Origin of the sequence: Mesorhizobium sp. M0106 (assembly GCF_040322715.1) — a bacterium.
In the GTDB taxonomy this organism is placed as follows: Bacteria; Pseudomonadota; Alphaproteobacteria; order Rhizobiales; family Rhizobiaceae; genus Mesorhizobium.
Genome location: NZ_JAMYUA010000029.1, coordinates 1 through 82,101, shown reverse-complemented (window position 1 = coordinate 82,101; position 82,101 = coordinate 1). Strand labels below are relative to the sequence as shown.

The 82,101-nt window shown below is 62.7% G+C and carries 71 protein-coding genes and 1 pseudogene; 33 read left to right on the top strand and 39 right to left on the bottom strand.

Annotated elements, in window-relative coordinates; genetic code table 11:
- Positions 1–302: 302 nt before the first annotated feature.
- A complete protein-coding gene (cbiB, locus tag NKJ55_RS24570; RefSeq protein WP_352452136.1) occupies positions 303–1,274 on the bottom strand; it encodes an adenosylcobinamide-phosphate synthase CbiB in 972 nt (323 codons plus the stop codon).
- On the opposite strand from cbiB, the gene cobD reads away from it, so the two are divergent.
- From cobD to NKJ55_RS24555, 3 genes are all read left to right on the top strand, one after another.
- Entirely contained in the window at positions 1,273–2,331 is a 1,059-nt protein-coding gene (gene cobD / locus NKJ55_RS24565) for a threonine-phosphate decarboxylase CobD (RefSeq protein WP_352452135.1), read from the top strand. The two genes, cbiB and cobD, sit on opposite strands and share 2 nt — an antisense overlap.
- Complete coding sequence (locus NKJ55_RS24560) at positions 2,328–2,831, top strand: tyrosine phosphatase family protein (protein WP_352452134.1); 504 nt, start codon at positions 2,328–2,330, stop codon at positions 2,829–2,831. Before cobD ends, NKJ55_RS24560 begins: the two co-directional genes overlap by 4 nt.
- 119 nt (positions 2,832–2,950) lie before the next feature.
- Positions 2,951–4,105 (top strand): serine hydrolase domain-containing protein, encoded by a 1,155-nt coding sequence (locus NKJ55_RS24555; RefSeq protein ID WP_352452133.1) that lies wholly within the window; start codon positions 2,951–2,953, stop codon positions 4,103–4,105.
- A gap of 64 nt (positions 4,106–4,169) precedes the next feature.
- On the opposite strand, the gene NKJ55_RS24550 is transcribed toward NKJ55_RS24555, so the two are convergent.
- Positions 4,170–4,973, bottom strand: coding sequence for a creatininase family protein (locus NKJ55_RS24550; RefSeq protein ID WP_352452132.1), 804 nt, complete (start codon positions 4,971–4,973; stop codon positions 4,170–4,172).
- A 57-nt stretch (positions 4,974–5,030) separates the two neighbouring features.
- A complete protein-coding gene (locus tag NKJ55_RS24545) occupies positions 5,031–5,414 on the bottom strand; it encodes a RidA family protein (protein ID WP_352452131.1) in 384 nt (127 codons plus the stop codon).
- A 379-nt stretch (positions 5,415–5,793) separates the two neighbouring features.
- Here NKJ55_RS24545 and NKJ55_RS24540 point away from each other — a divergent pair, with 379 nt between their 5' ends.
- The 6 genes from NKJ55_RS24540 (at position 5,794) to NKJ55_RS24515 (ending at position 12,211) form a co-directional block, all read left to right on the top strand.
- Positions 5,794–6,798, top strand: a complete 1,005-nt coding sequence (locus NKJ55_RS24540; protein WP_352452130.1) for an ABC transporter substrate-binding protein — start codon at positions 5,794–5,796, stop codon at positions 6,796–6,798.
- A 3-nt stretch (positions 6,799–6,801) separates the two neighbouring features.
- Positions 6,802–7,626, top strand: a complete 825-nt coding sequence (locus NKJ55_RS24535; RefSeq protein WP_352452129.1) for an ABC transporter ATP-binding protein — start codon at positions 6,802–6,804, stop codon at positions 7,624–7,626.
- Entirely contained in the window at positions 7,613–8,464 is an 852-nt protein-coding gene (locus NKJ55_RS24530; RefSeq protein ID WP_352452128.1) for an ABC transporter permease, read from the top strand. The genes NKJ55_RS24535 and NKJ55_RS24530 overlap by 14 nt, the downstream gene beginning before the upstream one ends.
- 241 nt (positions 8,465–8,705) lie before the next feature.
- A complete protein-coding gene (locus tag NKJ55_RS24525; protein WP_352452140.1) occupies positions 8,706–10,007 on the top strand; it encodes a cytosine deaminase in 1,302 nt (433 codons plus the stop codon).
- Positions 10,004–11,404, top strand: coding sequence for an FAD-binding oxidoreductase (locus tag NKJ55_RS24520; protein ID WP_502901479.1), 1,401 nt, complete (start codon positions 10,004–10,006; stop codon positions 11,402–11,404). Before NKJ55_RS24525 ends, NKJ55_RS24520 begins: the two co-directional genes overlap by 4 nt.
- 225 nt (positions 11,405–11,629) lie before the next feature.
- On the top strand, positions 11,630–12,211 hold the full coding sequence (locus NKJ55_RS24515) for an NAD(P)H-dependent oxidoreductase (protein ID WP_352452127.1): 582 nt from the start codon (positions 11,630–11,632) through the stop codon (positions 12,209–12,211).
- A gap of 47 nt (positions 12,212–12,258) precedes the next feature.
- On the opposite strand, the gene NKJ55_RS24510 is transcribed toward NKJ55_RS24515, so the two are convergent.
- The 5 genes from NKJ55_RS24510 to NKJ55_RS24490 all read right to left on the bottom strand — a co-directional run bounded on the left by NKJ55_RS24510 (position 12,259) and on the right by NKJ55_RS24490 (position 19,931).
- Positions 12,259–14,733, bottom strand: a complete 2,475-nt coding sequence (locus NKJ55_RS24510) for a GcvT family protein (protein ID WP_352452126.1) — start codon at positions 14,731–14,733, stop codon at positions 12,259–12,261.
- Entirely contained in the window at positions 14,730–15,911 is a 1,182-nt protein-coding gene (locus tag NKJ55_RS24505) for a pyridoxal phosphate-dependent aminotransferase (protein WP_352452125.1), read from the bottom strand. The genes NKJ55_RS24510 and NKJ55_RS24505 overlap by 4 nt, the downstream gene beginning before the upstream one ends.
- Entirely contained in the window at positions 15,911–16,810 is a 900-nt protein-coding gene (locus NKJ55_RS24500; protein WP_352452124.1) for a homocysteine S-methyltransferase family protein, read from the bottom strand. Before NKJ55_RS24500 ends, NKJ55_RS24505 begins: the two co-directional genes overlap by 1 nt.
- Positions 16,807–19,260, bottom strand: coding sequence for a GcvT family protein (locus NKJ55_RS24495; protein ID WP_352452123.1), 2,454 nt, complete (start codon positions 19,258–19,260; stop codon positions 16,807–16,809). The genes NKJ55_RS24500 and NKJ55_RS24495 overlap by 4 nt, the downstream gene beginning before the upstream one ends.
- A gap of 77 nt (positions 19,261–19,337) precedes the next feature.
- On the bottom strand, positions 19,338–19,931 hold the full coding sequence (locus tag NKJ55_RS24490; RefSeq protein ID WP_352452122.1) for a helix-turn-helix domain-containing protein: 594 nt from the start codon (positions 19,929–19,931) through the stop codon (positions 19,338–19,340).
- Between the two features lie 270 nt (positions 19,932–20,201).
- On the opposite strand from NKJ55_RS24490, the gene NKJ55_RS24485 reads away from it, so the two are divergent.
- A complete protein-coding gene (locus tag NKJ55_RS24485) occupies positions 20,202–20,900 on the top strand; it encodes a nitroreductase (protein ID WP_352452121.1) in 699 nt (232 codons plus the stop codon).
- 19 nt (positions 20,901–20,919) lie between these two features.
- On the opposite strand, the gene NKJ55_RS24480 is transcribed toward NKJ55_RS24485, so the two are convergent.
- From NKJ55_RS24480 to NKJ55_RS24465, 4 genes are all read right to left on the bottom strand, one after another.
- Positions 20,920–21,507, bottom strand: a complete 588-nt coding sequence (locus NKJ55_RS24480; protein WP_352452120.1) for a sarcosine oxidase subunit gamma — start codon at positions 21,505–21,507, stop codon at positions 20,920–20,922.
- Entirely contained in the window at positions 21,500–24,496 is a 2,997-nt protein-coding gene (locus NKJ55_RS24475) for a sarcosine oxidase subunit alpha (protein WP_352452119.1), read from the bottom strand. Before NKJ55_RS24475 ends, NKJ55_RS24480 begins: the two co-directional genes overlap by 8 nt.
- On the bottom strand, positions 24,493–24,789 hold the full coding sequence (locus tag NKJ55_RS24470) for a sarcosine oxidase subunit delta (protein ID WP_023676536.1): 297 nt from the start codon (positions 24,787–24,789) through the stop codon (positions 24,493–24,495). Before NKJ55_RS24470 ends, NKJ55_RS24475 begins: the two co-directional genes overlap by 4 nt.
- Positions 24,790–24,859: 70 nt before the next feature.
- On the bottom strand, positions 24,860–26,119 hold the full coding sequence (locus NKJ55_RS24465) for a sarcosine oxidase subunit beta (RefSeq protein ID WP_352452138.1): 1,260 nt from the start codon (positions 26,117–26,119) through the stop codon (positions 24,860–24,862).
- Positions 26,120–26,388: 269 nt separating this feature from the next.
- On the opposite strand from NKJ55_RS24465, the gene NKJ55_RS24460 reads away from it, so the two are divergent.
- The 7 genes from NKJ55_RS24460 to NKJ55_RS24430 all read left to right on the top strand — a co-directional run bounded on the left by NKJ55_RS24460 (position 26,389) and on the right by NKJ55_RS24430 (position 35,764).
- Positions 26,389–28,878 carry a mechanosensitive ion channel family protein gene (locus NKJ55_RS24460; protein WP_352452118.1) on the top strand — a complete coding sequence of 830 codons (2,490 nt, stop codon included), beginning with the start codon at positions 26,389–26,391 and terminating at the stop codon, positions 28,876–28,878.
- 156 nt (positions 28,879–29,034) lie between these two features.
- Positions 29,035–29,298 (top strand): hypothetical protein, encoded by a 264-nt coding sequence (locus NKJ55_RS24455; RefSeq protein WP_352452117.1) that lies wholly within the window; start codon positions 29,035–29,037, stop codon positions 29,296–29,298.
- Positions 29,299–29,565: 267 nt separating this feature from the next.
- The gene (locus NKJ55_RS24450) at positions 29,566–32,127 is read left to right on the top strand and encodes a GcvT family protein (RefSeq protein ID WP_352452116.1); all 2,562 of its coding nucleotides are present in this window, start codon (positions 29,566–29,568) and stop codon (positions 32,125–32,127) included.
- A gap of 96 nt (positions 32,128–32,223) precedes the next feature.
- The gene (locus NKJ55_RS24445; protein WP_352452115.1) at positions 32,224–33,072 is read left to right on the top strand and encodes a DUF1194 domain-containing protein; all 849 of its coding nucleotides are present in this window, start codon (positions 32,224–32,226) and stop codon (positions 33,070–33,072) included.
- Between the two features lie 114 nt (positions 33,073–33,186).
- Positions 33,187–34,137 (top strand): ABC transporter substrate-binding protein, encoded by a 951-nt coding sequence (locus tag NKJ55_RS24440; protein WP_352452114.1) that lies wholly within the window; start codon positions 33,187–33,189, stop codon positions 34,135–34,137.
- 71 nt (positions 34,138–34,208) lie between these two features.
- Positions 34,209–34,985, top strand: coding sequence for an ABC transporter permease (locus NKJ55_RS24435; RefSeq protein WP_352452113.1), 777 nt, complete (start codon positions 34,209–34,211; stop codon positions 34,983–34,985).
- Complete coding sequence (locus tag NKJ55_RS24430; RefSeq protein ID WP_352452112.1) at positions 34,982–35,764, top strand: ABC transporter ATP-binding protein; 783 nt, start codon at positions 34,982–34,984, stop codon at positions 35,762–35,764. The genes NKJ55_RS24435 and NKJ55_RS24430 overlap by 4 nt, the downstream gene beginning before the upstream one ends.
- A 26-nt stretch (positions 35,765–35,790) precedes the next feature.
- On the opposite strand, the gene NKJ55_RS24425 is transcribed toward NKJ55_RS24430, so the two are convergent.
- The 5 genes from NKJ55_RS24425 to NKJ55_RS24405 all read right to left on the bottom strand — a co-directional run bounded on the left by NKJ55_RS24425 (position 35,791) and on the right by NKJ55_RS24405 (position 38,417).
- Positions 35,791–36,030, bottom strand: coding sequence for a GNAT family N-acetyltransferase (locus NKJ55_RS24425; RefSeq protein WP_352452111.1), 240 nt, complete (start codon positions 36,028–36,030; stop codon positions 35,791–35,793).
- Positions 36,031–36,279: 249 nt separating this feature from the next.
- A complete protein-coding gene (locus tag NKJ55_RS24420) occupies positions 36,280–36,438 on the bottom strand; it encodes a type II toxin -antitoxin system TacA 1-like antitoxin (RefSeq protein ID WP_352452110.1) in 159 nt (52 codons plus the stop codon).
- Positions 36,439–36,472: 34 nt separating this feature from the next.
- The gene (locus NKJ55_RS24415) at positions 36,473–37,411 is read right to left on the bottom strand and encodes a GlxA family transcriptional regulator (protein WP_348625928.1); all 939 of its coding nucleotides are present in this window, start codon (positions 37,409–37,411) and stop codon (positions 36,473–36,475) included.
- A 350-nt stretch (positions 37,412–37,761) separates the two neighbouring features.
- The gene (locus NKJ55_RS24410; protein WP_013894968.1) at positions 37,762–37,896 is read right to left on the bottom strand and encodes a hypothetical protein; all 135 of its coding nucleotides are present in this window, start codon (positions 37,894–37,896) and stop codon (positions 37,762–37,764) included.
- A 335-nt stretch (positions 37,897–38,231) separates the two neighbouring features.
- Positions 38,232–38,417, bottom strand: coding sequence for a hypothetical protein (locus NKJ55_RS24405; protein WP_352452109.1), 186 nt, complete (start codon positions 38,415–38,417; stop codon positions 38,232–38,234).
- Between the two features lie 229 nt (positions 38,418–38,646).
- Between NKJ55_RS24405 and NKJ55_RS24400 the strand changes: the two genes are divergently transcribed.
- Positions 38,647–39,546, top strand: coding sequence for a LysR substrate-binding domain-containing protein (locus tag NKJ55_RS24400; RefSeq protein ID WP_023676521.1), 900 nt, complete (start codon positions 38,647–38,649; stop codon positions 39,544–39,546).
- A gap of 6 nt (positions 39,547–39,552) precedes the next feature.
- Here the strand turns inward: NKJ55_RS24400 and NKJ55_RS24395 are convergent, their stop codons facing one another.
- From NKJ55_RS24395 to NKJ55_RS24350, 10 genes are all read right to left on the bottom strand, one after another.
- Positions 39,553–40,536 (bottom strand): alpha/beta hydrolase, encoded by a 984-nt coding sequence (locus NKJ55_RS24395; RefSeq protein ID WP_352452108.1) that lies wholly within the window; start codon positions 40,534–40,536, stop codon positions 39,553–39,555.
- A 268-nt stretch (positions 40,537–40,804) separates the two neighbouring features.
- Positions 40,805–40,987: a hypothetical protein gene (locus NKJ55_RS24390; RefSeq protein WP_023676518.1), complete on the bottom strand. Its 183-nt coding sequence runs from the start codon at positions 40,985–40,987 to the stop codon at positions 40,805–40,807.
- 186 nt (positions 40,988–41,173) lie between these two features.
- Positions 41,174–43,243, bottom strand: coding sequence for an ASKHA domain-containing protein (locus NKJ55_RS24385; protein ID WP_352452107.1), 2,070 nt, complete (start codon positions 43,241–43,243; stop codon positions 41,174–41,176).
- Between the two features lie 113 nt (positions 43,244–43,356).
- The gene (locus NKJ55_RS24380) at positions 43,357–44,331 is read right to left on the bottom strand and encodes a methyltetrahydrofolate cobalamin methyltransferase (protein WP_023676516.1); all 975 of its coding nucleotides are present in this window, start codon (positions 44,329–44,331) and stop codon (positions 43,357–43,359) included.
- Positions 44,332–44,411: 80 nt separating this feature from the next.
- Complete coding sequence (locus tag NKJ55_RS24375; protein WP_023676515.1) at positions 44,412–45,503, bottom strand: methylenetetrahydrofolate reductase; 1,092 nt, start codon at positions 45,501–45,503, stop codon at positions 44,412–44,414.
- The gene (locus tag NKJ55_RS24370; RefSeq protein WP_352452106.1) at positions 45,500–46,123 is read right to left on the bottom strand and encodes a methylenetetrahydrofolate reductase C-terminal domain-containing protein; all 624 of its coding nucleotides are present in this window, start codon (positions 46,121–46,123) and stop codon (positions 45,500–45,502) included. The genes NKJ55_RS24375 and NKJ55_RS24370 overlap by 4 nt, the downstream gene beginning before the upstream one ends.
- On the bottom strand, positions 46,116–46,418 hold the full coding sequence (locus tag NKJ55_RS24365; protein ID WP_352452105.1) for a virulence factor: 303 nt from the start codon (positions 46,416–46,418) through the stop codon (positions 46,116–46,118). The genes NKJ55_RS24370 and NKJ55_RS24365 overlap by 8 nt, the downstream gene beginning before the upstream one ends.
- Positions 46,419–46,653: 235 nt before the next feature.
- Positions 46,654–47,565: a fatty acid desaturase gene (locus NKJ55_RS24360; RefSeq protein ID WP_352452104.1), complete on the bottom strand. Its 912-nt coding sequence runs from the start codon at positions 47,563–47,565 to the stop codon at positions 46,654–46,656.
- Between the two features lie 43 nt (positions 47,566–47,608).
- The gene (locus NKJ55_RS24355; RefSeq protein WP_352452103.1) at positions 47,609–48,391 is read right to left on the bottom strand and encodes a formyl transferase; all 783 of its coding nucleotides are present in this window, start codon (positions 48,389–48,391) and stop codon (positions 47,609–47,611) included.
- Positions 48,392–48,470: 79 nt separating this feature from the next.
- Entirely contained in the window at positions 48,471–49,046 is a 576-nt protein-coding gene (locus NKJ55_RS24350; RefSeq protein ID WP_352452102.1) for a DUF4893 domain-containing protein, read from the bottom strand.
- A 121-nt stretch (positions 49,047–49,167) separates the two neighbouring features.
- Here NKJ55_RS24350 and NKJ55_RS24345 point away from each other — a divergent pair, with 121 nt between their 5' ends.
- Entirely contained in the window at positions 49,168–50,094 is a 927-nt protein-coding gene (locus NKJ55_RS24345) for an NAD-dependent epimerase/dehydratase family protein (RefSeq protein WP_352452101.1), read from the top strand.
- Positions 50,095–50,102: 8 nt separating this feature from the next.
- On the opposite strand, the gene NKJ55_RS24340 is transcribed toward NKJ55_RS24345, so the two are convergent.
- Positions 50,103–50,732, bottom strand: coding sequence for a DUF1638 domain-containing protein (locus tag NKJ55_RS24340; RefSeq protein ID WP_352452100.1), 630 nt, complete (start codon positions 50,730–50,732; stop codon positions 50,103–50,105).
- Between the two features lie 64 nt (positions 50,733–50,796).
- Here NKJ55_RS24340 and NKJ55_RS24335 point away from each other — a divergent pair, with 64 nt between their 5' ends.
- Positions 50,797–50,937 (top strand): entericidin A/B family lipoprotein, encoded by a 141-nt coding sequence (locus NKJ55_RS24335; protein WP_023676507.1) that lies wholly within the window; start codon positions 50,797–50,799, stop codon positions 50,935–50,937.
- Between the two features lie 81 nt (positions 50,938–51,018).
- Here NKJ55_RS24335 and NKJ55_RS24330 read toward each other — a convergent pair whose 3' ends face one another.
- Positions 51,019–51,717 carry a cobalamin B12-binding domain-containing protein gene (locus NKJ55_RS24330; protein ID WP_023676506.1) on the bottom strand — a complete coding sequence of 233 codons (699 nt, stop codon included), beginning with the start codon at positions 51,715–51,717 and terminating at the stop codon, positions 51,019–51,021.
- A gap of 308 nt (positions 51,718–52,025) precedes the next feature.
- Between NKJ55_RS24330 and NKJ55_RS24325 the strand changes: the two genes are divergently transcribed.
- The 6 genes from NKJ55_RS24325 to NKJ55_RS24300 all read left to right on the top strand — a co-directional run bounded on the left by NKJ55_RS24325 (position 52,026) and on the right by NKJ55_RS24300 (position 58,821).
- Positions 52,026–53,600: a trimethylamine methyltransferase family protein gene (locus NKJ55_RS24325; RefSeq protein WP_352452099.1), complete on the top strand. Its 1,575-nt coding sequence runs from the start codon at positions 52,026–52,028 to the stop codon at positions 53,598–53,600.
- Between the two features lie 137 nt (positions 53,601–53,737).
- On the top strand, positions 53,738–54,520 hold the full coding sequence (locus NKJ55_RS24320) for a hypothetical protein (RefSeq protein ID WP_352452098.1): 783 nt from the start codon (positions 53,738–53,740) through the stop codon (positions 54,518–54,520).
- A gap of 62 nt (positions 54,521–54,582) precedes the next feature.
- A complete protein-coding gene (locus NKJ55_RS24315) occupies positions 54,583–55,212 on the top strand; it encodes a hypothetical protein (protein ID WP_352452097.1) in 630 nt (209 codons plus the stop codon).
- Positions 55,213–55,316: 104 nt separating this feature from the next.
- Positions 55,317–56,072 carry a dienelactone hydrolase family protein gene (locus NKJ55_RS24310; protein WP_352452096.1) on the top strand — a complete coding sequence of 252 codons (756 nt, stop codon included), beginning with the start codon at positions 55,317–55,319 and terminating at the stop codon, positions 56,070–56,072.
- 68 nt (positions 56,073–56,140) lie between these two features.
- The gene (locus tag NKJ55_RS24305) at positions 56,141–56,701 is read left to right on the top strand and encodes an RNA polymerase sigma factor (RefSeq protein WP_352452095.1); all 561 of its coding nucleotides are present in this window, start codon (positions 56,141–56,143) and stop codon (positions 56,699–56,701) included.
- A gap of 2 nt (positions 56,702–56,703) precedes the next feature.
- Entirely contained in the window at positions 56,704–58,821 is a 2,118-nt protein-coding gene (locus NKJ55_RS24300; protein ID WP_352452094.1) for a vWA domain-containing protein, read from the top strand.
- Positions 58,822–59,447: 626 nt separating this feature from the next.
- Here NKJ55_RS24300 and NKJ55_RS24295 read toward each other — a convergent pair.
- The 3 genes from NKJ55_RS24295 to NKJ55_RS24285 all read right to left on the bottom strand — a co-directional run bounded on the left by NKJ55_RS24295 (position 59,448) and on the right by NKJ55_RS24285 (position 62,007).
- Entirely contained in the window at positions 59,448–59,969 is a 522-nt protein-coding gene (locus NKJ55_RS24295) for a hypothetical protein (protein ID WP_352452093.1), read from the bottom strand.
- A gap of 90 nt (positions 59,970–60,059) precedes the next feature.
- Positions 60,060–61,076 carry a betaine--homocysteine S-methyltransferase gene (gene bmt / locus NKJ55_RS24290; RefSeq protein WP_352452092.1) on the bottom strand — a complete coding sequence of 339 codons (1,017 nt, stop codon included), beginning with the start codon at positions 61,074–61,076 and terminating at the stop codon, positions 60,060–60,062.
- An 88-nt stretch (positions 61,077–61,164) separates the two neighbouring features.
- Positions 61,165–62,007 (bottom strand): helix-turn-helix domain-containing protein, encoded by an 843-nt coding sequence (locus NKJ55_RS24285; protein WP_352452091.1) that lies wholly within the window; start codon positions 62,005–62,007, stop codon positions 61,165–61,167.
- A 228-nt stretch (positions 62,008–62,235) separates the two neighbouring features.
- Between NKJ55_RS24285 and NKJ55_RS24280 the strand changes: the two genes are divergently transcribed.
- The gene (locus tag NKJ55_RS24280; RefSeq protein WP_352452090.1) at positions 62,236–63,246 is read left to right on the top strand and encodes a fatty acid desaturase; all 1,011 of its coding nucleotides are present in this window, start codon (positions 62,236–62,238) and stop codon (positions 63,244–63,246) included.
- Between the two features lie 83 nt (positions 63,247–63,329).
- Positions 63,330–64,130: a phosphate/phosphite/phosphonate ABC transporter substrate-binding protein gene (locus NKJ55_RS24275; RefSeq protein WP_352452089.1), complete on the top strand. Its 801-nt coding sequence runs from the start codon at positions 63,330–63,332 to the stop codon at positions 64,128–64,130.
- 109 nt (positions 64,131–64,239) lie between these two features.
- Here NKJ55_RS24275 and NKJ55_RS24270 read toward each other — a convergent pair whose 3' ends face one another.
- The 4 genes from NKJ55_RS24270 to NKJ55_RS24255 form a co-directional block, all read right to left on the bottom strand.
- On the bottom strand, positions 64,240–65,553 hold the full coding sequence (locus NKJ55_RS24270; RefSeq protein WP_352452137.1) for a M24 family metallopeptidase: 1,314 nt from the start codon (positions 65,551–65,553) through the stop codon (positions 64,240–64,242).
- Positions 65,554–65,578: 25 nt separating this feature from the next.
- Entirely contained in the window at positions 65,579–67,156 is a 1,578-nt protein-coding gene (locus tag NKJ55_RS24265) for a glycosyltransferase family 39 protein (RefSeq protein WP_352452088.1), read from the bottom strand.
- Positions 67,157–67,244: 88 nt separating this feature from the next.
- Complete coding sequence (locus NKJ55_RS24260; RefSeq protein ID WP_352452087.1) at positions 67,245–69,830, bottom strand: GcvT family protein; 2,586 nt, start codon at positions 69,828–69,830, stop codon at positions 67,245–67,247.
- 132 nt (positions 69,831–69,962) lie between these two features.
- Positions 69,963–71,540, bottom strand: coding sequence for a trimethylamine methyltransferase family protein (locus NKJ55_RS24255; protein WP_352452086.1), 1,578 nt, complete (start codon positions 71,538–71,540; stop codon positions 69,963–69,965).
- Positions 71,541–71,748: 208 nt separating this feature from the next.
- Between NKJ55_RS24255 and NKJ55_RS24250 the strand changes: the two genes are divergently transcribed.
- From NKJ55_RS24250 to NKJ55_RS24240, 3 genes are all read left to right on the top strand, one after another.
- The gene (locus tag NKJ55_RS24250) at positions 71,749–72,909 is read left to right on the top strand and encodes an MFS transporter (RefSeq protein WP_352452085.1); all 1,161 of its coding nucleotides are present in this window, start codon (positions 71,749–71,751) and stop codon (positions 72,907–72,909) included.
- A gap of 95 nt (positions 72,910–73,004) precedes the next feature.
- On the top strand, positions 73,005–75,074 hold the full coding sequence (locus tag NKJ55_RS24245) for a prolyl oligopeptidase family serine peptidase (protein ID WP_352452084.1): 2,070 nt from the start codon (positions 73,005–73,007) through the stop codon (positions 75,072–75,074).
- A gap of 240 nt (positions 75,075–75,314) precedes the next feature.
- Positions 75,315–76,694 (top strand): aspartate aminotransferase family protein, encoded by a 1,380-nt coding sequence (locus NKJ55_RS24240; protein WP_352452083.1) that lies wholly within the window; start codon positions 75,315–75,317, stop codon positions 76,692–76,694.
- A gap of 326 nt (positions 76,695–77,020) precedes the next feature.
- On the opposite strand, the gene mmsB is transcribed toward NKJ55_RS24240, so the two are convergent.
- The 3 genes and pseudogenes from mmsB to NKJ55_RS24225 all read right to left on the bottom strand — a co-directional run bounded on the left by mmsB (position 77,021) and on the right by NKJ55_RS24225 (position 79,578).
- On the bottom strand, positions 77,021–77,905 hold the full coding sequence (mmsB, locus tag NKJ55_RS24235; RefSeq protein ID WP_352452082.1) for a 3-hydroxyisobutyrate dehydrogenase: 885 nt from the start codon (positions 77,903–77,905) through the stop codon (positions 77,021–77,023).
- 64 nt (positions 77,906–77,969) lie between these two features.
- A pseudogene (locus NKJ55_RS24230) lies at positions 77,970–78,339 on the bottom strand (four helix bundle protein).
- 72 nt (positions 78,340–78,411) lie between these two features.
- Positions 78,412–79,578, bottom strand: coding sequence for an isobutyryl-CoA dehydrogenase (locus tag NKJ55_RS24225; protein ID WP_352452081.1), 1,167 nt, complete (start codon positions 79,576–79,578; stop codon positions 78,412–78,414).
- Positions 79,579–79,730: 152 nt separating this feature from the next.
- Between NKJ55_RS24225 and NKJ55_RS24220 the strand changes: the two genes are divergently transcribed.
- Both NKJ55_RS24220 and NKJ55_RS24215 read left to right on the top strand, forming a co-directional pair.
- On the top strand, positions 79,731–80,345 hold the full coding sequence (locus NKJ55_RS24220) for a dimethylsulfonioproprionate lyase family protein (RefSeq protein ID WP_352452080.1): 615 nt from the start codon (positions 79,731–79,733) through the stop codon (positions 80,343–80,345).
- Position 80,346: 1 nt separating this feature from the next.
- Complete coding sequence (locus NKJ55_RS24215; protein WP_352452079.1) at positions 80,347–81,816, top strand: cobyric acid synthase; 1,470 nt, start codon at positions 80,347–80,349, stop codon at positions 81,814–81,816.
- Positions 81,817–82,101: the final 285 nt, after the last annotated feature.

The window sequence follows — 82,101 nt, the reverse complement described above, 5'->3', positions numbered from 1 at the left end:
ATATTTTGGGGGCCCCCCCCGCCGCCCCGGGGGGGGTGTGGGGGCCGCCCCGGGCCCGGAGAGGGGGCTTTCGTAGAGCGCGGTTCCCCTCTCCGTCTCGGCTTCGCCGAGCCACCTCTCCCCACTTTCGTGGGGCGAGGAACCCAAGCTGGAACTAAGCTGCGAACCTTCAAGGCTGAAGGCGCCCTATTTTGTTCTTGCTTTGTGCCGGCAGCTATGCTACTAATTTCGGTATGGTGCTAATTGGCTCCAACGACCCGCCGCATGGTGGGTTTTTTGTTTCGCCTGAGATCGGGCGAAGTTCACATCAGAATAATGACCGTCGAAACCACGCCGAACAGCGCGATCAGCAGAAAGTCGGCGATCCGGTAGAGTTTCAGCGCCCGTCGGATGTCGGTGCTCTCGACATCATCGTGCCGGCCGCCTTCGCCCATCAACGCGTCTTCGACCATGACGCCGTCGTAGGAGCGGGGGCCGGCGAGCGCCAGGCCGAGCGCGCCGGCCATCGCTGCTTCCGGCCAGCCGGCATTGGGTGAGCGGTGTTTTTTCGCATCGCGCCGCACGGCGTGCCAGGCGCCCTTGGCGTCGGCGCCCTTGACCAGGAAAGCGGCGAGTACGATCAGCAGCGCCGTCAGCCGCGACGCCGGCAGATTGATCCAATCGTCGAAGCGCGCAGCCGCCCAGCCGAAGGCTTCGTGGCGCGGGGTGCGATGGCCGATCATCGAATCGGCGGTGTTGGCGGCCTTGTAGGCGACGCCGCCGGCGAGCCCGCCAATACCGAGCCAGAAGGCCGGCGCGACGACGCCGTCGGAGAAATTCTCGGCCAGGCTTTCGATCGCGGCGCGGCAGACAGCGGCCCTGTCGAGCTTTTCCGGGTCGCGACCGACGATCCGCGAGACGGCAATGCGGCCCATATCCAGTCCGCCGCTGTCGAGTGCGTCGGCGACCGCTTCGACATGCTCGGCCAGGCTCTTCTGCGACAGCAGCGACGTCGCCAGGATTGCGGTGACCAACAAGCCGAGGGGAATGCTCCAAAGCAAGGTTTCGAGCCAGAGGGCGAGGGCGGCCGGCACCAGCACGATCACCAGCAGCGCGACGACGCCCCAGCCGCGACGGTGGGCGTCGGAATCAGTGGCGCGGTTGAGCCTGCGGTCGAGAAAGGATATCAGCCTGCCGAACCAGGTGACGGGATGGCCAATGGCATCGAAGAGCCGGGCCGGGTAGCCGAGTACAAGTTCGATGGCCAGCGACAGGAAAGTGATCAGGATCGGCATGAAGTCTCTTGATGGAGTGACGGCGGCAGTGGACCACGGCGGAAGCCTTGGCCGGGCGAGGGCGCTTTTCCCTCACGCGCCGCTGCCTTTCGTCGACCTCTCGACCGGGATCAATCCGCACTCATACCCGCTTTTCGATTTGCCCGCCACCGCCCTGTCGCGATTGCCGGAAACAGCGCGCAGCCGCGACTTGGCTGAACTCGCGGCAAGCGCCTATGGCGCCCCGTCGGCGGCGAATGTCGCAGCGGCGCCCGGCACGCAGATCCTGTTGCCGCGCGTCGCTTCCCTGGTCAGCCCGGGCACGGCGCTGGTGCTCGGGCCGACTTATGCCGAGCATCGGCGGGCAGCGGCGATCGCCGGCCATGCGGCGGCTGAAGTCGATGATTTCGAAGCCCTGGCGGCGGCCGACCTTGCCGTCGTCGTCAATCCCAACAACCCGGACGGGCGCGTCGTCGAGCGCGAAAGATTGCTTCGACTTGCCGGGACATTACGCGCCAGAGGCGGGCTGCTGGTGGTCGACGAGGCCTTCATGGATGTCGGCCCGCGCAGCGAAAGCCTGGCCGGCGACGTCGACCAGGGCGGCATCGTCGTGCTGCGTTCGTTCGGTAAGTTCTTCGGCCTGGCCGGCCTGCGGCTTGGCTTTGTGCTGGCCGATGCGCTGACGGTCGAGCGGCTGGAGGCGCAGTTCGGGCCATGGGCGGTTGCCGGGCCGGCGCTCGAATATGGCATAAGGGCGCTTGCCGACACCGGCTGGCAGGCCGGGATGCGGCGCCGTCTGGCAGAGGATGCCGCACGGCTCGATACGCTGTTCGGCCGCTTCGGCGTGCCTGTCGCCGGTGGCACCACGCTGTTCCGCTATCTCAGGCTGGCGAACGCCGCCGGCCTGTTTTCGGTGCTCGGCCAGCGCGGCATCCTGCTTCGGCATTTCGCCGATCGTCCGGATGTGCTGCGCGCCGGCCTGCCGGGAGCCGATGAAGAATGGCGGCGGCTCGAATCGGCACTTGCCGGCTGGGCCTCGCGGCGCGACGATAATGCCAAGGGAGAAACGACCCAATGATCCATGTCTGCTCGCTGTCCAAAGTCGAGGAAACGGTAACGAAGACCGGGGCCGGCCGGCTGCTTTCGCTGCTTGCCGCCGGAACGGAGGTGATGCGACCGGCCTCGATCACCAGGGAAAACCATCTGCATCTGGTCATGCATGACATTGCGGTGGGGCAAGAGGGCATGACGATGCCGGGCGAGGAGCATGTTCTGAACCTGCTCGATTTCGCACGGCAATGGAATCGCTCGCGGCCGCTGGTGGTGCATTGCTATGCCGGCATCAGCCGCTCGACCGCCTCGGCCTACATCATCGCGGCAGCGCTGGCGCCGAAGCGCGACGAGGCCGAGTTGGCCGAGACGCTGCGCGCGCTGTCGCCCACGGCGACACCCAATCCTCGGCTGATCGCAATTGCCGACGCACTGCTCGATCGCAGAGGCCGGATGATCGAAGCGATCCAGGCGATCGGGCGCGGCGCGGATGCTTTCGAAGGCACGCCGTTCGAATTGAAAATCTGAGCCTAAAAACAAATTCCAGGAAAAGTGCGCAGGAGTTCTAGCACACGGCCAAGGGGCGAATGATGATCGGGAGAATTTTGGCCATGGTTGTTGGCGTGGTCTGCGCGACAGGCAGCGCCATGGCCGCGTCCATGCCGGCTCTCAAGTCGATCGACCTGGCAGCGCTCCAAGCCACTGTCGAGGGTTTGGCCAAGGAACTTATGCTGCCCGGTGCCATGGTTTTGCTCAAGACTCCGCGGGGCAACCTCGTCTTCGGCTACGGTACGACTGAACTGGGTGCCACGAACCCGCCGCGCGCCGATACCCACTTCCGTGCGGCCTCGAACACCAAGACGATGACCGCCGCTGTCATCGTGCAACTGGTGCAGGAAGGGAAACTGAGCTTCGCCGATCTGATCTCGAAATACGTCCAGCGCGTTCCCAACGGCGACGAGATAACCATTCGGCAGCTCATAACAATGCGGAGCGGCCTCCCTAACTTCACCAATGCGCCGGAACTTGCCGAAAGCCTGGACAAGTATCCTTACAGGGTATGGACCGCTGATGAAGTACTCGGCATGGCGTTCAAACGGCCGCCGGACTTCGCGCCGGGTGCCGAATTCGAGTACAACAACACCAACTACTATCTGCTCGGCCTTGTTGCCGAGAAGATCGACGGCAAGCCGCTCTCGACCATCTTCCGGGACCGCCTGTTCGGGCCGCTCGGCATGAAGAACACCGCTTTGCCGCCGAGCACGTCGAACGCCATCCCCGAGCCATACTCAAACGGCTATCTCTACGGCAGTACTTCGTACGCCCTGGCTGATGCGCCCTATCCGGACGACCTCCAGGCTGCGGCCAGGGCGGGAACGCTCAAGCCCAACGACGACACATGGCAGAACCCGTCCGCCTACTTTGCGGCTGGCGGAGTCATCTCCACCGCGGATGACCTCGCGACCTGGATGCGCGCGCTGGTCGGGGGCAAGCTCTTCAATGCCGATTTCCAGCGGCAGTGGCTTGCAAGCCCTGAGGCGCCGGAGCCGGGCGAACCCGCCATGCAAAAATACGGCTATGGCATCCTAACGCTGACCTTCGGGCCTAACGAAATCTACTATCACGAAGGCGAGATGCCCGGTTACCAGTCCTTCATGGGCTACGATCCGGCCAATGATGTCACCCTGGTCATATGGACCAACCTGACTCTCGCGCTCGACGGCCAGGCGACCGCCAACACCTTGATGGTGAAGATACTGGACGAAATCTACACGGTGTCGCCGCTTCAAGACGTGAAGTGAGGATCCTCGCGCGCGAATGGAATCGCCCCTCGTGAGCGAGGCCTGATCTGGTGGGATCAAACACCTACGCCAACCAATCCGCCAGCTTTGCCTTGCCCACGTCCCTCAGCAGGCCGATGAAACCGTCGGCCTGATGCTCGGCGGTGAGCCGGCCTTTTTCGGCGGTTGCAATGCTGGCGTCGCCGACCACGCCATTCGGGTTGAGGTCGCTGGCGATCCAGGCGAAGGCGTGTGTTCCAGTGTGGCGCAGCAGCGCAAATTCCTTTTCGGCGCGGGCGACCTTGGACACGAAATTGTCGGCCTTCCCCATGTCGACGAGGTCGGGCCGGAAGTGCAGCATCAGCGAGGTCTCGACGTCGCCGCCATGAATGCCGTGGCGGTCCTCGAGCTCGGTGTACATGCCGGCCGGCCGGCCAAAACGCTGCCAGCTGGTCTTTACCGCCAGCATCTTTGCCCGCACGCGCAATTCGCGGGTGACGATGCCCATGATCTCCTCATTGCCGCCATGCGAGTTCACGACAATCAGTTTTCGGACGCCGGAACGCGCGACCGACAGGCCAAGCTCGGTCCACGCCTCGACCAAGGTTGTCGCCGGCAGAGTGAGGGTGCCGGGCGCATGCAAATGCTCGTTCGACTTGCCTACCGCCTGGACCGGCAGGATGCGGATGTCGAGATCGCCGGGCAGGCGCGCGATCACCGTTTCCAGCATGCCGTTCATGATCGAGGTGTCGGTCGAGACCGGCAGATGCGGGCCGTGCTGCTCAATCGCCGCCAGCGGCAGAACGGCAATGGTCGCCTCAGGATCGACGGTCGCGTATTCGGTGGTCCGGTAGTCACCCCACCATACGCGTTTTTTTGCAGCGGTCATGTCATGCCCTCTTGAACCGACAAGCCCAGACCTAACGCGGGAACGATCGGCTGTCGATCATCCCGCCGCAATCACCTCGATCTCGACCTTGAATTCCGGCCGGGCAAAACCGGACACGATCATCAGCGTCGAGGCGGGCGCAGGGCTGGTGAACAGTCGGTCGCGAACCTCCATATAGGGGCGCAGGAAGGCGCGGTCGGTGACGTAGGCATTGATGCGGACGATGTCGGACAGGCCGAGCCCCGCCTCGCCGAGAATCGCCGATATGTTCTGGAAACAGAGTTCGGTTTGGGCGCCGGCCCCTTCCGGGATCTGGTCATCCGCTGTGATCGCGACCTGGCCCGAACACAGAACCAGCCGCTTTCCGGGCGGCAGTTCGACGCCATGGCTGTAGCGGGCGAAGGGCGGCTTGATCGACTTCGGCGTGAGAAATTTGAACATGGCAATCTCCGTTCACGGCAGCCTATCGCATCGGCCCGAAAATCGGGATCGATTTTCGGAAAGCACGATGCGAAGATTCAAAGTTTTAGAGCGTACTTTGTGCGTCCAAGTGGACGCACGTCGCTCTAAGGCCGGATCGATGCGGGCATCAAGATGGCGGTGCATGTCACGAGGGCGATTGTGGACAGGCGATCAAAAAATAGGCACGATGCCTTTCGTACAGCATGACCCGTCCGGCCTTCGCGCCGCCATTGCACAGGCGGGCATTGCACAAGCGGGCGGTCCCGGCGCAACGCGCCGGTGGCATGTGTCTTGCTTCTTGAAACAATGGTGTCGAGCCCGACGCGTGACGCGCCGGAGCGAACAAAGGGTGGTGTGGATGTACGGAAAACTCAAGATTTCGGCGGGCGTGATCGTGCTGCTTGGCGCAGGCACGCTTGCCGCGGCAGCGAACGAAAAAGTCACCTTCGGCACCAACTGGCTGGCTGAGCCGGAGCACGGGGGTTACTACCAGGCCGTGGTGGACGGCACCTATGCCGCCTGCGGCATCGACGTGACGATCATGCAGGGCGGCCCACAGGTCAGCGGCCGGCCGCTGCTGCTGGCCGGCAAGATTGATTTTTACATGGGCGGCAATCTGCTGTCGGCCTTCGATGCCGTGCAGCAAGGCATACCGATGCGCGTCGTGGCGGCCGACTTCCAGAAGGACCCGCAGGTCATCATGTCCCATCCCGGGCAGGGGCTGGACAAATGGGAAGACCTGAAGAACGCCGACCAGTACATCCTCGGCGACGAAGGTGCGCAGACCTTCTTCCAGTGGATGGTCACCGACCTCGGCTTCGACGCCGCCAAGCGCGCGCCCTACACCTTCAACCCGGCGCCGTTCATCGCCAACAAGAAGTCGATCCAGCAGGGTTACGTCACCTCGGAGCCATTCGCCGTCCAGAAGCAAGGCGGTTTCACGCCGAACCAGTTCCTGCTGGCCGACTATGGCTGGGACACATATGCAACGACGGTCGAGACCATGCAGGAGACGGTCGACAAGCGGCCCGAGGTGGTCCAGTGCTTCGTCGATGGCTCGGCCAAAGGCTGGTACAATTATCTCTACGGCGACAACAAGGCCGCCAACGAGATGATCAAGAAGGAAAATCCGGACATGACGGATGAGCAGATCGCTTTCTCGATCGAGCAGCTGAAGAAGTTCGGCGTGGTCGATTCCGGCGACAGCGAAAAGCTCGGCATCGGCGCCATGAGCGACGCGCGCATCCAGAGTTTTTACGACAAGATGGTGAAGGCCAAGGTCGCGCCGGCGGGTATCGACATCAAGAAGGCCTACACGCTGGCCTTCGTCAACAAGAGCGTCGGGCTCGACCTGAAGAAGTAGGCCGTGAAGCTGGAGAAAGTGGCGCAACAGCCAGGAAGTGTATCGGAGCCGACGCTGTTGGCGCTGCGTGGCGTCGGCAAGGTTTTTTCCAACGGCGTCACCGCGCTCAGCAATGTCGAGCTGACGATCCGGGAGGGCGATTTCCTCAGCCTGCTCGGGCCGTCGGGCTGCGGCAAATCGACGGCGCTGCGGCTGATTGCCGGCCTGTCGACGCCGACCTCGGGCGTGCTCGACTGGCGCGGCAGCGGCGCCCTCGAGCGTTCGAATATCGGCTTCGTCTTCCAGGAGCCGACGCTGCTGCCCTGGGCCGACGTCTTCGACAATGTCTGGCTGCCGTTGCGTCTGAAGGGTGTGTCGCGGGCCAAGGCGGCGCCGGCGGTGATGGAGATGCTGGCGCGGGTTCACCTGACCGGCTTCGAGAAGGCCGTGCCGCGCGAACTGTCAGGCGGCATGAAAATGCGCGTCTCGATCGCCCGCGCCATGGTGACCAAGCCGCGCATTCTGTTGATGGACGAGCCGTTCGCCGCACTCGACGAGATCACCCGCTTCAAGCTCAACAACGATCTTCTGGAGCTATGGCAGGATGAGCGTTTTACCGTCGTTTTCGTCACCCACAGCGTCTTCGAAAGCGTATTCCTCTCCAACCGCGTCGTCGTCATGGCGGCGCGGCCGGGCCGGGTGTTTGCCGAGCTTGCCGTCGACGCGCCCTATCCGCGCGACGAGGCGTTTCGCACCTCGCCCGACTATGCCGCGCTCTGCCGCCAGGCATCCGACGTGCTGATCGGCGCCATCAACTCAACTGCCGGACCGCATCATGACGGCCATTGAAGAATCAGTCTTGGCGCTCGACCCGGAGGAGGCGCGCCGCGTCCGCCAGGAGCGCTTCGAGCGCATCGGCAGATGGCTGCTGCCGCTGGCGATCATGATCCTGGCCATCTGGCTGTGGGACCGCATCTGTGTCTGGAACGACATTCCGAAATACATACTGCCGCGCCCCGGCGTGGTGCTGCAAACGCTGCACGACGATGCCGGGCTGCTGTTCTCGTCGCTGCTGGTGACGCTCCGGATCACCTTCTTGAGCCTGCTTCTCGCCGTGGTCGGCGGTGTCGGGCTGGCAGTGCTGTTCGCTCAATCGAAATGGGTGGAGATGTCGTTCTTTCCCTTCGCCATCGTGCTGCAGGTGACGCCGATCGTCGCGATCTTTCCGCTGATCAATATCTATGTCGACAACCAGACGACGAAGCTTTTGCTTTGCGCCTGGATCGTCGCCTTCTTCCCGATCCTCTCCAACACCACGCTCGGCCTCAATTCCGTCGACCGCAATCTGCGCGACATGTTCAAGCTCAACGGTGCGACCCGCTGGCAGCAATTGCGCTATCTGCGGCTGCCGGCGGCGATGCCTTATTTCCTCGGCGGGCTGAAGATCGCCGGCGGCCTGTCGCTGATCGGCGCGGTGGTGGCAGAGTTCGTCGCCGGCGCCACCGGCCAGTCGTCCGGCCTCGCCTCGCGCATCATCGAGGCCGGCTACCGGCTCAACGCACCAAGACTGTTCGCGGCGCTGATCCTGATCTCGCTCACCGGCATCCTGATCTTCCTGGTGCTGTCGCTGATTTCGCATCTCATTTTGCGGCGCTGGCACGAGAGCGCGCTGAGGCAGGAGCGGTGATGGTACCGTGTTTTGTAGGCAAAAGCTGCCTGTCGCCCATCCCGGCGTCAGCGCTGCCCCTCATCGCCCTGCCGGGCACTTCTCCCCGTATAGTGACGGGGAGAAGGACGCCTTCCTCGACGATCTCGCCCATCACCAGCGTTGCTGAAAGTGCGCCGCGGTCGCGGTCAGCCCCTTCTCCCCGTCTCTATACGGGGAGAAGGTGGCGGCAGCCGGATGAGGGGCAGCGATGACCTCTGCGATGATCCCCAAATCCGGCCAATTCGTCCTCTCCAAGGTCCGGCTTCACGCCTCCCTGACGCTCGGCCTTGCCGCTCCTTCCGACGCCGACGGTTTTGCACTCGCAGATGTCGCGGTCGCCGACGGCAGGATTTTCAGCATTGCGGCGCATCGGCGATCGGCAGCACCGGCGGACGCCACCGATCTCGGCGGCCGCATCGTGCTGCCGTGCTTTGTCGACTGCCACACCCATATCGACAAGGGCCACATCTGGCCCCGAAAGCCCAACCCGGACGGCACCTTCATGGCCGCTTTGAACGCCACCGGCGCCGACCGCGCGGCGCGCTGGAGCGCCGACGACGTCGGCCGCCGCATGGATTTTTCGCTGCGCTGCGCCTACGCGCATGGCACCAAAGCGCTGCGCACGCATCTCGACAGCGTTGCGCCGCAGGAAGAGATCTCCTGGCCGGTGTTCGAGACAATGCGGGAGAAATGGCGCGGCCGCATCGAGCTGCAGGCGGCCTGCCTGCTCGGCATCGAGGGCGTGCGCGACAGGAAATGGTTCGAGAGGCTGGCCAAACGGGTGGCTGCCGCCAAGGGTGTCCTCGGCGTCGTCACCTACATGGTGCCGGATCTCGAAGAATTGCTCGACCAGGTGTTCGCGCAGGCGATCAAGCATGGCCTCGACCTCGATTTCCACGCCGACGAGACCGACGATGTCTCGGCGATCTCGCTGAAGAAAATCGCCGAAGCAGCCCTTTGGAACGGTTTTGACGGGAACATCCTGGTCGGCCATTGCTGCTCGCTGGCGCGCCAGCCCGACCTCGACGTGCTCGACACGCTGGATAAGGTCGCCAAGGCCGGCCTGGCGGTGGTGTCGCTGCCGATGTGCAATCTCTATCTGCAGGACCGGCGAGGCGACAGGACAACGCCGCGCTGGCGCGGGGTGACGCTGCTGCACGAGATGAAGGCGCGCGGCATTGCCGTCGCCGTCGCCTCCGACAATACGCGCGACCCGTTCTACGCCTATGGCGATCTCGACATGCTGGAGGTCTATCGCATGGCGACGCGCATCCTGCATCTCGACCATCCCGTCGCCGACTGGCCGCAAGCGGTGACCGCGACGCCGGCCAAGGTGATGCGGCTCGACGGTTTCGGCACGCTTGCCGCCGGAGCGCCGGCCGATTTCGTCGTCTTCAGGGGGCGAAGCTGGACGGAATTGCTGTCGCGGCCCGAATCGAATCGCATCGTCGTGCGCGACGGCCATGCGATCGAGCGCCAGCTGCCCGATTATGCCGAACTCGATGATCTGATGGTGGAATGATGGATATTGCGGCGCTCAAGCGCGACCTGGACGGTTTGAAGATCGACGACCATCCGGCGATCGTCCAGCAGAAGAGCCGCGACTTCTACTGGTACAGCCCGGTGCTGAAGCAGCAGCTCGAGCACGTCACCGGTGACCTGATCGTGACGCCGAAAACCGAAGACGAGGTCGTCCGCATTCTCGCCGCCTGCCACCGGCACGGCGTCCCGGTGACGCCGCGCGGCAGTGGCACCGGCAATTACGGGCAGGCGATGCCGCTGTCCGGCGGCGTGGTGCTCAATCTCGCCGAAATGAACGCGGTCAAGACGATCGCCCCCGGCCGTGTCGTCACCGGCCCCGGCGCCGTGCTCGCCGACATCGACAGAGCGACGCGGGCGCATTCCGGCCAGGAGCTCCGCATGTCGCCATCGACCTACAACACCGCATCGATCGGCGGCTTCGTCGCCGGCGGCTCCGGCGGCATCGGCTCGATCCGCTGGGGCGGACTGCGCGACCTCGGCAACGTCATCCGGCTGAGGACCGTGACGATGGAGGCTGAGCCGCGGGTCATGGAGCTCACCGGCGAGGACGTGCTGAAGGTGATGCACGCCTACGGCACCAACGGCATCATCACCGAAGTCGAGATGCCTCTGACCGCCAGCTATGACTGGATCGACGTCATCGTCGGCTTCGACGATTTCATGGATGCGGCTGGCTTCGGCAACGATCTCGCCATTCAGGACGGCATATTGGCGAAACTGATCACGCCGATCGCAGCACCCATCCCCTACGATTACTTCAAGCGCCACCAGCGGTTTTTCCGGCGCAGCCAAAGCATCGTCGTCTTGATGATCGCGCCGCATGCGATGGATGCCTTCCTCGCCTTCACGGCGCGCAGTAAGGGCGAGATCGTCTTTCGCGCCGACAAGGAGGCCGATCTCAAGGGGCTGCCGCCGGCCTATGAGCTGACCTGGAATCACACGACGCTGCGTGCCATCCGGGTCGACCCGACGATCACCTATCTGCAGACCCGCTATCCGTCGCCGGACCACCTCGGCCACGTCAAGGCGATGGTCGACCGCTTCGGCGACGAGGTGCCGGCGCATCTCGAATTCATCCGCTTCGACGGCGCCATCGGCATCGCAGGGCTGCCGCTGGTCCGCTTCACCACGGCGGAGCGGCTCGACGAGATCATCCGCATCCACGAGGACAATGGCTGCTGGATCTTCAACCCGCACCGCTACACGCTGGAAGAAGGCGGCATGAAGCGCACCGACGAGGTGCAGCTCGCCTTCAAACGCGAGACCGACCCGCAAGGCCTGCTCAATCCCGGCAAGATGATCGCCTGGGAGAACCCGGACTATGACTATCGCTCGGGCAAGTCGTTCCTGTTCAAGGGACTGGAGAAGGCGGTTTGAGACGATGACGGGCGTGTGGCGCTGTACCCCCCTCTGGCCTGCCCTCTTTGCCACCACTTGGCATCTCCCCCTCAAGGGGGGAGATTGGCAGTTCCATCGTCTCGACCATCTTCCAACGTCGTCAACTGGCGAAAGCGATACTGACAGCCGATCTCCCCACTTGAGGGGGAGATGCCCGGCAGGGCAGAGGGGGGTGCTTGGTGCCGACTTGCGAGATGTTCTCCTGTGAACGTCCTCGTCCTCTATGCTCATCCTGTGGAGACCAGCTTCAACGCCGATCTGCACCGGACGATCATCGAGCGGCTGAAGGCCGCCGGCCATGTCGTCGACGACTGCGATCTCTATGCCGAGGGTTTCGATCCCAGGCTGACGCGGGCCGAACGGCTGTCCTATCACGACGAACGCAGCGACGGCGATCCGGCGTCAGCCTATATCGAGCGCCTTCTGCGGGCCGAGGCGCTGGTGCTGTCGTTTCCGGTGTGGAACTTCGGCTATCCGGCCATTCTGAAAGGCTTTTTCGATCGCGTCTTCCTGCCCGGCGTGTCGTTCAAGCTGGTCGACGGCAAGGTGCAGCCGTCACTGCACAATATTCGCAAGGTGGTCGCGGTCACGACCTATGGCGGCAGCCGGTTCCGCGCCATGCTGATGGGTGACCCGCCGCGCAAGCTGGTCAAGCGGGTGCTGCGTGCGACGATCAAGCCCGGCGGGTCGGTTTCCTACCTCGCGCAATACTCGATGAACCTGTCGACCGACGAGAAGCGGACGAGGTTCATCGCGAAGGTCGCGGCCAGGATGGACGCGTTCTGACACGGGAGGGGACTTTTCCTTCTCCCACAAGGGGAGAAGGAAAAGAGTTACATCCGCACCCGTTCCGATTTCGGATCGTACATCGGCTTAAGCGACGCTTCCGCCGCAAAGCGCTCGCCGGCGATCTCGATTTCGTAGGACGACGCCAGCACGTCCGCCTCGCTCTCGCCCTGGCACGGCACGTAGCCAAGCCCGATCGCACCGCCGAGATGATGGCCGTAATTGCCCGAGGTGATCGGGCCGACGATCGTGCCGTCGCGCAGGATCGCCTCATTGTGGAAGAGCAGGGGCTCGGGGTCGTTCAGGCGGAACTGCACCAGCCGCCGGTTCAATCCGCTTTCTTTCTTCCTCAGCACGGCATCGCGGCCAAGAAAATCGCCCTTGGCCGTCTTCACTGCGAAGCCAAGGCCGGCCTCCAGCACATTGTCCTCGTCGTTGATGTCGTGGCCGAAATGCCGGAACGCCTTCTCGATGCGGCAGGAATCCAGCGTGTGCAGGCCGCATAGTTTTAGCCCGACATCGGTGCCTGCCTCCGCGATCGCCTCGAAGACATGGGCAGCCTGGTCGGTCGAGACATAAAGCTCCCAGCCGAGTTCGCCGACATAGGTGACGCGGTGAGCGCGGGCCAGGCCCATGCCGATGTCGATCTCCTGAAACGTGCCGAACGGATTGTTGTTATTAGAGAAATCATTCGGGCTGACCTTTTGGATCAGCTTCCTCGAATCCGGGCCCATCAGGCAAAGCACCGCTTCGGCAGCGGTCACATCGGTGATGACGACGAACTCGTCGGCAAGATGTTTTCTCAGCCAGGCCAGGTCGCGTTGCAGCGTGGCGCCGGGCACGACGAGGAAGAAGGCGGTTTCGGACAGTCGCGAGACGGTGAGGTCGCTCTCGATGCCGCCGCGCTGGTTGAGCATCTGGGTGTAGACGATCTTGCCCGGCGCCACGTCCACGTCGTTGGCGCAGAGCCTTTGCAGGAAGGCGCAGGCATCGCGGCCTTCGACACGGATCTTGCCGAACGAAGTCATGTCGAACAGGCCGACGCCGTTCCTGATCGCAAGATGTTCCTCGCGCTGGTTGTCGAACCAGTTCTGCCGCTTCCAGGAATAGCGGTATTCGCGCTCCTGGCCGGGCCTAGCGAACCAGTTCGCGCGCTCCCAACCGGCGACCTCGCCGAACACCGCGCCGCTTGCCTTCAGATGTTCGTGCAGCGGCGAGCGCCTTATGTTCCGCGAGGTCGCCATCTGCCGGTAGGGGAAATGATCGGCGTAGAGCAGGCCGAGCGTTTCGGAGACGCGTTCCTTGAGATAGCGGCGGTTCTTCTGGAACGGCTGGGCGCGGCGGATGTCGACCTCCCAGAGGTCGAAGGGCGCCTCGCCGTCATTGATCCATTGCGCCAGCGCCATGCCGGCGCCGCCGGAGGAGACGATGCCGATCGAATTGTAGCCGGTCGCCATCCAATAGCCGGAAAGCTCCGGCGCCTCGCCGAGATAATAGCGGTCGTCGGGGGTAAAACTCTCGGGGCCGTTGAAGAAGGTGTGGATGCCGGCGGTGGCCAGCATCGGCATGCGGTTGACGCCCATTTCCAGGATCGGCTCGAAATGGTCCATGTCCTGCGGCAACTGGTCGAAGCAGAAATCCTCGCTTATGCCGTTCATGCCCCAGGGCTTGGCCACCGGCTCGAAAGCGCCGAGCATCATCTTGCCGGCATCTTCCTTGTAGTAGGCGCACTCGTCCGGCACGCGCAGCACCGGCAAGCGGGAAAGCCCGGGGATCGGTTCCGTGACGAGATAGAAATGTTCGCAGGCGTGCAACGGGATGGTGACGCCGTTCCGGGCGCCAAGTTCGCGTGCCCACATGCCGGCGCAGTTGACGACGATATCGGCCTCGATCAGGCCTTGCTCGTCGCCCTGCGCCCAGGAAACGCCGGTGACGCGGCCGGCCCTGGTATGCACCTTGGTCACCTTGACGTTCTCGACGATCGTCGCACCGCGCTGGCGCGCGCCCTTGGCCAACGCCATGGCGATATTGGCCGGGTCGCACTGACCGTCGAGCGGCAGATGCACGGCGCCGACCACATCGGAAACATTGAGATGCGGGTACATCTGCTTGACTTCGTTGGGCGAAATCTCGCGCACGTCGATATCGAAGGCGCGGGCGAGAGATGCCTGCCGATAGATCTCGTGCTTGCGCTCCTCGGTCAGCGCCACCGTGATCGAGCCGACCTGGCGCATGCCGGTGCCGACATCGGTCTCGGCCTCCAGCTTGACGTAGAGGTCGGCCGAGTACTTCGCCAGCCGCGTCATGTTCTGCGAGCCGCGCAGCTGGCCGATCAGGCCGGCGGCGTGCCATGTCGTGCCCGACGTCAGCTGCTTGCGCTCGAGCAGCACGATATCGGTCCAGCCGAGCTTGGCCAGATGATAGGCGACCGAGCAGCCGGAGACGCCGCCACCGATGATGACCGCCCTCGCTTTGGGAGGAATGGCCTTGGTCGGAATGGTTTTGGTGGGCGAGGCGTTCATGCGGCCTCGCGACCATAGCTGGAGGCGAAGCGGCGCAGGCGCGTGGCAGCCTCCATCAGTACCGGCTCAGGCTGGCAGAGGCTGAAGCGGATGTGGCCGGCGGCGGCCTCGCCGAAGCTTGAGCCGGGCATGACGCCGACATTTTCCTGGTCGAGGAAGGCCCAGGCGAATTTTTCGTCGTCCGGCTCGATCGCCGATATGTCGAGCATGACGTACATGCCGCCTTCGGAGCCGCGCACGGTGATGTTGTTCATACCGCGCATGGCATCGAGGACGACGGTGCGCCTCGCGGCGTAGCGCTCGGCGATTTCCTTGACGCCGTAGCCATTTTCGAGCGCCTCGGCGCAGGCGAGGCTGATGAAGGCCGGCAGGCCGTAGGTCATCACCAGATTGAGGTCGGTCAACAGCGAGACCATTGATTCCGGCCCGGTCAGCCAGCCCATGCGCCAGCCGGTCATGCCGTGGCTCTTGGACATCGAATTGATGACCAGCGTGCGTTCCGCCATGCAGGGCAGCGAGCGTGGTGAGACGTGCTCGCCGCCGCCCAGCGTCCAGTAGACCTCGTCCGACAGCAGCCAGAGGTCATGTTCGCGGCAGATCTGCGCCAGCTCTTCCAGGCGCTCGCGCGAATAGACGGCGCCCGTGGGATTGTTGGGCGTGTTGATCAGGATGGCGCGGGTGTTCGGCCGAAGGGCAGCGCGGATATCGGCGGCGCGCGGCTGAAAGCCATCCTCGGCGGGGGTCTCGACGACGCTGAACTCGGCGCCCGCCGCACTGAAGGTGTTGGGATAGGTGGCGTAATAGGGCGCGACGACGATGGCATGGTCGCCCTGGTCGAGAACCGCTTGTATGGCCGCGTAAAGCGCGGCCTGCCCGCCCGGGGTGGCGATGACCTGGTCGGGATTTGTCGCAACCCCGGTGCACCGCGTCGAGGCCGCCGCCATCGCCTTGCGCAGGCGCGAAACGCCGGCAAGCGGGGTGTAGTGGTGATTGCTGGCGCGAACCGCCGTCACGCAGGCTTCGATCGTCTCGCTCGGCGTGTCGAAATCATGGTCGCCGACCGACAGCATGATGATGTCCTCGCCGGCCTGCTTGCGCGCCCAGGCAGCGGAATGAACCTCCCAGCCATCCTTGCCCGAAGGCACGATGCCGGAAATGCGCGAAGATGGTCTGGGCATTATGCTGCTCCCGAAATTTCATAACCGGCCTGTTCGAGCCGGTCGCGCAGCGCGGCGATGTGGGCCGGTCCGACTTCGCAGCAGCCGCCGACGATGCCGGCGCCGGCCTCGACCCAACCGACCGCCTGGCCGGCATAGGCATCCGGATCAAGGTCGTGGCGGGCGTGCAGCACTTCCACGGTACCGCCATGCTTGAGCGCCTCAATCGAGGTGAAGCCGTTGGCATAAGCGCCGACCGGACCGCCGAGAGCGATCAGTTCGGGCAGCGCTGCAGCGATCGCTTCGGGCCGGCAGCAATTGATCAGCCGAGCCGCGACGGGCAGGCCGGCAAGAGCGCCCGACGCCGCCGCAATGGCTTCGCCGCTGCGCAGGCGCGGCGTGCCGTGGTCGGCAAGCGTCCACGACACCCATACGGGCTTGCCGCTTTCCGACGCCGCGGTGACGGCGGCGCGCGCCTCTTCGGCCGACGCCATGGTTTCGCACAGAAACAGATCGACGCCGTCCGCCTGCTCGGCAACGATACGGCGATAGATGTCGAGCGTATCCTGGAAGGATATCGTCAGCGCCGGCGCATAGCTGCCGAACAGCGGCGACAGGCAGCCGGCGATCGCCGCGTCGCCGGCCTGGTCGCGGGCTTGCCTTGCCAGTTCGATGCCGCGCTTCTGCAGCGGCTTGAACAGCTCTTCCGCGCCTTCGCGTGCCAACCGCTCCGGCGTGGCTGAATAGGTGTTGATGGTGATGACGCGGGCGCCGGCGCGGATGAATTCCGCATGCAGGTCGCGCACCAGATCCGGTTCGTCGATCAGCACCCTGGCCGACCACAGCGGCGTCGGCTCGGAACTGCTACGGCGGACCAGCTCCTGGCCCATGCCGCCATCGGTAAGGATGACAGTCTTCATGCTCTGAGCCTCTCGTTCTTTGGATCCCATAACGGCTCATCCTTCTGCACGACCGCCCGAAAACGTTCGCCGAAGATCTCGATCTCGACCGCGGTTCCCGGCTCGGTGAGGTCGGCGCGCAGCATGCCGAGCGCGATCGACCTGTCGATGCGATGACCCCAGCCGCCGGATGTCGTCTCGCCGACAATGCGGCCGTCATGCCACAGCGTCGACATGTAGGGCGCATCGCAGTCGCCGGGGTTTTCGACGACCAGCGTGACGAAGCGTTTCTTTACGCCCTGCTGCCTTTCGTTCTGCAGCGCCGCCTTGCCACGGAAGTCGGGCTTGTCCCATCTGACGAAGCGCTCCAGCCCGCCCTCCAGGATCGAATAGTCGGTCGACAGGTCGCCCTTCCAGGTGCGGTAACCTTTTTCGAGCCGGAGCGAATCCAGCGCGTACATGCCGAACGGTTTTAGTCTATGCCTCTTCCCCGCCGCCCAGACGGCGTCGAAGATGGCTGCGGTATCGTCGACCCTGCTGTGGATTTCCCAGCCGAGCTCGCCCGCGAAGGACACGCGCACCAGCTTTGCCCAACGTCCGGCGATACTGGTTTCCTGATGCGTCAGCCAGGGCAGGGTGAGGTCGGCCGCGCAGAGTTCGGCGAGGATTTTTCGCGAGTTGGGGCCGGCGAGGATCTGGGTGGAGTATTCCTCCGTCCGGTCGACCAGCTTGAATGTGGCGTCCTTCGGGATGCGCGATTTCAGCCATTCGAAATCATGCCACTGAGCCACAGCGGCGGTGATCAGCGTCATCAGGTTCTCGTCGTGGCGGACCACCGACATTTCGGTGACGATGCGGCCCTTGTCGTCGGCAAAATAGACGAGGCCGATGCGGCCGGGTTTCGGAACCAGGCCTGTCACCTGGAGGCTCAGCCATTCGGCGGCACCCGGACCGTCGAGATTGAATCGGGAAAACCCCGGCAGGTCCAGAATGCCGGCGGCATCGCGGACGGCGAGGCATTCCTCGCGCACACGATGCTGCCACGGCCCGTCGCGGCGGAAAGTCAGCGTGGATTCTTCGGAGATGTCGTCGCCTGGCTTCGCATACCAGGTGGCGCGTTCCCAGCCATTATAGACGTCGAACCGGGCGCCGAGTGCCTTGATGCGGTCGTGGAGCGGCGACAGCTTGCGGTCGCGCCCGGCCGGCCAGGCATGGCGCGGGAACTGGATGGCATATTCGTTGCCGTAGATCTCCATGCCCTTGGCGACGCAATAATCCGGGGCCGAGGCAAAGGCGGTGAAACGGCGCGGATCGCACGACCACATGTCCCATTCGGTCTGGCCCTCGGTCACCCATTCGGCCAGCACCTTGCCGGCGCCGCCGCCCTGGGCGATGCCGAAGGTAAAGACGCAGGCCTCGAAGGCGTTGGGCACGCCGGGCATCGGGCCGATCAGCGGGTTGCCGTCCGGCGCATAGGGGATCGGCCCGTTGATGACCTTGGAAAGGCCGGCGGTGCCGAGGATCGGCACGCGGGCGACAGCATCGGCCAGGTAATGTTCCAGCCGGTCGAGATCGTCGGGAAACAGCTGGAACGAAAAGTCGTCGGGCATCGGGTCGTTGTGGCCGACCCAGTGGGCGCGGCAATTGCGCTCATAGGGGCCGAGATTCATGCCGTTCTTTTCCTGGCGCAGATAATAGGACGTATCGACGTCGCGCAGCAGCGGCAGCTTCTTGCCCTGTTCCTTCGACCACGCCGCCAGTTCGGGGATTTCCTCGAACAGGATATATTGATGGCTCATCACCATCATTGGCACCTCGCGGCCGAACATCCTGCCGACTTCGGCGGCGCGGTAGCCGGCGGCGTTGACGACGATCTCGCAGCGGATCTCGCCTTGCGCCGTCTCGACCACCCACTCGTGATTGTCTCGGCTCACGCCGGTTACCGGACAGAAGCGGATGATCTTCGCGCCCATGTCGCGCGCGCCCTTGGCCAGTGCCTGGGTCAGCTGCGCGGGATCGATATCGCCATCATTCGGATCGTAGAGCGCGCCTTTCAGCTCATGCGTCTCGATGAAGGGGTAACGGCGCTTGATCTCGTCGAGCCCGACCACGTCGATATCCATGCCCTGGTAGCGGCCCATGCCCTTGGCGCGCTGAAATTCCTGCATGCGCTCCGCGCTATGGGCCAGCCTGAGCGAGCCGGTGACGTGGTAGTTCATGGGATAGCCGACCTCGTCGGCCAGCCGGCGATAGAGTTCGGTCGAATATCGCTGCATGTTCATCAGCGACCATGACGAGGAGAAAGTCGGCACGTTGCCGGCGGCATGCCAGGTCGAGCCGGAAGTCAGCTCGTTCTTCTCCAGAAGCACGCAGTCGGTCCAGCCCGCGTTGGCGAGATGATAGAGCGAGGAGGCGCCGACGGCACCGCCTCCGATGATCACCACGTGTGCCGTGGTCGGCAAACCGGCCATGTTCTTCTCCGACTATTTGTTTTGATGCATGTCGTTGTCCCAAAACCGCCACGCACTTTTGGGCGACATGCATTCGTTCAATAGACAGGCGGCGAAACCACCCAGATCACCACAGCCGGTTCCGCTCCAGGATTGCGCCAGCGGAACGGCTTGCCGTCGAAGCGGAAGGAATCGCCTTCGCCAAGCCGGTGCCAGACGCCGGCAATTTCGATATCGAAACTGCCGGAAGCGACGTAGCCGGCTTCCTCGGTCGGCCGGCGCGACTCGGTCTGCAGCTCGGCACCCGGGGCGAAGACCGAACGCAGCATCTCGAAGCTACCGCCGAGATCGGGCGACAGAAGCTCCTCCACCAGGCCGGAATCGCTTGTGCCAAGCGTGCGCCGGCTGCCGGCGCGCACGACCACGCCGCGCTCGGTCTCGACAGGTACGTCATGGCTGAAGAACAGGCTGACCGGCACGCCGAACAATTCGGCGAAGGCCCTGAGATCGCCGAGCGACGGGACCGACAGACCGCGCTCGACCTGGCTGACCCAGCCGACGGAACGGCCGAGCTTCAGTGCGATGTCAGCAAGCGTCAGGCCGCGCGCCTTGCGCAACGCGCGGATGTCGCCGGCCAGCAGCCGTTCGCCGCTGTCCTGTTCCGATCTGGCGGCGGTTGAGGGCAAAGCCATCCCTGTCTCGGTGAAAAATTCCCAGCAAATTTCACTTGATGGCGGGTTCATGAAAAAATCAAGAGGATTTTCACGAAACCACAAGATTTACTTGCGCCATTTTGACGGTTCGGGCAAAGGCTCGGCGCACGAGCGGCGAGTGGGGCGTCCGGTCGAGGCGGGTAGGCTATCGGGCGTTCAAAAAGACGCGCAAGGATGCTCCATCACTTCTAGTCGGCGCATGATCCTTCCGGAAAATCGGGTTCGGGATCATACGCAAAAGGACGGCCCATGCTGGAAAACAACTCCCGGATTGCGGCGGCGATCGTCGATGACGCGATCACCTCGCGGCGGTCGGTACGCGCCTTCTTGCCCGATATGGTCGACGACGAGACCATCCGCGATATTCTCGCCGTTGCCGCGCGCGCGCCCTCAGGCACCAACATGCAGCCCTGGAAAGTCTATGTGACCAAGGGCGAGGTCAAACAGCGCATCACCGATGCCATCCTCAGCTCGGGCATCCGCGCCGAAAAGGCCGAGTGGGACGAGTACCGCTACTATCCCGACCAGTTCTTCGAACCCTATCTGACGCGACGGCGGGCCAACGGCTTCGGCCTCTACGGCGTGCTCGGCATCGGCCGGCGCGAGGTCGACAGGATGCGTGCGCAGCACGACCGCAACTTCGTCTTCTTCGACGCGCCGGTCGGCATGATCTTCACCGTCGACCGGCGGCTGAACAAGGGGTCGTGGATCGACTACGGCATGTTCCTGCAAAATATCATGGTCGCCGCGCGGGGCAGGGGCCTGCACACTTGTCCGCAAGCCGCCTTCGCGCCCTATCACCGGCAGATCAGGCCGGTGCTCAACATTCCCGACGAGGAGATCGTCGTCTGCGGCATGGCGCTCGGCCATGAGGATACGTCCAAGCCCGAAAATGCCTTCCGCACCGACCGCGCGCCGCTGGAAGAGTGGGTGACGTTCGCGGAGTGACGTGAAGCGCCGTCCGGCTCTACTGCACTTCGTAGCCGACTTCCTCGCTCGCATGGCAGAGCGCTTTCCAGAACGAGCGGGCAAACGAGCGGAACACATAGATGTCGAACTGATCGGCGCCGGTGCGCTGGATCTGCGCGAAGATGTCGTGATGCATGGTCGAGCGGCCGGCGCCGATCGGGAAGGCCGGCAGCGCGAAGTCGATGGCGAAGAATTTCGCCAGCACCCACTCGGCCTTCGGCCCGGCGATACGGATCGCGGTGCGGCCGTGCGAAAGGTCGGTCACCGTACCGATGGCCGAAGTGACGACATCGGCAAAGGCCGGCGCCAATCCCTCGGCTTCATCGACAACCGTAAATTTTCCCGGCGCAAAGCCGAACACCGACCTGGCGCCGTTCGTCACACCGCCGCCGGCGCCGTCGGGCAAAGCCAGGCCGGTGACCGCATGGATGCCGGCCATCAACGTCTTCTCCTCGCCGGGCCAGGCGGCGAGCTGCAGGATCGAACCCGGCCTGGTTTCGGAGAGGATGATTTCGACACCATGCTCGAAATTGCCATGCGAGCCCGGATGCAGCACCGGCTCAAGCGGTGATTGGCGTTCAACCATGCATACGGCTCCCGTCCGGATCGAAGAAATGGTTGGAGACGATCTCGACCGGCCCGAACCGGTTGCGCAGCGGGTCGGAGACATAAGCGCGCGTGCCGCGCCGCGCCTTGCCGCCCTTGACCAGGGCAAGCGCGATATATTTACCGAGCGCCGGCGAATAGCAGCAAGCGGTGATGTGGCCAAGCGAGCCGTGCGGATTGGCTTCGTCAAGCTCCTCGACGATGTGCCCGCCGCCGTTGAGCGGCTGGTTGTCGAGCGAAACAATACCGACGAGTTCCAGGCGGTCCGGCGCGATCAGCCCCTCGCGGTCCATCATCGCCGAGCCGATGAACGGCTTCTTCTTCGACAGCATCCAGTCGAGATGCAGGTCGCGTGCCGTGGTGCGGCCGTCGATCTCGGCACCGGTGACGTGGCCTTTCTCGATGCGCATGGTGCCCAGCGCCTCCAGCCCGTAGGTCACCAGCCCGAACGGCTTGCCGGCTTCGATCAGCGCCTCCCAGACATGGGTGCCGTAGCCGGCGCCGGAATAGACCTCGAAGGCCATTTCGCCGGAGAAGGACAGCCGGCAGATCATCACCGGCACGCCGGCGATTTCGCCGTGGACGATGCCCATGAAGGGCAGGGCGGTATTGTCGACGGCGGTGCCGCTAACGCAAGCAGCCAGTATCTGCCTTGCCTTCGGCCCACCGATGGCGGCACCGGCCCATTGGTCGGTGACCGAGGCGACGTGGACCTTCAGCTCCGGCCAGATCACGTCGAGGAAATACTCCAGATGCTGCATCACCTTGCCGGCATTGGCGGTGGTGGTGGTCATCAGGAAATCCTGCGCGCCGAGCCGCCATGTGGTGCCGTCGTCAAAGGCGAGACCGTCCTCGCGCAGCATCAGCCCATAACGCGCCTTGCCGACGGCCAGCGTCGAAAACACGTTGGTGTAGACGCGGTCGAGGAATTCCGCCGCGTCGGGGCCTTGCACCGCGATCTTGCCCAGTGTCGAGACATCGACGATGCCGGCGCTCTCGCGCGTGGCTCTCGCTTCGCGCACATAGGCCTGCTCGATCGTCTCGCCGGGATGGCCGTAGATCATCGGCCGATACCACAGGCCGGCCGAATACATGGTGGCGCCATTGGCGACGTGCCAGTCATGCATCGGCGTCAGCCGCTCGGGCTTCAGATCGCCGAAGCGTTCGGCGGCTAGCGAGCCGATCGACACCGCCGAAAAGGGCGGGCGAAAGCGCGTCGTGCCGACCTCTGGGATCGGCTTGCCGAGCGCCTCGGCCATGATGGCGAGGCCGGGTATGTTGGAGCTCTTGCCCTGGTCGGTTGCCATGCCGAGCGTGGTGTAGCGCTTCAGATGCTCGACCGAGACGAAGCCTTCGCGATGCGCCAGCCGCACGTCATCCGCCGTCACGTCATGCTGGAAGTCGACGAAACTCTTTCCCTTGGCCTTGATCTCGAGCACCGGCGCCGGATCGGGATCGCCAGGTGCTGCCTCGACGGCAGGCAAGGCCGCCGGCGTGGCGGTTGCGCCCGCTGCGGAAAGGCCGGCGGCGCGGCCTTCGGCGATCGCCTCGGCGGTGGAGAAACTGCCGGTGAAGGCGCCGGCGCCGATCCATTGCCGCGTCGTCGGCTTGGGCGGCAGGAACGCTTGCAATGCTTCGTTCCATTCCGCTCTCGCGCCGGCCTGGCTGGCCAGATGAATGGTCGGCGACCATCCGCCCGACATCAGCAGGCAATCGGCGTGGATGCTGCGCGCTTCGCCGGAAAGCGCGCCGTTGACCATGTCGAAGCGCTGCACCTTGAAGCCGGAAAGCGCCTTGCCGCCCTCGGTGGCGATTACCGCGTGGCCAGAAAGGATCTCGGCCTCCGCTTCGCCGGCCAGCTTGCGCATTTCGCTCGAAAGTTCTGGGCGCACGTCGACGATGGCGACGACGACGGCGCCGGCCTTCTTCAGCGCAAGCGCGGAGCGATAGGCGCTGTCATTGTTGGTGAACAGCGCGACCCTGTCGCCCGGCAGCACGCCATATTCATTGGCAAAACGCTCGGCAGCATGCGCCAGCATCACGCCTGGCCGATCGTTGCCCGGAAAGACCAGCGGACGCTCCAGGGAGCCGGTGGCCAGCACCACCGACTTGGCGCGGATCGTCCAATAGCGATGGCGCGGCTCGCCCTTGCCGGCCTTTTCCTTGTGGTCGGTGACACGTTCGAGCGCGGCAAGCGTGTTGCCGTCATAATAACCCCAGACAGTAGTGCGCGGCAAAAGGCGGATATTGTCACGGCCTTCAAGCTGACCGGCGGCGCGCGCTGCCCAGTCGGCGGCCGGCATGCCATCGATCGTCTCGCGCGACCAATTGGCCGAGCCGCCGAAATGCGGCTCGAGCTCGGCCAGGATGACGCGTGCACCCTGATCGGCAGCCGCCCTGGCGGCCATCAGCCCCGCCGGGCCGGAGCCGACCACCAGCACATCGCAAAACGCGTTCATGCGTTCGTAGCGCGCCGTATCGGGAGCCGTGCCTGCCTTGCCCAGGCCGGCGGCACGGCGGATGAAATGCTCACAGAACATCCAGAAGCGAGTGCCCTTCAGCGGACCGATCACCGGTCCCATGAAGGTTTTGTAGTAGAAGCCGGCCGACAAAAGCTTGCCGCCGAGCTGGTTCACGGCACTGACGTCCCAGGCAAGCGAAGGGAAGCGGTTCTGGCTGACTGCGGCCAGCCCGTCATAAATTTCGACCATTGTGGCGGGGATGTTCGGCTCGCGAACCTCGCCCCTCAACACTGTGACCAGCGCGTTCGGTTCCTCGACGCCGGCGGTCAGCACGCCGCGCGGGCGGTGATATTTGAACGAACGCCCAAACAGGGTGACGCCGTTGGCCAGCAGCGCCGAAGCCAGCGTGTCGCCGGCATGGCCGGTATAAGGCGCGCCGTCGAAGGTGAAACGGATGGTCCGCAGCCGGTCGATGCGCCCCCCGGCCTCTGTACGGCGCGGGCTCATGGCTTGTCCTCGGCCCGGTGCCGCGCAACCGAGTTGTGGTCGCCGCGCGCGAACGCGGTGCTGGAGATCTCGTGCGTCAGCGTATTGCGCACGACCCTGAGATGGGCGCGGCAGCCGCCGGAATGCTGCCAGATCTCATTGTGGTCGCCGGCTGGATTAAGCCGGTCGTAGACATAGGCGTTCCAGGCGTCGAGGTTCTGCGAGGCGGGCTGTGGGCGCTGGCGATTGCCGTCGCCCTGATAGGTGAATTCGATCACGTCGCGCGGGCCGCAATAGGGGCAGGTGATGAGCATGGATCTCTTAAACTTCTCGTTTGACCATGATCTTGTCCGAAAACCGGTTTCCACTTTTCGGGATCATGGCCTAATGCAGCCGGGGCGTGGCGCCCTGGCCCTTGTCGTCGATCACCATGCCACGGTAAAAGCGGTCGAGCGTGAAGGCCGCGTTGAGACCGTGCGGCTCGTCCTTGGCGATGGTCCAGGCAAAGCACCAGCCGGAAGCAGGCGTCGCCTTGAAGCCGCCATAGCACCAGCCGCAGTTGAGATACATGCCCGGCAGCGGACCGGTGGTGATGATTGGCGAGCCGTCCATCGACATGTCGCAGACGCCGCCCCATGAGCGCAGCATGCGGACACGGGCCAGCCCAGGGAACAGCGCCAGCATCTCGCTCATCACCTCATCGACGATCGGCAGGCTGCCGCGTTGGGCGTAGCTGTTGTAGCCGTCGAGATCGCCGCCATAGACAAGCCCGCCCTTGTCAGATTGCGACATATAAAAATGGCCCATGCCGAAGGTCAGGACCGTATCGATGAACGGCTTTAGCGATTCCGTGACGAAGGCCTGCAGCACGTGGCTCTCGATCGGCATCGTCTCGATGCCGGCAAGCCGCATGACCCGCCCGGTGCTGCCGGCAACCGCGACCGCTACCTTTTTTGCGCGGATTTCGCCGCGCGTTGTCGTGACGCCGGTGATGCGGTCGCCGTCGCGCAGGAAGCCGGTGACCTCGCAATTTTCGATGATGTCGACGCCGCGGCGATCTGCGCCGCGCGCATAGCCCCAGGCGACGGCGTCGTGGCGGGCGGTGCCGGCGCGCCGCTGCATCAGGCCACCGACGATCGGGAAACGCGCGGTGCCGGAGACGTCGAGCGCCGGCACCAGGCGCGCGATTTCGGCCGTGGTCATCAGTTCGGCGTCAACGCCGAGATGGCGCATGGCGTTTCCGCGCCGGGCATAGTCGTCGAACTGAGCAGGTGTGTGGGCGAGGTTCAGGCAGCCGCGCTGCGAGAACATGACGTTGTAGTTGAGGTCATGGGCCAGGTTCTCCCACAGCTTCATCGAATGCTCGTAAAAGCGCGTGTTGGCCGGCAGGAGATAGTTGGAACGGACCGCCGTGGTGTTGCGGCCGACATTGCCGGAACCGAGCCAGCCCTTCTCCAGCACCGCGACATTGGTGATGCCGTGCTCCTTGGCTAGGTAGTAGGCGGTCGACAGGCCATGGCCGCCGCCGCCGATGACGATCACGTCGTAGGACGCCTTCGGGTCGGGCTTGCGCCAGGCCGGCCTCCAGTCCTTGTTTCCGGTCAGCGCGTTCTTGAGAAGCGAAAAGGCCGAATATTCCGCCATTCTTATTGTCATCCATTTCAGGCTTTGCGGCAGACTATAGAGCAGGCCGCCAACGCAAAGCCAAGATTGCGCCATCGCTTTTCGACTCCCCGACTTCGACTGGATTGGCCGACTTCGACTGGATTGGCCGACTTCGACTGGATTGGCCGACTTCGATTGGCGGACTTCGAAAACGAGCCGCCTGGCATGACTTGCCCCGTGATATGAGCGTCTTTATCAAGGACGTGCTTCAAAACTGCCGCTGCCGTCCGCGAGTCGCCAGAAAAATCATGTTCTTTCGTTTACTCCGCCTGGTCCTGATCGCTGCACTTGTTGTCTCGGCGCCGCCGTCGCTCGTTACTATGGCGCAGGCACTCGGGCAGGGCGCCGCCGGGTTGATCGCCGACCAGCAGAAGGTCATCCAGAGCCTGACGGCCAAAACCGACGGTCTCGAGAAGAAGATACAGCAGGATGGCCAAGACGATGCCACCCTCGTGGAAATCCGCCTGCAATTGGAGGATCTGTCGCGGGCGGCGCTCACCAGCGCGCTGGCGTTCCGCTCGCGTCTCGGCGATATCAACGATCGGATCGAGACGCTGGGACCTCCGCCGGCCGCGGGCCAGCCGGCCGAGCCCGACATCGTGACCGGTGAACGCCAGGCGCTGGCTTCCGAAAAAGCCGAGATTAACGCCGTCATTGCCAGCGCGCAGAACCTGTCGATCCGCATCAGTGGGCTGATCGAGAAGATCGGCAACATGCGCAGCGAGCTGTTCCGCAATGTGCTTACCAAACGCTACGTGCTGTCCGATGCGCTTAGCCCCGAAGTCTTTTCCGACGCCAACGCTGAGTTTTCCGGCTTCTATAAGGCGGTGTCATCCTGGCTGAGCTTCGCCTTCAAGTTCAAGTTCCAGGCCATTCTTGCCGCGACTTTGATGGCGCTCGCATTCGCTGCAGTGCTTTTTATCGGCGGCCGACGCCTGTTCGGCCGCGTCTTCGAAGCGGATCCCTCCGTCGAGGACCCCTCCTATCTCAGCCGCCTGTCGGTGGCGTTCTGGTCGACGTTGCTGCCGACGCTGGCGGTCGGCGCCTTCCTTGTCTCGACGATCTTCTTCTTCGATTATTACAATGTTTTACGCGGTGACATCGGCATCTTCCTGAATTCGCTGGTTGCCGTTATCGCGGTGGTGTTCTGCGTCAACCGCCTGACCAACGCAGCGCTCGAGCCCCGACTGCCGAACTGGCGTTTGATCCCGGTCGAAACCGGCCCGGCGCGTTGGCTGGTGCGGCTGACGACCGCCATGGCTGTCGTCATCGGCAGCAACAACTTCCTGTCTGTCGTCAACGACAAGATGGGCTCGCCACTGTCGCTGACCATCGCCAGAAGCTTCATCGCCACCATCGTCGTCGGCATCATCCTGATCCTTATGGGCCTGCTGAAGCCGTTCAAGGCCCCCGACGGAAGCTGGCGCCCGTGGCCGGCGTGGCTGCGCTACACCGCCGTCGCGCTAGGCCTATTCACCATCGCATCGGCACTGCTTGGCTATATCGGCCTTGCAATTTTCGTCTCGCTGCAGGTCGTGGTCACCGGCACCATCCTGGTCACCGCCTATATCGGCTTCCTGTCGGCGCGAGCGATCGGCGAGGAAGGTGGTTTCGCCAAAACTTCGATCGGGCGCTGGCTAGCGGCCAATTCAAGCTACGAAGATGCCGCCCTCGACCAGCTCGGGCTTGTCGTCAGCGCCGCCATCAACATCATGATTGTGCTGGTGTTCCTGCCGCTGATCCTGTTGATGTGGGGCTTCCAGCCCGGCGACATCCAGGCCTGGGCCTACAAGCTGGCGACCGGCCTCACCATCGGCTCGGTGACGATCTCGGTCACCGGCATTCTCACCGGCGTCGTCGTCTTCATCATTGGCTATTTCCTGACGCGCTGGTTCCAGGGCTGGCTCGACGGCTCGGTGATGGCGCGCGGCCGGGTCGACACCGGCGTGCGCAATTCGATCCGGCTGGCGGTCGGTTATGCCGGTGTCGCGGTCGCGGCACTGGTCGGCATCTCGGCGGCCGGTATCGACCTCTCCAATCTCGCGCTGGTCGCCGGCGCCCTGTCCCTCGGCATCGGTTTCGGCTTGCAGAATGTCGTCTCCAACTTCGTGTCGGGCCTGATCCTGTTGGCCGAGCGGCCGTTCAAGGTCGGCGACTGGATCGTCGCCGGCGACATCAGCGGCACGGTCAAGAAGATCAGCGTGCGCGCCACCGAGATCGAGACGTTCCAACGGCAATCGGTGATCCTGCCCAATTCAAACCTGATCAACAATGCGGTCGGCAACTGGACGCACCGCAACAAGCTCGGCCGCGTCGACATCAAGGTCGGCGTTGCCTATGGCAGCGACGTCAAGCACGTGCATGGCGTCCTGTTGGAGATCGCACGCAGCCATCCGCTGGTGCTGAAGAACCCGGAACCCTTTGTGCTGTTTTCCAATTTCGGCCCGGCCGCGCTCGAATTCGAGATCCGCGTATTCCTGGCAGACGTTCTTAGTGGCAATATCGTCCAGAACGACATCCGCTTTGCCATCTTCGATGTGTTCGCCGACCAGCATATCGAAATTCCGTCGACACCGCGCGCCGTCGTCGAGACCAAAAAGCACGAGGCGTGGCCGATCGACGACGACAAGATCGAAGTCGAATTCGCCGAGCGGGAACAAGCAAAAGCCCTAGCGGCGGTCGAGGCGAAACGTCTCGCCAAGTCGGGACGCAAGGTACGGAAGCCCGATCCTGACTAGCTGTTTGGAGCTTGCCTTCAAGCCTTCGGAAACCAATTGCGGCATGAATGCGGCATTCAGTTGCCGTTCAGCTTGCATTACATATAAGCTCACCTGCAAACGGCGAGAATGCCTTGCGAAATGCAACAGAGGCGGTGGCAACACCGATACTGCAAAATGTGGAAGTCTCTCGTCGCCGCCGTCGCTTTTCTGGCCGTGGGCGGTTCGGCCCATGCCGCCAGCGCGGTCAACAAGGACGCCGAGACCCGCACGCTGATCGTGACGGAAGGCGGCGGCAAGACCGAGCTGGCGCTGGCCGCTGGCGAAACCGTGGAATTTTGCCCGAGCGGCTGTTTTGTTACCTTGCCGAATGGCGACCTCGAGGCGCTGACCGGTTCGGAGACGATCGAGATCTCGGGCGGCGTCGCGCGCATCAAGTAAAGTCGACGCCATGATTTTTGAAGGCCGGGCAAACGCCCGGCCTTTTATTTGCTTCCGGTAATCGGCGATGAAGGTATGCATTTTTCTTCGAAGCTGCGCAGGACGGGCTCTAGCAGTGCCTTCGTACCGAGCAGGGCGAAGGCTTAGGTCTAACTGCATTCGACGGGCTGGTGGCGCGGGCTTTTTTGGCGATGTCGCAAACAGGCTGCAAGCGCGGCGCCGCGCCGCCCTATAGTCTGCTCGCATAGCATCTTGGAGTCGCGGGCAATGGCAGGGTTTCCGGAAAAGACGAAGGTCGTCATCGTCGGGCTGGGCGGCATCGTCGGCGCATCGGTCGCCCATCACCTGATCGAGCGCGGATGGGACGATATTGTCGGCATCGACAAATCGGGCATCCCGACGGATATCGGCTCGACGGCGCATGCCTCCGACTTCTGCTACACGACCAGCCATGATTTCCTGTCGTGCTGGACGACGCTCTATTCCATCGATTTCTACGAAAAGATGGGTCACTACGCGCGCATCGGCGGCCTCGAGGTCGCCCGCGTCGGCGACGACGCCCGCATGGCGGAGATCAAGCGCAAGATCGCCTCGGCGAAGGCCTTCGGCACACGCGCCCGCCTGATCGATCCCGCCGAGATCAAGGAAAAATTCCCGCTGATCGAAGAACAGATGGTACAGGGCGGCCTGTGGGATCCCGACGCCGGCCTCGTCATCCCGCGCTCGCAGACCGTCGCCGGCAAGCTTGTCGATCAGGCGGAAGCTTCCGGCAAACTCAGGGCGTTTGCCAATACGTCGGCCAGGTCGCTCGTCATCGAGAACGGCCGCATCAAGGGCGTGGTGACCGACCGCGGCACCATCGAGGCCGACTATGTCGTGGTCTGCACCGGCATCTGGGGACGGCTGATCGCGGAAATGGCGGGCGAGGACCTGCCGGTCATGCCGATCGACCATCCGCTTACCTTCTTCGGGCCGTACACCGAGTTCGCCGGCACCGGCAAGGAGATCGGCTGGCCGCTGCTGCGCGACCAGGGCAACTCGGCTTACATGCGCGATACCGGCGACCCCAAGACCGCCGAAGGCGGGCAGATCGAATGGGGTTATTACGAAGAGACCAATCCGCGCCTTTGCCATCCGCGCGATATTCTCGAGAAAAACGAGGCGCGGCTTTCGCCGTCGCAACGCGATCTCGACATGGAGCAGATCCTGGCGCCGCTCGAGCGCGCCATGGAACTGACGCCGATCCTGGGCGAGCTGGGCTACAATGAGAGCCATTCCTTCAACGGCCTATTGCAGGTGACGGCGGACGGCGGCCCCTCGATGGGCGAAAGCCAGAAGGTCAGGGGCCTCTGGTATGCGGTGGCGATTTGGGTCAAGGACGGCCCCGGCATGGGCAAGCTCATCGCCGACTGGATGACGGACGGCCGCACGGCGATCGACCACCACGCCATCGACTATTCGCGTTTCTATCCGCACCAGACGAAAGAACAGTTCATCTGGGATCGCTGCACCGAAACCGCTATGAAGGTCTACAACCCAGCGGTCCATCCACGCGAGCCCTTCTCCAAGGCTCGCAATGTCCGCCGCTCGCCCTTCTGGGAGCGCGAGAAGGAACTCGGCGGCTATTTCATGGAACTCGGCGGCTGGGAGCGCGCCCATGGCTACGCCGCCAACGAGCATCTGCTCGAGAAATACGGCAACCGGGTGCCGGTGCGCCAAAACGAATGGGATAACCGCCACTTCTGGCGCGTCTCGAACGCCGAGCATCTCGCGATGAGCGAGGATTGCGGCATCGTCAACCTGTCGCATTTCGCCATGTACGACGTGGAAGGCCCGGACCATGTCGCGCTGATGGAATGGCTGTGCGCGGCAAAAATCGGCGGTGACGGCAATATCGGCAAGGGCATCTATACCCATTTCCTCGACGAGGAAGGCATGGTGCGCGCCGACCTGACCGTCATCCGCATGGCCGGCCGCTGCCGCGTCATCGACGGCGCCGATGCCGGGCCGCGCGACTTCCAGTACATGCGCCGGACGGCAGAGGACAAAGGCTTCGACGTTAGCGTCACCGATGTGACCGAGAGATATGTGACCGTCGGCATCTGGGGTCCGAACGCGCGGGCGACATTGAGCAAGTGCGTGGAAAACCCCGACGGGCTGACGCCGGAGAATTTTCCCTTTGCCGCGATCAAGCCCGTCAGGATCGCCGGCAAGGACGTGACCGCCTTCCGCATCTCCTATGTCGGCGAGCAAGGCTGGGAACTACATATGCGCTACGAGGACGGTCTGGCTGTCTGGGACGCGCTGCGGTCGACCGGCGTGATGGCCTTTGGCGTCGAGACCTATGCCAACAGCCGCCGCATGGAGAAGAGCCTGCGCCTGCAGAATGCGGACCTGTTGACCGAATACAATCTGCTGGAAGCCGACCTTGCCCGTCCGAAAGTCAAGGAGGCCGATTTCTGCGGCAAGGCAAAGCATCTGGAATATCGCGCCCGGGTGCATCAGCCGGCCATGCTTTGCACGCTTATCATGACGGACAATACAGATTCGAATGGTGTTCCCCGCTATCCGGTCGGCACGATGCCGGTGATGGACCCGCAAACCGGTGAGACGCTCGTCGACGAGCTCGGCCGCCGCTCCTTCACGACCTCGGTGGCCTATGGTCCGACCCTCGGCAAGAGCATCGCGCTCGCCTACCTGCCCTGGGCGTATTGCCAGGAGGGCCGCAAGCTGAGTGTCGAATATTTCGGCGAGAAGTACCCGGTCGAAGTGGCCGCCGTCGGCTACAGGCCGCTCTACGACCCGGAGAACCTCAATCCGCGCAGCTGAATTTCGAGATGCGCTCGTAAAACGTGACTGGAGCAGCCGGGTTCCCGTCCGGGCTTTTCTCTTTGTCGATCAGCGATTCTCGACTACCGTGGCGGCATGTCTGCTTTTGCCCGTGCAAGACATCTCGTCTCGGGTGCCGCCGCGCTGGCGTCGGTGCTATGGCTGACTGCAAACTCCCGCGCCGCCGAGCCGGTCGACATCGAACTGGTGCTGGCAGTCGACGTTTCGCTGTCCATGTCGCCGGACGAGCTCGAAATCCAGCGTCATGGCTATGCGGCGGCGCTGACGCATGACGATGTCTTGCAGGCAATCGGCGAAGGCGCTCATGGCAAGATTGCCGTCACCTATGTCGAATGGGCTGGCGCGACCTGGCAGCAGGTCGTCGTGCCGTGGACGGTGATCGCCAATCGTGCCGACGCCGAGCGGCTGGCAGCGCAGCTTTCCGCTCATCCGCCGGCCAGTGCCAGGCGCACCTCGATCTCCGGCGCGCTGGAATTCGCCAGCGATCTCTTTGCTGAAAGCGGCTTCCAGGGCGTCAAGCGGGTGATCGACATTTCGGGTGACGGCCCCAACAACCAGGGCGCACCTGTCGATATCACCCGCGACGCCGTGATCAAGCAAGGCATCACCGTCAACGGCCTGCCGCTGATGACCAGGGGCGGGTTCAGCAGCGCTTACGATGTCAACAATCTCGACCGCTACTACAGCGACTGCGTCATCGGCGGGCCGGGCTCCTTCATGATCCCGGTCAATGACTGGACGCAGTTTCCGGAGGCCATCCGCCGCAAGCTGGTGCTGGAGCTTGCCGGTCCGGCCTCGCCGCAGCGAGCGGCGGAAGGGGCGGCGCATCCGCCATTGGTGCTGGCACAGGACATCCCCGTCACCGACTGCCTGGTCGGCGAAAAAATGTGGCGCGACCGCAGCTGGATGTACAACAGCCGCTGATGGCGGAGTTTGCTGTCGATGGTGACATACCGCAGTGCAGCATCTGCTTCATTGACAAGCCTGCGGGCGTCTGTGACACAATTCCGCATCCGAACACATAAAAGGGGAACCGACATGAACAGGATCGGAATTCTTGCCGCAAGCTTGACGCTTGCCGTCGGATTGTCCGCGCCGGCGATGGCCGCCACATCGGTCAGCATTGGCATCAGTGGATGGACCGGCTTTGCGCCGCTGACGCTCGCCAAGCAGGCCGGCATCTTCGAAAAGCACGGCCTCGACGTCACCTTGAAGAAGGTGCCGCAAGCCAGCCGGCCGCTCGCCATCGCCAGCGGCGACCTGCAATGCGCCGCCACCACGGTCGAGACCTGGCTGGTCTGGAACGCCAATGGCGTGACGACCAAGCAGATATTCCAGCTCGACAAATCCTACGGCGCCGACGGCATCGTCGCCCGCAACGACATCAAGACCGTCGCCGATCTCAAAGGTAAGTCGGTCGCGTCTTCGGCGCCGGGCACCTCGCCCTATTTCATGCTGGCCTGGGTGCTCAACAAGAACGGCATGTCGACCAAGGACGTGACGGTCGTCAACCTGGAGCCGGATGCGGCGGCGCAGGCGTTTCTCGCCGGCCAGAACGATGCGGCGGTCACCTATGAGCCGTTCATCTCGGCGGTGCGCGAAAAGTCCGACCAGGGCCATATCCTTGTGACCACTCTCGACTATCCGATGGTGCTCGATACGGTCGGCTGCACGCCGGAGTTCCTCAAGGCCAATCCGGATGCGGGCAAGGCGCTTGCCGACAGCTATTTCGAGGCACTCGACCTGATCAAGAGCGATCCGGCGAAATCCTATGAGACGATGGGTGCCGACGTGAAGCAGTCGGCCAAGGAATTCGAAGAGTCGGCCAAATACCTGAAATGGGCCGACAAGGCTGAAAACAAGCAGTTCTTCACCAAGGAATTCCAGGACTTTTCCAAGACCGCCGGCGAGCTTCTGCTGCAGATGGGTTTGATCAAGGAAGCGCCTGACGTCTCGACATTGGCCGACACCAGCGCCGTCGCCGACTAACCGGCAGGATTGTCGCCCGGCGGCGGCGCGTGCGCCGCCGCTTTTTCATTCAGATCAGAGGACGGTCGAAGATGCCGCGCCCCTTGCATCCGGTCTCGCCGGGCATTCGAACCGTGCTCGGCATTTCGTTCTTCGTGCTGTTCGTGGCGTTCTGGGCGTGGATCACGCTTGGCGGCCACGTCAATCGCATTTTCCTTGCCGATCCGCTGTCGATGGTGAGAGACGGTTGGCGGCTGCTGGTCGAGGACCGCTTCTGGCTTGACATCTTTATCACCATCTGGCGCGTCTTCGGCGGGTTCCTGATGGCGGCCATCGTTGCCGTGCCGCTCGGCATCGTGATGGGTGCCTGGAAGCCAGTGGAGGCGTTCCTGGAGCCGTTCGTCTCCTTCGCCCGCTATCTGCCGGCATCGGCCTTCATCCCGCTGCTCATCCTGTGGGCGGGCGTTGGCGAGCTCGAAAAACTGCTGGTGATCTTCGTCGGCTCGGTGTTCCAGATCATCCTGATCATCGCGGTCAAGGTCGGCGGCACACGGCGCGACCTGGTCGAGGCGGCCTACACGCTTGGCTCGTCCGACAACGGCATCGTGCGGCGCGTGATCATGCCGGCCAATGCGCCGGAGATTGCCGAGACCCTGCGGCTGGTGCTCGGCTGGGCCTGGACCTATGTCATCGTCGCCGAGCTGATCGGCTCGTCGTCGGGCATCGGCTACATGATCATCAACAGCCAGTCGCGGCTGGCGACAGGGCAGATCATCTTCGGCATCATCGTCATCGGCCTGATCGGGCTGTTGTCCGATTTCGCCTTCAAGGCGCTCAACCGTTGGCTGTTTCCATGGAGCCTGGCGTGAGCAAGCTGCTCATCGAAGGCGTCTCGCGCACCTTCGCCGGTGTCGGCGGTGGGCAGCCGGTCAAGGCGCTGATGCCGATCGATCTGGCGGTCGCCGCCAACGACTTCATAACCATCCTGGGGCCATCCGGCTGTGGAAAGTCGACGCTGCTCAGGATCGTCGCCGGCCTCGAAGCGCCGAGTGGGGGACGTGTTCTGCTCGACGGCAGGGTGGTGGACCGGCCCGGTCCAGACCGCGGCATGGTTTTCCAGTCCTATACGCTGTTTCCGTGGCTGACGGTCGCCGAGAACATCGCCTTCGGCCTGCGCGAACGTGGAATGGCCGAGCACGAGCGCAGCGAAATCGTCGCTTCTTACGTCGATCTCGTCGGGCTGAGAGGTTTTGAAAACCATTGGCCGAAGCAGCTTTCCGGCGGCATGCAGCAGCGCACCGCGATTGCCCGGGCACTGGCCAACGATCCGGAGATCCTGCTGCTCGACGAGCCGTTCGGCGCACTCGACAACCAGACCCGCGGGCTGATGCAGGAACTGCTTCTCGGCATCTGGGAGCGCCGGCAAAAAACGGTGCTGTTCGTCACCCACGACATAGAGGAGGCGATCTTCATGGCGTCGCGCGTGGTCGTGATGACGGCACGGCCGGGCCGCATCAAATCGGACGTTGCCGTCGACCTGCCGCATCCGCGCCACTACACGCTGAAGACCAGCCCGGAGTTTTCGGCACTGAAGGCGCGGCTGACGGAAGATATCCGCGTCGAGGCGATGCGCACGGCGCAGATATAGTCGGGTCAGCAAGGCGCCTGAACGGCTCAGAGACTTCGTAAGTCCTTGATAAGCACGTAAAGATGCAGCGGGTCCGTCGGCGATTGCGCGAATCCGTAGCGTTCGTAAAACGTGCGGGCGCCGTCGTTCTTGGCGTGGACGACGACCGCGCGGATACCTGCAATATCGGCCGCCTGCAACCTGCGCAGGACGGCATCGCGCAACAGTCCGCCGCCGACGCCTTTGCCTTGCCAGTCCAGACCGACCGCAAGACGCGCCAGCAGCATTACAGGCACCGGATGGCGGGCGAGACCTTTCGTCGATCGCTCGGGCGCCACCCTCATATTTAACTTCACCAACGACCAGGGTGTAAAGGCCGATCACATCTTCGCCAGAGAGACCAATGTAGGTCTGCGATGCATTGGCTTGCTCGTTTTGGAATGCATAGCGTACGAGAAAGCGATTGAGCGGTTCTTCACCGCAGTCGAACATGTCCACCAAATGCTTGCGGGCCAGTTTCTCGATCTGGAACTCGCTCACGCTGGATCGCGACCGGAAAAAATGCTTGGTTCGTTCAATAAGCGCTTGAGGCGGGGGAGATCACGCGTTGGCGCGTCGAGCCCTGCCATGAACGCGATCCATTTTTCGGCGTCGAGATGAAAGCTGCGCCGGTCACATTCGCCAGACAATGTCATGACAATTTCGGCCGCGCGCGCGAAACGTGCTGGATCAAGCCGCCAGAAGCTGCTTGCGGTCGACGCGTTCCTGTTGCGGCGAGCGGGCGTACAACTCGCGATAGCATTTGGAGAAATGCGAGGCGGAAACAAAGCCGCAGGCGACCGCCACTTCGACCACCGGCAACGACGACTGGATCAGCAGGTGCCGGGCGCGGTCGAGGCGGATCTCCAGATAGTAACGGGCAGGGGAGCGCCCCATCTCGGTGCGGAACAGGCGCTCAATCTGCCGGCGCGACAGGTCGACATGGTCAGCGACCTCGATCAGCGAGAGCGGCTCGGAGAGATTGGCTTCCATCAGCTCGATAATGGTCAGAACCTTGGAATTCTGCACGCCAAGGCGGGCGCGCAGCGGCAGGCGCTGGCGGTCGGTCGGGCTGCGCACGCGATCAGTCAGCACCTGCTCGCAGACGCGGTTGACGAGGCTTTCGTCGAAATCGTCGCCGATCAGCTTCAGCATCATGTCGAGCGCGGCGGTGCCGCCGGCGCAGGTGTAGATGTTCTGGTCGATCTCGAAGAGGTCGGCGAAGACATTGGCCTTGGGGAACGCCTCGGAAAAGCCCGGCAGGTTCTCCCAATGGATGGCGCAGCGCTTGTTGGACAGCAGGCCTGCGGCGGCCAGGATATGCGCGCCGGTGCACAGGCCGCCGACGGCAACGCCGCGATTGTACTCCTCGCGCAACCAGGCAAAGGCCGATTTGTTCTGGTAGCGCTCGACATTGATGCCGCTGCAGACGATGGCCATGTTCGGCCGGTCCGGTCCGGACATTTTCTTGCGCTCTTCCTCCAGCGAGGTGTTGACGGCGCATTCGACGCCGTTCGAGGCGCGCACCGGCTTGCCGTCGATGCTGGCGAGCCGCCAGCGATAGGCTTCATAGCCGAGCATGCGGTTGGCCGAACGCAACGGATCGAGCGCCGTCGCGAAGGCGATCATGGTGAAATCGGGGACCAGGAAGAATACGAACGATCGCCGGATCGGGTGCTTTACGACGTTCACGGGTAGATCCTCACGCTGCAATGGCGCGAACAGGATGTCGCGATTAGCATAGCGACATCAGGAAAGACGTTTCCTGTCAATTGGCTAGATGGCAACGGAGCGACTTTATTTGCGAGACGGGTCGCAAATGGGCAATCGCTATGCGGCGAAGGACGCGATATGCCGCCGGATCGAGCAAACGAGCCTACGCAGTCTGCGCACACGAAAACGCCGCCTCGGCAAAACCGAAGCGGCGCTGGATCGACTTCGAAGCAGCGCTAGGCTGCTTCCGCCGGGATTGCCGCGTCTCAGGCGACGAAGCCGAGGCGCGCGGCAGCCATGGCACCGGTCTGGCCAGGCATGGTGTTGGCTAGGCGCTGGCGCTCGAGCGCGGTCGTCAGGTTCATTTCGCGACGGGCAAAGAGGCGGGCAAAAAGCTTCATGATCATCTCCATTCGGTTGCTCAGACGGGTCGCCTTCGCTTGATGGAGTGGGGCAGCTCGTTTGTTGATGATGATATAGGCTTACGTGAGGGGAAACTAAATCGCAAAAGCGAAGCACTTGATATGAAAAGCGACACGGAATGCGACAAATTTGGGCATTCTGCCCCGGATTTTCGATTATTTACAATGTGTTGATTGCCAGTGCGGGCTGCTATGCGACTTGCTCATATGCGGCATGCGACGGCGACATGGCTCGGGAAAATCATTGGAGTACAAACAAAAAGGCCTGCCGGGCTGATCTGCGCGGCAGGCCTTCAGCTGTTGATACACACGGTTTACTTTGCTCCAGCCCAGGATCCCACACCATGGCGAGTGCCGGCCTTGGCATCGGCAGCTTCAGGCCAGCCGATATCCTTCTGCAGTTCAATCGGCAGCGCGCGGATGGCGCGTTCCGTCTGGTAGCGGGCACGGGCCTCGCTGAACTCGGTCGCGATCCGACCGATGGATGACAGGATAGACATCTCATTCTCCTTCGCGTTGGGCCGGGTTGTCCCGGCGCTTGCAGCGTCAGGCGGTACACCGGGTTTGTTTCAGCTTCATTTCGTGTCGATTGCAGGTCCGTGTCATGGTTGTTTCGGGACCACTTCGATGCGTCCCGCCTTCGATGGAGTTGACTATCCTCCCAAACTGATGTTCAATCAAACGAAATGGAATGATGGTTTGCATCAGAAAAATTGAAGCTCGCTTGCCATGAACGCCCCACTCAATCATCCGCTGCCGCTGCTCGATCTCGATGTTCTGCGCACTTTCGTCGCAATCGCCGAGACCGGCAGCTTCACCACTGCGGCCAATGCGGTCTTCCGCACGCCGTCGGCCGTCTCGATGCAGATCAAGAAGCTGGAGGACATTCTCGGCCGCTCGGTGTTCGCGCGCGACGCCCGTTCGGTGACGCTGACCACCGATGGCGAGATGCTGCTCGGCTATGCGCGCCGGCTGCTGTCGATCAATCGCGAGGTGGTGTCGAAGTTCATCATTCCAGACATTGTCGGGGTGGTGCGGCTCGGCTCGCCGGACGATTACGGCGAACGTGTGCTGCCGCATGTGCTGAAGCGGTTCGCACAGTCGCATCCATCGATCGCGGTCGACGTCACCATCGACCAGAGCGTCAATCTGCGCCGGCGCATGGACGACCGGGCGCTCGACATCACGTTGCTCACCAACTCCTACAAGACCAGCGCGATTGGCGCCGAAGTGCTGCTCACCGAGCCGATCGTCTGGGCCGGTGCCAAGGGCGGTTGCGCGCATCTGCGTGAGCCGCTGCCGGTCTCATTGTGGGAAGAGGGGTGTGCCTGGCGGGCAGGGGCATTGGAGGCGCTTGGCCGCGAGGGCCGCAACTACCGTATCGCCTATATGAGCGCACACACGGCCGGCCAGCGCGCCGCGATCATGGCGGATCTTGCAGTCGCGCCGTTGCCGAAATCATTCCTCGGCAGCGACATGGTCGAGCTGTGCCCGAAGGACGGCATGCCTGACATCGGCACCTACAATCTGGCCATGGTGGTGACGCCGGACGCCAGCGCGCCGGTGAAGGCAGTCGCCGATCATATCCGCGCGACGTTTGAGATGTTCAGGGAAACTGGGAAGTTCTGAGCCAAACTACGACCTGAGCGGCGCAACCAGATCGCGAGGGGTTCCGTCGCGGTCTGCCCATTGCAGCGACAACTCTCCTGCCTTGGCATGATAACTGTCAGTTTCGTTGGTCAAGAAGGCCACTATGCTGTCCCGCGCGCGTCGCGCCTCCGGCATGTCGATCAACGGCCAGACATGGAACATGCCTTGCTCGTGGACGACCTCAATTTCGACGCCGGCCGCGCGTGCCTTTTCCGCAAAGATCAGATTGTCGGGGGTGAGCAGATCGCGTGAACCGGTCAGCAGCAGCGTTTTGGGCAGCACCGACAGGTCGCCGTAAACCGGGCTGATGCGCCAGTCGGTGGGATCTATGCCGGCGCTGTAAAGCCGGATCGCCTCGCGGCCGCCGGCAATGCCCAGCCACGGATCGTTGCGTTCGGCCTCATACATTTCTGGGTTGGCGAGCGACACGTCGAGACCGGGCGAAATCAGCACGTGGCGTGATGGCAAGGGCAGGCCATTTTGCGCAGCCATCATCGTCAGCACGACGGCCATGTTTCCGCCGGCGGAATCGCCCATGAAGATGATGTCAGTCGCGCTGGTTTCGCCGAACATCAGGCGGTAGACAGCGCCGACCATACCAAACATGGCGTGGAAATCGTGTTCGGGAGCAATGGGATAGATCGGCACAGTGATACCGAACCCGAGACGGTCGGCCATGTCGGCGATCAGCCGCCAATGATAGGGGGTGATTTCGAAGACGTAAGCGCCGCCGTGCAGGTAGAGAATCCGCTTCCGCTCGCCAGCCTTGGGCGCGATCTCGTAGACGGGAAAGCCGTTGATCGTGCGGGTTGTGATCTCCAGGCGTGACCGTAGCGACGCAGGCGGCTGATGGTTTTCCGTCTTGCGCGCATAGGCGATCCAGCGCTGCAGGTTCTCGGGGCTAGAAAACGCCTTCTTGCGGCTGTACCTGAGGACGAACGACACGACGTGGCTTTTGAGACTGGGCATGCAGATACACGGACTTCGGCTGAGCCGACTAAGAGAACCCCCGACTATTTCGAAGATTGTGTCGCCACCAAAAAAGTCAAGATTGATGCAATCTCAACACGGTCGTTTGATCCCAGCTGTCGACAAAGCGTCCGGCCATGAAGTCTCTGGCCTACCGGCGCAGCTCAACGCCGCGGCAGCAACGCGGCGCGCAGCCAATTGCTGGGTGCAGCCGGAGCCGCATTGCGGCTCCGGCGAATACCGAGCAGCTTGCATTTGTCGATGAAGTTCATCCGCGCTGCATGCCCCATCCGACCGAAAGCTGCCTTTCGCTCGAACGCGGCGACACCGGCCAGCCAATGTCCTTTTGGATCTCAGGCGGCAAGCTGTTGAGGATGCGCAGCGACTTGCGCGCTTCGCGTGTTTTCTTGAAGGCCGCACCATAGCGGCCGAGGCTTTCGAACATCGACATCCTGATCTCCTTGGAGCGTTGCGGTGGCCGAAAACTGTTTCCGCCTGCCGTTCGATGCCGGTTAAATGCTCCGCCTATGTATCTGGCGGATTTCACGAAAACGCGATTTCGTTTCCAGATCGGCGCGATCTGGAAACATTTGCATACAAAAGAAAATGGAAGGTCTGACAGCCTGGCGGAGGCGAGTCATCCCCGCCCGCGCCGCGCGGCGTGGCCTTCGCGCGAACGCCGCCGCGGGGCAGCGTCGCCGGCAATGCCGTCTTCGCTCACCGTCTTGCGCGGCGGCAGTTTCACCGCCGCCGACAGCTTGGGAAACGGGTCGATCTTGTTCGGGAGCGCCATGGCATAAACGAAATGTTCCTGGAATTTCGGCTCCAGCGCCGTCTCGATCTTCTCGATCTTGCTAACGGTTTCCTCGATCTCGCGGCGATAGCCACGGTTCAACAGCGCCATGCGGGCGCCGGCGCCGGCCGCATTGCCAACGGCCGAGACCTTGTCGAGATCGCAATCCGGAATCAGGCCCAGCACCATTGCGTATTTCGGGTCGATGAACGAGCCGAATGCGCCGGCGAAGTGGATGCGGTCGACATGATCGGTGTGCTGCTTTTCCATCAAAAGCTTGGTGCCGGCATAAAGGGCGGCCTTGGCAAGCTGGATAGCGCGCACATCAGTCTGGGTGATGGTGATCTTGGGCTCGCCTTCCTTCAGCACATAGGAGAAGGTGCGGCCATTGGCGACGACGCGAGGCGAGTGGCCGCTCAGCGATCCATCGACGACGCCGTCCTCGGAGATGATGCCGGCGAGATACATCTCGGCGACCACCTCGATGATGCCGGAGCCGCAAATACCGGTGACGCCGGTCGCCTGCACACTGTCGAGGAAGCCCGGCTCGTCGGACCAGAGTTCCGAGCCGATGACGCGGTATTTCGGTTCCAGCGTTTCAGGATCGATGCGGACGCGCTCGATGGCACCCGGTGCGGCGCGCTGGCCACCGGAGATTTCCGCACCTTCGAAGGCCGGGCCAGTTGGCGATGAGGCCGCCACGACCCGGTGGCGATTGCCGAGCACGATCTCGGCATTGGTGCCGACATCGACGATCAGCATCATCTCGTCCTGGCGGTGCGGCCCTTCCGACAGCGTCACTGCGGCAGCGTCCGCGCCGACATGGCCGGCAATGCAAGGAAGCATATAGAGCCTGGCGCCCTGGTTGAGCTTCAAACCGATATCCGATGCCTTGATGTGCACGGCGCCGGAGACGGCTAGCGCGAAGGGGGCGCCGCCGAGCTCGGTCGGATCGATGCCGAGGAACAGATGGTGCATGATCGGATTGCCGACGAACACGGAATCCAGGATGTCGTTGCGTTGGACGTTGCCTTCGGTGCAGACCTTGTCCACAAGCCCCGAAATGGCCTCGCGCACGGCGACCGTCATGCCTTCGCGGCCGTCCGGGTTCATCATCACGTACGAGACACGGCTCATCAGATCCTCGCCGAAGCGGATCTGCGGATTGGATGTGCCCGACGAGGCGGCGACGCGGCCCGACAGCAACGACACCAGATGCATGGCGATCGTGGTCGAGCCGATATCGCAGGCAAGTCCGTACGCCTCGTTCTTGAGGCCGGGCCACAAAGCGATGACCCGTGCGGTCTCGCTGTCGGTGTCCTTGTGGATGGCGGCGGTCGCGGTCCAGTTGCCTTTGCGCAAAATGCCTTGCACCTGCGGCAACAGATGGAAATCGAAATCGAGGCTCTTGAGGCCCCAGTCCTTCATCAGCGCGATCTTCAGCCGGTCGAGGTCGCCGAGCGGCTTGTGCATGTCGGGTTCTTCGATCTCGACATAGCACATGCGGATTGCCGCATCGCGGGCGATGACCCTGGTGTCGGCGTCCTTGCGGATGGTCTGCGCGTTGATGACGGTGTCCTGCGGCACGTCGACGACGAGATCGCCGAGAATCTGCGCCGAGCAGGACAGCCGGCGGCGCTCGGGCAGGCCGCGTACGCGCTCGTAGCGCTCTTCCTTGGCGCCCTTGGGCGAGAGGTGATCGTTGGAGGAAACAATCTTGTGCTTGGCGAAATTGCCTTCCTGCACCTCGATCTGGCAACGCCCGCAAGTGGCACGCCCGCCGCACACGCTCTCGACATAGACACCGAGCTGGCGCGCGGCATCCAGAACCGGCGTGCCGACCGGAAACCGCCCGCGCTTGCCCGACGGCATGAACAGCACGAGCGGATCGGTGATGTTGACGGGAGAGTTCATACGTTCCAGACTTTACTTTCTACGCAGCTCGGGTCTTGGCCACGGCAGCGATGCCGCTGTGTCTCGGTTCCTCCCAAGTCCTGGGCCCCATATCGTGTCGGCCAAGACCTGGCTCAACCCCGGGCCATACGCGCTTCGCGGCCGCCGCGCCTGCGTCCGCCATTGCCATTGCCATCGCCCGGCGCGTTGACCTGCGTCCGGGCGGCAACGGCCTGGCCGCCTTCAGCAGGCTTGTAGTCCTTGTAGGTCCTGATCCAGTTGGTGCAGTTCTCGTCGGTGCCGTTCAGCACGTTGGCGCCGCGCACCGCTTCCATTTCCTGCGGCCGCACCGGGTTCATGATCGCCGAGGTCATGCCGGCGCCGATCACCATCGGGATGAAGGCGGCGTTGATGCCATGACGGTGCGGCAGGCCGAACGAGATGTTGGAGAGGCCGCAGGTGGTGTTGACCTTGAGCTCCTCGCGCAGCCGGCGTAGCAGGGCAAATACCTGGCGGCCGGCATCGCCCAGCGCGCCGATCGGCATGACCAGCGGGTCGACGACCACATCATGCGCCGGAATGCCGAAGTCGGCACAGCGCTGAACGATCTTCTTGGCGACGGCGAAGCGCACATCGGGGTCCATCGAAATACCGGTCTCGTCGTTGGAAATGGCGACGACGGGAACGTTGTATTTCTTGATCAACGGCAGGATGGCTTCGAGCTTTTCCTCCTCGCCGGTGACGGAATTGACCAGCGGCCGGCCCTTGGCGACCTTCAGCGCCGCTTCGATTGCCGCAGTCACGGAGGAGTCGATCGACAACGGCAGGTCGACCAGGCCTTGCACGATCTCCAGCGTCTGCACCAGCAGCGCCGGCTCGGTGGCGTTGGGATCGACTGCAGTGACGCCGGCATTGACGTCGAGCATGGTCGCCCCACAGGCGGCCTGCTCCAGCGCATCCTTGATGACGGTCTCAAAATTGCCGGCGATCATTTCGGCGGCCAGTTTCTTACGGCCGGTCGGGTTGATGCGCTCGCCGATCACGCAGAAGGGCTGATCGAAGCCGATGATGATTTCTCGTGTCGCCGAGGCGACGATGGTGCGGGTCATGAAATCTCTCCATCGTGATATAAAGAGTTCTTTATATCGTTATCTGTTTCTGATCAAGCGAATGCTGACGATTCGCGCTGTCAATGCGCGGTCTTGACCATGTCGACCTGGGTTTCGGTGAGGTCGTCATGCAGTATGTGGTCGAGCCGGTCGGCAACGAGCTGGTCGTCGCGACGGATTTCGCGTTTCCACGGCCGGCGACCCTTCAGCACGCCGGATTCGTCGACGATCTCGGCGACGTATTCTTCCTGGCGGTAGGCCATCACATGGACGCCGGATACACCGGGAATTTCCTTCACCTCATTGATGATGTCGATGCAGAGCTGCTTGCCTTCCTTCTTCTGATCCTGGGCGCCTTCCAGGCGCTTGACGATCTGATCGGGAATGTGAATGCCCGGTACGTTGGAGCGGATCCATTTGGCCGTCTTGGCCGAGGCCAGCGGCCCGACGCCGCACAGGATGAAACATTTCTCGGTATAGCCGAGATCGCGGACCTTCTGCATGTAGGTGCGGAACATCGGTACGTCGAAGCAGTACTGGCTCTGCACGAATTGTGCCCCGGCGGCGATCTTCTTGCCCAGCCGATAGGGCCGGAAATCGATCGGCGGCGCGAACGGGTTGATGGCCGCGCCAAGGAAAAGCTGCGGCGGCGTCGTGAGTTTTCGGCCGGACAGGAATTTGCCGTTATCGCGCATAACGCGGCAGGTTTCGAGCAGCGACATGCAGTCGAGATCGAACACCGGCTTGGCGCCGGGCTGGTCGCCGGCCTGCACGCCATCGCCGGTCAGGCAGAGCATGTTGGCGACGCCCATCGCAGCACCCCCAAGCACGTCGCCCTGGATGGCGATGCGGTTCCGGTCGCGGCAGGCGATCTGCATGATCGGGGCATAGCCCATGCGGGTCAGCAGCGCGCAGATGCCGACCGACGACATGTGGCAGTTGGCGCCGGAAGCGTCGACGGCATTGATGGCGTCGACCCAACCGTCGAAAATCCTGGCGCGGTTGTAGACGTCTTCCGGATCGGCGCTGTCAGGCGGATTGAGCTCGGTCGTCACTGCGAACTCGCCGCGCCTTAGGACGCGTTCCAGCCGGCCGCGCGAGGTGTGGCCGGGCAGGGGATCGAGCGGCAAATGGATGCCGGCCGGATTCTCGTCTGGCTGACGGCCGATCATGCCGACGCTCCGGTCTTCGTAGTATTCCGGGCCGCATTGCGGGCGGCCGCGGCCTGCGCGGTGACCCGCAGCCAGGCGGAGGTTTCGCGCAAGGACTGATCCACCGGCTTCTGCACGTCAAAAATCTTGTCGCCATGCGCCATGTTCCGCGAGCCTTCCCAAGCTTTGACCCAGACGCAAGGCATATCAGGCTCGACCTCGCAATTGCCGTTGGCGCGGACACCGCCGCAAGGGCCGTTGCGCAATTGCTTGGGGCAGTTCATCGGGCACGACATGCCGGTCGAGGAAAGAATGCACTGGCCGCACATGCGGCAGTCGAACATGAAGCCCTTGACGCGCTTTTCGACGAATTTCACGGGCCCTTCGACACGGCTGTAGCCGATGCCCTTCCACAGCGGATGGAGGAGCAGGAACATGTCGGCGAATTTGCCGTAGAACCATTCGAGCAGCCGCGAATGCCGCACAGACCAAAGGCGCACCGCGAAAGAGCGCTGCACACGCCGCTGTGGCGACACGTCGGCCGGCTTGTAGTCGGATTTCGGCGCCGCCTTCTTGACGATGGTCGCCTGGGTTACGCCGGCTCGAGCCGTCGTCGCCGGCATTGATTGGGGATCAGACATTTTCTTTGCCCCCCGCCTTGACCAGAGCGACCAGCCGCTCACGGTCGTATTTCGCATCAAGTTCCTGAAGAGCCTTCTCGGCCTCGGCTTCAAGATCGTCACTGACCGGGAGGGGTTCTGCCTTGCGCCATTCGGCAAGATAGTCGTCGGTGCCGCCAGCGCCGGTGCGCATGGCGCACATGTCGATCGCCTCGGTGAAGCGCAGCGGCAGTTCGCGCTTGGCGTTCTGCCGGCCCTTCTTGACGATGACCTGGGCGGGGATGTCGCGCCAGTAGACGACGATCAGATCGGCCATAATTTCCTGCTCCTGCAGAGCGCCGTGCGTCCAATCGGACGCACAAACGATGCTCTACCATTTAACTCCGCTGCATCGTGCTCTCCGAAGATCGATTCCGATCTTTTGGCCAATGCAGTGGTTTCGAGCATTGCCGGAAGCGCTGTTGGGCTGCTTGTTATGGGACGACGCGGGGGCCTTCAAAAGCGACGCAATCGACGGCCGCGGTTGAAAGCGGAGTTTCTTCCAGCACTGGTCAGCCGGCGCGGCCATCGTAGCTGCCGACCAGCTTCCTGTGGAAGCGCACGTAACCTCGTTCGGTCGTGCGCAAATGCTCCCCGACGATGTCATGGAAGCGCGGCAGGCGGTGGAAGGGAACGGCCGGATAGGAATGGTGCTCGGAATGGTACGGCATGTTCCAAGCCACGAAGCGCACCAGCCTTGTGGTGAAGGTGGTGCGGGTGTTCTCGAGCATGTTGGCGACATGCGGGCACAACGCGTGCTCGGCCAGCAGGTAGGCACGCAAAAACGGCTGTCCGACCAGCACCGGCACGATCCAGACCCACAACAGCAGCGCCGACTGCGCGGCGAGCGATGCGGCCAGCAATGCCGCATAGCCGATCAGGAACAGCCGTGCTTCGGCAACCACCTTGCCGCGGCCCTTTTCCGGCACGAAGCCGTCGCGATTGCGGCCAGCCGCATTGGTTACGATCACGCGGCCCATGGCGATCCAATAGGGGCTGCCGGACAGATAGCGCAGATATTGGCTGACGGTCTCCGGCTTCGGCGCCATCAGTTCGGGGTCGTTTCTCCGGTCGTGCGTGTGGCGGTGATGGGCGAAATGGAAATAGCGGAACCATGCCGGCGGCAGCAGGATCAGGAAGCCGGCCACGGCAGCAACAGCGCGATTGAGCCACGCCGTCCTGAACGCGGTTTCATGGATGGTCTCTTGCAACGGCGTGAAGAAGAAGACGATCAGGACTCCCTGCGGCAAGACGAGCAGCGGCCAGAACGGGATGCGGGCGGCGATCAGCGCGCCCAGCAGGATAACCAGCCCGGCATGGACCGCCAGCCGGACAATGCCTGGCCGGTCAAGCCTGGCGGTGAGGTCGCGACGGTCCTCGACCGAAAGGCCGGCAATGATGGTGCGGTGGTCGATGTCGCTCATGATGCAATGTTAGTGGCGGGTGGCTGTCCGGTAAATCGGCGCGTCACCAGACGCCGTTCCTTATCCCCGTCCAGAGATAAAACCATACCGTCGGATGATACCATTGTTTCGAAGGCAGGCCGGGATCCACCGTGCCGACCTTGCCAGCCAGCGCATCCCTGACCGCTTCGACGCAGATGTCGCGCGAGAAGGCCGCCTGCCGCAACGCGTAGCTTGAAATTGTGTCGCCCGGCTGCGGTTTGCCACGCGTCTGCCGCAGCACGCCGCCAGTATCGACGCCGGCGTCGACCAGATGCACGGTGGTGCCGAAGTTCTCCGCATCGCCTGAAGCCAGCGCCCAGTAGCCGCCGTTCATGCCACGATATTTCGGGGCGATGCCGGCATGGTAGTTGAGGACCGGGCAAGGGATTTTCGCCAGCGTCTGCAGCGACAGCAAGCGGCAGCCGGCGAGCAGCACCACACCCGGCTGGATTTCCGCAATCGCCTGCAGGCACTCCGGCGCGTTGGCCGACGAGACATAAATGATCTTTTGCCCAGGCTTCGGTTCGGTTTGCAGCTTCTGCCCGGCGGCAAGCCGTGCTGCGTGGCCGGCGAAGAAGCGCTTGCCGAGGCGCGTCAGCACCATCGTGCCGAGTTGACCGATGGCCGAGGTCCAGCCTTGCCGCCGCGCCCGCGCGAGAAGCAATTGCTTTTTGGATTCAGGAGCTTCGAGGATGACGCTGACCGGGCCGAGTTGATCGGCGAGGGCGTTGACGATCGCCCAGATATGCGGGCCGCCTTCGGTGACGACGACGATCGGCCGTTGGTTTGTTTTCGACAGTGCCATGCTCTGCGACCCCCCGCAAAGAACCTGTTCTTTGCGCGCGAATGCTAGGCTGACCGGGTTAACCCCTGGTGATCGGGGCTCAGCGCTTGAATTCGAGGATATCGAGCTTCGATTCGTAATAGGGCGCCGGGAACTCGATGCGCCATTCACTGGCGCTGTTGCGGAAGGCATAGCCGACCTGATCGCTTTCCGGCCCGCTGCCGTAGGGCTTTGCCGGATCGTCGTTGACGTGGAAGGAACCGAGATAGATCGCGCGTTTCTCGCCATCGTCGAAGAAGCGGCCCTTGGTGCGCTGCGAGCCGGTGATCTTTTCCAGTCTCCAGCCGGAACCGTCGTCGCTCACCTTGCATTTGAACCAGCCATAGATGACGAGCGGGCCCAATCCGCCGGCCTTGATGGTGCGGCATTGCCATTTGCCGGTCAGGTCCTTGTCAGAGAAGGGAACCAGCGGCTTTGCCAGCAAGGCGTCGAGCTGCTTGACCTCGGCGGGATCGCCGGCCTTCGCCTCGTCAAGCGCTGCCTTGCGCGTCTCGCCATATTTGTTGAGCCGCGCCTTGTCGGCAGCCGTTATCAGCTTCTGCACCTCGCCATCGGCGAACGCGGGCATCGTCAAGCAGAGGACAGTTGCTGCGGCAAACATGAGGCGAGCGATCATCGTTGGCGTTTCCCTTTTGATGGCTGGAGCAGGCTGTTTTCTTGTCTGGCGCATACCTTAATGTTTCGCCGCGTTCTGTCATCCGTGGCTGAGCATCGACAGCAGAAACGAGGTGGAAAGAATGCGGATCTTGCTGACGGGATCGTCCGGTTGGCTGGGCAGCGCCTTGGCGCCGCGGCTGCGGGCTCTTGGTCATGACGTCACCGGCCTCGATCCCGTCCCATCCTCGGAAACGCGAATCGTCGGCTCTGTCGCCGATCGCGACCTGGTCATGAGGGCGGTCGAGGAGAACCGCATCGAGGCCATCATCCATAGCGGCGCGCTGCACAAGCCTGACATCGAACGTCATCGCAACGAGGATTTCGTCGAGACGAATGTGCGCGGCACGCTCAACCTGCTCGATGCGGCAGCAGCTTTTGGCGTTCAGCGCTTCGTGTTTACGTCGACGACATCGCTGATGATTTCCGAGTCCATACGCACCACCGGCTTCACCGGCGGGGCGCGCAAGGCGGCATGGCTGACGGAAGACATGTCGCCTGAACCGCGCAACATCTACGGCGTCACCAAGCTTTCAGCCGAACAGCTCTGCCGGCTCTATCATTTGCAGTTCGGCCTGCCGGTGATCGTGTTGCGCACCGCCCGGTTTTTTCCCGAGGCGGACGACATGGCGCACGTGATCGAACAGTCGGGTGCCAACACCAAGACCAATGAGCTGTTGTTCCGCCGGCTGACGGTGGAGGACGCAGCCGACGCCCACATCGCTGCCCTGGAGAAAGGGCCGCAATTGGGCTTCGAGACTTTCATCATCTCGGCACCGACGCCTTTCCAGCCCGAAGATTGCGCGGCCTTGATCGCCGACGCGCCGTCGGTCGTCGCGCGCTATTTTCCGGATTATCCGGCACTCTACACGAAGAAAGGCTGGACGATGTTTTCGTCGATCGACCGGGTCTATGATGCGTCGCGGGCTAGGGACCGGCTGGGTTTCGTCTGCAAGACGAGCTTTGCAGATGTGCTCGCCGGGCTTGAAGCTGAAGAACGCTTTGCCTAGAAATATCGTCAAGCCAGGATTGCAGCGCCGGCCAGTTCCTTCGTCAGGTCACCATAGCCGGTCGAGCGCCGCTCATAGGCGAGGCCGAGCATTTTCGCCGCCTTTTCGGCGACCTTGTCGAGTTCCGGGTCGTCGGTCTGAGCGATATAGATCAGCTTCTCGTAGTTGCCGAAATAGTCCTTGATCAGCTCCGGGTGCTTGTCCAGACCGAGCGGCTTCATGAAGAAGGCATCGAATTGCCGGCAGAGGAAATCGGTCATGTAGAACGACATCATGTCGTCATCGGCGACCTTCGCATAGGCATCCATGCCCTGGTAGAAAGCAAAGCAATGCGGCCCGGCCATGCGCTCGACGCCATGCTTCTCGCAGATCCGATCGAGCAAGCCACCCGTGCCGCAATCGGCATAGCCGACGAATATGTGGCTGTAGCCGTCGGTCTTGGCCTTCTCGATAGCCTTGTCCATGGCCGGCGCGATGCGGTCCGGATAGAAATGGAACTCCGCCGGCAGGCAGGTCAGGTCGAGATGGTCGAGCCCGAGCTGCTCCTTGACCGCCAAAACTTCGCGCGCAATCATCCCGCAGGCGATGACGAGCAGCCTGTCGCCTTGATCGGATTGTTGTTTTCGCGCAGTAGTCATGGAACCAGTCTAATCCATCTTCGTTGCTGTCCAGCGAATTTATATCCTGAGGGAGACACCATTCATGAAATTGTTCCGCGTCGCGCCAATCGCTATTCTCGCCTGCGCCTTGGCTGTTTCGGCCTGCGCCAACACGGTGCGCGGCGTCGGTAAGGATATCAAATCCACTGCGAAGGCTGTTGACGATACCGTCAAGAAACCCTGATCCGCACGGCTCTAAACATTTGGGAATAAAAAAGCCGCACTGCAAGGCGCGGCTTTTCTCGTTGGTGCCGGACTTATTGGCTCAGGCCGAAGCGCGGACGTTGTGCTTGCGCTTCATGAAGTCCTTGGCGGTCTCGACCGCCACCGCGGCGTCGCGGCAATAGGCGTCGGCGCCGACGGCTTTGCCGAATTCCTCGTTGAGCGGTGCGCCGCCGACCAGCACGACATAGTCATCGCGAATGCCCTTTTCCTTCATCGTATCGATGACGACTTTCATGTAAGGCATGGTCGTCGTCAGCAGCGCCGACATGCCGATGATGTCGGGCTGGTGCTTTTCGATGGCATCGAGATATTTTTCGACCGCATTGTTGATGCCCAGGTCGATGACATCGAAGCCGGCGCCTTCCATCATCATGCCGACCAGATTCTTGCCGATGTCATGGATGTCGCCCTTGACGGTGCCGATCACCATCTTGCCCTGCTTCGGCGCGCCGGTGGCGACAAGCAGCGGACGCAGGATGAACATGCCGGCCTTCATCGCGTTGGCCGACAGCAGCACTTCGGGAACGAACAGGATGCCGTCGCGGAAGTCCTCGCCGACGATGCGCATGCCCTCGACCAGAGCCTCGGTTAACACCTTGTAAGGCGCCCAGCCGCGCTCGAGAAGGATATTGGTGCCTTCCTCGATTTCTTCCTTCAACCCGTCATAAAGATCGTCGTGCATCTGCTGCACCAACTCGTCGTCGGAGAGTTCCGAAAGGATGATCTCGTCGTCGGCCATTTTTTCTCAGGCTCCTTGCCGGCTACAACTGTTGCGGCAGCTTAAAAATATCGCGTCAATACCTAACCCGCACGGGCCGGTTGTCCATAGCTGATTTGCGACTTCCCGCAAAACGAAAGCGACCGTAAATCTCTTGGAATTCTTGTCGATTTTGCGACAGGCGTTGGCGCTGGCGGGCCGTTTCGAATAGGGTGCATGGCTACGATCCGGCCAGAGACCGCAATATGCGGCCGCAAACGGATTTCAGGCCGGTGCAAGAGCCAGGCCGGAGTAAATCAGGCCAGAACGAAAGCCAGGGAAGAACGATTATGAGTGAGAACGCGCCGGTCGATCAGGAAGCGTCAAACGCACGGCGCGGGCGCGCTGCCAGCGGTGGCGCCGCAGCCCGACGGGCTGCGCGTTCGGGCGGCGGCCCCGGCACACAGCTCACCTATATCAAGCGCAAGATCAACGTCTATGAAGTGCTGGACGAGGAAGGGCTGGCGCTGATCGAAAAGAACACCGACACCGTGCTGGAGGAGATCGGCATCATCTTCCGCGACGACGCCGAGGCGCTGCAGCTTTGGAAAGAGGCGGGCGCCGACGTCAAGGGCGAGCGGGTGCATTTCCCCAAGGGCCTCTGCCGCTCGCTGTTGAAGACCGCTCCGTCCGTCTATACCCAGCACGCCCGCAACGGCGAGCGCTCGGTGCAGATCGGCGGCAACGCGACAGTGTTCGCGCCGGTCTATGGACCGCCCTTCGTGCGCGATCTCGACGGCGTCAGGCGCTATGCAACGATCGAGGATTTCCGGAATTTCGTGAAACTCGCCTATATGGCGCCGTCGATCCACCATTCCGGCGGCACGGTTTGCGAGCCGGTCGACGTGCCGGTCAACAAGCGCCATCTCGACATGGTCTACAGCCATATCAAATATTCAGACAAGCCGTTCATGGGCTCGGTGACCGCGCCCGAGCGCGCTGAAGATACGGTGGCAATGGCCAAGATCGTGTTCGGTGACGATTTCGTCGAGAACAACACGGTGCTGACCAGCCTGATCAACGCCAACTCGCCGATGGTTTTCGACGAGACCATGCTGGGAGCGCTGAAGGTCTATTCGCGCCACAACCAAGCCTGCATCGTCACGCCGTTCATCCTTGCCGGTGCGATGAGCCCGGTGACGGTCGCCGGTACACTGACGCAGGTTTTGGCCGAAGTGCTGGCCGGCGCGTCGTTCACGCAGCTGATCCGGCCGGGTGCGCCGGTGCTGTTCGGCACCTTCGCCTCGTCGATCTCGATGCAGTCGGGCGCGCCGACCTTCGGCACGCCGGAGCCGTCGCTGGTCTCGTATGGCGCCGCACAGCTTGCCCGTCGGCTCGGCCTGCCGTTTCGCACCGGCGGTTCGCTCTGTGCTTCAAAAATCCCCGATGCGCAGGCCGCCTACGAGAGCGCCAACACGCTGAACTCGACGATCCTCGCCGGCACCAACTTCGTGCTGCATTCGGCCGGCTGGCTCGAGGGCGGTCTCGCCTCCTGCTACGAAAAGTTCATGATGGACATCGACCAGCTCGGCATGACGCAGAAGTTCTCCGAGGGTGTCGACCTGTCGGAAAACGGCCAGGCGATGGATGCCATCCGCCAGGTCGGCCCGGGCAGCCACTATCTCGGCTGCGACCACACCCAGGCCAATTTCCAGACCGCGTTCTACCGTTCCAACATTGCCGACAACAATTCTTACGAGCAATGGCTGGCGGAAGGCGAAAAAACCGCGCCGCAGCGCGCCAACGAGCTCGCCCGCCGCTGGCTGGAAAGCTACGAGGCGCCGCATCTCGATCAGGGTATCGACGACGGGCTGAAGGACTTCATTGCCAGGAAGAAGGCGTCGATGGCCGACGCCTTCACCTGAAAGGAGCCCGAATCAGGCGGGGCTAAAGTCGCCAACATCATCCACAAGGAAGTCTGGCGGAGTGCCTTCTCCGACCCGCACAAGAAGGGGTGATTTGCGTGTCGCGGGTGAGGACGAGCGGCGAGGGAACGGTGCCAATGCCTTTCAATCCAACCAGGCGAAACCGGAACATTGGCACGCCGAAGCAGGGCCATGGGCAAAACAACCGCATGACCGTTCCCCGACCGTGGACATCCGCCGGATGGTGTGCGGCGCAGCTCAATCCTGGCCAGACGCTGCGCAGGACGGTGAATGGCAGGGCCGTAACGCTCATTGTCGAAAAGGCGAGCGGTGGGTGTGTTCACGCATGCTCGGTCAAAGATGTTGTCTTCCTTCTCTCTCATGTTCCTCTCGCTGACTGGGCCGGGCTGGAAACATTTGTCTTGCGCCAACCGACGCGAAAAGCGCGCGTACTCAGACCGGCGTGGGGGCGGATGTTTTATTATGCCGATCTTGGTTTCCGCGGATCCTCCATCGAAAAAAGTGGTCCGTCCTTATTTTTGGAAGCCTGTAACGTTGGCGACACCATCGAATGGTCCACATCGCTGGACCCTGAGGATGCGGCAGAGTTGGACAGACTTCGTTTGGACGGTCACAAAATCAGCCGGGTTGGAAAGAAGCATCTCGTTTCCACCTCACTCGATTCCGTGCGAGCCACGCAGCTCTATCGCACGCTTCTGCATGAGATCGGCCACTGGGTTGATTGGCTTGGAAAAGTGGAAGCGCCGTTCGCCCAAGGTAAGGACTACTCAACACTTTATGACCGCTATTTTGCCCGGCCCAAAGGTGAAGTAGAGGCGTTTGCTCATCGCTACGCCGATAATTTGCGTGAGACGCTTGAGAAAAGGGGAGTAATCCCGTTTTCAAGGATCGAAGGGTGACAGAGTTCCTTGAGCGCAGCATGGTCGAAACCATCGCGGCAGCGCTTTCCGCCTCCGGCCTCATGCTTCGCGGCGGCTTCAATTTTGCAGGTGGTGAAGAAACACCTTCCGGTCTCTCCGGCGCGGCCGCCAGATCCGTCCTGCTGGTGGGGCAGGCGGGTGCCGCACCTTGGCCGCACTTCCTGCGCTGGCTGGAGAAACAGTCACAGCCGATCGACGATCCGCTCGACAGATGGTCGCGCGAAGTGATCGGCGCGGTGGCCGGAAAATTCGGGGCGCGCGCCGTGTCACCGTCCGACAGACCGTATCTGCCGTTCCAGCGATGGGCGATGCGGGCGGAGGGCTTGCGGCCGTCGCCGCTCGGCATTCTCATGCATCCGCAATATGGGCTCTGGCATGCCTATCGCGGCGCGCTGCTGTTCGAAGACGAAATTGCGCTCCAAGAACCCCGCGACGTGATTCACCTTTGCGATACATGTCTGGAAAAACCTTGCCTGAAATCCTGTCCGGTAGAGGCTTATTCTGCGGACGGTTTTGCACATGAAACCTGTCTGGCGCATGTGCGCGGGCAAAACGGCGCGCCCTGCCGGACCGGCGGCTGCCTCGAACGCAACGCCTGTCCTTACGGTACCGATTATCGCTATCCGGCCGAGGTTCAGGCCTTTCACATGGCAGCATTCGCGCGTCTGTAGCGTCGCCGAATGCCGCACGAAATCTTGAAGCAGATCGCCTCATTACAGCTTGCCGCGACGGCCACCGCGGGTATCTATCGCACGTCAGATCAACGGAGCGGATGATGGCCACGCAAGCGATGCAGATCAAGACAAGCGACGGCATTGCCAAGGCCCGGCTGTTCCGTTCGGCGGCCCCAGCCAAGGCAGCGATCATCCTCTACATGGACGTTTTCGGTCCGCGACCGGCGCTTGATCAGATGGCGGAGCGGCTTACGAGCGAGGGCTATGCGGTGCTTGTGCCGGACCTTTTTTACCGCAATGCGCCCTACGGTCCGTTCGATCCCAAGACTGCGTTCGGCGACGAGAGGAGCAAGGCCGCCATCACAGATCTCCTGGACGGCACGACCCAGGAGATGACGATCCGCGACAGCGGCGCTTTCCTCGATGCACTTGTTGCGCAAGGCCTGGCCGGGCCGGTTGGCATTGTCGGCTACTGCATGGGCGGAGCGCGGGCGCTGAACGCGGCGGCCAGCTATCCCGACCGCATCGCCGCCGCGTTCAGTTTTCACGGCGGCAATCTGGCTGGTGACGCAGCCGACAGTCCGCACCGGAAGGCAGCGTCAATCAAGGCAAGGGTCTATATCGGCACTGCCGGTGTCGACCGCAGCTTTCCGCCGGAGCAATCGGCGCGGCTGGCCGAAACACTGCGCGCCGCCGAGGTCGATCATGTCATAGAGAACTATGCCGGCATGGCGCATGGCTGGTGCATGCCGGACCATAGTGCCTTCGATGCAGCCGGCGCCGAACGCCACTGGAAGCGGCTGACGATGCTGTTTGCGGAGACGCTCGGCCAAGGCACGCCAACCATTACGACGTGACCGCCCGCCAAAAAATTCTTTCCATCGCCCCAAGGAACCGCCATTAGCCTTCGTCCAACAGGCAAATGATGGCGATGATGCTGGACGAAAGCGAAGCCTCCGACGCCGAACTGATCGGACGGGCGAAGGGCGGAGACCGGGGTGCTTTCGGCAAGTTGCTCGAAAGGCACTATGGTTTCGTCTATCGCGCCGCCTATCGTTGGTGCGGCAAAAAGGCCGACGCCGAGGACATCGCCCAGGAAGTCTGCGTCCGGCTCGGGCGGGCGATCCGCGACTATCACGGCAGCGGTGCCTTCACGACGTGGCTCTACACCATGACGCTGAATGCGGCGCGCGACATGATGCGCAAGACCGCCCGCGAGACGGTCAAGACCGAGGCCTATGGCGCCTATGCGCTGATTTCGGGGGAAATCTCGGCCGAGCCGGAAGACCCGGCCGAGGCGCTCTGGGCAGCGGTGCGCAAGCTGCCGGACAAGCAGCGCGATGCGGTGCTGCTGGTTTATGGCGAAGGGCTGAGCCACGCCGCCGCCGCCGAGGCGATGGCGATCTCGGAGACAACGGTTTCCTGGCACATCCATGAGGCGAAGAAACGGCTGAAGACGCTGATGCGTTCAGCCGGGGAAGTGTGACCATGGTCGACGACAACGAACTGAACAGACTGCGCGACATCGCAGCACCGGCGCCCGACGCGGACGCAAAGGCGCGTGCCCTCCAGGCCGCGCTGCGCGCCTATGACATGGAAGAAAAAACTTTGCCGGGCGCCCAAGGATCGGTGAGCGGGCTTCGTCTCACAGAGCGAGCACAAAGGCTCTGGAGCGAAATCATGCAAAAGAAACTCTTCGCCACGCCGGCCATTGCCGGGCTCGTTGCCCTGCCGATCGCCGGATACGCTACCATTTATATGCTGGGGGAATCCAAATTCGGCGGGCCCGAATTCGGCGGGGATAAGATCACCGAAACGCTGGCTGACAAACCGGCGACCGTCAAACCGCCGGTCGTTGCCGAAGCGGACAAGCAGAAGAAGGCGGACGCCGACAGTGAAAGCCGCGACACCGGCGAGGCGCTTGTGGCGCCGACATCGCCGCCGAAGGCGGAATCGACCGCAGTCGGCGGGCTGACGCAGCAGGATGTGCTCAGCCGCAATGCACCTGAACCGGCGCAGAGCGGCGAGTTCGCGGTGGATGGGGGTGCAAGCTCCGCGGCTCCGGCAGTCGATGGCGGCGCGCGGGTCGGACGCATGCCTGGCACGGTTGCCGAGCCCAAGCTGATGGCACAGCAGCCCGCCGCTGCGCCGGCCGACCAGATGCTGCCGCAAGAGGAAAACCGCGACCGCGTGGAGAATTTCAAGACCAACCCGGTGCATGCCGCACTTGAAGACCCGGTCTCGACCTTCTCGATCGATGTCGACACCGCTTCCTATTCCTTCGTCCGGCGCTCGCTGAAGGAAGGCTTTATCCCGCAGGCCGACACGGTTCGCGTCGAGGAGATGGTCAACTACTTCCCCTATGACTGGAAAGGCCCGGACTCCGCCTCGACGCCGTTCAACTCGACCGTCAGCGTCATGCCGACGCCGTGGAACGAGCACACCAGGCTGATGCATGTCGCCATCAAGGGTTTCGACGTGAAGCCGGCCGAGCAGCCCAGGGCCAATCTGGTCTTCCTGATCGATGTGTCGGGCTCGATGAACGAGCAGGACAAGCTGCCGCTCCTGCAGTCGGCCTTCCGGCTGCTGGTCAACAAGCTGAGACCTGACGACACCGTCTCGATCGTCACCTATGCGGGCGATGCCGGTACGGTGCTGGAGCCCACCAAGGCTTCGGAAAAGGACAAGATCCTCGCTGCCATCGACAATCTGACATCCGGCGGCTCGACGGCAGGCGAGGCCGGCATCAAGGAAGCCTACAGGCTGGCGCAGAAATCCTTCGTCAAGGACGGCATCAATCGGGTGATGCTCGCCACCGATGGCGACTTCAATGTCGGCCAGACCGACGACGACGACCTGAAGCGGCTGATCGAAAAGGAGCGCAAGACAGGCGTATTCCTGTCGGTGTTCGGCTTCGGCCGCGACAATCTGAACGACCAGATGATGCAGACCATCGCCCAGAACGGCAATGGCACTGCTGCCTACATCGATACGTTGGCGGAGGCCGAGAAGGTGCTGGTCGAGGATGCCTCCTCGACACTGTTCACCATCGCCAAGGACGTGAAGATCCAGGTCGAGTTCAACCCGAACAAGGTCTCGGAGTACCGGCTGATTGGCTACGAAACCCGCGCCTTGAACCGAGAGGATTTCAACAATGACCGGGTCGATGCCGGCGAGATCGGCTCAGGTCATTCAGTCACCGCGATCTACGAGATCACGCCTAAGGGCAGCGGCGGCGAACAGATCGATCAACTGCGCTACGGCCAGGCCTCGGTGAACAATGGCGGTGTCGCCAATGCCGACGAATATGCTTTCGTCAAGATCCGCTACAAGCTGCCGAACGAGGACACCTCGAAGCTGATCACCACGCCGGTAACGTCAGCCAACGAGGTGGCGTCGTTCGACCAGGCCAGCACCGACCAGCGTTTCTCCGTTGCCGTTGCTGCCTTCGGCCAGAAGCTGCGCGACGAGGATGCGACCGCGAAGTTCGGCTACGACAAGATCATGGAGATTGCCACCGCCGCCAGAGGAGCCGACCCGTTTGGATACCGGTCCGAGTTCCTCTCGCTTGTGCGCCTTGCCTCGGCGCTCGGCGGTAACCGGTAGTGGCAATGACAGCCGGTTTCTTTCAGATGGGATCGTTCTGATAGGGGGAGCCGGCCTACGGGCGGGTGAGGCAGGCGGCAAGGGAAACCTTGCCGGCCTTTTTTTGTTGCAGCGCGCGTCCATTTTGGAGATGCTGCGCGTTGATTTGGCGGAAGATTCTTTACAGGAATCGATTTTCGGGATCACGCGTCGCGTTGCTCATCGCATGTAGACCTGGTGAGGAGCAATATAGCCTATGAAATAAGAAGGCGCTCATCGATAGAAAGATGCTTCCCTGTAGCGAAGCCCCTTTTTAGTGCGCCGCGAGCTAATGTTTGTCTCAGATTTGTCCATTTGGACAAATCCCTAATCAGTTTCTCCGGCGCATTTACTGCGAGCCATTTCCCAATTCTTTCGATCGAATAGCTTTCGACCCAACGCCCGTCTTCCCAACCTTCGACGAAGCGTACAATCGCTCTGTGTGCGTCACGCTCTTCAATAGGCGATTGGAATGCTCGCTTAAATCGTTCTCTGTCGCTAGGTCGGAAAGTTCCTAACCGAGATAGTAAATCGTCCTCTAGTGGCGTGCTTTTGACCATAGCGTTGTTCGTAATCTCACAGAGTGTGGCGACAGCAGACTCTACCTCTCAAAGATAGTCGATCTCAATGTCCAATCCCATACCTTGAATCAAATAGGCAGCCGCATCCACTTGGCTCTTGGATGGCGGTTTTTGTTTGCAATATCGTCCGGAATTGGCATTTAGAATCCAGAGCAGCTTATCGTCATGCAAATCCAGCGCCAACTCTCCGGCAATCCGGGCCTTGCCTCCATCTAATAAGGTCGGATGTCCAAGTTTTTGATCTTCGGATGGATGTTTGTATCCTCGGCGCCGGGGATAGCCGCGTATGTCCGGTTTGCCGTCCAAAACTGCGATCTCCTCGACAGCAATTTTAATGTCACCATTTGCGTCCATGACCCACAGATAATTTTGAGTCTGTGCGGCAGATTTCAGAAGTGGTGATTGGGCGCAATCTCTTAGCGACGACAACGCCGCCAGCAATCCGACGTCCACAGTACAAAGAGAGTTAGGGCTTCGCTCTTTTTCCCAACTCATTATTCTCTCAGGCTCCCTAAGTTCTCCAAACTCAGCGTCGAGATCCTTTTCCAAAGCCGCAGTTCCCCAAAGCCCGCTGTATTCAGTTAACAACGAGAACTTAACTACTGCTTTGAAGATGTCCAGCCTAACCAATCATGGATTTCAAGCGCGTCCGCGGCGCCGCTCGCGGCGGGCTTCGCTGGTCTCGGCGACGTTGACCGTAGCCTGTTTGTTGCGCATCGGGCCAATGCGTTCGACGATCTGCTCGACGGTCGGGCGATCTGACTTGGTGTGCGCATCGAGCGCCTTACGCATGGCGGCGAGGTGCTGGAACGAGGTGCCGCAGCAGCCGCCGACGATTTTGGCGCCGGCATCGACGGCGAGGCGCACATAGTCGGCCATCAGCTCGGGTGTGCCGGAATAGTAGATCTCGGCGCCGCGAAATTCGGGAATGCCGCAATTGCCCTTGACGATCACCGTTGCTTCCGGCTTCGCCTCGGTCATGTCGAGCAGCGACGCGAGAATGTCGGAGGCGCCGACACCGCAATTGGCGCCGACACCGAGCGGTGTCTGCGACAGGCCATCGACGACGGCGTGGATGTCCTTCGGCAGCAGTCCCATCATGGTGCGGCCGGCGGTGTCGAAGGAGCCGGTATAGGTATAGGGCAGGCCGACGCGGATGGCGGCTTCGGCGGCGGCGCGGATTTCGTCAGGCGCCGACATGGTTTCGATCCAGGCGACTTCGGCGCCGCCGGCCTTCAGCCCTTCAATCTGCTCGGCAAAGGCTTCGACCGCCTCGTCATAGGTCATGGCGCCGAGCGGCACCAGCAGCTCGCCGGTCGGGCCGACGGAGCCGGCCACGATCACCTTGCGGCCAGCGTTGCCGGCGACGGCGCTTGCGATCTCGGCCGCGCGCTTGTTCAGCGCATAGACGCGGTCCTGCGCGTGGTGCAGCTTGAGCCGATGGCGGGTGCCGCCAAAAGAGTTGGTCAGGATAATGTCGGCGCCGGCATCGACAAAGTTCTGGTGCAGGCTGGTGATGGTGTCGGGCGCGGTCTCGTTCAAGAGCTCGGGAGCCTCTCCGGCCTCAAGGCCCATGGCGAACAGATTGGTGCCGGTGGCGCCATCGGCGAGCAGGACGCCCTTTTCGGCAAGCAGAGCGTCGATCGGATTGGTCATGTGAAATACGCCTTCCCGGAAGAATAACTGAGATAAGGATATAAAGAATTCTTTATGTGCCGTCAATGTCGGCACGTAGAGCAACCGGTCAAAATCGCATCTCCGCCAGCTTTCGTGTGAAGCTGGCCGCTTCATGCGCGTTGACGTCCGCGGCACGGATCAGATTGTCGAAATGGCTGGTCAGGATGCGGATCGGCTGCGTGGCGTTCAGCACCAGATACATGTCGCCGACGTAAATGGCGGCGCGATAGGGCCCGAAGATGGTGTAGGGGATCGAATAGCGCATCCGCCCGTCATAGAGAAACAGGCGGAAGGTGGGATAGAGGTCGTCGAGCAGCGTCGCCATGTGCAGGAGCTGCTGGTGGCGGTCGGCCTCCGGAAAGCGGTCCCACACGCCCAGCCCGCGCGCGAAGATCTCCAGCGTGTGGCGCGGCATACAGACTTCCATGTCGGTTTCGGGCCGTCGGTTGTAGTCGATGCGGTACTGCGTTTCGCCGGCCTGTGCCTCGCGGCTCTTGTTGGCGATGACGGCTTCGTAGTCGACAAGCGCCTCGGTGCGCAGAAGATCGGGAATGCCGGCCGGCACGTAGCGGATTTTCGTTCCCGCCGCCTCGGCATGCCAGCGAGCCAGCAGCGTGCGGTCGAAGCCGTCCGGCGCCTCCTCGATCTCAAGGCTCTCGCGGATTTCACCGGTGACGCCCTCATCGTGGCTGAGGCCGAGCAGCCAGTCGAGCGAGACTTTGAATTCGGCGGCGATGTTGAGCAGCGTTTCGGCGCGGGGAAGGCGGATCGACGCGCCGGAGAGCAGCTGCGACAGTGCCGAACGGTCGATGCCAACCGCGGCGGCGAAGGCCGACTGGTTCAAATCGGACCTTGTCAAGAGCATTTTCAGGCGCTCGCGAAAGATCGTCGACAGGTCGCGCTTGTCCAAATCTCTACTCTCCCTGACGTGAGCAAAATTTTGCGCCGAAGCGGTCTACATGGCGTTTAGAGCGCAAATGAATCTACGAGCTTGTTTACAATAGATAACATCTGCAGCTGAAAATGCGCAATCGCAACAGTTTGTGCGCTTTATCGCGTTGCAGCGATGCAACGCTCCTGACACAATGCTGTCAGGAATCAAACGGGTTCCGGCGACTGGAAGGCAGTGGTCGATAGCATGACGAGCATGGGCAACAGGCGACACGGCGCAACGGCCATCGAATGGCCGACAGCATTTCTCGCACTTCTCTGCTACGGCGGCTGGCTCGCTACCGGCTTCCTGCTCTGGCCCTCTTACCCGCTGCTGGCACTCGCCTTTCTGACCCTGATTGCGGCGCTGCAATCCTCGCTGATGCACGAGGTCCTGCACGGCCACCCAACCCGGAATGCGCGGCTCAACGAAGCCTTTGTGTTCCTGCCGATTGGCCTTATCTGGCCGTTTCGCCGATTCAAGACCATTCATCTGCGCCACCATGCAGACGAGCGCCTGACCGATCCGCTCGATGATCCCGAAAGCTATTACAAGGCTCTCTGGCAGCACGAGGAGCTGCCGTCGGCGATGAAATTCCTGCTGAAGGTCAACAACACGATGATCGGGCGTTTGGTGCTAGGCCCGTGGCTTTCCTGCATCGGCTTTTTCATCGACGACGCCAGGCAAGTTGCCGCGGGCGACAATTCCATCCGCAAGGCATGGCTGCTGCATGCGATCGGCCTCGTCGTGGTGCTGCCTGTCGTGCAGTTCGGCTTCGGCATGCCGTTGTGGCTTTACGTTCTGGTGCCGGTTTGGCTTGGGCAGTCGCTGATTTCGATCCGCACCTACGCCGAGCACCAATGGTCTGAACATCCGGAAGGCCGCACGATCATCGTCGAGCGCTCGCCGCTGTCCTTCCTGTTCCTCAACAACAATCTGCATTTCGTCCATCACAAGAGCCCGACGGTGGCCTGGTACAGGCTGCCGAAGGTGTTTCGCGACCGCCGTGACGAATGGCTGCGGATGAACAATGGCTATGCCTACCCGAACTATTTCGCGCTGCTCAAGGCCTATGCCTTCAAGGCGAAGGAGCCGGTCGTCCATCCCGTGCTGCGGCGCATGCCGGAACCAGGACGCGCATTCAAGCCGCGCGTCAGGGCACGCAGCCTCAATGGGCTTGGCAGCGCACCGGTACCCGCCGAGCCGCCGAAAGAATGATTCTTGCGTTGTTGCAGGCGGTGCCGCGCGGACGACGCTTTCCTGACCTTGTCAATTTCCCCGCATAACGGTCAAATCCCGGCATGAGCGAATTCATTGCGGCTTTGCCGATGTACGACTGGCCGGAAGCGCGGGACGATGTCGACGCGCAATGGGCGCGGCTGCGCGATGCTTTCAGACAAAAAGGCATCGATGCGCCGGAGACGATCATCCGCCGCACCGGCGATTTGCCCCCCGTGCCTGGCGGTATTCGCGACGATCAGGGAAAACCCATCGCGCCCGATCCGGCGACATTGCCGCCGGACGAACTGGATTTTCACCAGCTCTGGCTGCATCCGGCGCTGCTCTTTGCGCAAACCTGCTGGGGACCGATGGAACTCGGCCTGTCGCAGCGTGTCCAGCTCATCGGCCAGCCGCGTTACGACGCCTTCGAGGGTGGACAGGGCGAACTCTATTCGAGCGCCATCGTCATGAGAGCGGGCGAGGCACCGCCGGCAAGGGCGCCGGCCGACGGCGGTGCCGTCATTCCGCTCGATCAGCTGCGCGGCAAGCGCTTTACCTTCAACAGCCTCGATTCCATGTCGGGCATCATCGCGCCAGCCCGCGACCTGCAAACATTGGGCGAGAGTTTGGATATCTTTTCCGCGCTGAGCGAAAGCTGTGGGCACCGTGCTTCGATCGTTGCCGTTGCCGAGGGCAGGGCGGACGTCGCGGCGATCGATTGCGAGAGCTGGGCGCTGGCGCAGAGTTTCGAGCCGGCGGCGCAGAAGGTGACGGTCGTCGGCTGGACAAGGCGGCGCAAAGGCTTGCCGTTCATCACGGCCAGGACAACGCCGGAAACGATCGTCGCTGCGATGCGCGAGGCGATCGCCGCGCTCGCATAAAGCGCGTCGCGTTCGGTCGGCCTCATGCGACGCGCTTTAGATTCTTGTTTTATGCATGTCGTTATCGCAAAGCCGCTGCATACTTTTGCGCGACATGCATTAGCGTCGCTCAGCCGCCAAGCAGCCGATTGTCGAGCGGGTAGGTCGAAAGCTTCTCGTTGCCGGTTTCAGTGATCAGGATCTGTTCTTCGATCTTGACGCCTTCGTAGCCGCCAAGCCGACCGATATAGCTCTCGACGCACAGCACCATGCCAGGTTCGAGCACTCCGTCCGGTGTGTCGTCGGTCCAGTCGCTAGCATGCGGCAAAGTCGGGTATTCGTCGGCAAGGCCGACGCCGTGATAGAGCACCCCGTAACGGGCCGGGAAGCAGTCTCCCGGTGGCACTGACGAGCCCTCGACGAGGTCGCGGAACGATATGCCCGGCCGCATCAGCTCGGTGTTGTGGGCGATCTGGTCGGCGGCGATGCGGAACAGGTCGCGCTGCTCCTGCGACGGCGGCGCATCACCGCAAAGCCAGGTGCGCGAAAGGTCGGCGCAGAAGCCGTAAGGACCGATCAGGTCGGTGTCGAAAGCGACGAGCTCGCCGGCCTCGATCGTCCGCGACGAACACTCCTGGAACCATGGATTGGTGCGCGGGCCCGACGACAGGAGCCGGGTTTCGATCCATTCGCCGCCGCGCGCGATGTTGCCGCGATGGAGTTCGGCCCACAATTCGTTCTCGGAGATGCCAGGCCTCAGCGCCTTCTCCATCTCGCCCATTGCCGCCTCGCAAGCGGCGATCGCCCGGCGCACGGCAAGGATTTCGTCGGGCGATTTGATCAGCCGCGCATTTTCCATCACCGCCTCGCCATTGCCGGTCGAGATGCCGAGGCGGGCGAGCTCTTCGATGCCCTCGGGATTGATGTGGTCGACTGCGATGCGGCGATTGCCGCCGCCATGTTCCAATACCAGGTCGGCGATGCCGGCTGCCCAGCGGCGGACTTTTTGACTGGTCAGCTCGCCGCTGTACAGATAAGCCCACGACACCGCCGGCCGCACCTCGTCGACGACGCCGGAATGATCGGAAAGGTGCTCGCAGGAGAAATAGTCGAACAGCACCACCGGGCCATCGGTGGCAACGAAACAATGCCTGGTCCGATTGTGTGCGACCCAGAGCTGCATGTTGGTTGCGTCGGTGGCATAGCGGATATTGACCGGATCGTAGAGCAGGGCTCCCGCATAGTCGCGGCGCTTCAGCTCGGCGCGGATGCGCTCGAGCCGGTATCGGCGCATGGCGGGCAGGTCAGGAGCAGCAATGCCCGCCGCCTGCCATTCGGCTTCCGCCAGCGCTCCATAGCCCAGTGCATGCTGGTTGAGTTCAGCGGCCTTCAGCTGCGATTTTTTGCGCAGCACATCATTCGAGCCGTCGGGCTCGAACGGCATGATCTTGCGGTGATGACGGGGCCGGTCAGTCGGGTTCCTGTCCACCCTCGGCTCCTCCGCTAGCGCCTTCCTTGGGCGCCGTGGCTTCTCCCACCGCCATTCTCTTCAATCTTACATAGGCGCCGGCCCGGGCGGACTTGCCGGTGCCGCGCAACAGCGGAACCATCATTTGCCGTGGTTGGCCGTCCGGCTCATAGCCGGCCGCTTTGAGCTGCTCCAAAATGACCGGCCGCGGATCGTCGCGGTCAAGCCAGACGAGTACGGCCGGCTCCTGCATCAGCATTTCGAAATTAGGCACTTCCTGGTCAAGTGCGACCAGTTTTTCGTCGACCAGCCGCAGGTTTCCGACCCATGCACCATCAGATATTGCGGTTTTGACCGGTCCGTCCGCAGTCAGTTGGCGATAGAGGGCGGGGTAATCCACGCGGATCATCCGCGAGAGGCCACTGGTCCCGTTTATCTGGACGTACCAGGTGGCGGGCGCGAGCAGCACGGCGATGATCGCTCCAGCCGCGATCACCATGAGCTGCGCATTCCTGCCGCGCGGCGCCAGCCGTTCCATAGTGGCGACGATGGCCAGCGGCAAGATGAACAGGACCGGCAGCAGCCAGCGGTCCTTGACCACCGTCACGCCGGTGGCAAGTACAAGTATTGCCAGCATGGCCAAGCCGAGCGCCAAGGTACGCCGCAACAGAATTTCCCTTGCCGGACCTTTCGGGTGCCGCTCGGAGAAACGGAACTTCGCCAGCCAGAAAGTGAGGGCGGAAACGAGCACCGGCAAGACCGCGAAATTGAAGGTGCCCATGATAAACTTGCCGGCACCGACAAAGGCCGCCGCCATGCGCCCTCGTTGCGCGTCTATTCCGAACTTCTCGCCTCTCGACAATAAATCGGCGGGATGCATGAGGCTCCAATAGGTGGTTGGCGCCAGCACCAATATCGCGACCGCTATGCTGATGGCGAACTTCGGATCGAGAATCGCACTGCGCCATTCGCGCAGCGACAGCACGGCCGCAACAAGGGCCACCACGAGGAAGACATCATTATATTTGGCAAGAATTGCCGCCGCGGCGGCCAGGCCAAACGCCGCATAGGCGATCATGCTTCGCCGCTCGAGAAGATTGGCCATCGTGAGCAGGAGCAGCGAGCAGAAGCCGACGACGGCGACGGAATGCGACAAGGCGCGCTGCGATTCCCAGACGATCTGCGGGATCGTAAACAGGCCGAACATGGCCGCCGCCGCTGTCGCTTTGGTGTAGCCGAACCGCCGCATGGCGGCGAACACGCTGCAGGCGGCAAGGAACAGCACGGAGTATTTGACGAGCTTCAGCGTGAAGATACTGGTGCCGAAAACATGCGCGGCCAGCCAGTTGATCCAGGTGTACAGGGGTGGTTGCGAGCCGCCATATCCAGCCCAGAGATACGGAACATAGATCAGCTGCTCCGCATCATCGATGCCGACGCCGGTTCCCGCCCAAGAGCTCAACAGGGACAGTATGATGGTCTGCAAGGCAAAGTAAGCCGCGACCATGACGATCGCCGCCGGGAAGGGGCCGATCCGTCCCTCGGCCAGCCACTCGGCCCATCTCAGATTGTACTTCAATGAAATCTCATCGCATTTGCCAGCAGAGTGTTGCCGGCTGCGCTAGCATGAAGAGTATGCTCCGCACAATGCGACCGGCTGGCTGCGCCTACGTCCTCATCTTTTCGCCGCTCGGGTCGAAGGGCGGTTCGACATTGATGCGTGCGGGACGCCGGTGCCCGAGGATTTCGATCTCGAACAGGCCGGCGCTCTCGTTCTCGGCAAGCGCTACCGGTACATAGCCTTGCGCCATCGACTTCTCGACATAATGCGCATAGCCGCCGGAGGTGACCCAGCCGACCACGCGCCAGTCGCCGTCGACGATGCCGCGCACGGCAGACGCGCCTTCGGCGGCGTTCGAGCCGCGCACTTCCTTGCCGCCCGCGTCGAAGCGCGGCGCGCCATAGCCATGCGGCTTTTCCACGGTGCCGTAATCCTTGCCGCCGACCTTGGCCCAGATCGGCTCGTCGCCCATGACGTCTGCATCCGCGGCATCGACGATGAAGGAGACACGGCGCAGTTTCGGCCCTTCTGCCCGTTCCTTGGCCGCTGCTTCCCGGCCGATGAAGTCGTTCTTCTCTAGCTTGATGAAGCGGTCCATCGAGCCTTCGAACGGTCCGTAGATCGGACGTAACTCGCGGAACCAGGTCGGGAAGTTCTTCTCAAGCCGCATCGAGAGCAAAGCCCGCATGCCGAAATCGACAAGGCCAAACTCTTCGCCAGCCTCCTTGATCGCCTTGTAGACCAGGCGCTGGTAGGCAGGCGCCATCCAGATCTCATAGCCGAGGTCGCCGGTGTAGGTGATGCGATTGACCATGCAGGGCGCGCCGCCGACCGCCATTTCGCGGAAATCCATGAAGCGGAAGGCCTTGGTCGAGATGTCGACATCGACCAGTTTCTGCAGCAGGTCGCGGGATTTCGGCCCGGCGATGGAGAGACCGACCAGCGTCTGGTCGAAGCGGTGGATGCGGATGCTTCCGTCCTTCGGCAGATGCTTCTCGAACCAGCGCATGTGGTATTTTTGCGCTGCCGAAGAACCCCATATCATGAAGCGTTCTTCCCCACCCCTTGGGCTCGCCTTGGCGATGGTGAAGTCCCCGATCAGCCGGCCGAACTCGTTCAGCATGGGCGTCAGCACGATGCGGCCGGTCTTCGGCATGCGATTGGTCATCAGACGGTTGAGGAAGTCCTCGGCCCCTGGTCCGGAGACTTCGTATTTGGCGAAGTTGGCGATCTCCGTGACGCCGACCTTCTCGCGGGTGGCGCGCACTTCCTCGCCGATCGGGCCGAAATCATTGGAGCGGTGGAAGGACACAACGTCCTTCGGCTCCGAGCCTCTCGGCGCGAACCAGAGCGGGGTTTCGAGACCCCAGCTGTCGCCCATGACGGCGTTGTTGGCGAGCATGGTGTCGTAAAGCGGGGTCGTCTGCGCTGGTCTTGCCGCAGGTAATTCCTCGTTGGGAAAGCGGATGGAGAAACGGCGCGAATAATTTTCGCGGACCTTTGCGTTGGTATACCGCAGCGTTGCCCATTCGCCGAAGCGCGCAACGTCCATGCCCCAGACGTCGAAGCCGGGGTCGCCATGGACCATCCAGTTCGACAGCGCCAGACCGACGCCGCCGCCCTGGCTGAAGCCGGCCATGACGGCGCAGGCGCACCAGAAATTGGTCAGCCCCTGCACCGGGCCGACCAGCGGGTTGCCGTCCAGCGCGAAGGTGAAGGGGCCGTTGATGATCTGCTTGATGCCGGCCTTTTCGATGCCGGGGAAATGCTTGAAGCCGATCTCGAGCGACGGCGCGATGCGGTCGATGTCGGGCTGCAGCAGCTCGTGGCCGAAATCCCAGGGCGTGTTGACCGGCGACCACGGCTTGCAGGCCTTTTCATAGGTGCCGAGCAGGATGCCGTTGCGTTCCTGGCGGGTATAGATCTCGCCCTTGAAATCGAGCACGCCAATCATCTCGCGGCCGGTCGACTTGTTGAATTCCTCGACCTCCGGCATCGGCTCGGTCAGGAGATACATGTGCTCCATGGCCAGCACCGGCAGTTCGACGCCGACCATGCGACCGATCTCGCGCGCCCACAGGCCGCCGCAGTTGACCACATGCTCGGCTTTGACTGTGCCTTGCTCAGTGACGACATTCCAGGTGCCGTCGACCTCCTGCGTCAGTTCGACGACGCGGTTGCGCAGTACGATCTCGGCGCCTAGCTTCCTGGCGGCCTTGGCATAGGCATGGGTGGTGCCGGAAGGGTCGAGATGGCCCTCGACTGGATCCCACATGGCGCCGACGAAATTCGTCTCGTCCATCAGCGGGAACATCGCCTTGGCTTCGGACGGCGTGATCAGTTCGGTGTCCATACCGAGATAGCGGCCCTTGGCATGGGCGAGCCGCAAGAAGTCCATGCGCTCGGGCGTGTCGGCCATCATCACGCCGCCGGTCAGGTGCAGCGAGCAGGATTGGCCGGAAATCTCCTCGATCTCTTTGTAGAGCTGCACTGTATAGGCCTGCAGCTTGGCGACGTTGGGATCGCCGTTCAGCGTATGGAAGCCGCCCGCCGCATGCCAGGACGAGCCGGAAGTGAGTTCCGAACGCTCGATCAGCATGATGTCGGTCCAGCCAGCCTTGGCCAGATGATAGAGCACCGAGCAGCCAACGACCCCGCCGCCGATGACAACCGCTTTTGCATGAGATTTCATGAAGATAGATCCGTTTTTGAAGAGATTGAATCGAGTGAGCGGGGCGCGAAAACAAAGCGGAGATCGGATACAGCGATGTTTCCGGCCAGCCGGCCATCAAGACGGAGTGGGGGTCGACTACTCATCAGATGATCAGAAATCGGTCGGCGCGCCGCCTTCGGCCCGGCGCTTGTCGACGAAAGCGTTGAGCTCCTCGCGGATTGCCGGGTCCATATTAGGCTCTTCATAGGACGCCAGCCGTTCCTTCCACACGCGATTGGCTTTTTCGAGCGCCGTCGGCGATCCGGCCTCAACCCAACTCTCGAAATTGCGCCAGTCGGAAATGATTGGCGCGTAAAACGCGGTCTTGTAGCGGTCCTGCGTGTGCTGGGTGCCGAAGAAATGGCCGCCGGGGCCGACGGACTGTATGGCTTCGAAACCGAGTGCTTCTTCGGAAAGATCGAGCGGCGTCAGGAACTCGGCGACCATCTGCAACAGGTCTATATCGAGGATGGTCTTCTCATAGGAGCAACGCAGGCCGCCTTCGAGCCAGCCGGCGGCATGCATCATCAGATTGCCGCCGCCCTGGATGGCGCCCCACAGTGAGAACACGCTTTCATAGGCGGCCTGCGCGTCGACCGTGTTGGCGGCGCAGGTGTTGGAGGTGCGGTAGGGGATGCTGTAGCGGCGGGCGAGCTGCCCGCCGACCAGCTGCGCCTTCATATATTCCGGCGTGCCGAAGGCCGGCGCGCCGGACTTCATGTCGACATTCGAGGTGAAGCCGCCGTAGCCGACAGGCGCGCCCTTGCGCACCATCTGCGCGAAGGCGATGCCGGACAGCGCCTCGGCATTCTGTTGCACCAGCGCGCCGGCAATCGTCACCGGCGCCATGGCGCCGGACAGGGTGAACGGCGTCACGATGACCACCTGGCCCTTGCTCGACATCTGGATGATGCCTTCCATCATCGGCACGTCGAGCTTGAGCGGCGAATTGGTGTTGATGATGGTGAATACCGACGGCTCTGCAAGCAACTGCTCATGGCTGATGCCACGTGCGATCCTGGTGATCTCGATGCCGTCGACGTTGCGCTCCTTGCCGAGCGAATAGATGTGGAACATCTTGTCGGTCAGCGTGGCGAGGTCACGGATGCATTCAAGGTGGCGGACGGACGGATGGATGTCGATCGGCTCGACCGGATAGCCGCCCGTGCAGTTCAATATGTTGTGCATCTGCGCAAGCTTGAGGAAGTTGCGGTAGTCCTGCTGGTTGCCCGGCCGGCGGCCGCGGTCGACGTCGGAGCAATTGGGCGCCGACGCCATCATCGAGATGATCAGATTGTCGCCGCCGAAGCGCACATTGTGCGCCGGGTTGCGGGCGTGGATGGTGAATTCCGGCGGGCAGTGCGCAACCAGTTCCAGGATCATGTCACTGTCGAAGCGCACCCGCTCGCTGCCTTCGCGGACATCGGCGCCATGCGCCTTCATGATGCGCCGGGCTTCGTCATGCAGCACGTCGACGCCGATTTCCCGCAGCACGCGCAGAGAGGCGAGGTGGATAGATTCCAGCTCGTCGTCGGAAACCAGCCGGGTCGGCGCCAGCGGGTTCTTCAACTGCCGAAACGGCGGCTGCTCGAACGCCGCCGATCCGCCGGCACGCTTTCCCGCGCGGCCGCCGCGACGGGCGCGGTCGTTTGCCAATGCAGGTTCGGCGGGCTGAAGGGCGGCGGTCATGATAGTCCTCGTACGCTGCGGCAATGCGGCGGCATAATGGACTGCCGGCCGGCCAGCCATTGCGGAGGCGGCGACCACTAGGACGAGGGAAGCGACATGCCTGAAGGGCAGCCGGAGGGATCGTCAGGCTCTTATCTCTTCCGGCTGGCGCAAGCGGTTTTCGTTGCCGGTGCTTACCGCGATGAAAGCGAAACGCTAGTCCTGCATCATGGACCGGGCGGAACAGGACAGCGGCGAGACAGTGCAATGGGCGGCGATCACCGGCGTGATCGCCACCGTCTCGGTGTTCGCCATCGCGCAAGGGCTGAGCTATCCGCTGTTGAGCTTCATCCTGCAGCGCCAGGGCGTCTCGCCGGCCATGATCGGCCTGTCGGCGGCAATGACGCCGATCGGCTTCATCGTCTCGTCGCCGCTGGTTCCGGCGCTGGCACGGCGTTTCGGGGCAGGGCGCACCGCGCTTACTTGCGCGGCACTTTCCGCGCTGGTGCTGGCGCTGATCGGCTGGACGCAAAATGTCTATCTGTGGTTTCCGCTGCGCTTTTTGATCGGCGCCGTCACCAACCCGCTCTACGTGCTGAGCGAAGTCTGGGTGATCGCACTGGCGCCGCCGACACGCCGTGGCCGCGTCATGGGCATCTATTCGACCATCATTTCGGCGGGCTTTGCGGCGGGGCCGCTGTGCCTGCTTGCGGTCGGCACCGAGGGATGGCCGCCGTTTCTCGTCGGCATCGCCGCATTCCTGTTTTGCGGCGCCTGCCTCGCCTCGGTGCTGGCACGGCTGCCCAAGGTCGACGAGAGCGGGCACCGCGTTTCGGTGCTGGGGTTCGTGCCGCAGGCGTGGCTGCTGTTATCGGCGGTGATCGTGGCCGCCGGTTTCGAACAGGCGGTGCTCGCCTTGCTGCCGGTCTATGGAACGCATTACGGCATCGCCGAAGCGCGCATGTCGGCGCTGCTGTCGGTGATGATCGCCGGCAACATCGCTATGCAGGTGCCGCTCGGCCTGCTGGCGGAACGACTGACGGCGCGGCTGGTGCGGTTCATCTGTGTATCGGTGACTGTGCTTGGATGCGTTCTGCTGCCGGTTCTCATCGAGACGCCATTGATATGGCCGTGCGTCTTCATCTGGGGCGCGGTTTCCTACGGCATTTACACGATGTCGATCATTGAACTCGGCGAGCGGTTCACCGGCTCGGCACTGGTCGCCGGCAACGCCGCCTTCTCGCTGATGTGGGGCGTCGGCGGCATCGCCGTGCCGCCGCTGGCGGGCAGCGCCATGGATGTTGTTGGCGCCGGCGGCCTGCCAATGACGCTCGGTGCCATTTGCCTGGCGCTGGCAGTTGTAACGGTCATTCGAAGACGGATGGTCTGAATGCCAGAAAGCCGCCGTTTCTGACGAATGACTTGAATGTAAGCGGCTCCATATCGATCTTGGCTATGTCGCCACCCGACTCAACCGGAGACCTCATGACCAAATCGAATACCAAGGGCCAGCCGGGTTCGGCGGCCGAAGACCCGTTTCTCTGGCTTGAGGACAGGAGGGGCAAGCAGGCGCTCGACTGGGTGCATCACCAAAATGCAGTTACGGTCGGGGAGCTCCAGGGTGATCCGTCCTATCAGACGTCGTTCGAGACGGCGCTCGACCTGATGACAGCCGAGGATAACATCGCCGTCGGGGCCGCTATCAACGGCTATGTCTATAATTTCTGGCAGGACCGGACGAACGTACTCGGCCTCTGGCGGCGCACCACCGTCGCCTCCTACAAGACCGACAAGCCGGAATGGCAGACGATCATCGACTTCGACTGTCTGGCGGCGAAAGAGGGGGTGAAATGGGTGTTCAGCGGCGCCAGCCGGCTCTACCCCGACTTCAGTCGCTGCCTGCTCAACCTGTCGCCGGATGGCGGCGATGCCAGCGAGATGCGCGAATTCGATATCGAAAGCAGATCGTTCGTCGATGGCGGCTTTCGCGCTCCTGCCTCGAAATCGAGCTTTAGCTGGCTGGACGAGGACACGGTTATCGTTTCCGCCGCCTTCGAGGAGGACGACAAGACCCAGTCCGGTTATCCGCGCGTGGTCAAGCTTTGGCGGCGCGGCACGCCACTCGCAGCGGCGACGCCGATCTTCGAGGCGCTGAAGCAGGATCTTGCCGCCGGCGGGTCCGTCGAATTCGACAGCGACAAGCGTCATGTCTTCCTCGCCCGGACCATCGACTTCTTCGCCTCGCACAGTTTCCTGCGGCTGCCTTCCGGCGAGAACAGGCGCATCCCGTTGCCGGACGACGTCACCGATACAGCGCTGTTCAAGGGCCAGCTCGTCTTCGGCGTGCGTACCCCGTGGACTGCGCCGGACGGCACGCTGTGTAAGCCCGACGGGCTCTATTCACTCGATTTCGAGCGCTGGATCGAAACCGGGCTATTCGGACCCCTCGATACCGTGCTCGAGCCGGCGCACCGCGTCTCGATCGCCGGCATTGCCCGCACGCAGGACCGGCTGTTCATCAATTTGATGGACAATGTGCGCGGCAAGGTCATCGCCGGCGAGCGCAGCGACAGCGGCTGGGAGTTCAAGCCCGTGGCGTTGCCCGAAAACGGCAATGTCGGCATCAGCCATGCCGAGCATTTCGGTTCCAGCGTCTCCTTCTCCTTCACCGATTTCCTGACGCCGAGCTCGATCATCTGGTCGGACGACAACGCCGCGGGGCTGGCAACGGTGAAGTCGCAGCCGGCGCGTTTCGATGCGTCGTCCCTGGTCTCCGAACAGTTCGAGGCGCGCTCGAAGGATGGCACGATGATCCCGTACTTCGTCGTCAGGAGGCGCGACTTGCATGGACCCGTGCCGACATTGCTTTACGGCTATGGCGGCTTCGAAGTGCCGCTGCTGCCCGGCTATGCCGGCGTGCGCGGCAGGCTGTGGCTGGAGAAGGGCAATGCCTATGTGCAGGCCAACATCCGCGGCGGCGGCGAGTTCGGCCCGAACTGGCATCAGGCGGCGCTCAAGGCCAATCGCCAGAATGCCTTCGACGATTTCGCCGCGGTCGCGCAAGATCTGGTCAAACGCGGCATCGCTACGCCCGCCACGCTGGGTATCCAGGGCGGATCGAATGGTGGCTTGCTGACCGGCGTCTCGCTGACCCAGCACCCGGAATTGTTCGGTGCAGTGATCATCGACGTGCCGCTGCTCGATATGCTGCGCTACACCGAACTGCCGCCCGGCGCGTCGTGGATGGCCGAGTATGGCGATCCGGCGAAGCCGGAAGAGGCAGCCTGGCTCGCCGCCTATTCGCCCTACCAGCATGTAGACACGGATGCAGCCTATCCGCCGGTGTTGCTGACGACCTCGACCGCCGACGATCGCGTCCATCCCGGGCATGCCCGCAAGATGGCGGCACGGCTGCAGGCGGCCGGCCACGGCAAGACGCTGTTCTTTGAGGAGACCGAGGGCGGCCATGGCGGACGCGGCGATCGGCGGCCGCAGGCCGCACAGGCGGCGATGAAGTACGTCTTCCTGCAGCGGGCCCTGACTGGCACCAATTGACCGGCGTCGCTTGACCGGCACGGCTTGAACTGAGGGCTAGAGGCAGCCTAAGGTGCATGCATGGCTCGGCTGGCGAAATCGGGTTGCGCATTTGGGGTGGCGGTGACGCCGTCGTCGCGCACGCTACGCGCCGAGCTGTTGCGGCTCTGCGCTCGCATCGGCTATTCGCCGCCCGCTGTCCTCTGACGAATCCGCCCCGGCGCGAAAGCTGCCGGATTGGTTCAAGAGGAAAGACCAGACATGACCTACCAGAATTATTCGCTGAAGCAGCTTCAGCAGATCGATGCCGCGCATCACCTTCATCCGTTCACCGACCACAAAGAGATGCGCGAGACCGGCTCGCGCATCATCACCCACGCCAACGGGCCGTTCATCTATGATGCCGAAGGGACGGAAATCCTCGACGGCATGGCTGGGCTGTGGTGCGTCAATGTCGGCTATGGCCGCGACGAGCTGGCCGACGCCGCCTACGCCCAGATGAAGGAATTGCCCTACTACAACTCTTTCTTCAAATGCTCGACGCCGACGCCGGTTCTGCTGTCGAAAAAGCTGGCGGAGATCGCGCCAAGGCACATCAACCAGGTGTTCTACGGCTCGTCCGGTTCGGAGGCCAACGACACGGCGCTGCGCCTGGTCCGTCACTATTGGGTGCTGGAAGGCAGGCCCGAGAAGAACCGCATCATCTCACGCAAGATGGGCTACCACGGCTCGACCATCGCCGGCGCCTCGCTCGGCGGCATGGATTTGATGCACAAGCAGCTCGGCGGCGCCGTGCCCAACATCGTCCATGTGATGATGCCCTATGCCTATGAGCTCGCACTGCCCGGCGAAAGCGACCATGATTTCGGCCTGCGCGCGGCAAAAGCGGTCGAGGACGCGATCCTCGAAGCCGGCGCCGACAAGGTGGCCGCCTTCATCGGCGAGCCGGTGATGGGGGCAGGCGGGGTGAAGATCCCGCCGATGAGCTATTGGCCGGAGGTGCAGCGCATCTGCCGCAAATACGATGTCCTGCTGATGCTGGACGAGGTCATCACCGGATATGGCCGCACAGGCGAGTGGTTCGCCGCACAAGCCTTCGATGTCGAGCCCGACACAATCACCACGGCCAAGGCGCTGACCTCTGGCTATCAGCCGCTGTCGGCGCTGCTGGTCGGCGACCGTATCGCGGCGACGCTGGTCGAAAAGGGCGGCGAATTCTATCACGGCTATACCTATGCCGGGCATCCGGTGGCCTGCGCGGTGGCGCTGAAGAACCTCGAGATCATCGAGCGCGAAGGCCTGGTCGAGCGCGTGAGGAACGACACCGGGCCTTACTTCGCCAGGGCGCTGCAGGAACGTCTCGGTGGGCACGATCTGGTCGGCGAGGTGCGCTCGTTCGGGCTGATGGGAGCGATCGAGATCGTCAAGGACAAGGTGACCAAGGAGCGCTTCCTGCCGGCCGGCAGCGCGGCGGTGATGGTTCGCGACCACGCGATTGTCCAGGGCATGATGCTGCGCGCCACCGGCGACACGATGATCCTGTCGCCGCCGCTGATCTGGACCCGCGAGACGATCGACATGGCCTGCGACCGCATCGCCACGGCGCTCGACCTGGCGCAAGCAGATTTGCGCAAGCATTAGAGAGGCGATCGCCGGGCGCTCCATGTCGGGCGCCCGGCGTTTGAATGGGCGCTCGCCAGGCGAGGATGCGAAAACGCAAAAACCGCGCTCCATTGGAACGCGGCTTTGCCAGATACGCATGGCGCTTCGCCAACAATACACTTGCGAAACTAACGGCGAAACCAACGGGCTCCGGTACGCGAGACCTGATCCGGAGCGCCGGGCGGATGTCCGCCTCGCAATCCGTTTTAAACGCATATCGTTACTGCAGGGTTAGCAAGAGCTTAAGCAAACCTAAATTTGCCGGCTTTCCGCTTTGGGCAGATCGAAACCTGTGAACTTGGAGCTTACGCCGGGTTACCACGGAGGAAATTAATGATGCCGGAAAAATCCGCGCCGGCATTCCCTTGTGCGTTGAACAGCGCATAGAGCTGGGCTGCCTCGGCGCCGAGCGGCGTTGCTGCACCGACGCTCTGTGCGGCCTCCTGCGACAGTTTCAGGTCCTTCAGCATCAGTGCCGCCGCGAAGCCAGGCTTATAGCCATTGTTGGCGGGCGATGTCGGCACCGGGCCGGGCACCGGGCAGTAGGTGGTCAACGACCAGCACTGGCCGGACGAGGTCGAGGCGACGTCGAACAGCGCCTGGTGCGACAGGCCGAGCTTTTCCGCCAGCACGAAGGCCTCGGCAACGCCGATCATCGAAATGCCCAAAATCATATTGTTGCAGATCTTCGCCGCCTGTCCGGCGCCGTCGTCGCCGCAATGAACGATGCGGCCGGCCATCGGCTTGAGGATTGGTTCGGCCTTGGCGAAGGCGTCCTTCGAACCGCCGGCCATGAAGGTCAGCGTGCCGGCCGCCGCACCGCCCGTGCCGCCGGAGACCGGCGCGTCGATCGACAGCAACCCATGCTTGGCGGCGATGGCATGGGCCTTTCGAGCCGACTCGACATCGATGGTCGAGGAATCGATGAACAGCGCGCCTTTTTTTGCCTTGGACACTATGTCTGCGTAAACCGACAGAACATGCTTGCCGGCCGGCAACATGGTGATGACCGCATCGGCATCCTTCACCGCCGCAACGGCATTGGCCATGACGATGACGCCGTGCTCCCTGGCAATGACGAGGTTCTCCGGCACCAGGTCGAAGCCGTGCACGGCATACCCGGCCTTGACCAGGTTGGCGGCCATCGGATTGCCCATATTGCCGAGGCCGATGAAGGCGATGGTGGTCATAATGGCGCTCCGTGGTTTGGGTAGGCAGTAGGCAGTAGGCAGTAGGCAGTAGGCAGTAAGCGACCTATTCGGGCGCAAGTTTGCTAATAAGTTGGCGAAGCATTTTCCCGATGCCCTTCGGTCGCTAAAAGCACGTGATAAGCTTGATCATGGGTAGCAAGGCCAATGCGTTCAGCGATCTGGAGGTGTGTCTCGAACTCCTTCAGCGATCCCTGGGCAATCCTGAGAAATTGCTGATAGGAGCCTCTGTTGTCTCGGCCGTAACCTTCCGCGATGTTTGCAGGAATAGAGGTTGCTGAGCGGCGGATTTGGCTGGTCAACCCATACAATTCCTCTTTTGGCCATGCCTTGGTCAGGGAGTAGGCGATGACGGCTAGATCCATCGCCTGCTGCCATACGATAAGATCCTTGTACGAATTGATCTTGCCGGTCATCTTTCTGCCTATTGCCTATTGCCTATTGCCTATTGCCTACTGCCTACTGCCTACTGCCTACTGCCTACTGCCTTACCGTCCGATCAGCGCGCGAGCGATGATGACGCGCATGATCTCGTTGGTGCCTTCGAGAATTTGGTGGACACGCAGGTCGCGCACCAGCTTCTCGATGCCGTAGTCGTGCAGATAACCATAGCCGCCGTGCAGCTGCAGGGCGTCGTTGGCGACGTTGAAGCCGGCGTCGGTAACGAAGCGCTTGGCCATCGCCGACCATTTCGAGGCATCCGGCGCGTTGCGGTCGAGCTTCGAGGCGGCGGTGTACAGGAAGATGCGCGCCGCCTGCAATTCGGTCTCCATGTCCGCAAGCTTGAACTGCAGCGCCTGGAACTGGTTGATCTTCGACCCGAAAGCCTTGCGCTCGGCGGTGTAGGCGAGCGCCTTGTCGAACGCCGATTGCGCGCCGCCGAGCGAACAGGCGGCGATGTTCAACCGGCCGCCGTCGAGCCCGGCCATGGCGATGCCGAAGCCGGCGCCCTCGACCGACAGCAGGTTTTCGACCGGCACCTTGCAGTCCTCGAAGACGACCTGGCGGGTCGACTGCATGTGCCAGCCCATCTTGCGCTCGTTGGCGCCGAAGGAAAGGCCGGGCGCATCGTTCGGCACGACGAAGGTGGAAATGCCTTTCGGCCCGTCGGCGCCGGTGCGCGCCATGACGACATAGAGGTCGCTGTCGCCGGCACCGGAGATAAACTGCTTGGCGCCGTTCAGCACATAATCGCCGCCGCTTTTGACCGCGCGCGTCTTCAGCGCCGCCGCATCCGAGCCCGAGCCGGGCTCGGTCAGGCAATAGCTTGCCAGCCATTCCATCGAGGTCAGCTTCGGCAGGAAACGCCGGCGCTGCTCGTCGCTGCCGAAGCGGTCGATCATCGATGCCGCCATGTTGTGGATCGAGATGAAGGCGGAAAACGCCGGATCGGCCCGCGAAAGCGCCTCGAAGATCAACACGGCATCGAGCCGGCCGAGCCCCGAGCCGCCGAGGTCGTCGCGGACATAGATGCCGCCAAGGCCGAGCGGACCTGTCTCGCGGATCACATCGGCGGGGAAATACTTGTTGCGATCCCAGTCGAGTGCGTTCGGCGCCACACGGTCGGCGGCGAAGGCTTGCGCCATCTCCTGGATGGCGCGCTGGTCTTCGTTGAGTTCGAACTGGCTGGTGCCCGCATCGACAGCGGCGTCCATGGCGTGCTCCCTGATGTTTCCGGCCTGCTGGCCTGTCGTTTTTGGCTTTGCGCGCCGTCCAATCTAGACCAATGATGCCGCCGCGCAACCCGACCCGTCTTGATCCAACCATCTGGGCAGCGGCTGTGTGCGAATGCGCTCTGGAGCAAAGTGTGACGACAACTTTCGACGAACTGCTTGGATGCTTCCATGCCTATCTCCAGACGTTCGATGATGCGCTGGTGCGCGACGCCGTGGCCCGGATTGGCTGGGACATGCCGTCCCGTCCGCTCGAACCGCATGCACTGCCTTGTCTCGTCCAGCTCGACCGGATCGTCGAACTCGCTCCCGCTGCGGCCAAGTCGCTGGCGCGGCTGGTTGCGGAGCGTCGCGGCGATCTGCACTGGGGCCAGACCTATGGCGAGGCGGATTTCGGCACGGTTTTCATCGACAATTACGGCTGGCTGGAGGTGTTCGGCACACGCGGCCATTTCGTCAATGACGAGGTCGCGGGCGGCCTGCTGATCCTTGGGCCCGACATTGTCTACCCCGATCACCACCATGTCGCGGAGGAGATCTACATCCCGCTGACCGGCGGCACCGAATGGCGCATGGGCGACGGCGGTTTTCGCCTTCGAGCGGCGGGCGAAGTGATCCACCATGCCTCTGACATCAACCACGCCATGCGCACCGGCAAGGAGCCGCTGCTGGCGCTCTATCTCTGGCGTGGCGGGCCACTGGCGGCCAAGTCGACGATCGCCGCAACCGTTGCGCAGGGCAGGGGCTGATATGGCCAAAGCGATCATGCTGCAGGGCACGGGTTCGGATGTCGGCAAGACGGTGCTGGTTGCCGGCCTCTGCCGCGCGGCGAAGAAGCGCGGCTTGAAAGTACGGCCGTTCAAGCCGCAGAACATGTCGAACAACGCCGCTGTCGCCGATATTCCAGGCGATTCAGGCGGCGGTGAGATCGGCCGCGCCCAATGGCTGCAGGCGATCGCCTGCGGCGTGGCGCCGACCGTCCACATGAACCCGGTGCTGCTCAAGCCGCAGACCGATGTCGGCGCTCAAGTCGTCGTGCAGGGCAAGGTGTTCGGCGAGGCGCGGGCGCGCGACTACCAGGCGCTGAAGGGCCGGCTGATGGATGCGGTACTGGACTCCTGGGCAAAGGTCGGCGAGGGCGCCGATCTGGTCATTGTCGAGGGCGCCGGCTCGCCGGCCGAGATCAATCTCAGGAGCCGCGACATTGCCAATATGGGCTTTGCGACGCGCGCCGGCGTGCCGGTGATCCTGGTCGGCGATATCGATCGCGGCGGCGTCATCGCCTCGGTCGCCGGCACCCATCTGATCCTGCCGGAGGAGGACCGGCGCATGATCGTCGGCTACCTCATCAACAAGTTCCGTGGCGACGTCTCGCTGTTCGAAGACGGCATCAAGGCGATCGAAAAATTCACCGGCTGGCGCTGTTTTGGCGTCGTGCCGTGGCTGAAGGCGGCGGCGCGGCTGCCATCGGAAGATTCCGTCGTGCTCGAGCGACTGGCGTCCGGCGAGAAGAGCGCGCTGAAGATCGCCGTGCCGGTGCTCTCGCGCATCGCCAATTTCGACGATCTCGACCCGCTCAAGGCCGAACCGCAGGTCGAGGTGGTGTTCGTGCCGCCTGGTGAGCGCTTGCCCGAAGATGCGGGTCTGGTGGTCATTCCCGGCTCGAAGTCGACGATCGGCGATCTCCTGAAATTTCGCGAGAACGGCTGGGACCGCGACCTTGCCGCGCATAGGAAACGCGGTGGTCATATCGTCGGCATTTGCGGCGGCTTCCAGATGCTTGGTCATATCGTGCGCGATCCCGACGGCATCGAGGGCAGCGTTACCGAGACGCAAGGGCTTGGCCTGCTCGACGTCGAAACGGTGATGGAGCCGGAAAAGACGGTGCGCAACGTCAGCGCGCGCTCGGTGCCGTTCGACCTGCCGCTTGAGGGCTACGAGATCCATCTCGGCCGCACCACCGGTCCGGACACGCTGCGGCCGTCCGCCGTTATCAACGGCATCGATGACGGCGCTATCTCGGCCGACGGCAAGGTGGTGGGCACCTATATGCACGGGCTGTTTTCCGCCGATGCCTTCCGGGCGAAATTCCTCGAAAGCCTCGGCGTCAAGGGCGGCGGCATCGACTACCGCGCCGAGGTCGAACGGGCACTGGACGAGATCGCAGCCGAACTGGAAACCCACCTCGACTGCGACGCGATTTTTGGGCTGGGGCGTTAGATACTTAGCGCGGAAGTTTTGCACGGGTCGTTGGCTTCGACGGATCACGCCTTGGCGATTAGCGGAAACGTCCATGGCTTCGTCATCCTGGGGCGGAGCAAGGAGCGAAGCGACGCGGCGCAGACCCCAGGATCCATGCCCTGACTTCGGAGCGCCGCTGCGGCGCAGAATTCTGCTCCGCTGGCTCCTCGGCCAAGGTCACGGCATGATGGGGTGGACGGCGCCCGACGGCATCGGATGTGCCAGAATGAGTTCGTTGAGATCTCAAACAAGGGAGCCGTCCGT

What these genes read in the sequence shown, in the direction of transcription:
- cobD (WP_352452135.1), top strand. Translation starts at nt 1,273, where the DNA reads ATGAAGTCTCTTGATGGAGTGACGGCGGCAGTGGACCACGGCGGAAGC.
- cbiB (WP_352452136.1), bottom strand. Translation starts at nt 1,274, where the DNA reads ATGCCGATCCTGATCACTTTCCTGTCGCTGGCCATCGAACTTGTACTC.
- NKJ55_RS24560 (WP_352452134.1), top strand. Translation starts at nt 2,328, where the DNA reads ATGATCCATGTCTGCTCGCTGTCCAAAGTCGAGGAAACGGTAACGAAG.
- NKJ55_RS24555 (WP_352452133.1), top strand. Translation starts at nt 2,951, where the DNA reads ATGGCCGCGTCCATGCCGGCTCTCAAGTCGATCGACCTGGCAGCGCTC.
- NKJ55_RS24550 (WP_352452132.1), bottom strand. Translation starts at nt 4,973, where the DNA reads ATGACCGCTGCAAAAAAACGCGTATGGTGGGGTGACTACCGGACCACC.
- NKJ55_RS24545 (WP_352452131.1), bottom strand. Translation starts at nt 5,414, where the DNA reads ATGTTCAAATTTCTCACGCCGAAGTCGATCAAGCCGCCCTTCGCCCGC.
- NKJ55_RS24540 (WP_352452130.1), top strand. Translation starts at nt 5,794, where the DNA reads ATGTACGGAAAACTCAAGATTTCGGCGGGCGTGATCGTGCTGCTTGGC.
- NKJ55_RS24530 (WP_352452128.1), top strand. Translation starts at nt 7,613, where the DNA reads ATGACGGCCATTGAAGAATCAGTCTTGGCGCTCGACCCGGAGGAGGCG.
- NKJ55_RS24525 (WP_352452140.1), top strand. Translation starts at nt 8,706, where the DNA reads ATGATCCCCAAATCCGGCCAATTCGTCCTCTCCAAGGTCCGGCTTCAC.
- NKJ55_RS24520 (WP_502901479.1), top strand. Translation starts at nt 10,004, where the DNA reads ATGATGGATATTGCGGCGCTCAAGCGCGACCTGGACGGTTTGAAGATC.
- NKJ55_RS24510 (WP_352452126.1), bottom strand. Translation starts at nt 14,733, where the DNA reads ATGAACGCCTCGCCCACCAAAACCATTCCGACCAAGGCCATTCCTCCC.
- NKJ55_RS24505 (WP_352452125.1), bottom strand. Translation starts at nt 15,911, where the DNA reads ATGCCCAGACCATCTTCGCGCATTTCCGGCATCGTGCCTTCGGGCAAG.
- NKJ55_RS24500 (WP_352452124.1), bottom strand. Translation starts at nt 16,810, where the DNA reads ATGAAGACTGTCATCCTTACCGATGGCGGCATGGGCCAGGAGCTGGTC.
- NKJ55_RS24495 (WP_352452123.1), bottom strand. Translation starts at nt 19,260, where the DNA reads ATGGCCGGTTTGCCGACCACGGCACACGTGGTGATCATCGGAGGCGGT.
- NKJ55_RS24490 (WP_352452122.1), bottom strand. Translation starts at nt 19,931, where the DNA reads ATGGCTTTGCCCTCAACCGCCGCCAGATCGGAACAGGACAGCGGCGAA.
- NKJ55_RS24485 (WP_352452121.1), top strand. Translation starts at nt 20,202, where the DNA reads ATGCTGGAAAACAACTCCCGGATTGCGGCGGCGATCGTCGATGACGCG.
- NKJ55_RS24480 (WP_352452120.1), bottom strand. Translation starts at nt 21,507, where the DNA reads ATGGTTGAACGCCAATCACCGCTTGAGCCGGTGCTGCATCCGGGCTCG.
- NKJ55_RS24475 (WP_352452119.1), bottom strand. Translation starts at nt 24,496, where the DNA reads ATGAGCCCGCGCCGTACAGAGGCCGGGGGGCGCATCGACCGGCTGCGG.
- NKJ55_RS24470 (WP_023676536.1), bottom strand. Translation starts at nt 24,789, where the DNA reads ATGCTCATCACCTGCCCCTATTGCGGCCCGCGCGACGTGATCGAATTC.
- NKJ55_RS24465 (WP_352452138.1), bottom strand. Translation starts at nt 26,119, where the DNA reads ATGGCGGAATATTCGGCCTTTTCGCTTCTCAAGAACGCGCTGACCGGA.
- NKJ55_RS24460 (WP_352452118.1), top strand. Translation starts at nt 26,389, where the DNA reads ATGTTCTTTCGTTTACTCCGCCTGGTCCTGATCGCTGCACTTGTTGTC.
- NKJ55_RS24455 (WP_352452117.1), top strand. Translation starts at nt 29,035, where the DNA reads ATGTGGAAGTCTCTCGTCGCCGCCGTCGCTTTTCTGGCCGTGGGCGGT.
- NKJ55_RS24450 (WP_352452116.1), top strand. Translation starts at nt 29,566, where the DNA reads ATGGCAGGGTTTCCGGAAAAGACGAAGGTCGTCATCGTCGGGCTGGGC.
- NKJ55_RS24445 (WP_352452115.1), top strand. Translation starts at nt 32,224, where the DNA reads ATGTCTGCTTTTGCCCGTGCAAGACATCTCGTCTCGGGTGCCGCCGCG.
- NKJ55_RS24440 (WP_352452114.1), top strand. Translation starts at nt 33,187, where the DNA reads ATGAACAGGATCGGAATTCTTGCCGCAAGCTTGACGCTTGCCGTCGGA.
- NKJ55_RS24435 (WP_352452113.1), top strand. Translation starts at nt 34,209, where the DNA reads ATGCCGCGCCCCTTGCATCCGGTCTCGCCGGGCATTCGAACCGTGCTC.
- NKJ55_RS24425 (WP_352452111.1), bottom strand. Translation starts at nt 36,030, where the DNA reads ATGCTGCTGGCGCGTCTTGCGGTCGGTCTGGACTGGCAAGGCAAAGGC.
- NKJ55_RS24420 (WP_352452110.1), bottom strand. Translation starts at nt 36,438, where the DNA reads ATGACATTGTCTGGCGAATGTGACCGGCGCAGCTTTCATCTCGACGCC.
- NKJ55_RS24415 (WP_348625928.1), bottom strand. Translation starts at nt 37,411, where the DNA reads ATGATCGCCTTCGCGACGGCGCTCGATCCGTTGCGTTCGGCCAACCGC.
- NKJ55_RS24410 (WP_013894968.1), bottom strand. Translation starts at nt 37,896, where the DNA reads ATGAAGCTTTTTGCCCGCCTCTTTGCCCGTCGCGAAATGAACCTGACG.
- NKJ55_RS24405 (WP_352452109.1), bottom strand. Translation starts at nt 38,417, where the DNA reads ATGTCTATCCTGTCATCCATCGGTCGGATCGCGACCGAGTTCAGCGAG.
- NKJ55_RS24400 (WP_023676521.1), top strand. Translation starts at nt 38,647, where the DNA reads ATGAACGCCCCACTCAATCATCCGCTGCCGCTGCTCGATCTCGATGTT.
- NKJ55_RS24395 (WP_352452108.1), bottom strand. Translation starts at nt 40,536, where the DNA reads ATGCCCAGTCTCAAAAGCCACGTCGTGTCGTTCGTCCTCAGGTACAGC.
- NKJ55_RS24390 (WP_023676518.1), bottom strand. Translation starts at nt 40,987, where the DNA reads ATGTCGATGTTCGAAAGCCTCGGCCGCTATGGTGCGGCCTTCAAGAAA.
- NKJ55_RS24385 (WP_352452107.1), bottom strand. Translation starts at nt 43,243, where the DNA reads ATGAACTCTCCCGTCAACATCACCGATCCGCTCGTGCTGTTCATGCCG.
- NKJ55_RS24380 (WP_023676516.1), bottom strand. Translation starts at nt 44,331, where the DNA reads ATGACCCGCACCATCGTCGCCTCGGCGACACGAGAAATCATCATCGGC.
- NKJ55_RS24375 (WP_023676515.1), bottom strand. Translation starts at nt 45,503, where the DNA reads ATGATCGGCCGTCAGCCAGACGAGAATCCGGCCGGCATCCATTTGCCG.
- NKJ55_RS24370 (WP_352452106.1), bottom strand. Translation starts at nt 46,123, where the DNA reads ATGTCTGATCCCCAATCAATGCCGGCGACGACGGCTCGAGCCGGCGTA.
- NKJ55_RS24365 (WP_352452105.1), bottom strand. Translation starts at nt 46,418, where the DNA reads ATGGCCGATCTGATCGTCGTCTACTGGCGCGACATCCCCGCCCAGGTC.
- NKJ55_RS24360 (WP_352452104.1), bottom strand. Translation starts at nt 47,565, where the DNA reads ATGAGCGACATCGACCACCGCACCATCATTGCCGGCCTTTCGGTCGAG.
- NKJ55_RS24355 (WP_352452103.1), bottom strand. Translation starts at nt 48,391, where the DNA reads ATGGCACTGTCGAAAACAAACCAACGGCCGATCGTCGTCGTCACCGAA.
- NKJ55_RS24350 (WP_352452102.1), bottom strand. Translation starts at nt 49,046, where the DNA reads ATGATCGCTCGCCTCATGTTTGCCGCAGCAACTGTCCTCTGCTTGACG.
- NKJ55_RS24345 (WP_352452101.1), top strand. Translation starts at nt 49,168, where the DNA reads ATGCGGATCTTGCTGACGGGATCGTCCGGTTGGCTGGGCAGCGCCTTG.
- NKJ55_RS24340 (WP_352452100.1), bottom strand. Translation starts at nt 50,732, where the DNA reads ATGACTACTGCGCGAAAACAACAATCCGATCAAGGCGACAGGCTGCTC.
- NKJ55_RS24335 (WP_023676507.1), top strand. Translation starts at nt 50,797, where the DNA reads ATGAAATTGTTCCGCGTCGCGCCAATCGCTATTCTCGCCTGCGCCTTG.
- NKJ55_RS24330 (WP_023676506.1), bottom strand. Translation starts at nt 51,717, where the DNA reads ATGGCCGACGACGAGATCATCCTTTCGGAACTCTCCGACGACGAGTTG.
- NKJ55_RS24325 (WP_352452099.1), top strand. Translation starts at nt 52,026, where the DNA reads ATGAGTGAGAACGCGCCGGTCGATCAGGAAGCGTCAAACGCACGGCGC.
- NKJ55_RS24320 (WP_352452098.1), top strand. Translation starts at nt 53,738, where the DNA reads ATGCCTTTCAATCCAACCAGGCGAAACCGGAACATTGGCACGCCGAAG.
- NKJ55_RS24315 (WP_352452097.1), top strand. Translation starts at nt 54,583, where the DNA reads ATGCTTCGCGGCGGCTTCAATTTTGCAGGTGGTGAAGAAACACCTTCC.
- NKJ55_RS24310 (WP_352452096.1), top strand. Translation starts at nt 55,317, where the DNA reads ATGGCCACGCAAGCGATGCAGATCAAGACAAGCGACGGCATTGCCAAG.
- NKJ55_RS24305 (WP_352452095.1), top strand. Translation starts at nt 56,141, where the DNA reads ATGGCGATGATGCTGGACGAAAGCGAAGCCTCCGACGCCGAACTGATC.
- NKJ55_RS24300 (WP_352452094.1), top strand. Translation starts at nt 56,704, where the DNA reads ATGGTCGACGACAACGAACTGAACAGACTGCGCGACATCGCAGCACCG.
- bmt (WP_352452092.1), bottom strand. Translation starts at nt 61,076, where the DNA reads ATGACCAATCCGATCGACGCTCTGCTTGCCGAAAAGGGCGTCCTGCTC.
- NKJ55_RS24280 (WP_352452090.1), top strand. Translation starts at nt 62,236, where the DNA reads ATGACGAGCATGGGCAACAGGCGACACGGCGCAACGGCCATCGAATGG.
- NKJ55_RS24275 (WP_352452089.1), top strand. Translation starts at nt 63,330, where the DNA reads ATGAGCGAATTCATTGCGGCTTTGCCGATGTACGACTGGCCGGAAGCG.
- NKJ55_RS24270 (WP_352452137.1), bottom strand. Translation starts at nt 65,553, where the DNA reads ATGCCGTTCGAGCCCGACGGCTCGAATGATGTGCTGCGCAAAAAATCG.
- NKJ55_RS24260 (WP_352452087.1), bottom strand. Translation starts at nt 69,830, where the DNA reads ATGAAATCTCATGCAAAAGCGGTTGTCATCGGCGGCGGGGTCGTTGGC.
- NKJ55_RS24255 (WP_352452086.1), bottom strand. Translation starts at nt 71,540, where the DNA reads ATGACCGCCGCCCTTCAGCCCGCCGAACCTGCATTGGCAAACGACCGC.
- NKJ55_RS24250 (WP_352452085.1), top strand. Translation starts at nt 71,749, where the DNA reads ATGGACCGGGCGGAACAGGACAGCGGCGAGACAGTGCAATGGGCGGCG.
- NKJ55_RS24245 (WP_352452084.1), top strand. Translation starts at nt 73,005, where the DNA reads ATGACCAAATCGAATACCAAGGGCCAGCCGGGTTCGGCGGCCGAAGAC.
- NKJ55_RS24240 (WP_352452083.1), top strand. Translation starts at nt 75,315, where the DNA reads ATGACCTACCAGAATTATTCGCTGAAGCAGCTTCAGCAGATCGATGCC.
- mmsB (WP_352452082.1), bottom strand. Translation starts at nt 77,905, where the DNA reads ATGACCACCATCGCCTTCATCGGCCTCGGCAATATGGGCAATCCGATG.
- NKJ55_RS24225 (WP_352452081.1), bottom strand. Translation starts at nt 79,578, where the DNA reads ATGGACGCCGCTGTCGATGCGGGCACCAGCCAGTTCGAACTCAACGAA.
- NKJ55_RS24215 (WP_352452079.1), top strand. Translation starts at nt 80,347, where the DNA reads ATGGCCAAAGCGATCATGCTGCAGGGCACGGGTTCGGATGTCGGCAAG.